We start from the raw sequence: 109,818 nt of genomic DNA, 5'->3' as shown, positions 1-109,818 counted from the left end.
CGCTTCGATAAACAGGTGGCTGAAAACAGAATTGGTCGTCACGCGGGGAGGGGTGGGGATGTCGGCTCGTCCGGCACACCGGGACATCCATCCGCGGGAAAAGATCAAGACGGACCCGGGAGAGCCTTTCTCAGAGGCTCTCCCTTTTTCTTTTCAAGCGGGTTTGCTGTCCTGCGGCGATCCTGAGCTTGCGCGGTACCGGCAAAGCCGACTATCTGGGGCATCGCTCGCCAGAGCCGCTGACAGGCCGTTATCCCCTTGGACACCTTGGATTCCCCCGCTCCCCCGCGCGAACCGATCCTGACCCTGCCGGGGGCGCTGACGGCCTATGTCGGGTTGCTTGCCGTGATCCACATTATCCGCATGTTGCTGCCGGTGGATCTGGAATACTGGACCATTGAGGTCTTCGGTTTCATTCCGAAGCGCTACGACCAGACGCTGCTGTCGATGCCTTTTCCCGGCGGCAATGGCGCCAAGGTATGGAGTTTCGTCACTTACTCCCTGTTGCACGCCAATCTCAGCCATATCGGCTTCAACGTGTTGTGGCTGCTGCCGTTCGGCAGCGCGCTGGCGCGGCGCTTCGGCGCGGTCCGCTTCTTCATCTTCATGGCGGTGACGGCTGTGGCTGGTGCCGCCGCGCATCTGGTTACCCATGAACACGCACTCGCACCGATGATCGGCGCCTCGGCTTCGGTCTCCGGCGCCATGGCCGCGGCCATCCGTTTTGCCTTCGTGCGCGGCAGCTTCCTGTCGTTCAACCGCGGCGATGCCGATGAAGCGGCACGTGTGCCGGCGCTTCCTTTGTTGCGTTCGTTGCGCGATCCGCGCGTGATCGGATTTCTGGCGGTCTGGTTCGGCGTCAATATCATCTTCGGTGTCGGCTCGATTGCGATCGGCGCGGAAGGGGCGAGCGTTGCGTGGCAGGCGCATATCGGCGGCTTCTTCGCCGGGCTGCTGCTGTTCTCGCTGTTCGATCCTATTCCGAGGTTGCAACGCACGGGTTCGCAAACATCGTCTCCGGACATCTCCGACCTGCATTAAGCGCGTACCGGCTTCTTGCGAGGCCGACGCATTTGATCCATCTTATGTATTCGACAGGTGACTCACGTTGGCAGGTTCGGCCCTTGAGGTCGATCCCGTTCCCGGCGCGAACGGTGTTTCAGTGCGATCACCACATCTGAACGACTGTTGAACTGCGCTGTTACACTGCATCTGTCTGACGACCCTAGAATGAAAGACCGCGCCCGACAAAGGGCATGGTCGACTTAGGAGGCGACAATGACGGTACGTGCAATTCTCGATTCCAAAGGCCACCAGATCATCAGCGTCTCGCCGAACGATAAGGTCTCGTCGGTAGTGCAGATGCTGTCACAGCGAAGAATAGGTGCCGTCCTGGTGATGAGCCATCACCACATCGATGGTATCCTGTCTGAGCGTGATATCGTGCGGGTGATCGGAGAGCGCGGCGCCTCGGCGCTGGATGAAGACGTGAGCGCCGTGATGACGCGCAAGGTCATTGGCTGCAAACCGGCTGATACGGTCGGTGCAATCATGGAAAAGATGACGACCGGAAAATTCAGGCATCTGCCCGTTATCGAGGACGAGAAGGTCGTTGGTCTGATCTCGATCGGTGACGTCGTCAAATTTCGCTTGCGCGAATTCGAACGCGAACAGGAAGCGCTGCGCGAATATATTGCGACGGCCTGAGCCCGCCGTACTCAGCTCTGCGAAGTGGTCGGCTTCTGCGCAACGACGGGCGCAGGCGAGTTTGCCACTTCAGGGGCGAGGATTTCGATCGCTTCTTGAATGGACTCGACAGCGCGTTCTGCGGCACGCGCGCCGAGCGTGATCATTTCTTCGGCGCGGTGGAAATCGAACCAGCCGATGCGGCCAACGCGGGGGGCGATCAGGAGATCCGGCGGATCGCCGGCAAGGCGCGCGCGGGTGATGCGATCCTGCATGATGTTGAAGGCATCGACCATTACGGTAGAGATGCCCGGTCGTCCGCCACCACCGAAGAATTCGCGTTTCATGGTGCGCTCGGCCGAGAAGAACTTGCTGAAACCGCGCTTGGGCTCTTCGACTTCGATGATGGGCTCGGCCATTTCAGGTCCCGTGCCATGGTCGAAAATCGTGGTCGAATGGCCAAACACGTCATTGCTGAGATTGGCTGCGATTACGATCTCAGCGCCCAGCGCGCGCGCCGCCGATACCGGCACCGGATTGACCAGCGCGCCGTCGACCAGCCAGCGATCGCCGACCAGAACCGGAGAGAAGATGCCCGGCAGCGCATAGGACGCGCGCATTGCATCGACCAGGCGACCATGAGTCAGCCAGATTTCATGGCCGGTGCGCACCTCGGTGGCGACGCTGGCGAATTTCAGCGGGAGATCTTCGATCAGCGTATGGCCCAGCGACGCTTCGAGCTGTGCGGCCAGCTTGTTGCCGCCGATCAGGCCTGAGCCGTTCAGGCGAATGTCGAGATAGCTGAGAATATTGCGGGGCTGCAGACTGCGCGCCCATTCCTCGAGCGTATCGAGGTGGCCGGCGGCGTAGGATCCGCCAACTACGGCACCGATCGAGGTGCCCACCACGACGTTCGGGACGATGCCATGGGCGAGCAAAGTGCGGAGGATCCCGATATGGGCGAAACCGCGCGCCGCACCCCCGCCCAGCGCCAGACCGATGATCGGACGTCGAACGCTTCCCAAACCAGGTTTGTCGCGACCGTTCGCGCCATTCTGGCCGCGCCCCATCAAAATCTCCAGCACACTAAGCTCCTCGACGCCGCCGATATTAAATGCAGCTGCGCCATCATTCCAGACGGTAGCTAATTCATGATTTATGTCGCGTTTGCGAAGTTTAGGCACCAAATGTGACTGCAGAGCGACCCGTTACCGCACGGTGCACCGGTTCCTGAGGGCCTCACGCGATTGTGGGTCTGTCGGCGGGACAGCCGCGTCAAGGCTTGAATTTGTCGCGTTTTGGGTGAAAAGCATGACCATGACTGCATGGGGCCATGATTTGCGAACATCCGGCCGGAGCGGACGGCTGGCTATGGTGCTGGCCCTCGCTCTGCTGCAGGCTGTTGCCTTGCCCCAAACCGCATCTGCGCAGTTCTTTTCGGACCGCCCGGCACCGGTTCCCCCGGGCTCGATCCCGGATGTCCCATCGGGTCCGGCCATCAGCCTCGCGCCGCCGTCCGGTCCTGCTTCCACCCCCCTGTTGCCGGCGCCGCTGACGCAGCCGCCGGTTGCCAATGTCGCCCCGCCTGTGCCGTCGCCGGTCCAGGCTGCTCCAACCGGGCCCGCACAGGGCGTGCTGGCGCTGACGGCGCGCTATGGCAAGGATATGCCGGTCATCAATAGCGGGCTTGTCTGGCGGGTCTATTCGGATCGGCCGGACGAGACCGGTGCCTTCAAGCTGATCCGCGAGGATCGCGGCGCGACGCCCAACATCGTGCTGCCGCCGGGCAGCTATGTGGTGCACGTGGCGCTGGGCCTCGTGAGCGCCGTTCGTCCGGTGACCATCAAGTCCGAGACCGATCGTGAAGCGTTTGTGCTGCCCGCCGGCGGATTGCGGATCGAGGGCCGCGTCGGCACCACGAAGATTCCGCAGAACCAGATCTCGTTCTCGATCTACAAGGGCAGCCAGTTCGAAGGCGGCGAGCGCACGCCGCTGCTGCCGAGCGTTCCTGCCGGTGATGTCGTGCTGCTGCAGGAAGGCACCTACTATATCATCTCGAATTACGGCGACGCCAATTCGGTGGTGCGCTCCGACATCCGCGTGCAGGCGAGCAAGCTCACCGACGTGACCATCACGCATCGTGCGGCAGTCATCACCATGAAGCTGGTGAGCGACAAGGGCGGCGAGGCCCTGGCCAACACCGCATGGTCGGTGATCACGCCGGCCGGCGACGTCATCAAGGAATCGATCGGCGCCTTCCCGCGCGTCACACTGGCGGAAGGCGAGTACCGCGCCATCGCCAAGAACGAAGGCAAGGTGTTCGAGCGCCCCTTCAACGTCGTGAACGGTGTCGACGGCGAGATCGAAGTCGTCGCGCGCTAACTGCTCGCAAGCTACTCAACAATCTTCCAGAACGAAGATCTCGTTGCAGACAACACGCTTCAAACGCGAATGAATTGTCATGCGCGTGTCATGGTCCTGAATCGCCAACTAACCATCGTGCCAGTTTGTCGCGTTATAACACGTCGTTGCCGTCCGCGGCCGCGGAACGTTTACATGACGTTAATCCCCATAGCCCGAATAGCACGTATCGCTACAAGTGTTCCGAAGGGGATGTCGTGATCGCGGCCAGACAGTTATCCGGAAGCCCGGACGTCAAGTTGTTCGACGACATTCCAGCCTTGCAACGCAAATGGCGGGCGGCCGTTCGTCCCGGCCAGATTCTGCCCGGCTATGAAGAAGTGATGCTCGGCAGTCTTGGGCGGATGGCCGATCACATCGTCCTGCTGAAAGTCGAAGGTGAGACGCTCGAAGTGTCACGCAGCGGCCGCTATGTGCAACAGTGGTTGGGTGACGATCGCTGGGGCATTCCGCTCGACGTGCTGGCACCTGATTGCGTGCGTGCGCTAACGGAAGCCGCAAACTGCGCGTTGCAGGCCAACAGGCCGCATCTGATGGTGGCGCATTGCGTGCGTGACGGTCTCGTCCACACCTATGACATTCTGGCGCTGCCGACAGCGTCACGCTGGGGTGGCCGGTTGGTCGGCGTCTATGTCAACGAGCAGGGCACCCGTTACAATCTGGTCGATGCGATCTTCTCGTCGACGGACGAAGGCATCGTGTCGCTTGCGGCAATCCGGGATTCTGCAAGCCAGGCTTTTGACTTCCAGATCGTGCATCATAATCAGGGCGCTTCGCGCCTGCTGAAAGTATCACCCGCCGACCTTCAGTGGCGCAAGCTGAGTGCAGGCGGCCACGCATTGTCGCTGCCGAGCGTGACGAAATGGCTGCTGTCCATGATCGCCAATGGCCAGAGCGGTCAGCTTGAAATCGACAGCGATGATCGCAACCTTCGGCTCAGCGCCACCGCTTTTGGCGACTTGGTGTCGCTGACTGTGTCTGACGTCACCGACATTAAGCGCCGCGAGGCCTCGTTCCGGCTGCTGTTCGACAGCAATCCGATGCCAATGTGGGTGTTCGATGCCGAGACGATGGATTTTCTCAGCGTCAATGACGCGGCTGTCGCGCATTACGGATACGATCGCGCCACTTTCCTGCGCATGCAACTCAAGGAAATCTGGCCGCGCGATGAATGGGAGCTCCACACGCGTGCGCTGATGCAGCTCGGAGATATCTATCAGTCGGATCGCAACTGGCGCCACCTGAAGGCCGACGGAAGCGAGATCGAGGTGCTGACCTATGGCCGCCGCGTGATGTTCGAAGGCCGCGACGGCTTTCTCGTGGCTGTTGTCGACATTACCGAGCGTCGCAAGGCCGAGGCGCGTGTGGCGCATATGGCGCATCACGATGCGCTGACGGATTTGCCGAATCGTGTTTTTTATCAGGAGCGTCTGGCCCAGGCGCTGGATCACGACAATCCGACCAAACATGTCGCGGTTCTCTGCATTGATCTCGATCTGTTCAAGAACGTGAATGACTCATTCGGTCATCCGATGGGCGATAGGCTGCTGAAGATGGTCGCCGCGCGAATGCGCGCCGAGGTCCGTGGCAACAATCTCGCAGCCCGGCTCGGCGGCGACGAATTTGCCGTGGTGCTGGCAGCCGATATCACGCCGAACGAAGCCAACGATTTTGCCGCGCGGCTGATCGAAATCATCAGCGCGCCCTATGACATGAACGGCGTCGAGGTCGTGATCGGCGCCAGCATTGGTATCGCCATGTCACCGGGTGATGGCGATACCAGCGAAGAGCTGATGCGCAATGCCGATATGGCACTGTATCGGGCCAAGTCCGAAGGCGGCGGCGTGCATCGCTTTTTCGAGCGCGAGATGGATCGTCAGGCACAGAAGCGCCGCGACATGGAGCTCGATTTGCGCAGCGCTTTCGCTGACGGTGAATTTGAATTGCACTACCAGCCGCTGGTCGATCTGGCCGCCGATCGCATCACCGGATTCGAGGCGCTGTTGCGCTGGAAACATCCCGACAAGGGCATGATCTCACCGGCGGATTTCATCCCGGTCGCCGAGGATATCGGCCTCATCGTCACGCTCGGCGAGTGGGTGCTGCGCAAGGCCTGCGCCGAAGCTGCCAAGTGGCCGGACGATATCAAGGTCGCGGTCAATCTCTCGCCGGTGCAGTTCCGCAGCCGCAACCTGGTGCAGGTCGTGGTCGCTGCGCTGGCCTATTCCGGCCTGTCGCCTCATCGCCTGGAGCTGGAAATCACCGAGTCGGTTTTTCTCGCGGAAACCGAGGCCAATCTCGCGATCCTGCATCAGTTGCGCGCGCTGGGCGTCCGCATCTCGATGGATGATTTCGGCACCGGCTATTCCAGCCTGAGCTATCTCCGGAGTTTTCCGTTCGACAAGATCAAGATCGATCGGTCATTCGTGAAGGATCTGATCGAGCGGCCGGATTGCGTTGCCATCGTGCGCGCGATCTCCGGGCTTGGTCGCAGCATGAACATCACCACGACGGCTGAGGGCGTCGAGACGATCGATCAGCTGGACTGGCTGCGCGCGGAAGGCTGCAACGAGGTGCAGGGTTTTCTGTTCAGCCCTGCCAAGCCGGCGTCGGAAATCGAGAACCTGCTGCGCCGGTTTGGCAGCCAGGCGTCCCAGGCCGCCTAGCTAAAGCCTAGAACCGCGTCACGACGTCCTTGAGTTCTGGCCGCGGCCGGTCCTCGATCACCTTGTCAGGCTTGCCGCCAATATGGATGAAGCCCGCCAGTTTTTCATTGGCGGCGAGGCCGAGACCTTCGAGCACGTCGCGGTCATAGGCCATCCAGCCGGTCAGCCAGTTGGCGCCATAACCCATGGCTGTAGCGGCCGACACAATATTCAAGCAGCTCGCACCTGCGGACAGTTCCTGCTCCCATGACGGAATCTTCGGATGCGGCTTGATGGTACTCACCACGCCGATCACCAGCGGTGCTTCCGTCAGTTTGTGTTTCTGCGCCTCGATATCTTCGACCGGTGCATCGGGATTCTTCCGTGCGAACACGGTGGCGATGACGTTGCCGGCGCGTTTGCGGGCGTCGCCCTCGAAAATGATGAAGCGCCACGGCGCCAGCTTGCCGTGGTCCGGCACCCGTGCCCCGATGGTCAGGATGGTTTCGAGTTCGGCGGATGAGGGGCCGGAGCCGGTCATTTCACGCGGCTTGACGGAGCGGCGGGTCTTCAGGAAGTCGATGATGTCGGACACGGGCAGTTCTCACAGATGAGGATGCGCAGAATTTGCAGGATTTGAATGACCGCTTACCATGCGAAAAGGCCCGCCACGAGGCGGGCCCTGCTCATTTAGACGGATTGTGATCGCGGGCATCCGCTCAACCGACCGTTTTGTGCTCCGGCATCTTGGAGGCACGGTCCAGCAGATCACGGCCCAGATCCTCCAGCACGGCCCGCGAGGCCAGATAGAGGCTATGGCCACGCTCAGTCTCGAATGCCAGCGCGACCACGTCCGGCCGGTTGGGATCGGCGATCACCTGATAGGATCGGAGCGGATAGGCCTCGATCTCGATCTCTTCATCGTCGCTCATCGGCTCAGCCCTCTGCCAGTGCGCGCTTCACGTCGGGCGGTGTCGCCTCGTCGACCAGTGCGGCAAGGGCTTCTTCGAGCGAACTCACCTTTTGGCCATCGCTGCCGAGACGGCGCACCGAGACCTGGCCGGTTTCGGCTTCCTTCTTGCCGACGACGAGCAGAGCAGGGATCTTGGCCAGCGAGTGTTCGCGGACCTTGTAGTTGATTTTTTCGTTGCGCAGATCGATCTCGACGCGGAGGCCGGCCTTGCGTGCGGCCGCGGCGACGACCTTGGCGTATTCATCGCCTTCCGAGGTGATCGTGGTGACCACCACCTGCACCGGCGACAGCCAGAGCGGGAAGTTGCCGGCGAAGTGCTCGATCAGGATACCGATGAAGCGCTCCATCGAACCGCAGATCGCGCGATGCACCATCACCGGCGCCTTCTTCGATCCGTCGGCGTCGATATAAAACGCACCGAAACGCTCCGGCAGGTTGAAGTCGACCTGCGTGGTGCCGCACTGCCAGTCGCGGCCGATCGCGTCGCGCAGCACATATTCGAACTTCGGTCCGTAGAATGCGCCCTCACCAGGCGATATCTCGGTCTTGATGCGACCGCCGGACTGGCTCTCGATCACCGACAGCACGGTGGCCATTACGCGCTCGGCGTGATCCCACATCTCGTCGGTGCCGACGCGCTTCTCCGGCCGCGTCGACAGCTTGACCACGATGTCGCCGAAGCCGAAGTCGGAATAGGTCGACAGGATCAGGTCGTTGATCTTGAGACATTCGTCGGCGAGTTGGGCCTCGGTGCAGAACACATGGGCGTCGTCCTGGGTAAAGCCGCGCACGCGCATCAAGCCGTGCATGGCGCCCGATGGCTCATAGCGATGCACCACGCCAAACTCGGCAAGGCGCAGCGGCAGGTCGCGATAGCTCTTGAGGCCATGCTTGAAGATCTGCACGTGGCCGGGGCAGTTCATCGGCTTGAGCGCAAACCAGCGCTTGTCCTCGGCTTCGTCGCCGGCCGACTGCGCCGCGAACATGTTCTCGCGGTACCATTCCCAGTGACCGGAGGTCTCCCACAGCACCTTGTCGAGGATCTGCGGCGCATTGACTTCGCTGTAGTCGCCATTGAGGCGACGCCGCATATAGGCGATCAGCGCCTGGAAGATGGTCCAGCCCTTTGGGTGCCAGAACACGACGCCCGGGCCTTCTTCCTGGAAATGGAAGAGGTCGAGTTCACGGCCCAGTTTGCGGTGGTCGCGCTTCTCGGCTTCCTCGATCTGTTTCAGATACGCGTCGAGGTCTTCCTGCTTGGCGAAGGCAGTGCCGTAGATGCGCGTCAGCATCGGATTGTTGCTGTCGCCACGCCAATAGGCGCCGGCCACCTTCATCAGTTTGAAGGCATTGCCGACCTTGCCGACCGACGTCATATGCGGGCCGCGGCAGAGGTCGAACCAGTCGCCCTGGTAGTAGATCTTGATCGGCTCGTTGCCGGGAATGGCGTCGACCAGCTCGACCTTGAAGGCTTCGCCCTTGTCGCGGAATACCTGCTTGGTCTTTTCGCGATCCCAGACGTCCTTGGTGAACGGTTTGTCGCGCGCGATGATCTCGCGCATTTTCTTCTCGATCGCGCCGAAGTCCTCGGGCGTGAATGGCTCGTTGCGGAAGAAGTCGTAATAGAAACCGTTCTCGATCACCGGACCGATGGTCACCTGGGTGCCCGGCCACAGCGTCTGCACGGCTTCGGCGAGCACGTGCGCCGCGTCATGCCGGATCAGCTCCAGCGCGCGGGGGTCGTCGCGGTTGATGAAATCGATCTTGGCGTCGTCGTCGATCGGATCGGAGAGATCCGAGACGGTACCGTCCAGCGCCATCGCGACGGTACGCTTGGCCAACGACGGCGAGATGCCCTTGGCAATCTCGAAACCGGTGGTGCCCTTCGCAAATTCGCGCTTGGCGCCATCAGGGAATGTAACGGTGATATTGTTGGTTTCGGCGGGGGTGAGGTTGGCGAGGCCGAACTTGAATCCCGAGCCTTCATTCTCTGTCATGTCTTCTCTCCTGTGGCTCACTCCTGCACACGGGCGCAGGTAAGCGGACGAGCGGTATAGCAGCCGATTCGGGCGTTGCAACACCAGTCTGGCTGACCTGATTTGCACGCTTGGCTTGCAGGTTTGACTTGCATGCAGTTGCATCCATAAGATGCGATATCTTGACAGTCTCCCGCCCCTACGCCCCCACCGCACTCATGATCGGCAATTTCGTCACCGGCATCGGCCTGCTGGGGCCGACGGCGATGCTGGGTGAATTGTCGGCCGGCCTCGGCGTCACCATCCGCGAGGCAGGACTGCTCATCACCTTCGGCGCAGTGATGCTGTGTATCTGCTCGCCGCTGATGTCGTGGCTGACCAGCCGGATCGAGCGACGGCACATGTTGATCGGCGTCATCGCGGTCGTGGCCGTGTGCAATCTCGCTTCGGCCCTTGCGCCCAACTATGCGGTGCTGCTCGCGATCCGCCTGGTGATGTGCATCGCTGCGGCACCGTATACTCCGCAGGCGGCAGGCGTGGTCGGCATGCTGGTGCCGCCGGAGAAGCGGGGTAGCAGCGTTGCTTATGTCTTTCTCGGCTGGACCCTCGCCGCTGCGGTCGGTCTGCCGCTGGTGACGTTCATCGCCAGCCGCTTCGGTTGGCGCGAGGTCTATGGCTGCGTCGGCGTAATGAGTTGCATCAGTTTCGTGTTGCTGGTGTGGTGGATTCCGCGCGGGCTGTTCGGTGCCACTGTCGATCTCAGCACATGGTCGGCGCTGGCGCGCAACCGGCTCGTGCTGTTGTTGCTGTCGATCACTATGCTGCAGATCGCCGGGCAGTTCTCGATCTTCACCTTCATGGCGCCGCTGCTCGAACGTCTCGCGGGCGCAGGGCACGATGCAGCGGCATCCGTCTTCGCGATCTACGGCGTCTGCGGTTTTCTCGGCATCATGACGGCGACGCGGATCGTCGATAGCTGGGGGCCGCTGAGAACCTCCATTCTATCAACATCGCTGGTGTTGGCCGGCATGACGGTCTGGACGCTCGGCGCAGGCCATCTGCCCGTGATGGCGCTCGGCGTCGCGATCTGGGGGCTCGGCTTCGGCGCCATCACGTCGATGCAGCAGGTCCGCTTGATCATGGCGGCACCGTCGGCCGGTGCGGCGTCGGTCTCGCTCAATACATCGATGCTCTATGTCGGCCAGGCGATTGGATCGGGCATCGGTGGCGCGCTGTTCGCCGGCGGATACTTCCACGCGTCGGGGTTTGTCGCCATGGGTTTCCTGACGACGGCACTGGTGGCCATCGCGTTCAGCCGTAAAATGTCGGGACGTGTCGCTTAGTCGCAGATGCGGGTCAGTTGCGCCTTGAACGGCACGCCGGGCAATTGCAGCGCACTGCCTTCGAAATCGAGCAGGTCGCCATTGACGCGACCGGTCAATGCCAGTGTGACACCTTCAAAGCCGAACACCGACTTGAAGCTTTGATCCGGGTTGTAGCGTTTCGATGACACCTTGACAGAGATGGTCTCGCCTCTGTTTTGATAGTTGCCCATGAAGGCGAAAGCGGAGTTGCCGCCGCGCAGCTTTCCGCCGATTGCATAGACAACGCCGGTCCCGGTGCCATGAATAGTATGAAAATGTACTTCGTATAGGCCGTCTTCCACCTGAGTGCCCCGGGCAATGATGTTAAGTGAAGATGAATTTGGCGAGATGAAGTGGCGGCACCCTATGGTATCAAATGTTATTCAACAATCCCACCAGTAGGCATTTTGTAAAAATAGCTTTGATAATTTGAGGTTCGGCGTGCCGCGACATATCCGCCAACTGTTCTCCGCATGCCTTGCTACATTAACAGTCAGTGTGCTGATGAGCGGCTGTGCATGGCTGCCGCCGCAAGCGTGTCTGCCGCCGTCGCGCGTCATGGTGTCTGCGGAGATGATCTTCGGCCGTAACATTGGCGATCGGCCTGGTATCAGCGAATCTGCATTTGCAAATTTCGTCGCAAGGGAAATCACGCCTCGCTTTCCCGATGGTCTCACCGTCATCGATGGAGACGGGCAGTGGCGCGACGGCGTGCGTAATGTTGATGTCCGCGAAAGGGCAAAGGTCGTTCTGATCACTTTCGCTGACGACGCTCAGAAACGTGCCGATCTCGTTGCCATCGCGGACAGCTATAAGCGGCAGTTCAGTCAGCAGTCGGTGCTCACGAAGGTCGGCAATGCCTGCGTAAGCTTCTAGTTCGCGCCGTCATTGACACCGCGCCAGCGCGCGTAGCGCCACGGTGTGTACCAACGGGCATCGGGTGACAGCTTGACCGGCACGTTATCGATACCCGAAGTGCCCCATGGCTGGCAGCGGAGCAGCCGGGCCAGTGTCATCCAGCCGCCGGCCCACAATCCATAGCGCTCGATCGCTTCGTCGCCATAGACCGAGCAGGTCGGGAGGTGACGGCAATTGTATCCGACCAGCGGCGACAGCGTGTGGCGGTATATCCAGATCATGCCGCGACCGGCATTGCGCGGCAGCCGTTGAATAGTACCGACGCAGTTCGGGCACATGGATGAATGTTTCATGGTCGGATTGCTATCAGATCAGCCGGGTTTTGCCCGGTTCCTTTGCGTGGAACCCATCTACTTATGCATTGGAGACACACCTGCCAATTTATTGCATGCAGTGCAGCAAAAGTAACTGGACGCTGCGGCGAAGCTCGTTAGGTTTTCACTTAACGCCCGTGTGACAGAATCATGAGCGTTGTTTGGGGCCGTTGCCATTGCTCATGAGAGTGCGGGGAAGGAACCGACTTGGGACGTATGAGGTCGCTTCGATCAGGTAGTTCGGCGCTGTTTCGCGCCGCGGCCTTTTGCATCGTTCTTCCCGGACTCGCGGCCGGCCTGCTGGCTTCGGTCGCGTCGTCTGCCCAAGCTGCAGCCGTTCTCGAAGAACGCAAACTCCCGATGCGCTTCACTTGGGTCGCCTGCGAGCCGAATTGCCGTGGCTGGATCGGCGCGGTGGGGATTGTCACCGGCGACACCGTCAGGGATTTCGACGAGTTTTCCAAAGGCCGCGATCTGACTGACGCGACAGTGGTGCTGGATTCCAGCGGCGGCTCGGTCAATGACGCCATCACCATGGGCCGGCGCTGGCGCAAGCTTGGTCTGCGCACCACAGTCGGTATCACGGTCGACCTGCAATCAACCTCGGGCGTCATGAAGCCGGCGGTCGTGCCGCAGGCCTATTGCGAATCCATGTGCGTGTTCCTGCTGCTGGCGGGCAAGACCCGCTATGTGGCCGAAGAATCCCTTGTGCGCGTCCATCAAATCTGGATGGGCGACCGCGCCGACGACCCGAAGGCTGCGAGCTATACGGCAAATGATCTGATGATCGTCGAGCGGGATATCGGCCGTCTCGCCCAATACACCTTCGACATGGGAGGCACGGGCGATCTCTTGTCATTGTCGCTCAGCGTGCCGCCGTGGGACGATCTGCATCGGCTTACGGAAGCCGAGTTGAAGCTGACCAATCTGGTCACCAGCCATAGTGTCGGTGATGTGTTGCCCGAGCCTCGCGAGCAGGAGGCGCCGGTTGCATCACTGGTGCCGAAGTCGGTACAGGATCGTTTCGTGAGCGGGCCGGAGAATGAAAACACCCCGGTCGCTTCGGCGCCGGTCGTGTCTTCGACGAAGTCGACCAAGACGGCCGAGGCCTCGGTGCCGACTGGCGGCGTCGCATCGGCACCGTCAGGGAAATAGCCGCGCTGGCGTTATGCCGGCGTCGGCTGACTGGCTCCGGTGTTTGACTTGGCTTCAATCTGCCCAATGGCGTCCACGACCGCATCGAATGTGAGAAGCGTCGAGGCGTGGCGCGCCTTGTAGTCGCGCACCGGTTCGAGCAGGGCGATATCTGCCCACTTTCCGTCCGATGGCGGTGCGCCGTTTTCCTTCAGCATCTTGCGCACGGTCTCGCGCAGCGCACGCAATTCTTCGGCAGTCGAGCCCACCACATGACGCGCCATGATCGACGACGAGGCTTGGCCAAGCGCGCAAGCCTTCACGTCATGGGCGAAGTCGGTGACCACATCGGCATCCATCATGAGATCGATCTTGACGGTCGATCCGCAGAGCTTGGAATGGGCGGTGGCTGACGCATCGGGGGCAGGGAGGCGGCCCAGCCGGGGAATGTTACCGGCGAGCTCGATGATGCGCTTGTTATAGATGTCGTTCAGCATCTGGTTCAGACCTTAACTGTGCCATCGGTCACCGGGATCACGTCCTTGGCGCGCGAGGAACTGGACTCTATATAGCGTCCATTCCATGAAATAAAAGATTAGCAGTTTCAATGGTCTGTGAGCAGTTATGTTTTTGGCGACGCACGGATTTTGCACGTCGCAGCCGTCTCCCTCATGTAGGGACACTCTAGCGACCGCCCAACATCTTCTGAAGGAAGGCACGTCGATCGGATTACATGCGATCCGTGACGGGAACAGATCCAAAGGCTCGATGCCTCCGATCAGCCGGCGCTCGTCCTTGGGACAGACAAAAAGAATCTCGGATCCCTCCGCGCCGCTTAATCGCTTCAGCGGCTGACGTCGCGCCGAGCCTGCGCGCGCTTGTTCGCCTGCGACACCCTCCCAATCCGTGAAGGAGGAATCTTGATATTCCGGCGCCGGCTCGGGATGGAGCGCATTCCTTCACCAGGGCGAAGATCATTCTGCGGTCGAGAGAATTGCTGTGCCCGTCGCAGGGCCAATGCGCGCCTGGCGGCCTCTCCGAGTTCCTTTTTCACTTCGAAGTTCTGCAGGCGCTTTAGCTCCTTGCTAACGCGTTTTATAGCAGCAACGAAGACTTGCTTGCGCTGAGTGGCATGCTCGGCTGTTCCCGAAAAGCTGCTGCCCCTCGGGTCGGCCTTTCCTCTTGCTTCGCGCTGTCGATGCCGCGCTAGAGTATGCTCCTTGCCATGAAAATCCCTTAGCCTCGAACGAAGGCTCTCTAGCTTGTCGCGCGTTAATTCGCCGATGGCGGGATGATGAGTAGCAAGAACGATTTCTTGCTCGTCGTGTTTCAGAATGCTGATTTCATACTTACAGGATGCCGCCATCGCCTATTCCTCCAACCAATGCCTGGGTTACGGATCGTTCGCGCTGTTTCTGGCACCTCCCTCCGAACCTGCGTCCTCCATAAGAGTCGCGCGGGGAGCTGTTTGACGCGATGCGCGCTGCCAAGATTGTTCCTCCGTGCCGTTCTGAAGTATCGGGTCATCACCCTAGGCTCACATGGGAACTGCCCGCATTGCCCTTGAATGGCGTGCTGGGAATAATAGGAAAAAGACCAACGATTTAAATGTGATGAGTGGGTAGCCTGATGGCTGGCAACAGTCGTAATGGTCCACTATATAGGGCGGAGCCCGGCGAACAGAGCGCCGGGCGTTCTCCAGATCGCCGGAATTTGAGAATTCAGTTCGGCGGCCTCGGTGTTATTGTCGCAAGACGATGTTTTATTGACGGACTCAGGCGTCCGGCGGCCTTGCCGCCCCGTCTGCCCGGTGACACTCCGGCCTCCCGTGGGGCCGGTCGAACGGAGTAAAGATGGACGCTGTGATCAAGCCGCTTCGCGGCAAATCCCCGGATGGCAAATCTTCTGAAGTCAGATCTGCCGAGAGCAAAGTGCAGGAATTCCGGCCGGCGGAGCTCGATCCCGCCGAATTTCTGGCTGCGGCGGTAAATCCCGACCAGCTACGGCCCTCGCGCGCCGAGGCAGAGCAGGCCGTGCAGACGTTGCTCGCCTATATCGGCGAGAATCCGCAGCGGGAAGGCCTCATGGACACCCCGCGACGCGTGGTCGAGGCCTATGACGAGCTGTTCCAGGGCTATCATCAGTGCCCGGCCGAGGTTCTGAATCGGACCTTCGGCGAGACCGCGGGCTATGACGATTTCGTGCTGATCCGCGACATGGCCTTCGTCTCCCATTGCGAGCATCACATGATGCCGTTCTACGGCAAGGCGCATATTGCCTATACACCGGTGGAGCGTGTCGTCGGTCTCTCCAAGCTGGCGCGTCTCGTGGATATCTTCGGCCATCGGCTGCAGACCCAGGAGCATCTGACCGCGCAGCTTGCTGCCGCGGTCGATGAAGTGCTGAAGCCGCGCGGTGTTGCGGTGATGGTCGAGGCCGAGCACACCTGCATGTCGGCCCGCGGTATCCGCAAGGAAGGCTCACGCACTTTCACCACGCGTTTCACCGGCAATTTCCGCGACAATCCTGCCGAGCAGGCGCGGTTCATGTCGATGATCCAGTCCATGTCGCGCTAAACCCACGTCGCGCTGATCGCGCGACGATCGTGATTTGCTGCTAGAGTATCGGGCGCATCAGGCGCCCGATTTTCGTTTGACGACCACAGCGAGAGATTTTCCCGTGTCCAATACATCGCACGCGCACAGCCATGATCTCGAAGAAGGCCTCGTGCTCACGCCGAAATTCGACGCTGCCGGTCTCGTTACCGTCGTGACGACCGACGTGGCGAATGGCGACGTGTTGATGGTGGCGCATATGAATGAAGAGGCGCTGCGCAACACTATCGAAACCGGCGATGCCTGGTATTACAGCCGTTCGCGCAAGGCGCTATGGCGCAAGGGCGAGAGCTCGGGCAAGACCCAGCGCGTGGTGGAGATGCGGATGGATTGCGACCAGGATGCGATTTGGATCAAGGTCGAGCAGATCGGCGGAGCCGCCTGCCACACCGGCCGTCGCTCATGTTTCTACCGCGCGATCACCAAGGGCGAGGGTGGGGCGGCGAACGTCTCGTTCATCGATGCGGACAAGGTGTTCGATCCGGCGTCGGTCTACGGAAGCTGAACTGGCTCTAATCTCAGGTCACGCCAGCCGGCTGGCGAAATCCTGCCGGGATTTGGCGGCGCTGATGCCGGTTGGATCGGCGATCATGTCCATGTAATCGACGGCGGCGGACCGAAGCTTGCCGTCCTTCATGGTCATGACGCCAGACAGGGTCTGGATGTTCATCGAACGGATATTGTAGTTCTTCCAGGCTTCCGCCTGTTTCGCTTCACTATTGGTCGATTTTTTCTGCTCGTTATAGAGATCGAGCGAAGCTTGCGCCGCCTTCAGGGCATTCAGGCCCGAGACTTCCTTCATCTCCTTGGCGAGCGCCGGATCGTCGCTGAACATCTTCTCTATCTTGGCCTTCCAGGGGCCTTCGGCAGTCACGTTGCCGAATTTGTCGACCTTCATATGCGTCGCATATTCCGGCGGGATGTTCATTTTCTCGAACGCTTTGGAGAGGCGGTCGGCCAGGGCGTCGGTCCGCTTCGTCAGCATTTCGTCGAATGTATCGGTGAGTCCCTCGGTCGCGGCCTGATCGGCCTTGGCCTTTTCGATAATCGCCTTGGCGCGGTCTGACAGCGATACGAAGGCGGCAGGGGCTGCCGGCGCAGATGCAGGCTTGTCGGATGAGACGGATGGCTTGGCGGGCGCAACGGCGGCGGGGGCCGCTTTGTCCCGCGGTTGGGTCGACGTCGAATTCGCGTTTGCGACCGCAACCATCGTGAGCTCCATTCCCGCTGCCGACGGAGCGAATCTCCGCCAGACACATACGGAAACACCCTCGCGTTAATGCTCTGTAAAATATGCAACCAAGGATGGAGGTGTTGGGCGCCAAAACCGCCTTAGCGTTTCGTTAACCATGAATGTCCCACTGTGTCCGCGGCTTCCGCGGCTGGCAGGGCACGATTCCCGGTAGTCATTTCGCGGCAGCGGGGCACCACACTATGGCGGTCGACGCGACCAACCTCGCATCAGCACTCTCGTCAACGCGCAGTCAGGTGACCGGCGCGATCAAGAATGCTGCCGGCACCACGGGCACGAGCTTCGAATATCTGCTCGCCACCGCCAAGATGGAATCCAATTTCAATCCCTCGGCCACGGCTTCCACATCCTCGGCCAAGGGCCTGTTCCAGTTCATCGAGCAGACCTGGCTCGGCACTGTGAAGGAAGCCGGCACGCAGCTCGGCTACGGCAAATATGCCGACGCCATCACCAAGTCGCCGTCGGGCAGTTATTCGGTGAGCGATCCCGCTGCGAAGGCCGAGATCCTGAAACTGCGTGACGATCCCGTCGCGAGTTCAGCGATGGCCGGCGTGCTGACGCAGTCCAACAGTTTCAAACTCACTGGCGAGATCGGTCGTCGCCCCAGCGATGCCGAACTCTATATGGCGCATTTCATGGGCGTCAGTGGTGCATCGAAGCTGATCAACAATGCGGCGAACAATCCGAGCGCATCGGGCGCTGCGCTGTTCCCGAATGCCGCCGCAGCGAACCGGCCAATCTTCTACGATCAGAGCGGCAGCGCGCGCAGCGTGTCTCAGGTCTATTCGGTGCTGTCGGCGCGCTATGACAGTGCTGCGAATTCCACGGCGACACGGACGGCGATGGCATCTACTGGTGTGGTGACGGCGCAGGCAGTCTCGCCACTGACGCCGTCCAGCAATGCGACGTTCCTGTCGCGCTTCCCGGATGTGAGCACGGCGCAGGTCGCAAGCTTTGCATCCGATCAGTCATCGACGGCCGCGCAGGAACAGCCGATTTTCCGGTCGCTGTTCCAGGGCGGTGATCGTGCGCAACCTGTGTCGCCGGCCGTGCAGGAATTGTGGGGCAACCGCACGTCACTGACGTCCACGTCGCTGCCGAAGGCACCTGAAGTCGGCGTGCCCAAGCCGCTCGATCTGTTCAGTGATCGCGCCGGGACTTTTAGTAGTTAGCTCCGTCCCCTCATGGTGAGGAGGCGCGCAGCGCCGTCTCGAACCATGAGCGGTTGGCAGGCATCGCCGCTAGCGGCCATCCTTCGAGACGCGCGCAAGGGCGCGCTCCTCAGGATGAGGCGGGGTGTGTGATATTCACCGGGAGCCACAGATTTCCCCGCGTGTCCGATCCCTTAATAAAACCTCAACAAACCCATAAGCTTATGGTGAACCGTTTGTTAAGTGGGATGGTTTATTTTCTCTGACAGTGGCATCGCGTTTCGGTGTTGATCTTGTTGCGTAGGCTGGCAGAACCATGATTGTTCGGCAGTTCATCAGTTGGGTACGGACCGCTCCAGCCAGCGAGCGGGCAGAGGCAACGCGCTCTTTGGCGCGGGCCTGGATTTTTTCTGACCTTTCAGACGACGACCGTGCCGCCGCCGAAGGCGCGCTGCTGATGCTGCTCGATGACGCATCGCCGCTGGTGCGCCAGGCCATGGCGCAGGTTTTTGCCCGCGCGCCGTCGGCGCCCCCGGCCATCGTGCAGGCGCTGTCGGTGGATCAGCCCTGTGTGTCGCTTCCAGTGCTCGAACATTCGCCGCTGCTGATCGATGCCGATCTGGTCGACATCGTCGCGACGGGGAACAGCGAACTGCAATGCGCGGTCGCGCGCCGCATCAATCTGCCGATTTCGATCTGCGCCGCCATTGCCGAAGTCGGCTCTGCCGCTGCGGCGCTCGAACTCATTGAAAATCCGTATGCCGAACTGGCGCAATTCTCCTGGGATCGTATCGTCGAGCGTCACGGTCATCTCGCCGCCATCCGCGAAGCGATGCTGGCCCTTGGCGACCTGCCGGCGACGACGCGTCTCGCGCTGGTGGCCAAGCTCTCCGAAACACTGACCCGCTTTGTCGTTGCGCGTAACTGGCTGTCGCCGGATCGTGCCGAGCGCATTGCCGACGAGGCGATGGCGCGCTCCACGGTCAATATTGCGTCGCGTTCGCGCGGCGACGAGATGCGCGATCTCGTCCATCACCTGCGCGAAGCCGGGCAACTGACCGTCGGCCTGATCCTCCGCGCCCTGCTGTCGGGCAATCTCGACCTGTTCGACCAGGCGCTGGTGGAGCTGTCCGGCCTGCCGCAGAGCCGCGTGGCCGCGCTGGTCTATGACGGCGTCGGTGCCGGGCTGAACGCATTGCTTGCCCGCGCAGGCCTGCCGGAGTCGACATTCCCTGCCTTCCGCGCCGCGCTGGCTGCGCGCAACGAAATCGGTTTCATCGGCTCTGTCGGCGGCGCGGTGCGGCTGCGCCGTCGCATGGTCGAGCGCGTGTTGACGGTGTGTGAGACCGATGAAGCCGCGTCCGAGCCGCTGTTGATCCTGCTGCGGCGCTTCGCAACGGAATCGGCCCGCGAGGAAGCGCGGGTGTTCTGCGATGAACTGGCCGAACAGGCGAATGCGCGCGACGAGTATCAGCTGATCGCGGCGTAGGCATCGAATATCTCAGTCGTCATGCCCGGCCTTGAGCCGGGCATCCATCGTTCGACACCAGCGCATTTCAATAGATGGATGGCCGGGTCAAGCCCGGCCATGACGTGGAGAGTGTACGAAATTGCGGAGCGACGCTATTCCTTCGGAACGATGCTCGGCGCCGAGATCATCTCGAGATGGTCCGGCCGATCCCGATTGACTAGCGTCAGATAGTCATCCGCAACAGCACGCAGGCGGGCGCTGAGTTCGTTGGCCACGCCCGCCTTCTCGATGGTGTTGTGCTCGCGCACGATGGCCTGGATCGCATCGATATGGTGCTGGATCAGATCCGGCGGCACCGCATCGAGATCGGGGGCGTGTTCGAGAATCCGGCACAGGCTTTCGGCGGCGACGCCAGCGGCAGGAAAGCCGAAGGTCGAGGCGTCGCCCTTGATGTCGTGAGCGGCGCGAAACAGCTCGCCGCGGGTGTGCGTATCGAAGCCCTTCTTCAGGATCGCGGCATATGCTGCGGCAAGGCGGTCGCATTCGCTGCGCATCCAGGTCTTGAACTCGCCGGAGAGATTGGCCAGAGCCTGTTCGGCGCGCGCCACGGGATCGTCGAGCTCGCGATCGATGACGCGGCGGATCGCGTGCTTCAGTGTGTTCGGCGGCGTGATGACCTGGTGATCGGCGAAAGCCTGCACCTTCGGCGGCGCCGGCGCTTTGTTCTTGGCCATGGTCGTTTCTCCGAACATTGCGCTAGCCAGTGACACGGGCTTTATCCAGCAGCGATGGCTGCTGCAGAACCTCGGCTTCGCCGCCGTTGCGGCGTTCCGGTCCGATATAGGCGACGGTGGTGTTGCGGCGGCGATCCGGCCCGAAATAATTCTTCGTCTTGATGAAGGGGCGGGGATGCGCGACCACGCTCATAATGCGCAGATAGAGGCCCTTGGCCGAGATCGGCTTGGCCAGAAATTCGGTGACGCCGGCATCGCGCGCCATGGTGATGCGGCGTTTCTCGGAATGGCCGGTCAGCATGATGATCGGCGCGTAGGGATTGCCCTTGGAATCCGGTTGCCGGATCATCTGCGCCAGTTCCAGCCCGTCGAAAATCGGCATCGCCCAGTCGGCGATCACGATGTCGGGGACGTAGTGGCTGTACATTTCCAGCGCGGTGGCGCCGTCCTCGGCTTCATAGACTTCGCGGGCGCCGAACGAATGCAGCAGCGTGCGCAGGATGCGCCGCATGTGCGGATTGTCGTCGCAGACCAGAAAACGCAGCTTGTTGAAGTCGATACGGAACATGATGCGGCTCGAACCGGGCTGGGACCGTTACCCGATGTTAACCATACCGCGGCGCGTCTTAACGAATGGTTGAGGCACTGCAGGAGCCCAGTCCGCTATGGGGACGTCCCAAGTCGACGCGATATTCCAAGAATCGCGTCCGCGGTCTCTGCGGGGCGGAGCATGGGATGCAAATGCGTGCCATTTAGCCTCGTAACTGGCCAGGCGCGTCGCTGAGCTTCTGCGGCTGCATGATCGTAAATTGTTGAAGTCTGGATGAAGCCGGCAGGCACATGATCCCAGCGCGGGAGTTCGATCGTGTCATCGAACCAATCGACGTGCATTTTGGGAAGTTCACTTTCGAATTGTGCGAAGGCTACGGGATCTCTGGCCAAGATATCAATGCCAACCAGAGATGCGCGACGGGCATCCCCAAAAAACCATTGTGACCAAATCGGAAGCGTCCCGTCGGCACCGGCGAGGCTTTTCACGTGGTCGTGCAAGGCGGGTCTGACGGGTGAGGCTGCGCCATGCGATGGGGGCACATCGCCATCGAAAATGATGACGCCACGCATGGGCAGCCTGGTCGCCAGATCGACAGCAAGATGACTTGCAGAACTATGTCCCACCACAATCAGTTGGTTGCTCGGCACGATATGATCGAGAAGACTTTGGGTCCATGCGCTCCATGCAGGTGGCGAGGCATGGTAAGCCAATATGTCCGGTACTTGGACATGGCATCCTGCCCCCCGCAGATGTTCGGCCGTCGACTCCCAACTTGATCCTCGGACCAAGGGGCCTGCCACAAGGACGAAATCGAACGGCATAAGTCCCTCGGCGGTATTAGTTGGATGAATTCTAGTATCCGAACTGTTCGCTCAGGATGCGTTCTTCCAGGCTGTGGCCGGGGTCGAACATCATGCGCATCGAGATCGACTTGTCGGAGATGATTTCGACCCGCCGGACGTCGCGGGCTTCCTCGTTGTCGGCGACGGCGGCCACCGGGCGTTTTTCGCCTTCCAGCACCTCGATCGCGACGATCGCCGTATTGGGAAGTAGTGCGCCGCGCCAGCGCCGTGGGCGGAACGCGCTGATCGGCGTCAGCGCCAGCAGCGCGGCATTGATCGGCAGGATCGGACCCTGCGCCGACAGGTTATAGGCGGTCGAGCCGGCCGGCGTCGCCACGAGGATGCCATCGGCGGCAAGTTCGGCCATCCGTTCGCGTTCATCGATGAGGATGCGCAGGCGCGCCAGTTGATGCGTCTGGCGAAACAGCGAGACCTCGTTGATGGCGTGATGGATGTGTACGCCGCCATGGACGTCCGTGGCGCGCATCAGCAGCGGGTTGATCAGTGTCTCGCGCGCCGCGGTGAGGCGCGCATGCAGATCAAGCGTCGAGAACTCGTTCATCAGGAAACCGACGGTGCCGCGATGCATGCCGTAGATCGGTTTGCCCGTGCGCATGAAGTCATGCAGCGTCTTCAGCATCAATCCGTCGCCACCCAGCGCGACGATGATATCGGCGGTTTCCGGATCGGCATTGCCATAGAGCTGCGTCAGCTGGTCGAGCGCTGCCTGCGCTTCACCGCTGGTACTGGCCACGAAGGCGATCCGGTCATAGCGCTTGGACGGGTTCATCAGGGGATCGCCGGCTCATGCTGCGTGGTTGCGCGGGGTCGTCTAGCCGACCTCGCTGGGGCTTGTCGAGCGAAAGGATAGCAGGTCTTTGAGACGGCCGGGCTGCAGGGAGCGCCGCATCGTTAACGGGGCGAGCGGCGCCCGGTTGCTCCATATTTGCGGGTCAGCTCCTCCGCGACCGCCTTTTCGGGCCTTAATTTGCTGCCGGCGAGCCAAACCTCGGTCACTTTCCCGGTCTTGCCACGGACCCTCCGGACTGCTTCCCCATAACTGGAATAACCCGCGGCCGCGGCGATCGTGCCCTTGTCCTTGCCGGTCACCTCGATCTCGGCGACGTCCGTGAAGGGATTGATCGCCTGAGGCGTGGCGACCAGCACCCGGTCTCCGATGGGCACCAGATCAAACGCGCTCCCTGAAGTCCACATGCGTCCCGTCCAGTCGCGGACGCGCTTCTGCGGCGCGCCGCGCTGGGCGAATGCGCGCAGGATATGCATGGCGCCATCAACCCAGATGGGCGCCCAGCCGTCGGTCGCATTGGTGAAAGCCGAGATCGTCAGCTCGCAGGCCGGGATCACGGCGGTGCGCGAGATATAGCCATGAAATCCGCCATTGTGGCCGAACCAGTCCCAGCCGGCGGTGGTGCCGTTCATGGTGCCGAGGCCGTAATAGCTCTCGATAGTTGCGTGCGGATTGCGCCAGTGCCGCCGCGTCATCTCACGCCGGCCCGCCGCAGACAGCACGCTGTGCTTTGCATTGGGTGCAAGCTGCGCGAAGAAGCGCGCGATGTCGGCTGCGGTGCTGACGAAGCCCGCAGCAGGCGTGATGGCGTGGCACGGCGTGTCGCCGGGAATGACCAGACGGCGGTCGAGCGGAAGCCGCGGCGTATGACCTTGTGCGAGGGGCGCGCCCTTTGTCAGCGGCATGTCGGGCTGGGTCTCGCGCAGGCCGACCTCATCAATGATCTCGCGCCTGATCCAGTCGCGATAGGGCTCGCCGGTGACAGCTTCGATGACGAGGCCGAGCAGGCCAAAGCCATGGTTGGAATATTTCAGCCGCGTGCCGGGCGCAATCGCGGGCGGTTGCTGCAGCTCGGACAATAGCTCCTTCTTGTCGAGATAGGGGCGGCTGTCGATGAACTGCCCGGCATCGACGCCGTCGCGCGTGAGGCCGGCGCTATGCGACAGTAATTGTCCGATAGTCGTTGCAGCGACCTGCGGATGCAGGCCTTTCACATGGTCGCCAACGGGATCGTCGAGGCGCAATTTGCGTTGCTCGCGGAGCTTCATCAGTCCGGCAGATGTGAAGCTTTTCGAATGCGAGGCGATCCGGAAGCGATGCCGCGGCGTTAGCTTCTCGCCGGTCGCGAGGTCGGCGTGACCGAAGGCATATTCAGCGACGATCTTGCCGCGATGCGCGATGGCGACGAGGCAGCCGGGTTGCTGCGTCGTTGCCATCTGGAATGAGAGCCAGTCGTGGATGTAGTCGAGCGCGGGCTTCAGCCAGGGATCCATCAGAGGTCTCAATGTGAGGAGAGCGTCGCAGCCGCGAATATGAGCTGATCTCTCAGCCATAACAAAGCCGGCACAATCCGAAGGATTGCACCGGCTGACTGATCCGCGAATGGGATCAGTAGGTGGGACCGGAGCCGGGCGCCTTTTCAAGCGCAGCAGCGAGCGATTTATATTCGGCGGAGTCCTTGCCGCTCAGCATCGCGATCTTGTTGAGATGATATTGCGCCTGATCGCGGTTGCCCTGTTCGACCTGCCACAAGCCGTAATACTGCCAGGTGCGGACATGGGCGGGGTCGGCCTTCAGCGCGCGCTCGTACCAGATCTGCGAGACCTTGTAGTCGCCGAGCTTGCGATAGGAGTAACCGATCAGGTTGGCGACATCGGCGCGGTCGTCCTGGCCGAGCGCCTTGAGCTGCGCGATGGCGGCCGTGTAGTCCTGCTTGTCATAGACCGTGGCATAGGCCGCGCGATAGTCGGCGAGGAACGCGGTATTCTCGCTGTTCGGATTCCTGGTCTCGGTTTTCTTCTTCTTGTCCTTGGTGCCCTTGGTGTCGGACGCCGGCGGTGCGGAAGGCGTATCGCCGCCTGCGGCATAGGCCGAGGTCATGAAGGGCGTGGCGGCAACGGCCACGGAAAACATTGCCAGCGTCGTCAGCCTGATCGCGAGGTGGGTCATGCAGCGCTCCTGTTTGCAACAGCAATAATCTGACACGGAAGTCTCAGGTTGTGAACACCGGGCGTGGGTGTTCATTCCCGCCTTTGCCGGCATGGGAGCAGACTTGTGGCAGCAGACTTGGGGCAGGACGCCTGACCCAGCCGATCATGACGAGGATGTCACCGAGATGAACGAAGCCTGTCCGGCTTCCTCAGAGTGGGTTCAGCGCAGCGTCGCTAGTCTGACTGCATTGATCGACAAGCCCGGCCAACCGACCGGTCAACTTCGTGATCGAGACCGACAGGAGACGACCATGTTGAAGAAAATTTCCACCGCGTTGATCGTAGTTTCCATGCTTGCCGCTCCCGCGATGGCTGCCGGTATCGCCAAGACCACGCCGGCGCCGATCACCAAGCCGGTGACGTCGGCCGATAACAAGGTGCAGGCCAAGCCCGGCGTGCTGAACGCAAATGCGAAAATGGTCCGCCATCATCACCGCCATGCCCGTCCTCATCATCGCTTCCACAAGAAGATGAGCGTTCACAAAGTTCACAAGCACACCGCCATCCAGACCACAGTCGTGCACAAGCGCGGCTGAGGGGGCTCCGCGGTCGCGGCCTCATATTGCCCAGCCGCGATCGCGGAGTTTCAACGGCCGGCCTGCTGTACCTATCCCCTGGGATGCATAACATCCCTGAGGTGCAGCAGGCCGGTTCGTTTGCGCGGGTCCGTCACCGAGATGCGAATTCCAATTCGGGAGCGAACCGTCTAGGAGAGGCATGACGGGGACACGCCTGCGTAATTGAGACGGCACGACGGATGAGACGGCATTTGGGGATATCTTTGAGACGGGCAGCAGTGGTGCTGTTGCCGCTGTGGCTTGCAGCATGCGGAGGAGGCGGCGCCGGTGGCATCAGCTTCACGGATGACCAGGGCGTTGCGGCCCAGCCATTTCCGACCAATTATCGCGTCGATCTGCTGGCGTTCTTCAAGACCTATCTAAACAATCCGGTCGGCGTTCGTGACGCGATGATGGCTGAGCCGGTGCAACGCACCGTTGGCGGTCGCCTGCGCTATGTCAGTTGCGTGCGCTATACGGCGAAGGATTTCGACGGCAAATACACCGCGCCGCAGGAGCGGGCGGTATCCTATGTCGACAAGCGCCTCGATCGCATTGTCGAGAATGTCACTGAGGCCTGTGCCGGCGCCACCTATGCGCCGTTCCCCGAAATGGAAAAGATGACGCGGTAGCGCGTTGTTGGCAGCTCTTTAAGATCTGCTGTCGGTGCTCGATGCGAGCACGCGCGATGCCGGCGTTGGCGCCCTCGACTGACCGCAACGTCGCCACGAGATTGCCACAGCCCGATGTGGGTATCTGGACACTGAAAAACGCGATCAAGTTCGCGTGAGCGCTGAACCAAAAGCCATTTCGCGTCGTCTGAAAATGAATAAATCCAAAAGTGTTGCTGCTTTGTCGCAGTCGGCAAACATCGATGTGGCAACGCCTGCCGTGAAGCAACCAAACTGCCGCCACGTTGTTTTTCGATGGTCATTACGCAACACAGGGGAACAACCATGAAGAAGCTTTTGCTCAGCGCGTCGGCCATCGTTGCCGTGGCCGCGATCTCATCTTCAGCCTTCGCTGCCGACCTTCCGGCGCGGACCTATACCAAGGCCCCGGCCTATACGGCGCCGGCTTTGGTCTACAATTGGACCGGTTTCTACATCGGCGGCCATCTCGGCGGCGCCTTCGGTGACGGCAACAGCCTCGTCGGCGATAGCGGCCGGTTCATGGGCGGTGTGCAGGGCGGCTTCGACTATCAGTTCGCCACCAACTGGGTGGTCGGTGTCGAAGCCCAGTACAGCTGGCTGGCGAGCAGCAATACCAGCCTCGTCTTCCCGAATGGCACGACCATCACGGGCGGCGGTAACGATCAGCTCGGCTCGGTCACCGGTCGTCTCGGTTACACCTGGGGTCCGGCACTGCTCTACGCCAAGGGCGGTTACGCCTGGAAGGATAACAACAACCTGACCATCGCCGCTGTCGCTCCCGCGGTTGCTGTGATCGATGGCAACAAGAAGGACGGCTACACGGTCGGTGGCGGTCTCGAATACATGTTCTCGCCGAACTGGTCGGGCAAGGTCGAATATCAGTACTACAACTTCGGCAACACCACGATCACCTCGACGGCCATTCCCGGCGGCTCGACCAGCTTCAACAACGACGAGCACACCATCAAGGCCGGCCTGAACTATCGCTTCGGCTGGGGCGGCCCGGTGGTTGCCAAGTACTGAGCAAGTACGAAGCCGCTTCAATCTTCGACGGAAAGGCCGGCATCACGCCGGCCTTTTTCTGTGTGGGGATTCGTCATTGTGCCGCTGCGCGTCGCTGATCATCGCTTTCAATGCGATCGTCATCCTCTCCACGTCATGGCCGGGCTTGACCCGGCCATCCACCTTGTCTTGTGCGACGGTGTGCGGGCCAAGCTGGATCCCCGGGTCAAGCCCGGGGATGACACCTGTGGTGCGGCGCCTTCATCGCGCCATCGTAGATTCAACTGTCAAACAGCCACTGCTCTGGACAACACGTGCTCTTCAGACATGCGTCATCGCCCCCATTGTTTGCGGCGCGGGGGCGCCGTCGTCCTTTGCATTCCCACCCTCTTGTGAGAGGGCGTGCGGAACGCCGGGTGCCCGTTGCACCCTTGGGCCTGATGCGATGCGGTCTTCCGCAATTGTGAGTGCATCAGGACTTTCGGAGGCGCCGAGCAAGTGCCCGACGTTCCGCCTGCGGTGTTTTTTCGGTTGCCTGCACATCTGCCATGGCGAACGGTCCCATCACCAAAATTAATGTCCCAGGGCGGAGGGACAGGGTAGCCGCAAAGCACTTGGCCGAACGCGTTTCGATTTGGTCGTCCGTCACACTGTCCAGGGGTCTTTCGATCCGAAGGCCGGCCGTCTCCTTGCCAGTGGCAGTGCTGGCGCAGATCCGTCCTGCCCGAAGACAGACGTCCCCCATGAACCGCGTGACGCCGCATCTCCGGCGTCCACCGCATCCCACCCCGCGAACGTGACGATCGCGATCGCCCCTCTCGATGGGGCAGGACGGAGGGGAATATAAACCTGATGGGGATGCTGTCAATGGGGATAGGAAAAAATGTTTAGGGGTTAAGGGCCCACCCCGCCTCCCACCGTCATTCCGGGGCGCGGGCGCACCTTCGCGCACGCGAACCCGGAATCCTGACCTGTTCAGCGCCAAACACAGCGGGATTCCGGGTTCGCGCTCTGCCGGCTTCGCCGGCGACGCGCGCCCCGGAATGACGAGCGCGGGGCAGTAGACAGTCGAGCTCTCCGCTGCCCCCGCACCAGGAATCGAAAGTAAACGAGTCCTGAATCCCGGGAAAAATAAGGTTCGAGACTCCCTTGCCAGAATCGCTTGATGGTTGTCGGGCGATGAGAATGATCGACAATATCCGCAGCGACGGGGTGCAGGTGGCACTGACGGTCGCCCTGATGGCCGCCTGTGCGGTCAATCTGCTGCTGCTTTACGCGTGGCTGTAAGCGCGTGCGCCGGTTTGGCGCGCGCGGGAGTAGCCCTTGCCGGACAACTCTGATATCTGACTGCGCGACGCGGGCAGGCGACTGATCCTGACGTCCTGTTTCGATCTCGGGTAATCAATTAACCCATTGATCTTGTTGCCGGTTTAGCTCAGCGGTAGAGCAGCGGTTTTGTAAACCGAAGGTCGGGAGTTCAATCCTCTCAACCGGCACCACCATTTCAATAACTTGTCAAAACGGTCTTTTCGCACCGGCTCGCCATCGGTGGGTTCAACCTATGAACGTTGTTCCAAGGTAGCCCGGACTTTTGCGATGACCTCCTGATAATCGGCCTCCCGCTTGTCCTGCATGTCCTGCTGCCGTGCCTTGAATGATGCCACGCGATTCCGGATGTCTTCCCGGAGATCAGTCAGCTTCATCGGCTGCGCAGGTTCCGGGACAATCTGCTTCGGATTTTCAGCAGCTTTCATCTCGGCGTCTACCGCAACGGTCAACTTCGCGGCCAGCTCGGGCTGGTTGCCCGAGACCTCTTTTACAAACGCCAATGTCTCCGCGATTAAACGATCGCGCTCTTCAACCCAACTCATGGCATCATCATTTAGATTGGGCGACGTTAGTGCAAGCACGTCAGCGGGTTAAGCCTAACGGGGCACAGTGCAGAATCTGGCTCCGTCGTCGTGTCAGCGCCCATGCGTCTCCAAGCGGCCTGCTGACGCCTTTGGGCGGCTGGCTGTGGGAGGTTCGCCGAAGGCGAACGGGCGTCAAATAAACAGACAGGCTGCGAACGAGGCCGTCAGGCCAAAGAGTAGGGCGCCCGCGCAGAGGGCGCGCTCCAAAACCTCGCGTGCGTGATGTCGCTCGAAGCACTGCCGGCTGAAATACTGGTGAGTGAAGTGGTCTTCCATCTCCGCCTCCCTGAATGGGGATAGAGAATCCTTCATGTGATTCGCCGTCAAGCGGCGTGTGTGCTAAACTGTTAAATAAGCCCCGCGGCGAGTTGAACCAATTTGCCGTTCGCGCGACCAAAGCGCGTCTCAATGAGTAAGGGGAATCGCATGACTTTTCGCGAATCCATCACCCGGCTTTTCGGCAGCACCTCAACGCCCGAATCTGAAGAGCGCGCCAGGCGACTGAACGCGTCCATGGATGAGTTCGTGCGGCTACTGCATACCAATGGCTACGACAGCAAAAGCCCCACCACCCCTAGAGAGGTGGCAGGACTTTCGGAACGTCCATCCTGCGCTCAGGACGCTCAGTCTTCCAACCAAGGATTGTGAGAGTCGTTCCTAGGTCACTGCCGGCGGTACCGCGATCGGCTTGCCCGTGTCCTCTTCGGTGCTGCACGGCTGAATAGTGTAGCCGTCCTCCAGCACCGTCTTGCCGTCCACAACATCAACGAGTCCGGCTTCGTCGGCATGTTGCCAGACGTCCTCCTCGGTCGGGAATTCTTGGCTGAGCTTCTGGTCGTCTTCGAATAGCGCGTAGGGCATGTGCCACCTCCGGCGCGGCAACGCGGCAGAGGTTGAGTAGTTCGATCGCAGTGGCCAATCTGCCCACCCGTCAACCGGCCTGTGGAACCTTAATCAGAAGCAGGGATACGCCCGGCCGTCCTGGCCGCGATAGGCCGCCGCCGATTGCTTGCAGCGGGCGGCGAGGGGACCGTCGTAATAGGCGAAGGTGCCCGGCTGCAGACCCGGACCGTAATTGTGCCCGAACTGGATCCGGTAGGGCTGGCCGGGGGCGGCAAAGACGAAGGTCTCGGCGCTGTGATGATGTTTCCAGTGTCGCGCGAAAGCAGGGGTCGCGACCAGCGTCGACAGGATGATGGCTGCACTGAGAAACTTCATCGGGGCTCTCCGGACATGACGACTGCAGATGTTTGCGACAACGACGGCTGAAGGGATCAGACCACGTTGCCAAGGCAACGCGCAAGATGTGTGCGGCGCGCGCTTGACGTCTTTCGACCGGGATCAGATCGCCGTGCGGGCGCGTTGCGTTAACGAATCCACGCTGCGATCCTGTGCATTTGAACTTCGCCTGATGCTTGCGCGTTAGGCTTACCGGCAGTTTAGACCGCGCCCTTAACCCATCCTGCCAGGCGTTCGAATATCGTACCGCCGAGATGCAGGACATGGCCATGCGAACCCTTTCAGCACTGCTTTTTGTGATTGCGACCACGCTTCCGGCTGCAGCCGCCGATGGTTTCAACATCGTCGTGCCCGGTCGTCCCGGCGTGCCGATCATCATCAACGGCGTCGATGCGTCCTATCGCGTGATCGAAGGCGATTGGGGCTTGCAGCGCGGCATTCATATTCAACCGACAGTCTATGGCGGCCGTTACGTCGATCCGGTGCCGAATGTCGGCCACTACTATCCGAGCCTCGGCCACAAGCCCGGCTACGGGCGCCTCGAGATCGAGCCGCCGGCCAATCGCAAATTGCCACAGCCGGCCGAGAGCTTCCACGAGCACTGGTCGGCGAAATCCGCGCCGATGGAGCGGCAAAATGAAGTGCCGTTCAATCCACCTGAGGTCATCGTCGCACCGCCGGAATTCCGACGCTGACCGACCAATCACCAACACCAAAAAAAGACACCCGACAGGAGAGAGTATTCATGCGTAACGCGATTTCAAAATGGGTTGCGGCATTTGCCGTTGTCACCGCCACTGCCGGCGCAGCGCCTGCAATGGCCTGCGGCGGTGGCCTGTTCACCTCAAACGGCTGCTCGCCTTGCGGTCAGGCCTATGTCAGCCCCTGCGGCTATGGCGCCGGTTATGAGCGGCTGCCCGATCCGACCCCGGTGGCGCGTCAGTATTATTACGCTAATCAGGGCCCGACCTTCAGCGGCCCGGGCATGTTCGCGCCGGTTCCGACCTATCAGGAAACCGCGATCGGCTGGCGCGGCTATGGCCCGGGTTACGGTCAAGGTTACGGTTACGGCTATCGTCGCGGCTATTACGGCGGCCCCTATGCCAATCCGGTGAACTACTCCTATGGTCCGGCCTATCGCGCGCCGGCGATCTACAGCTATCCGTCGCGCAGCCAGTATCGTGCGCGCCCGAGCTATCGCTACGGCTACAGCATGCAGCCGCGCACGCGTTACGGCACTACGCAGCGCAGCTACGCGTCGCGCACCGGTTATCATCAGGCGCATCGCTATGGCGCGCCGAAGGTGATGTATGCGCCGCGCGCCGCAGGACCGCAGCGTGGTTATCACCAGTCGCAGCAGCATCGCCGCGCGTACTGATCTGATCGAACGACGAACGCCCGCTCGCAGCAATGCGGGCGGGCGTTTTCGTTTTGGATAGAGGGATTCTTGTTTTGACGCGTTTTCTTGACGCGAACCGGGACCCACTTCGCTCGAAAACGCTCTAGCCCATGAGTCCGAGCTTGCTGGCGCCGACATAGAGCGCAAGCACGGCGGCGTTCGACACATTGAGGCTCTTGATCTCGCCGGGCATGTCGAGCCGCGCGACGACGCTGCAGGTTTCCCGCGTCAGCCGCCGCAATCCGCTGCCTTCGGCGCCAAGCACCAGCGCCAGCGGTTGCTGCAGCGGGATCGCGCTGATGTTTTCGCTGCCCTCGCTGTCGAGACCGACGGTCATGAAACCGAGATCGTTCAATTCGTTCAGCGCCCGCGCCAGATTCGGCACCGTGATCATCGGCACCAGTTCCAGTGCGCCCGAGGCGGATTTCGCGAGAACGCCGGTGGCCTCCGGGCTGTGCCGGGCCGTGGTGATGATCGCCTTGACTGCAAAGGCCGCGGCCGAGCGCAGGATGGCGCCGACATTATGCGGATCGGTGATCTGGTCGAGCACCAGCACGATGCCGTCCTGGGACAGGCTGTCCAGATCCGGCGATTCCAGCGGTTCGACCTCGGCCAAGAGGCCCTGATGCACGGCATCGGGCCCCAACCGGCGGTCGATCTCGTCCGGACGGACCAGGACCGGTGCCACGCGGGTGTCGATCTTCTCCTCGGCGAGGCGCCGGGCGGCGTTCTCGGTCAGAATCAGCTTGCGAATGATCCGCTGCGGATTGGCCAGCGCCATGGTGACGGTATGCCAGCCATAGAGAATGGCCGGGCCATCGCCGCCGGATTCCCGGCCCCGTCGGGGCGGCCGCCGGCCCTGATCGCGCGGTTTGTCCCGGTTTTGACCGCTTTGGCCATCGCGGCCTCTGTCGGGTCCACGCTGGAATCGCTGTTTTCGTTCTCGATCGCTCATGGCTGGCTTGTCTCACGCATGCCGAATAATGGCAATTTGGGGCCCCCGGAAAGAGGTCGGGAAGGGGGGATATTCCTGCCAGGGTCGGTTGACTTTGCCCCATGGCTTCCGTCATAAACGCGCCAACCGGGAGCCCGTTTACGGGCGCGCGTTTTAACGTCATCCATGGCCGTCCAGCCACTTATTCGGTGGGACTGCCGTGTTGGGCCAAGGTCTTGTTGGCTTGGGTCCGATGGCGTCAGGCGGGGGAGTGTCCCGAGTGGCAAAGGGAGCTGACTGTAAATCAGCCGTCTTATGACTTCGAAGGTTCGAGTCCTTCTTCCCCCACCATTTATTTCAATAACTTAGCTGGATAGTGCTTCCCAGCTTTCCAGTTCGAAGCAATTTGGGAAGCGTATGGGAAGCGTTGCTTGTCAGGCGGCGTAGCGCAACGCTGCGCGAGCGTGCAGCCAATTATCAATTTCGGCCTCGATCCAACCAATTCGATTATCCCCTATCGCGACTCGGATCGGAAATTTGCCGCGTGCCTCCAAATTATAGAGGTGACGATATGTGTACGTTATGCCGCGTGCGCGCAGGTCGCCGTAAGCCAGGAGCTTGATTGGCCGTCGGTTATCGTTCGCTGGGGTTGGCAGTTTCAATTTTAGGTTCCCTTTCATGTATGGTGCGCATTCGAGCTGTGGGTGTTTGTCGTGTCACCCCTCGGCGCCATCGGGTGGATTAGTCTGGAGGGGACGTGGCGGGGAAGTTGACGCACAAGGCATGCTTTGAATTTTTCGGGACCGTACCGAAGAATCCAAGGTGGAGTTGGTCTGGCCGCAGCCCTGACGGGAAGGTCGTTTCGGTGACTTTCTGGCAAGATCAATTCGAAGATCGCGGTCGAGTTTACCGGAGCAAGTTACGTCCGGGCGAAAAGGCGATGCCAAAAGCCGGTAGGACTGAACTGCTGGAAAACCTCAAATGGTCGCATGAAAATTGCGGCGGTGTTTTGCACATCATCATCGCTATTCCCAAAGACCCGAAGGCCGAACCGCGCTCAATTCTAGAATGCTTTCCTCAAAAAATATTGCGAATGAAGCTGACCCACTTTGACGAAGGCACCGGGCAATACGTCGCCGAACGGATCGAACCAGCAGTCTAAATAATTTCTGCAAGCCAATCGGTGAAGCGCTTAGATGTTAGACAGTTTAACGAGGTACTTCGTTGCGATCTCTGCACTGACCGTGGGATTGTCGTCAGCCGTCGCTATGATCATGCTGTCGGCGTACCTATCGATTTTCGATTGGACTTTGATCTGGATAATTGAATATAGCGACTTGGCGAAGTTGGCACTCGTCGGCACAGCGTTGGCATCCGGCATTTACATAACAGCTTTCCAGTATATTCAGTCCATTTACGATGCCTATACGGATAAAACGAAATTTCGATATTTCATCTTCGGGTTTATGATTCTCATTTGGGGCTTAACAACTGGCCGCGAGCTTTATCTCGACTACGCATCTAACGGCCCGCTCTATTCTTATCACCTTGCAAAGACCCTATCTTGGGGCTTGTTTCTATTCATTGCATTTGTCGGCCCTTCGCATCTTGCAGACTGGACGCAGCGTAAGTGGAGCGTTATCGGGAGCGATATCTCGATGCTTACTGTATTTCTCGGTTTAACCGCCGCAACGTTTGCGTTCTATACGCGGGATGTGAGCGAGAACTCGCATGAGATAAAAACTAAGTCCGCGACTTTCGATAGAACCAAAATCATAATGATGCTGTCTCACCATGTGGTTTTCATGGTGGAAAAAAGAGTTGTTGTAATCCCCGCATCAGACGTTGTTAAAATTGAAACAGTGGCTGTACGTTAAAGGCTGCGCCATGCCTTCACGCCATTCATACGCTTCGTTGCCTCCATAGCGCTCGCAAAGCTCGCGTAATCTTTCGGCCCGTATCGCTTGCCATCGCTACTAAAAGTAGTTCAATTTTAAATTTAGTAGCGCGCGCTGGCACATCCTCACTTCAGCAGTTGGATATTTTCACGCGTAGTCCATTCAACCGTTGTTCAATGGCAAAAAAATATTCTTCGCCCGTATGAACGCCTCAAATGGGAGGTGATCATGAATTTAAAACGTGTTGCGAAGTATCGGCTGACGGGGCTGGACGCGAATGAAGCGAACGCTGCTGCGGTGATGTCAGTGGCAAAGCCATTCTTCATGGAGATGTTGAAGCAAGGGAAATTCGTCTTGGCGCTTGATCCACTGCTATCTGACGACGCCTTCGGAATCGAAACCGTTACAGATGGACAGTACTTCGGCTTGCAGATCTTTGATGGCACCGTTGGTTTTGTAACGCGAGCCGAAGATGGGCAAATTCATATCATTTGTCAGATAACGGATGCGCGCTTTTTGACTCGCGAAATTTTGGCTGCTTTCGTTCAACAAGTGATGCGGCTGCATTGAGTAGCCAGTGACCACATAAACGTAGATCATTGGGAATGCACCGCTCGTTCAATACGCCGGCACCCGATGCGTTCGGCAATCGTATGGTCCGTCGTTGCCGCTACCCTTGATGCGTGCGTTGTAGAACTGCCCCATAGACGGCGCGGCCATCAGTGCGTCGAAGATCGGATACGGCATCTCGCAATAGTGATAATACGTGCCGCGAAGGTTGATGACCATATAAGCCTTCGGCTTGTCGTAACAGACACGCTGGATGAAGCTGCTACGCGGCGTGTCGCGACAGTCGAAGGCTTTAAGATCGACCGGCCCGCGATACTTCACGTCAACCGTTTCGGACCGGACTTCGGCGGCGAAGAGTAACACCAGCAGCGCGGTCGCGCTGCGGATCATGAAACGTCCAATGGGTGACAGACTCTGCACGGCTGGATACCGCTCATGTGTTTCGATGCTAAAATCGCTTCGTTTTGAGAGAACGGTCCGTGCCATTTGCCATTCTCTCCGCTGTCAACGCTTTGCGTACCACGGCCATCATTGCAGAAGGAACAATGCGAGAGGTGAATCGCGCCGCGCTTTCTGTGCCAATTCTCGTAGACCCAATAGTCGCTCATCGTCGATCCTTCGCTAATTTAGTATGGCAGAGCCATCAAGGGCGCGGGTGTCCGACCGTGGTATGATCCGTTAGCGGCGGCTAAGTTCTTGGTTTGATGATGGGGGTTCTACACCTCACATGCCGCTCATGATGCACTCGTTCATTATTCGAAAATCGAACAGCGGCGGATTTCGGTCGTCTATCAAAAAGTCGAAAGCAGGAAAACGAACCTCGTTCTTGAAATCGCGAGCCTTCATTTCACATCGTGTCATCTTACTCTCACCAACCGTTTCGATGTAGTCCGTGAGCTTGTACCATTTCACAGCCTCTTGATTTCGCTCTTCGGCACATTTCGCAATGGCCTGTCCGGCCCTGCTGATATCGCGTTCACCCGTGAAACGGTCAGCACAGACGCCGATGCTTGCGAGCTTATTATACATCATCATACGCATTGCTGACATAGCAGCGCGTTCATTGGTCGGCGTGACGATGACCTTTCCCGCGCGAACACGTTTTTCTTTCTCAGCGTTCGCATTCGCGACAAGTCGATTGAACTCGATGCGCCCATCTGCTTCTAAGGATTTATAAAAGCCGACCGCGTCGGGGCCAGCCTGTGCTTTCGCCGGAGAAAGCGATGCAGGGATCAAAATCACTGCGGCAATTAATGCTCGCCAAGCTTGATCGATCATTTGTCGCCTCTCACCATTTTTGCATATGAAGCGCGATATAGATCGAGCCGGATTGTCCATTCGGCTATTATCTGGCCGCCACTTTATCCTCGCGCCTTTTTCGGATCAAACGCCGGCCATCCCTTAAGCTCTTTCATCGGCGGCAAGTCCTTCGGTCGCTCAGGATGGACAAACTCTTCACCGCACAACCAGCGGCCTTCGAACCTATCCCAAAACTGAATGGCGTGAAGCTGCAATGCGAACTGATACACACGCCATAGGCCACCGTGCTCAATGCGTTCGCCCGTCGCGTCCAGGGGAATGCCGTTGAGGGCGCACAACGCGTTAATTTCGTCCCATCGTTCGCGCAGATAAATGTCTGCGATGGCCACGTGATACGGGCGATCCGGCTTCCATCTGGGATGGCCGCGCCCGCGCGGGCGAAAGCCTTGCCGCTGCATCAAGAGATCGGGCAAGCGAGCGATGGCTGTTGCAATGCGGCGCGCCTCGTCGCTGCTTAGATGGTCGCGACCGAATGACCACTGTTGCAGGTCGTCCCGACAGTAGATCGTCGCCAGCAAGAAGCCGTTGGCGTCCCGGACGCAGAAGCGTTCGTCGCCGTCCCGCTCGATCCGCCAAGGTGGGGGAAAACGTCTTTTCGGGTCTGGTCTGTCGCTTGACGGCATGAGAACAAAATGAGAACATTCTGGCTGACCGGTCAAGCCGAAGAATGGGAATTCCGCCATGTCCACAGCGCCACAAATCAAAGTCGATGCCTATGACGCCGCTTGTTCGTCGATCATCGCCCAGTGCGGCGGGGACGCGCGCGGCGCGGTTAAAGCGCTGCTATGTGCCAATGAACTGCTGGAAGCCGATTTAGAGAAAGCGCTGCGCGCAGCGTCGGCAGGGTATCGGCGGCAGGGGGCGGTGAAGCCCAACGTCGAGAATAACGGCGGCGTTGGAAAACAGCCGCATGTGGCGTTTCGAGAACTGCCTAGCGTCCTTACGTAATCGCTCAATGGCGTGCCCAGTCATCGGCATGACGCCGGAACGGTTGCAGATGGTCGATACGAGAACGAAAGCACAGCGAAGTCGGATTATGAAAAGCGTTGCCACGCGCAACACTGGACCGGAACTGCAAGTTCGGAAACTTCTCCACAAGCTTGGCTATCGATTTCGGCTTCACCGCAAGAACTTGCCTGGAAAGCCTGATATTGTCTTTGCAAGTCGGAAAAAGGTTATATTCGTTCATGGCTGCTTTTGGCACGGCCACGGTTGCAGCAAAGGTCGGCCCCCGAAGTCGCGAGCCGAATACTGGCTTCCGAAGATTTCAACGAATCAGGCTAGAGATATCAGAACAACTGCTTTGTTGACCGAAGCAGGATGGGACGTTTTGACCGTTTGGCAATGCGATCTAAAAGGCATGGAAGCGCTTGGGCTGGCCTTACAGGCTTTTCTAGGACCACCGGGACAGTTGAGGGCGTAAATGGCTAGGCCAATCGGGATTGATCTCTTTGCTGGCGCGGGGGGAATGAGTCTGGGTTTCGAACAGGCGGGCTTCGACGTGCGTGCCGCCGTGGAGATCGATCCCATTCATTGTTCCGTTCACAAATTCAACTTTCCCGATTGTGCGGTGTTGCCCCGGTCCGTCCAAGAGGTGACAGGGGCGGATATTCGTCGTGCTGCCGGGATCGGTGACGCACCCGTCGATGTGGTTTTCGGCGGTCCACCTTGCCAAGGTTTCTCGCTAATCGGCCATAGGTCGTTTGATGATCCACGCAACCAACTCGTTCTCGACTTCGTGCGTATTGTTTCCGAATTGGATGCGAGAGCTTTCGTTTTCGAGAACGTCAAAGGTCTTACGGTTGGAAAGCAGCGCACGTTTCTAAACGAAATCATCAGCGCGTTTCAGGATGCGGGCTATGATGTTCGGACAGAATGGCAGGTTTTGAACGCCGCGCACTACGGGGTGCCGCAGTATCGCGAGCGGTTGATTTTACTTGGCGCGAAGCGCGGAACAAAGGTACCCAATTATCCCAAGAAAATGACGTTTGCGGCCGACGAGACGCCTGAACTGGGGCTGCGCATTGGACCGAGCTGCAAGGACGCGCTTGGCGACTTACCGAATGCCGACCAGTTCGCGGTGTTAGAGGACGGGGACGCAGTCAAGGCGAAGTACGGCAAGGCCAGCCTTTATGCTTCCGAAATGCGCTGCCAATCGAATGACGCATGGCATTACGGATTTATGCGTGCCTGGGAGCCTAGCTTGATGACATCGAGCGCTCGCACAGGCCATAGCGAAATTTCGCAGTCGCGTTTTTCAGCCACGCCTCCCGGGTCCGTTGAACCGATCAGCCGCTTTTTTAAACTCAGTCCAAAAGGACTATCCAACACGTTGCGTGCGGGGACCGATGGCGCAAGAGGCGCTTTCACCAGCCCGAGACCTATCCATTACGCGCACCCTCGTTGCATCACAGTGCGCGAAATGGCTCGGTTACACGGGTTCCCGGACTGGTTCCGCCTTCATGCCACAAAGTGGCACGGCGCCCGCCAAATCGGAAACGCTGTTCCTCCGCCGTTAGCGCGCGCCGTTGCAAGCGAAGTGTTGAAGGCTCTCGGCATTCGGCCGCGCCGTTCTAACAGGGTTGTTGAGTTAGGTGATCCATCGCTGCTTGGAATGGTGATGAGCGAGGCAGCCGAATATTTCTCGGTCAGCAAACCGAATACGAAGCGAGACCGAAAGAGCGGCGCTAAAAAGCGTACGCAGTTCGAAACAGAGGTCGCTCGATTGGCCGCGTTGGAGGCCGTCGGTGGCTGATCCTGTTCTTGGCAACGAAACCAACCGGTACAAGCAACTAATCGAGAAGATCTTTTTTGACGGGTACAAGAAGGGCGCTAAGAGTATCGAATGGGAGAGAAAAGACCTTGAGACGGCCGCAAAGCAACTCAAGATAATTCTTCCTTTAAATCTGGGCGATGTCATCTACGCTTTGCGATATCGCAACCCGATGCCGGATAGCGTCGTTTCAACGGCTTCGAAGGGGATGGAATGGATCATTGAGGGCAACGGTCGCGCGAAATACCGCTTTGCTCTCGTTAAGTTAAACAGAATACTACCCAATGCGGCATTGGCAACGATAGGAGTGCCAGACGCCACGCCTGAAATAATTCGGGCTTACAAAGTTGATGACGAACAAGCATTGCTGGCTGTGGTGCGTTACAATCGGTTGATCGACACGTTTCTCGGCCTGACGACTTTTAGCCTTCAAAACCACTTACGCACCACGGTGCCCGGGATCGGCCAAATCGAGATCGACGAGTTGTACGTCGGCATCGACCGGCATGGCTGTCATTACGTGATACCTGTCCAAGCAAAGGGCGGTAAAGATCAGATATCCGTAGTTCAGGCGAAGCAAGATATCACTTGGGCGGAAAAGAAGTTTCCAGGAATGCGATGCCGAGCCATTTCTGCGCAGTTTATGGCAGACGACAGAATTGCGATGTTCGAATTGACAATCCAAGACGACCTTGTGGTCGTTGTTGATGAGAAGCATTACAAATTACTGCCCGCCAACGAGTTAGATAGCAAAGCCATCATTAGCTATCGATAGATAGACGAGTGAGTAGTCTCAACCGCTCTGTCGTACGCGTCGCTCGACCGAGTCGTGCCACACCGACAATTCCTAGCTTTGGATCAGCTCGTTAGTCGTTCGGCTTGAAATACAAGTTGATTGGTGTGTGCCTCACGTGAAACGGCAATCCAGTGCGCTCATGAGCATGAACGGAGTTACGGATTAAGGGACTCTTGTTGCAAGCTGTGACTGCCACGTCCGGGCGCTTAGCGACCAGATACTCCTCCCATTTATTCATCACACCGAGCAGGTCTTGACCGAAGAAGTAAATGATCATGCCGCCATGGTCTTGACCGGGCAAACCAGTCGAATACCGCGTGTCGAGTTGTTGGAAGCCTTTAAGCAGCCAATCGTAGCCGCTGTGAACCTTCGCTTCTCCAAGCCAAAGGAAGTTGTCCTTGCTTTCAATCACAATGTCGCAATGTCCGCCGTACTGAGTGTCATGACTTGCATCAAACCCCATGGCTTTGAGGTCGGTGACAATGTCGATTGTCAGGGCGTCTTCGCCGCGTTCTTGGCGGTGCTGCCTCGTCTTCGTGTGTTCTTGCACGACCCAATCGATTGCATCATTAACGCAAGCCAACCGTTCGGCATGCGTTGCGGAGAAAATCAGGTCAAACTTGATCCGGTCCGGCGTCGAGTGGCCGAACATGGCTTTCAGCGTGGCCATTGAATATTGCTGGTCGCTCATTGCGCAGCCGCGTCGAACTTGGCCGACGGAACGAAGAAGGGAAAAATCTTCGTTTCAAAATCTTCGACGGGGTAGCCTGTTTCTGGATGTATAAGTTGCCCGCCCGCACGGGCCGCAGACAGGTCAGACAACGGTATTTCGTGTTCGGTACTATCTTCGTCAACGAGCATTGCATGTGCATCGAGTGCTGCGACGGATGAACTTGATAGTATAGTAATCGCCAACAAAAGGTCGGCGTCTACCACTTCTTTCGAGGTCGCCGCCTGCAACGACGCGAAGGTCAACATTTCCAATTGGGCGCGCGGAACACTTTCCATGTAATTAAGAATAGCGTCGCAGAGGGACACGATGGGTTCATTACCCCATCGATTATGCACCTCCCGGCGTATTTGCTCTGCACTCATTATCAAAACGTATCACGTTCAGAGATAGTGTTCCATGCGGCTTTTAACGAAATCGAAGTCGTCATACCCCATGCAGTTTCTAACAACGGCGTCGATCATAGTCGGCTGGACACTGGCCGAGACCATTGCGCTGCTGTTCAAGCTGAGTTCAGGAGTAGAAAACCGCTTGGCACTGATCGGTCGCTTCCAAACGACGCTAAGTCGGTAAGGTTCTATTGGTGTGCCGAGCGCTGCCTTCCCGCCCTTATGGTAAGTCTCGTCGCGAAGACACAATGCCTTGCGCCGCATCTTCTCATGCTTGATTGAAGCAGTCGTGGTGCCGAACGCCAATTCAACGATACTTCCCTCCTTGGGCGCGCGATAAATTTTGTTGATCAAAGGAAATAGGTTGATAGGAGTGCCAAGAAAACCGCTGCCAACAATCTCGTGGAATTTCGCCTGTAAGATTGTCTGCGCGGCCCCGCCCGTGTCGCGCTGCATATCCTTCGGATAGTCCACGCGCACATCAACGTACTTGCCGTGTGACGGAACCCAAATGATGTCCATTGCTTGGTAACGTATCTGCCGCACCCCATAAATCTCTTCGTACTGGTCCACCAACGTTTCTGGCAGGTCGGCGTCGTCGAGCGGTTCGCGCTTGACGATTACGCGCGCAGACGCAAATACCAACCCTGTCCCGGACTCTGTCTTCTCAATCGCCACCAGGGTTGGATCGTTCGACGCTGACGCGAGTTCGTCTTCGCTCAGGTAAGCGGGGTATGAGTCCTTGAACTGGCCGTCGGGAATTGTGGCCACTTCCAACGCCTGCGCAATCGCAGGGTTGCTCCCTGCGTCGATCTCGTAAAAGCGTACTAGTTTCTCACCACAAAGATAATGTTCGACAAGCGCCGCAGCGGCGGCATCTATTTTCCCGGAGAAGTCTACAGACTGGTCGCTTAGCCCAGCCACCGTCTTTTCCCAGCCGTGACCGCGAGGAAGATCTTCAACGTTCAGAATCCGCGAGCCGACTGGCCAAGGCATTCGGGCGCTCATACTTCGCGCGATGTCCGCCATATCCATTGGTAATCCCCTTCGAACGGCCACGGTTTTCCGTGTTTGATGCGCTTGGCGCAACGTAAAAGCGAGGCGATCAGGAGGCCGTCAACAGAATAAGGGGAGTTTCGTCCGGCGGAATGCGCCAGCTAGGCAAATGCTTCGAACGGATTGGCTTTCGGCGCCTCCGGCACCTTGATCTTCGACCGTTCAGTCGGCCCGAACCCAAGCCGCGTCAGCGTCGTGATCAGCAGCGAGCGTGCAGGGTTGTCAATCGTGCCGGCGCGTTGCTTTGCCATGAGGCAAGCCGCGACTTCAACCATGAGTGCATCGGCACTCGTTAGCCAATGACCTTCGATTGCCATTTCCGCGAACACGGCAGCCTCGGCAGGGGCCAAGTGCTTGGGCGGCGCCCCTATGGGGCCGTTAGGCGTCGGCTCGCCAGCGCGGTCCTTTGCGCGTTCTGGGTGGGTCTTGAAAGAGCCGCGCAGTTGAAGCACGGCGGTAGGTGTTCTCGGTCGGCTCATGCCGTTCGGAATCTCCATTTCGGATTCGTGTGATTCTTGCCTTCGGCCGGCTCATGCCCCTCATCCGGGAAGATTGAGACACCCCCCGGCCAGTGCCATTACATCCGTGACGCTGGCCGGGACGCAGCCGTTAGCTGGTTGTCATTCTGAGCTTCTTAACGGCATTGGCCTGAACGACGCCACCGCCGACGCGGCGGCTGGCATGCATACGGGTCACCGAATTTGTTGCCAGCAGGTATGGATTAACGAGGACCGACAGGTCGGTGCGATCTACGATGCGATATGCTGTCGCGATGTCTCCGAAGAGAACGGGGAATGTCCCGGACGCTACGTCGTCCATATCCACGGCTTCCGCCACAGGTCGGCCCAAAATAGTCTCAGGCTGCCCCGCTTGATAGGCCGGTTGCCACAGATACTGGCCCGTTGTGTCTTTCAACTTGCGAATGGCCGCCAGCGTAGAGCCGTTGAGTACGAACGTCCCGCGATTGCGGTAGAACGCCGGCAACGAGTAAACCAAGCCGATAAGCGCATCGGCAGACAGATTAGTCGCGTGGCCGTTGGCGATGTAGCTAACGCTGGCGTCGGACATGATACCGGCGGGCTGGCTCACGCCATCGCCTTTAACAAATGCCAAGCCCTCCTTCTGGCCAAAGTCTTCCGCCAGTGCCAGACGAACTTCCGCATCTACGTCCACGACCGCGTCGGCCAATAGCTGATTGCTTACGTCAACATATGTCGTCAGTTCTCGGGCCACGATCTCCACCTGGCCGAATGACGGGCCGCTTTCTTCCTGAGCCTCGATTTCACCTTTCCACTTTGCGTTTGTAATGCCGGTACGCTTCTGCAATGTCACGGACCCGTGCGAGGTCTGCTTGACTGTCGCGAGCGCGCGGATCGGAGAGAACAGCGTCAGATCGCGGATGAATTCAGTACGGAATTCATTGGGAGCAAGATAGCCACCCTGCGGCGCCACGCCTGCTCGGAGCATTTTTGCTTCGTCCGCGCCAACGCCGTTGTCTCCGCGACGCAGATAACTGTTGAAGGACTTTGCTTCGGTCGGCGCTTCATTGTCGTTTGCCGCGACCGGATAAAAGTTGTCATTCGCGGCGGCGGGGCGACGAGCTTTCGCTTCGAGCTTGTCAAGTCGTGTTGTCAACGTGTCGAACGCGGAAGTGGTCGTCTTGGTCAGAGTATCAAGTGCGTCGTTAACGTCGAAGTCAGTGGCTTCGTGTGCCATGGGCATTAAGTGCAATTCCTTAGATTGAATTCTCGATCTCTCGCGATGCCGCGATGATCTGGTGAAATAGAACGTTGGCGGCGATGGCCGCATTAGCGCGACGGATATGGTCTGCATCCGTGGCACGGCTTTTGACTGAGATAATCTTCGCGTTGATGTTGGCTGGCATAGCGACAGCGCTGACCTCTGAAAGCTTGATAGCTTCTAAGCGGCGACCGCGCTTGCCCATTGGCGAGAACCGGGTCGCGCTGTACCCAATTGACATCGAAAGAGCGTCAACCTTCATCAAGGCGTAGGCGTCATCGCCGAGCGATGAACCGATGGCTAGAACTCCATCTATGCGAAGTCCTTTGTCGTCTTCGAAGAGGCTGGTAATCTTGCCGATTGGAGCGGACGTGTCGTGATGCCATAGCAACGCGGGCATAGTTCCTGCCGCGCGGTGTTCGGCAATCGAAGCGGAGAATGCACCAGACGCGATCACATCCCCATAAGAATCCGGGGTGTCGTCGAACGTACTGGCGTAAGCGCTGAACTGTCCGGCACCGGCCGACTTGACCGCGAGCGGGAGATACAATCGCTTGTCAGACAACGGCGGCGCTCAACGACAGATAGGCAACGATTTCGAACAGCGTCGAGCCTGCCATGATTGAGTATCGGTGCGAGCCGCTGTTCTCCCAACCGTCGCGGTAATACAACGTTTCAAAATCGCCTTCGTGGCATTTCGTGTGAATGCGAACAGCCGGGACGTTTGTGAATACTTCAATCCGCGACCAATAGGCATATAGCGAAAGTGGCCTGCGCTCTTTGCGGAGGAATACTTCAACCATCGCATCGACAAGCTCGCCAACCGTGTTCTCGCCATCGCCGGGAAGTTGGTAGTAATGCCGAGCCACGGAAGTTGCGGTCTTCGGCGTCGCTTCTGCCATTACTGCGAGAAGCAGGTAAGTTAGTGGATGATCAGGTTCATCCCATGCGCCGGAGGCAATCAGCGCGTTCGCGATGCCTTCGACCTTTTCTAGGGGCGTTCCAGTGTAGAGGGCCAACGCTCGTGTAATAGCTGACACCATTAAGTGCAGACTCCTTGGTTGCGGTGAAGGGGCAACATGCCCCCTCACTATCAATCCTCGGCGCGCGGTTTGGTGTGCAAGCCGAGTGAGGAGACGCGATTGTGTCTCCTCACTCTCAATCCGTGGGGACGTTTTTGGCGTGCAAGCCGCTCTAGGCAACTAGCCGCACGCCGCGTTTGGGCGATACCGGAAGGCCGCTATTGCTCACGTATTCCCGGTAATTCGCTGCGGTGTGCTTTGCCTCGATTGCGGCATGTGCGGCTTCCAATGCCTCCCACACCAATACGGAACCTTCGCCCGGACGCTTGTAACCTTTCTTCGCGGCAATCTCCGCGAATGTTAGGTTGTGGCAACAAGCGTCAACCAGCGGCCCCCAAAGCGGACCAACTGCCGCAAGAATGTCGCGCAGATCGTTCTGCGCATCGATCTTCCGTTGCGGAAACAGGTCGTCGTGTATCGCGTTAAAGGGGGTGTCCACGGGTGGCTTTTTTACCCTGCGGGCAAAACCGTCGTGCCTGATCGCACCTTCCTCGCCATCCTTTGCGGACGGTCGGGGTTTGCCTCGCTTCGATAGGCGGCCATCGTAGGCTCTCCTTTTCCGGTCCAGCGTTCGGCCGTGTTCATAGAGGACTTCGCCGGATGCACTGCGCTGCACGCCGAAGTCAGGTGTGGACATCTTACCGGGGCGGTGGATGGCGTCCGCAAGCGGGTCGGCAAACGTCGCATCATACACGTCGCGGACGAAATGGGCGGTCCCCAGCAATTCCGGGGCATTAGCTTTGCCCGAGCGTTTGATGGCCTCTTCAAGCGGCCATGACTCCGTGTTCTTGAAACCGACCGAGTTATCATTGGCGGGGACAGGTAGCGTAGCTGGCACTGCGCAGAGTTCGTTTAGCTGTGTCATGTCAAATGCCCTCTTTGCCGACGCTAACCTTGTCGCGTCCTGTTGCTTGCGGGTGTCGTCATCGACGTTGCGAACCAAAGGGTTGGGCAAATCCGATGTCGTCGTGGATGGGATTTCTTCGAAGACATGGGCAAGCGGGTTAATGTCGGTTTCGCGTTCCGTTGCCGCATCGTCCACGGTCCGACCGTACCGCTTTTTCAGAGCGGCTTTGCCTCTGATGCGGTGGCTGTGATCGCCTTCGTGCAAGTCCACGGAGGCATTGTCGCTGTCGAGCTGATCGTCGTCGTCAAAATCCATGAGTCATCCTTCGGCGCGAATGGCGTTCGCGCACGTTATGAAGAAAAGGCCACGCAATCATGACGTGGCCGAACATGCCGCGCGTTTCTGCGGCGGGAGATTTAGAGTTGCGCAAGGGAAGATCGAATTCGGTGTGGTAGTATCAGCCGTAACGTCCACCGCCTCGATGTCAGAACGTTACGGGTCACTGGCATGCGTCTACCCTTAACGGGCAACGCTCGCAACTTCGCTACAGTTAAAAGTACTATCTGAAATCGCGTTTTGCTTCAACTCTGTCAGGCCAATTCTTGATTGGTTGGTCTCGATGGTTCTTACTATCAAAGGCTGCTGTGACCGGCCGATCCGCGAAAGTCTGTTCAATACTATCTGCGTGCGTGGGTGGGTGGTGTCCCCTAAGGGGGACACCACCCGTAACGCACGCATGCGCGTCAGTGCGTCACTTTGCGTCAGTATCTTCCGACACTGGCGCCGCAACCTCTAGATATGGCTTTTCGTGCCGCGTCTTGTCTTGGCGTTGCACAATCTTGAAATGACCTTCCGCAATGAGACGCTGAATGGTGGCATCCAACCGGCGTTTCGCTGCGTTGTCACGGAGTTCGATGCCCATTACAGCGGCGAATACATGTCCCGCCCAATCAGCGGCAAGCCAATGTGCCTTGAACTGGCCGGCGGAAATGCGTCGCTTGATCTCGGCAAGCTGTTCGGCCGGCACGTCTGTGGCTGCCTCGGATGGCCATCGCCATGGCGTGGCGACGCCAACGCTATCTCCCGGCGTGTAGAAGTTGCCGCCGTTGCCTAGATCGACCGAGACAAGCCGTCGCCAATCGGAATGGCCAGTACGACGTGCGAGATTGGATTTGCCGCTATTCACACGGAAGTAGTCAAAGCGGTCGTTCGCATCAATTCCCGCTTTTTCCGCTTCTTGCGCCGTCATGCCGTTTATTGTGTGGACGCTGCGCGCCTTGTCCTTGAGAGCGCCCGCACCGCGACCGGATTCGGCGGTTACTTCGGCCCTGCCATCCCCGGCGCTCTTGTTGATGTGATGGACCAGTTCAACAGCGGCGTTGGTGGCATTCGCGACACGAACCCACTGTTCGGCGACTTGCTGGATTTGGGAATTGGCGTTTTCCTCAACCGAATGGGTCGATACAAAAGGATCGACGATTAGAACGTCGATCTCCTTGTCGATGATTTCGTTGATGATCGCCGATACGACAGGTTCTACAATCGTCGTGCCCTTGCCGTCGTTCTTGACCACACAGAACGATTGTTCACGGCCGCTATCGACGAAAAGGTTATCGCCAAGCTCTTCGGCAGTAACGCCGAAATGCTTCATGGCCGCGACCAGCTTTCGTTGCGTCTCGTCCAGGGGGTCTTCCAGATTCACAATCCAACATTTTAAGGGCCGTTCAACCGCATGGCCGAGCAACGGCTTGCCCGTCGCCATGGCCAATGCGTCGCTGATCTTCGCGGTGGATTTGCCGCTACCGCCAGCGCCGAAGGTGGCTGATAGATATTTTCGGTACAGGTGGCCACCATAGAGGCATTCCCGCTTTGGGATGGCCTTGGGGTCCACATAGACAAACGGCGTAGCCTTGATGGTCGGGTTCTTGCTGGCGCCCTTGGCCTGATAGCGGCGCGTTAGGTTGTCCCGTCCGATATCAGTGGCACGACCGGCTGAAAAGGACAGGTGAATATCACGCCAATGATCTTCACCGATGTCGCGAATTCGCAGGTGGAATTCCTGCGACCTCTTGGTCCGTTCGTAATCTGCAACGTTGTTGCCGACCAACGTTCCCAATTCAAATGCCACCATGTGGGCATCCGCTAGGCTATCGGTGTGCGCCCATCCGGCGAAAACGTGCCTAAGGGCGGCTTCGCGCATTTCGGTTTTTGATCGATTATCGTTGTGGTGGGCTTGGTCTTCGGGCTTTTTCTTGGCGTTTATCAAGCTGCCACCTCAACCCGAAGCAGTCCGGCAATGGTCGCGACAAGGCCGGCAACGGTGGTCGTGTTCGGCTGGAATCCAACGAGGCGGCTGGCGTCGTTGACTGCCACGGCCCATTTTTCACTAGCCCAAGAGTAATGCTCTTTGAGCCGGCACCATTCCGCATCGGAAAGGTCCATGACGGCTGTGGCGAGGCCGTCCAGAGCTTCGGCCGCTCGAACGTTGCGCGGGTCGCCGGGATATTTGGCGGCGATGGACCGGCGCCAAGATGCCGTCCGGCGCAGGTGCGCGGACAGAGATTTCGTGCAGTCAGTTTTTTGATTCATTTGCTTTTATGTTGGGAAAGTCGGCTGCCGGCCGATACGGGTGGAGCGGCAATGGCGGCTCCTACTATCCATTCGCGAGGGATGGCTTGGCATGCATGCCGGGCTAGCCCTTGGACCCAATCGCACGCTTGGATTGCGTGCGGTCCGTTCCGATATCTTTGGAAAGTCAAACAGGAGCGTGCAATGCCGGTCCAGCAGACGACGGTTACAACATCCGAAATTCTGGAAGCGATGCAGCAGGGCGCGCGCCTGCAATACGAACAAATGGACCGGATTCTATTGGTCATGCCGGATCGACAGAAGTGCCCGGTTCCGTACGCGCAGTTTGCCGCGCTAGAAGAAGCCCGTAAGATCAAGGCGCGACATATGGGCCAAGGCGAATGGGTCGTCGTCTGAATGGATAGCCGCCGTGCCCAACAGCCGGCGGCGTTTCATTAGCGGCGAGGGGCGATCACGCGGCCTGTCCGACGATTGCCATGACGTGAGCTTCCCAGCGAGTCAACGCGTCGAGCTTCTGCTTAAGATAGTTCGCGTTGTTATAGACGCGATCCATGTCTTTTTTTGAATGATTGAGAATCGACTCAGACACCTCACCAATTACGTCGAGGTCTTCGCTCAAGGCGGTTTTCCCCGTGCGCCGCAAATCGTGCAGAACCCAATGCTCGTTAAGTTTAGCTATAGCGTCGATTTTCTCTTTCATATGGCTGTAGTTTGCAAAACCCGTGTCCCATCGACCGAAAACCATTGTTCGATTTGTAACGTCAATCGACGACAACAGCGCGAACGCCAGCGGTCCCAAGGGGATTATGTGCTTGCCGCCTTTCTTGTTCTTGACCCGCTGTCGCTTGAATTCCAGACGGCGTTCTTCAAAGTTTACTTCGTCAACTCTCAACGAGCCGATTTGATCTTCACGTTGGAGCGTCAAAACCATGAGTTGAAAGACGTTTCGTTCGTCCGTAGGCAGTGCTTCAACTGCGTTCCACACCTTCTGTAGCTCGGCGGGAGATAGCGCACGGTCTCGTTGAGTTTCTGTGTTTTTGTTCGTTTTCTCGACGGGGTTGTATTCGCAGACGCCCTCACCGATAGCCCAGTTGAAGAATTTTGACAGGACAGCGCGGGAGCGGTTCATGGTCGTTTTGCCGATTAAATTGATCGCGGCAAGCTCGGTGGCAACGTCGGCGCGGGTGATGGTTTTGATTGGCTTGGCGTGTAAATTCTTGAAATGCACTTTCATGGCGCGAACGTTGTCGCTGTAATATTTGGTGGCCCATTCCGCTTTAAAATTTTCGAGAAAACGGTCCACATATCGGCCGAATGTGTCCGAGACCTGCGCAGCCTTTTCGGACCGCGAGGCAGCTGGGTCGATCTTAGCGGCGACTTGGTCAAACACCTTTTTGGCGTGAATTTTCGCATCGGCTAAGCTGACCTTCGCGACATTTCCCAAGGTCGTCCGGCCGGATTTGGAGCCTACGCGGTACTGGGCGATGTAGTATTTGTTCCCGCTTTCCCGAACCCTCAAGCCGAAACCCGGCATGGCATCGTCAAATTCGATATGGTCGGCTTTACCGGCGGGGGCATTGAAAGCCTTGACGTTCGCTTCCGTAAATTTCATGGGCTGCCTCATATGGAATTGGGAAGCACATGGGAAGCGCTGCGAAGGCGTTTCACTTCATTCCCGTTCCTAATAATCAGCCATCAAATGCTAATCAACGCCATAAATCAACAAAAATGCTTCCCATTTCATACCAGTTCATATGGGTCAGCTGACTGTAAATCAGCCGTCTTATGACTTCGAAGGTTCGAGTCCTTCTTCCCCCACCATTTTCACATCGTTGACGAATTGGCCCTGCGGGGCGGCGGCTTGTCAGCAATCCTGTAAGCAATTCCATTTTCGGTGTTGTTCGCTTGAAGCAGCGCATATTTGCCTGGTTCCGAACGCGCCTGCCTAATTCGATTTGGGGTCCGACGGTGGCTTCCGCAGGCTGGCGGTCTCGGGATCGAAGCCAATAGCGTAGACGTCCAAGACGCCAGCTTCACGCAGCTTCCGTAGCTCGCTCGCCGTCTGATCGAGGGTCTGTACGGTTCCGTAGCAGACCTTCTCCGGCTGCCCGTGAGGGGTCCCGTAGATACTGTAGGCCACGACTGAAGCACACCCCGTGATTGCTGCGAAAGGTTTGCAAACGCTACCGCAGTCATTGGCTTGTTGTCTATAAAAATAGACAACTTGTTGGCGGGCGGCTGCATCAACACGTGTGGCCGAAGACTTGCGCAGATGGGTCATGACCGTGGTGGTGCTAAGCTCGCTCACGCATGCACGCTTCTCATTGGTTCGTCTGACAGCCACGAACACACCGCGGCTGGAACTGCTCCGGCTATCGCAACGGACACATCGAAATGTGGTTGGCCCATGTAGCGTGCGACAAGCTCGGCCAGGATAGCCGCTACCGGCATCGTCGCGATGAGCCGCACGTAAAGCGGCTGGCCGGAAAGCGCCCAGTCCACTCCTGCCGTCAACCAAGCAGGAATGACGGCGAGCACATACGCAATTCCCACCAGCCACGCCAGGAACCCGATGTCGGGAAAACCATCGCGCGACAACCGGCTGCGATGTAGACGAACAGCACGAGTGGCGGAAACAGCGTCGTGAAAACGAGCAGTCGCTTCATAAAATCATCTCCAAGATCCGTTGGTCAGATTTGGCGGCGATTTCGTTCAACTTTCCAAGTCGCATGAACTCAGCGTTGCACGGCCGTGCGACCGGTGGCGTGCACCCTTCGCCGAGCCCCGCCATCCTCATCATTCGGGAGCGCGGGAGCCTGGCCCTTGATGTTGCTTTGATCGATGAAGCTTCAGATCCGCTTGCCGCGTCCTCCGAAGAACTGAGCGCTATGCCCCGTGCTGAGCCGGGCAAGATCGAAAATGCCGTTTCGAAAATTGGGTGCGAAACACCAGTGTGGCGATCTCTGCCGCTCCCAGAGCGATAGTCATTCTGCATCGTGCTTCCGGATCTGATGGAATTATGTTTCCTGTTTTTCACCGTCCGTAGAACTTCCTCCTTAAATCATGCGTCAACTGGACCGCCTCTGAAACTGCCGGTAGTAATCCAGTGTCATCACCTCAAAATCACGTTCGGATCATTCGATGTTTGCGCTCCCGGTTATCGCGGGTTTTGCGATTGGCGCCGTTTTCGGCGTGGTCGGTCTGCTGAGCGGGTTCTGCCTCATGAGCAGCCTGCGCGACTGGTGGGCGCATGACGACGGACGCAAGATCCGCAGCTACGCGCTGGCGGTTGCCGTGGCGGTTGTCGGCACACAATTCATTGCCGGCGCTGGGATCGTCGAGATCGCCAAGTCGCTCTATTTGCAGCCGTCATTCTCGGCGCCGTTGATCTTCGTCGGCGGGCTGTTGTTCGGCCTGGGCATGGTGCTGTCGAATGGCTGTGCATCGCGTGCACTGGTGTTGCTCGGCAAGGGGAATCTACGATCGCTGGTCGTGATCGCGATCATTGGCGTCACGGCGCAGATGACCTTGAAGGGCCTGCTCGCGCCGACGCGTCTGTCGATCCTGCAATGGACGCAGACGACGCCCGGGGTGAATTCTCTTCCGTCGCTGTTCGGTACGCTCGGTCTGCCTGACGCAACGGCGCGCGTGGCAGCAACACTGATCGTCGGCGGTGCGCTGTTGGTCTTCGCACTGTCGCATCGCGCGTTCCGCCGTTCGCCGGGGCAGCTCGTGGCGGGGTTGGTGATGGGCCTGCTGGTGGTCGCCGGCTGGCTGACAACCGGTTGGCTTGGTGCCGACGAGTTCGATCCGATCCCGGTGGCGTCGCTGACATTCGTGTCGCCGGCTGCCGATACGCTGCAATTCATCATGCTGTCGACGGGCATGACGCTGAATTTCGGAATTGCGCTGGTGGCGGGGGTGTTCATCGGCAGCCTGCTGACCGCCCTGCTGACCGGACGCTTTGAGCTTGAGGGCTATACGTCGGCACGCCATACCGGACGTTCGATGGCAGGTGCCGCGCTGATGGGGATCGGTGGTGCGATGGCCTATGGCTGCTCGATCGGGCAGGGGTTGACGGGTGTGTCAACGCTCGCATTGCCATCCTTCGTTGCGGCTGCGGGTATCTTTGCGGGCGCTGCAGTTGCGATCCGCGGCCTGGCACTGCGTCCTGTGTTTGCGACGCAATAAATCCTCTCTAGTCCGCTTCGTTAGTTTGATTGCGCCGGCGCAGGGCGATTGCTAATCAAGCCCCTGATCGTCAGAGGTTTTGTGCGCAATGAAAAAGCGAGGACTGTTTTTCTTTTTGTCGGTCCTTGCGCTGATGTCATTTGCAACGGGCCCGCTCGCTGCGCAGACGCGGCCCGTGAAGCAGGACGCCGCGCCGGACAAGCCGTTCGCCGAGCATTTTATCGCCTTGCAGCTGTCCGATTCTGATCCGAAGAAAGAACGCCTCGTTCTCAGCGTCGCCAGCAATCTCCTGAAAGCCTATGGGCCGGACAAGGTGGCGGTCGAGGTGGTCACTTTCGGTCCCGGTATCGATCTGATGCGCGACACCAACGAATACCGCGCGCTGGTCGATAGTCTGGTGACCCAGGGCGTGCGCTTCAGCGTCTGCGGCAACACGCTGGACACGATCGAACGCGACACCGGCAAGCGCCCGGCGATCAATCCGCATGCGGTGGAAGTGCAGGTCGGCGTCGGCCATTTGCTGGATTTGACAGAGCGCGGTTTCACGATCGTGCGTCCCTGAAATTATACGTCCCTGAAAAGGAATTTCGAGATGCGATCATTGTTGAGATCGATTGCCGGAGCCGTCCTGTTGTCGCTGATCGCGTTGTCCGCTTACGCAGCAGGCGCGAAGGAGCATCGCGTCGCCATTCAGGTCAATCAGAACGATCCGGCGCTGATGAATCTGGCCTTGAACAACGCGACAAACGTCATGGAATTCTACAAGGCGAAGGGCGAGGACGTTCAGATCGAGATCGTCACTTATGGGCCAGGTCTGCACATGCTGCGCGACGACACGTCGCCGGTGAAGGACCGCATCAAGCAGATCGTCGATGCCAGCTTTCCGTCCAGCGTCAAATTCATCGCCTGCGGAAATACCAAAGAGGGCATGGAGAAGCGCGAGGGCAAGGCTATCAGTGTCGTATCCGAGGCGACGGTGGTGCCATCGGGCGCGGTTCGGCTGATTGAGTTGCAGGAAGCCGGCTGGAGCTACCTCAAGCCTTGAAGATTCGCTTTTTTTGACGCGTTTTCTTGACGCGAACCGGTCTCCACTTCGCTCGAAAACGCTATGACTACTTGGACGGTGGCGCTTTCCGCGCCAGCAGCATCCAGTTGCGCTGAATGAGGTCGCGTGGCGAGCCATCGACCAGGATCGCAATGCCGATGCGTGCGCCAAGTATCATGCCGCCGACGGCAATCGGCCAGGACAGCGCCAGCATCGATCCCGCGGTGATGCCCTGACCGATGGTGCAGCCGCCCGCCAGAATGCCGCCGACACCCATCAGGCACGCGCCGATAAGATGACGGCGCATTTCGTGATCGTCGTCGAAGGCTTCCCATCGGAGTTCAGCCGCGAACCACGCTGCAGCCAATGCACCGGCAATGACGCCGAACACGCTGCCGACGCCGAAATCGGCGAAGTTCGCGACATTCAGGACCCCGGCATACAGTGCTTTTCCGATGGTCGACACGAATGTCAGGCTTTGCGGGCGCGGCGGACCCGCGAATTCATCGGTTAGCCCGACCGTGACGAGCCAGCCGGCAATCGTGAGCAATCCGAGTGCGACACCGGCAGTGAGCAGACGCGGCGCGCGGCGCAGGCGTTTGTCGCTGAGTGCCAGCCAACAGAGGCCACTGCCGACAATGATGGCGAGCGGCACGCGCAGATCGCGGCCGGTCGCTTGCGTCAGCAGCGATGCAAAGTCGGAGCGTATACCGTCCGGCATGCGGATCGCTAGCTGCTCAAGCACGCCAATGCGAAGATCGGCGAACAGTCCGCGCAAGGTCGCGTAGGCTGTTGCACCCAGCACGAGGATCACGATCAGGCTCCTGAGATCGCCGGTGCCGAGCCGCACCAGCGAGCCGAAGCCGCACGTGCCGACCATCGCCATGCCGGTGCCGAACATGATGCTGCCGATGACGATCGCAATGAGGGGCAATGCGGTGGGAACGTAAGTGGCGTGTTCCGGTGCAAGAAAGCCGGACAGGATCAGCGCCTGGGTGCCGAGCACGGCGATACCCAGCGCCAGCCCAAAGATCTTCAGGCGGCGATTGTCACCGCCCATCAACGCATCTTCGATGGCGCCAAATGTGCAAAGGCGCGCGCGTCGTACGGCAAATCCCGCGATGGCGCCGATGGCAAAGCCAGCCAGCGCCGATAACCAGGCAGACATGTTCTGCATGGGTTTCCTCCCGATGTGAGGCGCGCTGGCCTTACGGGCCGCGCGCCTCCGCCTGCCAGATCGGCGGCGTTATTTTTTCTTGGTCGGCGCCGGCGTGGCGCAGAAGATATCGTAGATGACCGAGATGACGCTTCGCACGTCGTCATTGGCCAGGCTGTAATAGATCGTCTTGCCGTCGCGGCGGGTCTCGACCATGCCGTCGTAGCGCAGACGCGCGAGTTGCTGGGACACGGCTGACTGCCGCAGCGACAGGATGTTTTCCAGTTCGGACACCGACCGTTCCCGCTCCGCCAGCAGACACAACAGCAGCAGGCGGTTTTCGTGCGAGATCGCTTTGAGGAAATTGCTGGCCTTGCGGGCCTTGCGCATCAACTGATCGAGTTCGGGCGAATATTCCGCACCGTCGCGCAATTCGTCTTCGAGTTCGGATGGGATGATAGAAGCCATGGCAGCGTGCGTGTCCCGCGAATGTTTGAAGAGGATCAGGAACGATTGGCGTTGGGCTGTGAGTTGGTCAGTCTGGCAGCATACTTCCCGAGCAGGCTCCAGAAAGATTCGTCGTTCATGTAGCCGGTGATGCGACCGACCTCGCGGCCGTTGTCGACGATCAGAAAGGTCGGCGTGAAACGCACCGGCGACGCCAGTACGATGCCGGGCGATTTGTCGCGATCCATATCGATGCGGCGCAGCGGAAGAAGCTTGGCTTCGTCGGTCTTGTCATAGACCGGCGCGATCTCGCGATTCCAGCGCGCGCACCAGACGCAGCCATCGCGCTCGAACATCAGGAGTTCGGACGCATCAGCGATGCGCGGCGACAGCGCCGCAGTCATCACCAACAAAGTCGCGATCAACGAGGTTTTCAGAGGCAATTTCCACGTCATGTGTTACACATACACGAATTCGAATATTTATGCCAGAACCGGATCCGCCGTGGTGTCCTCAATCTCGTTCCTTGGTGCGCTGGGCGCAGGGCTGTTGTCGTTCCTGTCGCCATGCGTTCTGCCGCTGGTCCCGCCCTATCTCTGCTTTCTGGCAGGCGTCAGCCTGGACGAACTCGACGATCGCGGTGGTCAGGCCGGCTGGCGCCCGAACGGACGCGTGGTCGCATTGTCCTTCGCGTTCGTGCTGGGTTTCGCCACGGTCTTTGTTGCGCTGGGGGCGTCGGCATCGCTCATCGGCAAGGCGATCACGGCGCATTTCGAGACACTGGGCATCATCGCCGGAGTGTTGATCGTCATTCTCGGACTTCACTTTCTCGGCGTCTTCCGGATCGGGCTGTTGTTTCGCGAAGCGCGCTTTCAAGCGGTGCGCAGACCGGCGGGCTTTCTTGGCGCCTATCTGGTCGGCCTCGCATTCGCCTTCGGCTGGACGCCATGCGTCGGGCCGGTGCTGGCGGCTATTCTGATGGTCGCAGGTGCCGAAGGCGCGCCGGCGCAGGGTGCACTTCTGCTCGCGGCCTATGCGATGGGGATCGGCATTCCCTTCATGCTGGCTTCGCTGTTTTCGGGGCCTTTCATGCGGCTGATGGCGCGGCTGCGTCAGCATATGCTGGCTATCGAGAAGGTGATCGGTGCCGGCCTTGTCCTGACAGGCGTTCTGTTTTTGACTGGTGCCATGCCGCGGATTTCAGGTTGGATGCTGGAGACCTTTCCGGCCTTCGGCACGATCGGATGATGTGTGGCTCGGGAGGATCGAATGTCTGAGGTAACTGGCGTGATCACCAGACGGCATGCGCTCGCGGCCATCGGTTTCGGCGTGGTCGGGTTACGCGCTGCACCGGCGTCGGCAAAGGCGACGCTCGGTGATGACGGGCTCTATCAGATGGACTGGTATCTTGAGAGCTTTCTCGATCTCTCCGAAGATCTGGCGGGCGCGATCGCCAAGGGCAAGCGCTTCGCCATCATGTGGGGGCTCAAGGGCTGTCCGGCCTGCAAGCGCATGCATGAGAGCTACATGACCGATCCGAAGATCGAGACCTATATCCGCGACAATTTCGAGATCCTGCATCTCAATCATATCGGCGCGCGGGAGGTGACCGATTTTGATGGTCGCAAGCGCGGCGAGAAGGCCTTTGGCGAAGCCTATGGCATTCGCTTCACGCCGACGATCCAGTTCTTTCCGGAGACCGTGGCGGGACTGGCATCGAAAAGCGGGCAGGCGCGGGAAGTCGCGCGCATGCCTGGACTTTTGGAACCGACAGAATTTCTGGCGATGTTCCGCTATGTGCGCCAGAAGGGTTACGAGACGGCGCCATTTCCGGAATGGCTGAAGAAGCAGGCGTAGTCGCGCGGGCGAACTAGAAATCAAGCTTGTCCTGGATCGCGGCAATGCCTGCCTTCGCGCAGGCCTCGTCCGCATCGCCACCGGGGGCGCCCGAGACGCCGATGGCGCCCAGCATCGCGCCGCCGCCTTCGATCATCATGCCGCCACCGATGATCACGACACCAGGCAGGTTGCGCAGTCCGGCCTGCATCATGCCGGGCTGGCTGATCGCATTGAGTTCGGTGGTGCTGTTACGGAAACTCGCTGATGTCCATGCCTTGCCGGTCGCGGTCGGCGGCGTGTGCGGCCCGGCAAAGCGGTCGCGCAACAGGACTTGCGGCGTGCCAAAGCGATCAACCACGGCAACGGCGACCTGATAGCCGCGCTTCTGGCACTCCTTTAGCGCCGCACGCGCGGCGTCGAGCGCCAGTTCAAGTCCGAGGGTCTTGTAACTGACGACGGCTTCTTCCGCCTTTACTGCAGATGACGCGAGCATCGACAGGACAATGGCAATCCATGCGTTTCGCATCGTCATGTCGATCCCCTCTCAGCTTCGGTTACTTGTTGACCGGCGATTCCGGATCGAACAGGAAAGCCACAATATCCCTGATCTGCTGTTCGCTTAGCACCTTGTTGACGCCGAAGCGCGGCATGTTGGAGCAGGCGAACATGGCTTGCGAGTCGTAGACCTTGGTGAAGGCGTTCTTGATTTCCTGCGGATCGTATTTGCGGTCCTTGCCGTAATTGGTCAGGCTCGGGCCGAGCGTGCCGTAGCTGACTTCCTTCTGTTCCATCTGGTGACAGGCGTAGCAGTTGCCGCCGGCAACGGTGTCAGGCGGATCCGAGAACTGGCCGCCGCGGCCGTTATTGGCGATCTTCGCGCCTTCCTTCCAGTTGCCAAGGAATTTGCCGTCGGCGGGATAGACCACCCGCGCCATTTCGCGCGCGGTGATCTTCTCGGCCTCGGCGCTGGGCACCTCGTTGTGATAGGCATTGCAAGTCTTCAGCGTTTCGTCCGGCTCGATGCGCGCCTGCCACTCCGGCGGCGCCTTGCCGAAGGTGGATTTCATATAGGCATCGACGAGCGCTGGATCCGGCGCCTTGGCGGCGGTCTGCGCGTATGTGGTCGTGGTGAGCGAGCCTGCTGCGAGAACGAGCGCGGCGAGTGTCAAAACGCGTTTCATCCCGGGCTCCTTATCGCTTGATCGACGGAACGTTGAGTTCGCCGGCCGCCGCTTGTTTTTGCAGGAAAGAGGTGAGGGCGGTCAGTACGTCCGAGCCGTATTCCGGCACGGGCCAGCGCTGCTGGCGGAAGCAATCCCACAGGCGGTGCTGCATGGTGCGCAACGCGCCCTGCGAGACGCGGTAGGTCGGCCAGCCGCCCATGGTTTCCTGCGCCGGCTTGCCGGGCTTGGAGAAGTTCGGCAGTCCCTGCAGCCGGATGCGCTTGCCGTCGTCGGCATGGCAGGTGGCGCAGGAGAAATCGTTGACGCCGCCGCGGCGATAGAAGAGGGCTTCACCGACCGCCACCATCTCCTGCTCCTTGGGATGGCTCAGCGGAATGTCGATCTTCATGCCGTTCGATTTGTTGGCGATGTAAGCGACGAGGTCTTCCATGTCCGACGCACGGCCCGGGCCTGAAAAGCGCCGCGCGACGACATCCTTGGTGTCGAGACCCTGAATGTTCTGCATGCACCACAGCAGGCGCTGTTCGAGGTCCATGACCTTGTCGGCATCTGCGAAGTAGCGCGGCAATTGCGCGAAGGCGCCTTCGAGCTTGCCGGCGCCGAGACCGAGATTGCAGGTTTCCAGCGAGACGTTCTTGGTGCCGCGGGCTTCGCCCCACAGCGCTTCGCCGCGGTCGACGGCGAGATAGCCGGGATTGGACATCGGGTCCGAGATCATCTCGCGATAACGTTCGATCTCTTTCTCGCTGGCGTCTTGCGCATGACTGCCGAAGCTCCCCGCGCAGAGTACCAGAATGGCCGCTGCCGCTGACCGAATGACGGTCTTCCTCATCTGTCCCCTCCCACATCGCCGTCTGTGCGGCACTTGTGCATTTCAGATCTTTACATTCAAGAAAAAGAATATAATGATATGTCCCAGATAAGATAGATCAGACTTGGAATCGTCAAGCGATACTATTGTAAAGGGATTGCTCAAATCCCGCAGGAGGAAGCACTCATGATTTTGAAGTCGGTCGAGAAGACCCGTCGCGAAACGCTGGCCATGGCCGCGATCGCTGGTCTCGCAGCAATCCTTGCTCCCAGACTATCGCTGGCCGATGAGCAGGCCGTCGCCGCCGAAATCAAGAAGCTGTACGGCGACAAGAAATTCGAAAGCGGCAAGATCAAGCTCGACGTGCCCGAGATCGCCGAAAACGGCCTCGTGGTCCCGGTCAATGTCGATATTGAAAGCCCGATGACCGATGCCGACTACGTCAAGTCGGTGCATGTGTTTGCCGAAGGCAATCCGTTGCCGGCCGTCGTCAGCTACCGTTTCACGCCGGCTTGCGGCAAGGCCTCGGCCTCGACGCGCATGCGTCTTGCGGAAACCCAGAACATCGTCTGCATCGCCGAAATGTCCAACGGCAAGCTGCACATGGCCAAGGCCAATGTGAAGGTCACGATTGGCGGCTGCGGCGGCTAGTCGCGCACCTTCGTTCACAGAACAGATTTATCAGGCGAGGACTTTCCCATGGCAACCAAACCAACCCCGCGCGTTCGCGTTCCGACCCAGGCCAAGCCGGGCGAACTGATCGAGATCAAGACGCTGATCTCTCACGAAATGGAATCCGGCCAGCGCAAGGATGCGGCCGGCAAGGTCGTGCCGCGCAAGATCATCAACAAGTTCACCGCAGCCTTCAACGGCAAGACGGTGTTCGAGGCCGACTGGAATCCCGCCATCTCGGCCAATCCCTATCAGTCGTTTTTCTATAAGGCTGCCGAGTCCGGCGAGTTCACCTTCACCTGGAAGGATGACGACGGCTCCGACTATGTCGCGACCAACAAGCTGACCGTGGCCTGACGGATTGCAGACTTTGTATTGCAGATCCTGAATTGAAGATTCTGGATCTGACGTTCTTCTGAACATTCACCCTTCCATAGCGGAAGGGATCATAGGTGGATCATGATATCGAGGCGGGATTTCCTGCAAGCGACGGCGGCTGCGTCTGCGCTGACGATCGGAAGCGGCCTTGGTCCGCTCGGTCGGGCTGCGGCACAGCAGCGCCTGACACAGGCCGATATTCTGCGGTTCGATCCGCTGGGCACGGTGACGATCCTCTATGTTGCCGATACACACGCGCAGCTGATGCCGCTGCACTTCCGCGAGCCGTCGGTGAATCTCGGCGTCGGCGAAGTGAAAGGCATGCCGCCACATCTCACGGATGCCGAGTTTCGCAACTACTTCAAGATTGCAGCCGGTTCCGCCGATGCCTTCGCGCTGACCGCCGATGACTTCGTTGCGCTTGCGAAGAACTATGGCCGCATGGGCGGCATGGACCGTATCGCGACATTGATCGGCGCCGTGCGCGCCGAGCGCGGCGACGACAAGGTGCTGCTGCTGGATGGTGGCGATAGCTGGCAGGGCAGCTGGACGTCACTGCAGACCAAGGCGCAGGACATGGTCGATGTGATGTCGGCGCTGAAGCTCGACGCCATGGTCGGGCACTGGGAATTCACCTATGGCGCCGAGCGCGTCAAGCAGATCGCCGATAGCGCGCCTTTCGCTTTCCTCGCGCAGAACATTCGCGACAACGAATGGCAGGAGCCGGTGTTCGAGGCGCGCAAGATGTTCGAGCGCGGCGGCGCCACCATTGCCGTGATCGGTCAGGCATTGCCGCGCACGGCCGTCGCCAATCCGCGCTGGATGTTTCCGAACTGGGAATTCGGCATTCGCGAAGAGGACATCCAGAAGCAGGTGGATGAAGCCCGCGCTGCCGGTGCGTCCATTGTGGTGCTGCTGTCGCATAACGGCTTCGATGTCGACCGCAAGCTGGCCGGCCGCGTGAAGGGGCTCGATGTCATCCTGACGGCGCACACCCATGACGCGATGCCAGGCCTGATCAAGGTCGGCAATACGGTGCTCGTCGCCACCGGCTCGCACGGCAAGTTCGTGTCGCGTCTCGATATCGAGGTGAAGGACAAGAAAGTTGCGGATATCCGCTTCAAGCTGATGCCGGTCTTCTCCGATGCCATCAAACCCGATCCGGCAATGACCGCGCTGGTGGAAAAGGTGAGGGCACCTTTCGCGGGGGATCTGGCGCGCGAGATCGGCAAGACGGATTCGCTGCTGTATCGCCGCGGCAATTTCAACGGCACTTTCGACGATCTGATCTGCAACGCGATGATGTCCGAGCGCGATGCGGAGATCGTGCTGTCGCCCGGCTTCCGCTGGGGCGGCACGCTGATCCCCGGTGATGCGATCACCTGGGAGCAGATCACCAACGCCACCGCGATCACCTATCCGAACTGTTATCGCAACCAGATGACCGGCACGCAGATCAAGGAAGTGCTGGAGGACGTTGCCGACAATATCTTCCACCCCGATCCTTATTTCCAGGGCGGTGGCGACATGGTGCGCATGGGCGGCATGGGCTACACGATCGATATTTCCAAACCGATGGGTTCGCGCATTTCCGGGATGACTCATCTGAAGTCCGGCAAGCCGATCGAAGCCAGCAAGACCTACACGGTCTCGGGCTGGGCCAGCATCAATGAGAACACCCAGGGGCCGCCGATCTGGGACGTGGTCGCGGCGCATGTCGCGAAGGTGTCGACCGTGAAGATCGAACCCAACACCGCCGTCAAGGTGACCGGTTCCTGATCGCAGGCCCCTGCATTGCAGAGATACGAAAGCTGGTCGCATGACTGATCGAACCTCAACCGGAACGCTCAATCGCCGTCGCTTTCTCGGCGCAGCGGGTCTGGCCGGTGCAGCACTTTCGGCGATTCCGGCGCTCGCAGGTGAGACGGCAAAATCCGAAGCACTCATTACGGATGTGCAGGACTGGCAGCGCTATCTCGGCGATGGCGTCGATAAACATCCTTACGGCGTGCCCTCGAAGTTCGAGAAGAACGTGATCCGGCGCGATGTTCCGTGGCTCACCGCGTCGGCGGAGTCCTCGGTCAATTTCACGCCACTGCACGACCTCGACGGCATCATCACGCCGTCCGGCCTGTGCTTCGAGCGGCATCACGGCGGTGTGGCCGAGATCAATCCGGCGGATCACCGGCTGATGATCAACGGGCTGGTCGACAAGCCGCTGGTGTTCACCATGGACGACATCAAGCGGATGCCGCGCGTTAACAAGGTGTACTTCCTCGAATGCGCGGCCAATTCCGGCATGGAATGGCGCGGCAGTCAGCTCAATGGCTGTCAGTTCACGCACGGCATGATCCACAACGTGATGTATACCGGCGTGCCGCTGAAAGTGTTGCTGGATGAGGCCGGGCTGAAGCCGAATGCCAAGTGGCTGATGCTGGAGGGTGCAGACTCTGCCGGCATGAACCGCTCGCTGCCGATCGAGAAGGCGCTGAACGATGTCATGATCGCTTTCGCGATGAACGGCGAGGCGCTACGTCCCGAGCAGGGCTATCCGCTACGCGCCGTCATTCCCGGCTGGGAAGGCAATCTGTGGGTCAAGTGGTTGCGCCGCATCGAGGCTGGCGATCAGCCGTGGCAGACCCGCGAGGAGACGTCGAAATATACGGATCTGCTGGCCGATGGAAATTCCCGCAAGCATACATTCGTGATGGATGCGAAATCGGTGGTGACCAATCCGTCGCCGCAGGCGCCATTGAAGCACAAGGGCCGCAATGTGCTGAGCGGGCTCGCGTGGTCCGGGCGCGGCACCGTGAAGCGCGTTGATGTTTCGATGGATGGCGGCCGCAACTGGCAGACTGCGCGCATCGACGGCCCGGTCTTCGACAAATCCGTCGTGCGCTTCTACGTGGATTTCGACTGGACCGGACAGGAGCTGATGATCCAGTCCCGCGCCATCGACTCCACCGGCTATGTGCAGCCGTCGAAGGACGATCTGCGCAAGGTGCGCGGCGTCAATTCGATCTACCATAATAACGGCATTCAGACCTGGCTGGTGCGTTCGGGCGGGGAGACTGAAAATGTCGAAATCGGCTAATGCCCTGACACTAATGCTGGCGGCATGTCTGCTCGGCGGCACGAGTGCGCCAAGCGCTGCCCAGCAGATGGCGGGCCGCGACGCTACCAAGCCCGCCGCGAAGCTCGGGCTGGGGCGGGCGGCCACGGCTGAAGAAATCGCCGCGTGGGACACCGACGTGCGGCCGGACGGGCGCGGTCTTCCGGTGGGCAAGGGCACCGTGAAGCAGGGCGACGATTTGTTTCAGGAAAAGTGCGCGTCCTGTCACGGCGAATTCGGACAGGGCGTCGGTCGATGGCCGGTGCTTGCCGGCGGCGCCGGGACGTTGAAGGCGGACCGGCCGGACAAGACTGTCGGCTCGTTCTGGCCCGATCTGTCCACCGTGTTCGACTACATCAAGCGCGCGATGCCCTATGGTAATGCGCAGTCGCTGACCAATGACGAGGTCTATGCGCTGACGGCTTACATCCTCAGCATGAACGATATCGTCAAGGACGAGACATTCGAACTCAACGAGAAGAATTTTACGTCGATCAAGATGCCGAATGCAGCGGCGTTCTTTGAGGACGATCGTGAGACCTCAGAGAAGCAGTTCTGGAACAAGAACCCGTGCATGAAGGATTGCCGGCCAGCGCCGAAGGTCACCGGGCGGGCCATGGCCATCGACGTCACGCCTGACGGCAAGTCCGGCCCTAAGGTCGAATAGTGCGACGGCATTCTTGACTTGCCGCCCTCGCAGACACGCCACGACAATCACCACAATCGAGGTTTGATCAGGATGACGTTTCGCTTTTCGCTGCTCGCTCTGTCGCTCGCACTGATGACAACCGATGCCATGGCGCAGGATGTTGCAGCCGGGGAGAAGTCCTTCAACAAGTGCCGCGCCTGCCATCAGGTCGGTGAGACCGCGAAGAACACCGTGGGGCCGATCCTGAACGGTCTGTTCGGGCGCAAGTCCGGCACCGTAGCGGGCTACAATTACTCCGACGCCAACAAGAATTCCGGCCTGACCTGGGATGATCAGGTGTTCACCGACTATATCAAGGACCCGAAGGGCAAGATCCCCGGCACCAAGATGAGCTTTGCCGGCATCAAGAACGAGCAGGAGATCAAGGATCTCGCCGCGTTCCTGAAGCAGTTCGCGGGGGACGGCAAGAAGGGCAGCTAAAGCGCTGTCACTTCTTAAGCGGCCCTGATGCTCGCCAGGAAGCGGTCGACTTCGTTGCGCAGCACTTCTGATTGCGACGCGAGTTTTGTCGCCGAGCCCAGCACCTCCTGCGCCGCAGAGCCGGTCGTGGAAATGCCCGACGTCACGCTGGAGATGTTGCGAGACACGTCGTCGGTACGCGCCGCTGCTTGATTGACATTGCGGGCAATCTCCTGGGTTGCAGCACCCTGTTCTTCAATAGCTGCGGCAATAGCCGACGAGATCTTGTCCACCTCGTCGATGGTGGCGCAGACCGCCTGGATCTCCTCCACCGCGGCGTTGGTCTCGCCCTGGATTGACGCGATCTGGGCGCGGATTTCCTCGGTGGCCTTGGCGGTCTGGGTCGCCAGCGATTTGACTTCACCCGCCACGACCGCAAATCCCTTGCCAGCCTCGCCGGCGCGCGCCGACTCGATGGTGGCATTCAGCGCCAGAAGATTGGTCTGGCTGGCGATGTGATTGATCAAGGCGACGACCTCGCCGATCTTCTGGGCCGCAGCGGCCAGACTCTGCATGCGCGCATTGGAGCGCCGTCCGCTGTCGGCGGCCTTTCCGACCGCAGCGGAAGATTGCGCCAGTTGCCGGTTGATCTCGCCGATCGAGGACGACAGCTCTTCCGACGCTGCAGCGACGGTCTGCACATTGTCGGTCGCCGACAATGACGCATCGGAAACTTCGTTGGACTGGATCCGGCACTGTTCGACCACTGACGACATCGACTGCGCCGTGTTCTGCATGTCTGCCGCAGCCGATGAGACGTGGTCAACGACCTTGCGGACATTGCCCTCGAAGCTGTCGGCGAGCGAGGCGAAGATCGCACGTTTTTCCTGTTCGGCGCGTGCAGCACTCGCATCCTGGTCAGCCTGAAAGTGGCTGACCCGGATTGCGTTTTGCTTGAAGACCTCGACCGCCTGCGCCATCTGGCCAACTTCGTCCTTGCCGCGATGTTGCGGCAGGGCGACCGACAGATTTCCTTCGGCGAGTTCGCGCATCGCCTGCGTGATGGCAAGAATTGGTCGCGAAATGCCGCGGGCAATCAGAAGGCCCCCGGCGGCAGCTAGCACCAGACAGATCGCTGCGATACTGGCGGCCAGCAGACGCGCGTGCGCGATGGACGCCGCATATTCGCTGTTGTCCATGACGATCTCGACGGCGCCGATGGATTGACCGGAGAAGTCCTTGATTGGTCCCAGCAGGGCGACCACGGGTGTCGTCTTCATCTCGCCCTGCCGGACGATGAAACTGCCGTTCGTAGCGTTGCGATAGGCGTCGGCATCGAAGAAACTCGTGCTGCCCAGCGTACCGCCGAAGGTTTTGAAGCCGTCATTCCCTGCGAGATAGAACGCGACGTCGACGCTGCGCGCGCGCTTGAACTCGTCGAAGAAGCCCTGTCCGAACGTCAACCCGAACTCGACAGTGCCGAGATGTTTGCCTTTCTGTGCAACCGGCACGACGCCGCGAATGCCGAGGCCGGCGACGCCGCCTTCCAGGCCGACAACGGGTTTCATTGTCGAATTGGCCACGACCACGGTCTTGCGGAAGCCGGTCAGATCATCGCCGAACTTGGCAGGCTGATGCACCCGGAACTGGGATAATCCCGATGGCGTATGGAACTGAAATTGGTCGACGCCGTAGTCCGACTTGAGCTGGGCGAAGCCCGGTCCGAACAACTGCAACAGCGCGTCGCGATCGTTACGTGCGACCGCGTCCTGCACCGCCGGAATGGTTGCTACCACGGCGCTCATGGCCGCCGCCCGGCGGGATTCCTGCATCAATCGCGACTGTAGGGCATCGTAGTTGCTTTGCAGTTCACTGCGATCGGCCCGATCGACGATGCCACCGATGATCCACATGGCCCCGAAAAGCACGGCGAGGGCGGTTGCTGCCGCAGACACTGCAAGTGCTGCTGTAATGCGGGCCTTCAGGCTCAGATTTGCAAGCATGTCTTGTTCCGTCTGGCGGCGTCGCGCCGAACTACTCAACTTCTGACGAGTCTTTGGTCAACTGTAGATTGAATAGGTTAAAATACAGTCGAGCTGTCAGATGCTTGCAGATTCGTCGCGGCGACCCGCGCAAAGGGGCCGCTTACGGCGATGGCAACGGCGTTCCACCCTCGCGCAGTCAGACGACGAGCGTGATCGAAAGGCCAAGCAGCTATAATTTGTACGGTGCCGCTCAGTGCCGCGGTATGCTGGATGATGAATAGAATGCAGGCCACTGGAGGAGGCGCGCTGCCACGTTAGTTTACATCCGCCGCCGCTCTCTTAGTACTGCTGTTGGCACAACTCTTGCTCGCCGCAATAAAGAGATAGGGCAGTAGCGGGAGTGAATCTTGAAAAACGTGTTGACCCAAAGAGCGAGAAATTGGTGTGTGAACATCTGGCGCGAAATCAGGGATTCCTTGAAACACGCGCCAATGCACTAGAGCCTTTTCGGTTCTGATCGAAGCAGAACCGAGTTCGCTCGAAAACGCTCTAGCCGGATGCCGACCGGGCATCGCATGTCATCCGGACCGATTTTCTCGGCCGGTTTCCTTCAATTGATCGGCTTGCATATTTTTTACCGGGCGACGAACGGCGCCGCTTCCGGGCTTTTCACCTACGGCAAGAGCAACCTCTGAACCATACTGAAATCCGTCGAACCGCATAGGTTCTTTTGATTTCTGCAATGAGGCAGGTCTCTCTAAGGTTCAATTTGCGGATGCGCTGCGCCGATGCGTAGGTGCAAGCGCCCTGTTGGCGAAGGGTTGAGCATCTGGGATCACCCGACGTCGCTCGTTCGTTGGTATTTTCTCCCGGTTCGGTCTTGCCTCTCAAGAATACCCGATTGCCCTCCAGACACATGAAAGCGCGGCCATGAGTTCTCCCACCGTCTATTTCCTCAATGGTCCCAATGCCAATCTTTATGGGCTGGACAAAAGCGGCACCTATGGCCGCGAAAGTTTCGTCTCGATCAAGAAGCGTTGCGAAGACCATGCAGTTTCGCTCGGCTTGACGGTCGACTTCCGCCAATCCAACCACGAAGGCGTTCTGGTTGACTGGATTCAGGAGGCGAGGGAGAGGGCCGAGGGGATCGTCATCAATGCCGCCGGTCTCACTTACTCGTCGGTACCCATTCTCGATGCATTGCTCGCTTTCGACGGTCCGATCATCGAGGCGCATATGAGCAATATCTGGAAGCGAGAGCCGTTTCGCCATCACTCCTATGTGTCGCGTGCGGCGACCGGCGTGATCGCAGGGCTCGGCGCGCTGGGCTATGAACTGGCATTGACGGCGGTATCGCGCCTGATCGCCGAAAAGGCCGCGTAATGACATCGGAGGTGATGGCATTCTACAGCGTCCTCGATGACTTCAAAACATGGCGTGCGGCGCTGGCCGCGGAGGGGATTGATCTGCGTCAGGCTGACGATATCACTGACCCCGCCAGCGTGCGGCAGGCACTTGTCTGGAAGCCGCCGCATGGCTTCTTTGCGCGCTTTCCCAATCTCGGGCTCGTCGTCAATCTGGGCGCCGGTGTCGACGCGTTGGTCGGGCGTGACGACCTGCCGGAGGTTCCGATCACGCGCCTGTCCGATCCGAAGATGGCGCGGATGATGGCTGGCTATGTGTTGTTCGCAGTGATGCGTCATGCGCGCGACATTCCGGCCTTCGAGCGCGCTCAGCGCGAGCGCCGCTGGCACTATATTCATCCGCGCGATCCCGAGACCATCACGGTCGGCATTCTCGGCCTTGGCGAACTCGGACTGACCGCGGCGCTCGAATGCGCCCGGCAAGGCTATCGCGTGCGTGGCTGGTCCAACACGCTGAAATCGGTGGAGGGCATCGAGACATCGGCTGGTCTGACCGCTTTGCCGGATATCTTGGGCGATAGCGACATTCTCGTCTGCATGCTGCCGCAGACGCCACAGACCCGCGGGCTGCTGAATGCCGAGCGCCTGGCACAGATGAAGCGTGGCGCGGTCTTCATCAATGTCTCGCGCGGTAGCATCGTCGATGAGCCGGCGCTGATCGAGGCGCTGCGTTCGGGCCATATCGCAGAAGCGACGCTGGATGTGTTTGCCTCCGAGCCACTGTCGCCCGAAAGTCCGCTCTGGGCGATGGACAATGTTCTGATCACGCCGCATCTCGCATCGGTGGCGCTGCCGGGTTCCGCGGCACAGCAGATCGGCGAGAATGTACGCCGGCTGCGGTCCGGGCAGGAGCTGCTAAGCCGCGTCGATCCGCGCCGGGGCTATTGAGCCCGGCGCGAATTGGCCGCCAACGGCAAAGGCGTCGCGCGCGTAGTCGGCGAATGTCTGCACCGCTGGTCGCAGCGCGTGGCGTTTCAGACGCAGCGCCATCACATGCGTGGCCGGCAGTTTTTCGGTGATGGGCACCACGGCGACTCGGCTGCCGTCATAGCCGATGGTGGTGCGCGGCACGGCATTGTGGATCGAATATCCTTGGCCATTGCCGATCAGTCCGCGGATCAGCTCGAATGATCGGGTCCGGAAGGAAATGCGCGGCTCGATACCGGATGCCGTGAACAGGCTGGCGAAGTAGTCGCGCGAATGCGGCAGGTCCAGCAGGATGAACGGCTCGTCGCGCATTTCGGTCAGGCTGATCGACGACCGGTTTGCCAGAGGGTGATCCGCCGACAGCACGATATAGGGCGGTAGCTCGCAGAATTTCTCACCGACGATCTCGTCAGGAACAGCGAAGGAGTAGGACAGCGCGAGTTCGGTCCGTCCGGAGACCAGCCCGTCGATGATCTCCTGCTGGTCGCCTTCCTCAAGTTTTACCGAGATGCCCGGTTGCCGTTCGCGAAAGCCGGACAGCAGCCCTGGCATGAAGCGTGTGGCGAGGGTCGAAAAGCTGCCGACCACGATCTCGCCGTGCAGCGTGCTGCCAAGCGATTGGGCGCTCTGGGCAAAATCGCGCGCATGCGCGAGCAGCAGCCGCGCGTCGTTTACCAGCCGCTGGCCCGCGGGGGAGAGGGTCACGCCCTTGGCGAGATGGCGAATGAAGATCTGGACGCCGAGTTCGGCCTCCAGCTGGCTGAGTGCGGCCGAAATCGAGGGCTGCGACACGTTCAGGCGCTTGGCGGCTTCTGTCACGCTGCCCGCATCGGCCGTCTCAACCACATAACGCAGGGCCCGGAGCGAGAACCTCATCGTGTTTTCCTATGCATCTCCAAACATAAAAATATTTTCCTTATGATAGGCTCTTCGGCACCCTGTCGTCCAGTCGAACAGGAGCCGATCAATGATCCGCACGGGTGAAGAATACAAACAGGGCATTCGCGATGGCCGCGAGGTCTGGATCGATGGCGAGCGGGTCAAGGACGTGACCACGCACCCGGCGCTGAAGCCGATCATCGACGTCAAGGCCCGCATGTATGACATGGCGCGTGAAGAGCGTTACGCCGCCGACCTCACTTACGTTGAAGACAACGAGACACATTCGGTCTTCTACAAGCCGCCGACGGAGCAGAAGGACTGGCACGACAAGATCAAGGCCGTCGATCACGTCATGAAGGATATCGGCGGCGTGGTCACCCGCGTCGGCGATGAGACCATCGGCGAAATGTGGTCGCTGACCGACGGCCGCGACGTGCTGGCCGAGATCGATCCGCGCTTCGCCGCCAATATCGATCGTCACATCCGTGCTGTAATCGAGAAGGACATCTTCCATGTCTCGGCCAACACCGATCCGAAGGGCGACCGTTCGCTGCCGCCGCAGCAGCAGGATCCAGACCTGATGGTTCACGTCACCCGTGAAACCGATGCCGGCATCATCATTCGCGGCGCGAAGTATGAGACCGCGGCGGCTTATGCCGATCAGGCCTATCTGAAGCCGACCGTCGGCGCCTGGGCCAATGAGAAGCTGTCCGACTATGCGGTGGGCTGCATCGTCAAGATGGGTGCGCCGGGCGTAAAACATATCTGCCGCGGCGGCTTCGCCAATCGCAGCAGCGCTAATGCCAAGGACTATCCGCTTGCAAATCGCTTCGATGAGGTCGAGGCGCTGGTGGTGTTCGACGACGTGCTGATCCCGTGGGAAGACGTGTTCTTCTACCGCCATACCCGCGCTGCGCAGTTCGTGCGTTCGACGCTGCATCGCTACTCGGCATTCCCCTACGTGCTGCGTCTCCTTTACACCGCCGACATGATGATCGGCGCGGCGATGTGGAACGCCAAGCAGACCGGTCTCGACAAGCTGCAGTCGGTGCGCGAGAAGCTCGCCGATCTGGTCTGCTATCGCGAAGGCATCAACGCGCATCTCACCGCCTCCATCGCCATGGCGGAGAAGAGCCCGGGCGGCCTTCTGATGCCGCAGCAGTCGATGCTCTATGCCGGTCGCGTCTTCGCCTGTTCGCAGCTCCCGGCGATGATGCACATCGCCCGCGAATTGTGCGGCGGCCAGATCTGTATTACCCCGAATGCCGATGCGTTCGAGGCCGAGGGATCAGGCAAGTGGCTCAACAAGTTCTATTCCCTGAATGACCAGTGGCAGGCCGACGATCGCCGCAAGCTGCTCGCCTTTGCGCGCGATCTCTTGAACTCCGACTATGCCGGTCATCGCCTGACCTTCGTGCAATTCGCACAGGCGCCGCACTTCAATCATCTGGCGGCGGTCTATAACAGCTTCGACTTTGCCGGGCCGCTGGATTTCGTGAAGAAGTCGGCCGGGCTGTCCGACCGTATCGACGGGGTGAAATCATGAGCGCTGCGGCGCATCCGCTGGTCGAGGTCGATATCTTCCGCGATGCCATGCGGATGACGGCCTCGGGCGTGGCAGTGGTGACAACGGATGGCGAGGCGGGCCGCGCGGGCGTTACGGTGTCGTCACTGTGCTCACTGTCGATGGAGCCGCCATCGGTGGTGTTCAGCGTTCACCGCGACAATCGCCATCTCGAAAAGCTGCTGGCCAATGGCGTGTTCGTCGCCAACATTCTGTCTGATACGCAGGAGCGTGTTGCCAACAGCTTCGCCGGGTTGATCCCTGAACTGCGCGACAACCGTTTTCTTGCCGGTGACTGGTCGGAACTGCTCACCGGCGCGCCTGCGCTCGATGGAGCACTCTGCAATTTCGATTGCCGTGTCGCCAGCGTGTTCGATTTCGGCTCGCATCGCATCGTCGCGGGCGAGGTGCTGAACGTTCGCAACCAAGCTGCGCTGCCCCTGATCTTTTCCGATCGCACATTCCGTCGTCTCGCCGCCTGAGGATCTGCTCCATGACCACCCATCAGCGTTTTCGCAAGTTCAACACCAAGGAAGCCTATCCCGAGCAGTCGCTCGACAACGATGTCTGCATGGTCGTTCGCGCCAACAACACCGTTTATGTGCGCGGCCAGACGGCCATGGATCTCGATGGCAAGATCGTCGGTATCGGCGATGCCACTGCGCAGACCGAGAATGCCATGACATGCGCCAAGGTGCTGCTTGAAGAGGCAGGCTCCAAGCTCGAGGACGTGGTGAAGATCGTCATCTACATCACCGATCGCGCCTATCGCGAGCCGGTCTATCGCGTCGTCGGCAAATGGCTGAAGGGCGTCTATCCGGTTTCGACGGGGATTATCGTTCAGGGCCTCGCCAAGCCTGAATACCTGATGGAAATCGACATCATCGCGGAAATTCCGGCGTAACGACGCGTTTTTCGCCGGCACTACAGAGATCAATCGGACGTTTGCGGCTTCATCTTTCGCATGATCGATGAGCGTGGTTGCGCGCGCCCGTGTGGCGGAAATTCTTGAGGTTTATCAATCATCTGGCACGATGCTTGCTTTTCTTTCTGGGTCATAATCCTTGTGAGGTTTCGAGATGAAGCGCGCCTTGAAGTTTACTGCATTGATGTTGCTGTCGACGCTCGCGATTGGCGGGCAGGCATCCGCCCAGGAGAAGCTGGTGGTCAGCACCTGGGGTGGAAGTTTTCGCGATCTGATCGATGAAGCGATCGCCAAGAAATTCACCGCCGACACCGGCGTGAAGGTCGAATACATCACCGGCGGCACGATCGACCGTCTCAATCAGGCCAAGCTCGCTGCTGCCAAGCCCGAGAGCGATGTTACCTTCACGACGGCCCATGTCGGCTGGCTCTATGCCAACGACAATCTGTTCGAGAAGCTCGACATGGCGAAGATCCCGAACGCCAGCCATCTGGTCGAGCAGGCCAAGATCAGCCCGTATCACATCGGCTCCTGGGCCTATGTCTACACGATCGGCTATCTGCCCGATCAGTTGCCGAAGGGCGTGAGCTTCGAAAGCTGGGAAGGCCTATGGAATCCCGCGCTCAAGGGCATGATCTCGTCGCCCGATTTCGATCCGAGCCATGTGATGGTCGTTGCGGCCAAGCTCTCTGGCGGCGACGCATCGAATTGGGAAGTCGGCGAAGCCAAGATGAAAGCGCTGAAGCCGAACTACAAGGCGTTCTACACCAATGATGCCAACAGCCAGCAGCTGTTTGCGACTGGTGAGACGCCGGTGCAGGTCGTGCTGTCGATGAACGCGTATTACATGCAGGCCCAGGGCGTGCCGATCAAACTGGCGATTCCGAAGGAAGGCGCCGTGCTCGGCGTCGATACGATGGGCATCACCAAGGGCTCAACCAAGGCGGAGCTGGCCTACAAGTTCATCAACACCGCGCTCGATCCGGACGTGCAGGCGAAGATCGCCGAACTGAAGAAGGGCAGCCCGGTGGTGGACAACGCCAAGGTCAAGCCTGAGATCGCAGCACTGCCGGGCGTGTTCACGACCGCGGATCAGTGGGCGAAGCAGACGCTGGTGATCGACGCCAAGCTGCGTGCCGAGAAGACCGGTACCTGGCGCAAGTGGTTCACCGAAAACATCATGGCTCCATAAACGAGTCCCGGTCGCGATCCGGTTGATACCGCCGGGTCGCGATCCATGACGTCACGTTCGCCCACTTCGAGTTTGTCCATGAACACACGTCCATTTCTCGGATGGTTTGTCTCGCCGGCCGGCCTCGTCGCTGTGGGCTTGATCGCGGCGATGCTGGCTGTGTTTCAGTACAGCGTGCGGGCCTATATTCCCGGAACGCTCGAAGTCGGTGGCTTCACCTGGGCCAATTTCGAAGCCATGCTGCGGCCGCTTTACGCCCTGGCATTCTGGAACACGGTGCTGATCTGTTTTGAAACGGCGGTGTTCACGCTGCTGCTTGCCTATCCGCTGGCCTATGCGTTGACCCGTACCAACAGCTCCGCGCTGCGCTCCTTTATCCTGATCGTGTCAGTCACGCCGCTGTTTCTCGGCGAGGTGGTGCGGACCTATTCCTGGATGATCGTGCTCGGCAATAACGGCTTCCTGAACACGCTGCTGCTCAAGCTCGGCCTGGTGGATCGCCCGTTGCGCATGATGTTTACCTCGGGCGGTGTGATTGCGGCGCTGGTGCATGTGACCATGCCGATCATGGTCATCATGCTGGCTGCGGCGCTGTCGCATATCGATCGCAATTACGAGAAAGCGGCCGAAAGTCTTGGCGCGGGTCCGATCCGCATCTTCATGACCATCACGCTGCCGCTGTCGATGCCCGGCATCGTTGCCGGCTTCTCGACCGCCTTCGCCTGGACCTTCAGCGCGTTTGCAACGCCGCAACTGATCGGCGGTGGCCGTGTCGCCACCGTGTCGACGCTGATCTATCAGCTCGGCTTCTCGTCGTTCAATTTCCCCTTCGCCGCCAGTCTCTCCATCATTGGCCTCGCATTGTCGCTGGCCGTGATCGCGCTGCTGAAGAAAGCCGCGAGTCCGCTCGAACGTATGGCGGGCACGACATGAAACGCTCACCTGCAACCCTTGCGCTGCGCTGGTCGGGCTGCGTCCTCGTCGCCGTCATTCTCCTCTTCGTGCTGCTGCCTGGCGTCGTGGTGGCAATTTCGGCCTTCAACGATCGCGCGATCCTGCAATTTCCGCCGCAGTCCTGGTCGCTGCGCTGGTTCTATCGTGCGTTTTCCTATGCCGATTTCGCGAAGGGGTTCTGGAATGGCCTGACGGTGACGGTCTGGGCATCCAGCATCGCGGTGGTCGTGGGATCGGCCTTTGCCTTTGCCATTCATCGGTACAAATTCGCACTCAGGGATTTTCTCGAAGGCATTCTGCTGTCGCCGCTGATCATCCCGCATTACACCGTCGGTCTTGGCATTCTCATCCTTGCCTCGCAGACGGGGATCGGCCGCGGTTTTCCGCTCGTGATCTTCGCCCATGTGGTGATGGTGCTGCCCTTCGTGATGCGCAGCACTTACATCTCACTGGAAAATCTCGACACGCGCCTGGAGCTGGCGGCCTCCAGCCTCGGCGCCACGCCGCTGCGGATCCTGTTCACGGTGACGATCCCCCTGTTGATTCCGGGCTTGCTCAGCGGCTGGCTGTTCGCGGCGATCCTGTCCTTCAACGAATTCACGGCGACTTTGTTCGTCAGCAGCCAGGCCACGCAGACGCTACCGGTCGCCATGTATAACTACGTCCGCGAATTCGCGGACCCCACGCTGGCCGCGCTGTCGGTCATCTACATCGTCGTGACCGCAACCTTGCTCACGATCGCCAATTCCTTCCTGGGCCTCGGGAAAATCCTGAATGTTGATGCGCACTGATCCAATGACGGCACACACGCCAGCCGCGGCGAGCGACAAGATCCGTCCGGCGGTGCAGCTCGACGCCGTCACCAAGCGCTTCGGCGATTCCATGGCGCTGCATGAGGCCTGGCTGAAGATCCGGCCGAGCGAGTTCATGACCTTGCTGGGCCCATCCGGCTGCGGAAAGACGACGCTGCTCAATTTGGTTGCCGGCTTCCTCGAAGCCGATAATGGCGAGATCTTCATCGACGGCGATCTGGTCACCGAAACGCCCGCGCATATGCGCGAGATCGGCATCGTGTTCCAGAACTACGCGCTGTTCCCGCATATGAGCGTCGCCAAGAACGTGGCTTACGGATTGAAGACCCGTGGCGTCGAAAAGAAGGAGATCGCGCGCCGCGTCGACGAGGCGCTGGCGCTGGTCAAGCTGTCAGGCTTTGCCGACCGCAAGCCCAAACAGCTGTCAGGCGGTCAGCAGCAGCGCGTCGCGCTTGCGCGGGCCCTGGTGATCAAGCCGAAGGTGCTGTTGCTCGACGAGCCGTTCTCGGCGCTCGACAAGAATCTGCGCGGCTCGATGCAGGTCGAGCTCAAGCAGATCCAGCGCGAGCTCGGCGTCACCACGATCTTCGTGACGCATGATCAGGGTGAGGCGCTGTCGATGTCGGATCGTATCGCGGTGATGTCGGCCGGGCGCATCCGCCAGATCGCGGCACCCGACGATATCTATCGCCGTCCGGCCGATCGCTTCGTCGCGTCCTTTGTCGGTGATGCCAATATCCTCAACGGGCGCCTTGTCGAGAAGCGCGGCGATGTCGCGGTCGTTTCGGTCGGCGACATCAGCGCCGACGTTCCTGCGGCGCCGATTGCCGCGCTTTCGATCGGCGATGCCGTGGATGTCTTCGTGCGGCCGGAGCATCTCGCCGTCACGTCGCGCGGCGCTTCGGGATCGCTGCCCGGCACCGTGACGACGCAGGTGTTTCAAGGCGGTCATGTCGATCTCTATATCGACGCGCCCGGCAGTGCGGGCGAGCGCATCCTGCTGCGTTCGCCGGGCATTGCGGCGCTGTCGTCCTGTCCGGTCGGAGCCGAGATCGGATTGACCATCGGCTCCGACGATATCGTGGCGTTTCCGCCGGGTGAGGCGGCGTGAGGCGGTCGCGTCTAGAACGACGGCGCAGCGCCCGGATTCATCGCGCGCGCGACATAGTCCTTCTGCTGCGGCCGGTAGCGCTCCCACAGCGCGCGGAGTTCACCGATCGGAGCGTCGTGCCAGTCGACACGCAGGTCGACCACCGGCCAGTCAAACATGTGGGCGACATGCAGGCCCGCCGCATGTTCGTCGTCGGTCTCGCCGCCGGCATCGAGGCCGGCTTCCAGCGCCGACAGCAATCGCTCCGCCAGCGGCTGTCCGGCCGTAGCTTCGAACTTTGCGATCATCACGCTCGGGACTTTTTCATCGACCAGCAGATTGCCCATCGCGAGACAACCATTGCCCTGCGCAATGCCAACGATCGGCAGCGCCTGCGCGCCGGAATGCCACGCCACCTGGCCGTAGCGATCGATCACACCGACCTGCCGCCATGCGGGCTGCGGCGTGCCGAGCGTGAGATTGTTGAGGACGGCACCCGCGCCGAGGCCCTGACGCAGCAGTGCAAGGCCGGTCGGGCCGAGCGACGGATCAGTGACATTCTGCGACACCACGAGGCCGAGCGGTCCCACCCAGGCGCAGCGCGCCGGCACGGCAATGCTCGACGACGTAATGGCAATGCCGAACGCGCCGGTCTCCGGACAGCGTGCCGAGATGGAATAGGTCATCGTGATGCTCCTGCAATCGTAAAAGTATTGGTAGTATAGATGATCGAGAAAATAGCTCAAATACTTTGCGAGCTAATCAGTATCGAAAGTATAAGTGCGAATTCGAATCTCGATATCATCGCGTATATCGAGCGGATACTTGCGTCGTCGGGCGTGTCTTCGCGCCGCGTGCCGTCGCCTGCTGGCTGCAAGGCGTCGTTGCTCGCGACTATCGGTCCCGTGGATCGTCCCGGTGTGGTCCTGTCGGCGCATACGGATGTGGTGCCGGTGGAGGGGCAGGCCTGGACCGTGCCGCCATTCGCCGGCGTGATCCGCGATGAGCGCGTCTATGGTCGCGGCGCGACCGACATGAAGGGCTTTCTCGCCGTCGTTCTCGCAAGCGTGCCGCGGTTGAAGGACGCGGCAACTGCCGCGCCCGTGCATCTTGCGTTTTCCTATGACGAGGAAGTCGGATGCCGCGGTGCCCCCGATCTCGTGCGTGCGCTGATGCAGTCCGTCGTGCCACCGGCGCTCGCCATCGTGGGTGAGCCAACCACGATGCGCGTCGTGCGCGCGCACAAGGGCAAGGTCGCGCGTCGCCTGACAGTAACAGGCCGTACCGGTCATTCGGCGATGCCGCATCGTGCGGCCAATGCGGTCGATGCGGGCGTTGCGATCGCGCATACGCTGCGTGCCTTCGCTGATGAGGAAGTCGCGCGCGGCGGCGATGCGGCGTTCGATCCGCCATACACGACCATTCACGTTGGCTCGCTGCATGGCGGCAGCATGGTCAATCTGGTGCCGGAACGGGCCGCGCTGGAATACGAGATCCGCACGATGCCCGGCCGTGACGCGGGCGAAATTCTCGCGCGGATCGATGAGGTGGTTGCACGCGAGCGCGATCGGCTCCGCGCCAATGCGCCGGAAGCTGACATCGTCTCCGAGGAACTGTCGGCCTATCCCGGGCTCGATACTGCCGCCGACGCAGCTGTGACGCGTCTGGTCGCAAGAATGGCAGGCGATACGCAACCCGCAACTACAGTCGCCTTCGGCACTGAGGCCGGCCTCTACGCAGAGGCGGGGATCCCGACGCTGGTCTGCGGACCCGGCGACATGGCGCGCGGGCACAAAGCCGACGAGTGGATCGGCTTCGACGAACTCGCAGCCGCAAACGTGATGATGGACAGGCTGGCGGATTTGCTGCGTCGGCCGAGTGAAGAGTGGATACGCGTATCATGAAGAACGAAGTGTCGACGATGATGTCGACCATGCAGGCGATCATCGCGACGCAAGCAGGCGGTCCTGACGTTCTGACCCAAGTCGAACGACCAGTGCCGGTGCCCGGTCCTGGCGAAGTGTTGATCGAGGTCGCAGCAGCCGGCGTCAATCGCCCTGATCTGATGCAGCGGAGCGGTGCCGTGCCGCTGCCGCCGGGTGTCACTGACGTGCTCGGGCTCGAAGTCGCCGGCTGCGTGGTCGGTGGAGATGCGGCCTTACAGGGGCAAACGGTGATGGCCCTGGTGAAGGGCGGGGGGTATGCGCGCTATTGCATCGCCAAGGCGTCGCATTGTCTTGCGGTGCCCGAGGGGCTGACGATGGAGCAGGCGGCGGCATTGCCCGAAGCGCTGTTCACCGTCTGGCACAATCTGTTCGAGCGCGGCCGGTTGTCGAAGGGCGAGACCGTGCTGGTGCATGGCGGTGCCAGTGGTATCGGCACGATTGCCATCCGCATGGCCATCGCCCGCGGCGCGACGCCAATCGTCACGGTCGGCAGCTATGCCAAGAAGAAGGCGGTGGAAGCGCTCGGCGCCATCGCCATCAACTATCGTACCGACGACTTCGTTGTCGCAGCGCGCGACGCCACAAGCGGGCGCGGCGTCGATGTGGTGCTCGACATCGTCGGCGGTTCCTATGTGGCGCGCAATCTCGATGCGCTGGCGCCGGGCGGGCGCCATGTCAGCCTGTCCTTCATGGAAGGCGGCGTGGTGCCGATCGATCTCGGACTGGTGATGCGGAAGGGATTGTATCTGACGTCGTCGACGCTGCGGCCGAAGTCCGATGAGGAGAAGACCGCAATCGCTGCCGCGCTCCGTGCCAAGGTGCTGCCGCTGGTGGCATCCGGCGAGGTGAGGCCGCTGATCTGGCGCCAGTTGCCTCTCGGAGATGCAGCGCGAGCTCACCGCATTCTGGAAGCCAATGAAAATATCGGCAAGGTCCTGCTGCTGCCGGCTGGCGCCGCCGCATGAGCAGCGATGTCGAGCGCAAAAGCCGCATATCGATACAGGAGCAGTCCCATGGCGACGACTAACCCCTCTCTCAAGCTGACTCATGAAGGCGCGCTCAAAGCTTTGGCGGGTGCCGTTGCCAAGGCGGACGAGCTCGGTGTCGCGCAGAACATCACGATCGTCGACGACGGCGGCAATCTGCTGGCTTTCGTCCGCATGGACGGCGCCAAGATGCTGTCGCGGGAAACATCGATGTCCAAGGCCATTACGGCCGCATCGCATCGGCAGCCGACCTCGCGGCTCAATCCCGCCGACGAGATCAAGCTGGCCATCGCAGGCGGCGGCCGCCTGACCAATCTCGAAGGCGGATTGCCGATCGTGATTGCTGGCCAATGTGTCGGGGCGGTCGGCGTCGGGTCGGGCACTGGCGCGCAGGATGTCGAAGTCGCGCGTGCCGCGCTGGCCGCCATCGACGCGGAGGATCAGAAGCCATGAGCGACAGCATCGAACTGTTCTACGCGCCGACATCGCCCTATGTGCGCAAGGTGATGGCCTGTGCGATCGAGCTCGGGATCGCCGATCGTATCGTGAAGCTGCCCAGCGCCGCGCATCCGCTCAAGCGCGACGCGCGGATCGCAAGTTTCAACCCGCTCGCCAAGGTGCCGGCGGCGAAGCTGGCGGATGGTACGCTGCTGTTCGACAGCCGGGTGATTTGCGAATATCTCGACGACTTCGGACGCGGTTCGCTGTTTCCGCGCGGGCCTGAGCGCTGGAAGGTGCTCACCGAGCAAGCGCTCGGTGATGGCTTGCTCGATGCGGCGCTGCTCACGCGCTATGAGAATACGTGCCGTAGCGACGAGATCAGATCGGCGGAGTGGATCGATGGTCAGATGACCAAGATCGCTGCGGCCCTAGACCAGATGGAAAACGACGTCGCAGTGTTTGGCACCCGCATCAGCATCGGCAGCCTCACCATCGCCTGCGCGCTCGGCTATCTGGATTTTCGTTTTGCATCATTCGACTGGCGCAGCTCGCGGCCGGCGCTGACCGACTGGTTCGCAACCGTGTCGGAGCGGGCGTCGCTGCGAGATACGTTTCCGGCCGAGGGATAATTCTGTCGTCAGCTTTCTGCTTCGACCCAGTTCAGTGTCATCCGCATCGCATGGCTGTGCCGCGCGTCGATCAGCCACTGTTCTTCGCGATAGCAGATCGAGCGCAGCAGGCTCTCGATGGCGAAGGAGGCGAAGAACCGCGGCGTGATTTGCTCGACCTCAATGGGGCCGAGCGGAAAAGCGACGATCGACGCCGCCTTGAGGTGGCTGTCGTTGGGACGTGGTTCTGAGGCGCGCAGCAGATTGAGCGTCTCTATGGCAATGGTTTTCTGACCGGGCATCGGGGCATTCTGCCGAAAAACCTTACGCTGCCATCCAGTGCTTAATTTTTCGTGGAACCGGGCGTCGCGCGGCTCAGGCGGCCAGATGAAAATCAGAAATCTGCACGCGATTTCGGCCCGCCGCCTTGGCTTGGTAGAGCGCCGCATCGGCCCGGCTAAGCAATGCCTGCAGCGTTTCAGGCTCGGCTGACCGGATCGCGATTCCCACGCTGACCGTGGCGTGGATAACACCGGCGGAAGTCGGGAACGTCTTTGTCTCCAGCGTTGATCGGATGCGCTCGGCGACAGCGGCCGCTGCTTTTGGGCTCGACGCGGATAGGACAATGCAGAATTCCTCGCCGCCCAGACGCGCGGCAACATCTTCGGCGCGAATGTTCGAGAAGATGACTTCGGCAAAGGCCCGCAGCACGCGGTCGCCGGCGGCGTGGCCGAACTGATCGTTGATCGTTTTGAAGTGATCGAGATCCATCACCAGAATTGCAGTGTTGGATGCTGTCTCCGTTACCTTTTCGCCAAACAGCGCGCGCCGATTGAGCAGGCCGGTCAAAGGATCGGTCATGGCATCGGATTTATGCCGGTTCGACGTCCGGATCTGGTTGATTGTCAGTGACAGTGCACCGATCCCGGTCAGACCGACGATCACCATCAGTGAATTGAACTGTTCTGCCCAATTCATCGGTCGATCGGTCAGCACGAATTGCCCGGTACGCAAGAGTTCGGCACCGCAAGCCACGAACGATGCGGCCGTGACGAGATAAAGCAACGCATTTGCGACCATCAGCAGCGGTGCTTCGGCGCGCGCGTGCCAATATTGCGCAGCCGAGAGCGCAACGAGAAGGCCCGTGCCAAAATTCGCGGCCATCGTGCCGGTGCCGGTGTAACCAAGCGCAAAGCCGATGATCATCGGAACGAGCCCTGCAGTGGTGACGAGGGCGGCGCGGATCCAATGGGCCTGGTTCGAGCAGAATTGCGTGGTGCCCGCATAGATCACCCCGAAGCCGACAAGCAGCAATATGAATGCAGCGAGCTGTAGCCTCGAATCATATTGTTCGAAGCCTGCATAGATGATGACGGCAACGACCGTGGTCGCGAGACCGATCGACCAAGTCAGCAGATAGGTCTCGGATCGCGCGACGAGCCAGGTGGCGAGCAATGTGAGCGCGAGCGCCGCGCTCGAGAGTCCGATCGCTGCGAAGATGGAGGACTGATCTAGCAACATGATGTCCGAACGCGGTGTAATTTATTTGATGCGCAATAAGCAGCACCCACTTACCACCGATCGCGGTCGGGGCCACCCATTTTGTATGGTGAGCAAAGCGTTACCAGGCCTGTGGACGGGATGTCCGGAGATCGTCGTAAGGCCGGTTTTTGCGACGATTTGTGCCGGAACGAGACGCAGCCGTCGGCGTTTCTTGCAGGGTGTCACAGAGGGTTGAACATGAAAAAGATTCTGGCGACGGCGGCAGCTGCACTGATGATCGCGAGTTTCACGGCGACGGCGGCGTCTGCGAAGAAAGTCCATCGTGGCTACAAGGCGCACCACGGATATTACGGGGCCTATGGCCAGATGCGAGGTCCCGCGATCTTTCGTGGCAATGCGGCGATGAGCGGCAATCACGGCAATTCTGCCTATGGCAGCAACTCGCTCGGCCATATCAAGGGCGGCAATATCGGGGGCGGCAAGTAGCGCGGCATTACATTGGGGAAGGCGAGATCGATCGTTTCAATGCGACCGATCTGGTTAACGTCTTTCTGATGGGTTGGTGGTAATTGGCTATACCGCAACTTACAGTTCAGGTTTGTCATGCTCCCGGATGGTCGTTATTCGGCGTGGTTTCGTATTCCCGAGAAGGAAGGCATGGGGATTATCACGCTCGCTGATGGTCGATTGTCGGGCGGCGATACGGTGATCGCCTATAGCGGTTCCTATATCCAGAACGGCGATGCTTTCACGGCGACGATTGCGACCCGCCGGCATGCGGACGGCCAGCCAACGATCTTCGGCATCGACGAGGTCGAGATTGATCTGGTCGGGACATCCAAGACCACGACGGCGTCCTGCAGAGGTGTCGTCAAGCAACGCCCCGGCGTGCCGTTTGAGGTCGTGCTGGTGCGCATGGAAGGCTAGGCCTCCGGTCTATTCGCGCAACTCGTATTGATGCCGCAACAGCTGAACCATGTCCTGGACCCGCTGGCGCCAGGCACGCGCGTCAGACACCGCGCCGGCGGCCGGCGTGATGCGCAACATGGCGTTCCACGGGCGCGTGCCATAGACGACCACCTCGAAGCCGGCTGTCGGGCAGCCATCGATACCCCTTAGCGCGCGCAGGATCACATCCGCGATTTCCGAGCGGCCAAGCGTGCGGGTGCTCTCGACCGCAAGTTGCGGCTCCAGCGATGCCGCTGGATTCTCCTCTGCGACGACCGGATCGAAACCGTCTCTGGTGTCCGCGTCTGGCTCAGGCCTGATCGGTTCGGGATCGCCTGGCCTCCTCATGAGTCGTTCGACCAGACCGAGCAGGCCTCGATCGCGTTCGGGCGTCTCTTTCACATCAACGGTCCAATATCAGCGGCGACAGGTGATTTCACATCCTCCGCGGGGTGTTGTCGATGGGCTTCGCGGTCATTGCGGTGCACAAATGCGCTGCGGGTTGGCTTTGTCGCAAAAGTTTCATCCGCGGCCTATAGTGGGGCGTCACGCATTCCCCTCAGACTTCTATGCGCCGGCCTTAAAGCCTGCGTCAGGATGGAGACGATCGCCGTGAAACCGTTCCGCTTGGTATTTGCTCTGTCCGCGCTGGCGCTCGCCGCCCTATCGCAGCCCGCTCGTGCTGCGGATGTCATCTGCTACAACTGTCCGCCGGAATGGGCCGACTGGGCGTCGATGATCAAGGCGGTGAAGACCGACCTCAGCATCGAGATGCCGCATGACAACAAGAATTCCGGCCAGGCGCTGGCTCAGATCCTCGCCGAGAAGGCCAATCCGGTCGGCGACATCGGCTATTTTGGCGTCACTTTCGGCATGAAGGCCAAGGCGCAGGATGCACTCGAACCCTACAAGCCCGCTGGCTGGGATCAGGTCGATGCCGGCCTGAAGGACTCCGAAGGCTACTGGACCACGATCCATTCCGGTACGCTCGGCTTCTTCGTCAACAAGGATGCCCTCGCTGGCAAGCCGGTGCCGAAGTGCTGGAAGGATCTCGCCAAGCCCGACTACAAGGGCATGGTCGGCTATCTCGACCCGACGTCGGCCGCCGTCGGCTATGTCGGTGCTGTTGCGGTCAATCTCGCGCTCGGCGGCACCGAGCAGAATTTCGATCCAGCCATCGCCTTCTTCAAGGAGCTGAAGAAGAACGACGCGATCGTGCCGAAGCAGACGTCCTATGCCCGCGTCGTCTCCGGCGAGATGCCGATCCTGTTGGATTATGATTTCAATGCCTATCGCGCCAAGTATTCCGAGAAGGGCAGTTTCGAATTCGTCATTCCCTGCGAAGGTTCGGTCGTGTTTCCCTATGTGGTCGGTCTCGTGAAGAACGCGCCGCACAAGGACAAGGCCAAGAAGGTCATGGACTATCTCCTGTCCGACAAGGGCCAGGCGATCTGGACCAACGCCTACCTCCGCCCGGCCCGCAAGATCGAGCTGCCGGAAGCCGTGAAGGCCAAGTTCCTGCCGGACTCGGAATATGCCCGCGCCAAGAGCGTGGACTGGGGCAAGATGGAGCTGGCGCAGAAAGGCTTCAGCGACCGCTATCTCGCCGAAGTCCGTTGATGCACTATGGTGCCCCGGCGGGGGCAGGGGCACCATAGTTTCATGTCGCATCGTAATTTCATCTGGATCTGCCTGTTGCCGCTCGTGGTGGTGACAGCAGCCTTCTTCCTCTTGCCGATGGCGCAATTGCTCGCCGTGGGTGCCGGTGGATCGCGCGGCGTGTCCGCCTATCTCGCGATCATCACCGAGCCGCGCTATCGCGCCACGCTGATCAATACGGTCGTACTCGCTGCGGCGACGACCGTCGCCACGCTGGTGATTGCCACCATCGCCGGCCTGTTCCTGCAGCGTCACCGCTTCCCCGGCCGCGCTGTGCTGATCGCGATGCTGACATTTCCACTGGCATTTCCCGGCGTCGTGGTCGGCTTTCTGATCATTCTCCTTGCAGGACGTCAGGGCCTGATCGGCGCCATCACCGCCGCGGTGACGGGTGAGAAAGTCGTGTTCGCTTATTCGATCTTCGGTCTGTTTCTCGGCTATCTCTATTTCTCGATTCCGCGCGTGATCCTCACGGTGATGGCCGCGGTGCAAAAGCTCGATATCGGGCTGGAGGAGGCGGCGCGTTCGCTCGGTGCGAGCCCGTGGGCGGTCCAGCGCGACGTGGTACTGCCGGCGCTCGGGCCGGCTTTCGTAGCCTCGGGCGCAATCGCCTTCGCGACGGCGATGGGTGCGTTCGGCACGGCCTTCACGCTTGCGACCAACATCGATGTGCTACCGATGCTAATCTATACCGAGTTCACATTGGCGGCGAATTTCGCGATCTCGGCGGCGCTGTCGATCGGACTCGGCGTGATCGCCTGGGCAATCCTCGCGCTGGCCCGCTCAATGAGCGGCGGCGCTGTCGCGGCAGCGGGGTAAGCCGATGCGCGATCGCCTCATCTTCGCTGGCCAGCTCGGATTTACACTGCTCGTTGCGGCGTTTCTCGTCGTGCCCGTTGTGTTGTCGATTTCCGCCGGCGTCACCGTCAATTACTTTCGCGGCATCCAGTCGGGCGTCACGCTGCAATGGGTGGTGCAGGTCTGGAACCTCTATGCCGGTGAAATCGGGCTGTCGTTCCTGATCGCCTTCGCGACCCTGGCGGTGACGCTGGTTGTCGGCGTGCCCGCGGCTTATGGACTACACGTGAAGGGCGGGAGGTTGTCGCGCGTGATCGAGGAGATCATCACGCTGCCGCTGGCGATTCCCGGCCTGGCTATCGCGCTGGCGCTGCTACTGACCTATGGCGGTTTCGGTGGCTTCCGGCAGTCGTGGCTGTTCATCCTCACAGGCCATGTGGTCTTCACCATGCCCTTCATGGTGCGCTCGGTGATGGCGGTGTTCGCTTCGGTGGACATCAAGACGCTGGACGAGGGGGCTGCCTCGCTCGGTGCGTCGCCAAGGGCGCGGTTTTGCAATGTCATCGTTCCGAACGCCATGCCCGGCATTCTCGCCGGATCGCTGATGGTGGTGACGCTGTCGCTCGGCGAATTCAACCTGACCTGGATGCTGCACACGCCGCTCACCAAGACGCTGCCGGTCGGTCTCGCCGACAGCTACGCGTCGATGCGGCTCGAAGTGGCATCGGCCTACACACTGATTTTTTTCATCATGATTGTGCCTCTTCTGGTGGCGATGCAGATGTTTGCCGAGAAGGGCGAAAAGAAATGAGCGGGATTGCGGGCCACGGTGCGGCCGTTCATATCGAGAATTGCGGCAAGACCTTTCCGGATGGCACGCAGGCGCTGGCGCCGGCCTCGCTGGATATCGTGTCAGGCGAGACGCTGGTTCTGCTCGGCCCCTCCGGCTGCGGCAAGACCACCATGCTGCGGATTATCGCCGGTCTGGAGACGCCCGATGCGGGCGGCCGCGTGCTGTTCGACAAGACCGACATGACCGCGGTGCCGATCGAGCAGCGCCATGTCGGCATGGTGTTCCAGTCCTACGCGCTGTTTCCCAACATGACCGTGGCCGAGAACATCGCCTACGGGCTGAAGATCCGCGGTGTCGACAAGGCCGCGCGCGCGGCGCGTGTCGCCGAGATGGTGGCGCTCACCAATATCGGCGGGCTGGAAAACCGCCGGATCGATCAATTATCTGGCGGCCAGCGTCAGCGCGTTGCGCTGGCGCGCGCGGTGGCCGTGCGTCCACGCGTGCTGCTGCTGGATGAGCCGTTGACGGCGCTCGATGCGTCGCTGCGCGACCGGCTGCGCAGTGAACTCAACAACCTGCTGCGCTCGCTCGGGATCACCGCGATCTATGTGACTCACGATCAGGCCGAAGCGATGGAACTCGGCGACCGTATCGTTGTCATGCGCAAGGGCGCCGTCGCGCAGATCGGTACGCCGCGGGAGATCTACTTTGCTCCCCAGAACCGTTTCGTCGCCGAATTCGTCGGTGCGGCCAATATCGTCGAGGGGCCGGTGGCGAGCGGTCGGCTGACGCTGCCCGGTGGCTGGCTGGCGCTCGACGATGCCGCCGACAACGCTGCGGCAGTGGCGATGATCCGGCCGGAGACCATCGGAATTGTCGCCGAGGCGGACGCTTTCCTGCGCGGCATGGTCGAAAGCGTCGCCTTTATCGGCGATCGCCAGCGTCTCGTGGTGACGGGTGCGGCGAACAAGCCGTTGACGGTGGACGCGCCGAACACCATCAATGTGCGTGCAGGGGAGCGCGTCGGCCTGTCGGTCACGCCTCAAGCGGTTCGCGTGTTGCCGAAAGAAGACTGATGTCGAAGCCCAAGCCTACTATCATCGCGCAGATCTCCGATCTGCATATCAAGGCGCCGGGCGAGCTGGCCTATGGCAAGGTCGACACGGCCAAGGCGCTGGAGCGCTGTGTGGCCGAGCTGAACGCACTCGATCCGCGGCCCGATCTCGTCGTCATCTCCGGCGATCTCGTGGATACGCCGACGCCCGGCGAATACGAGCATCTGTGGCGACTGCTGGCGCCGCTCAAGATCCCGTTCATCGGCGTGCCCGGCAATCACGACGCCCGCGACATGATGCGCGCGGCATTCCCTGATTGGGCTTATGCGAAGTCGTCGGGCCCGCTCGATCAGGCGCGGACGGTTGGCCCGCTCGATATCATCCTGCTGGACTCGCATGTTCCGGGAAAGCCGCACGGCACGCTGGAAGCGGCAACGCTGGAGTGGCTGGATGCCACGCTGGCATCGTCGCGTGAGCGGCCGGCATTGTTATTCCTGCATCATCCGCCGTTCCGCACCGGCATCACGCACATGGACGTGCAGGACCTGTTCAACGCGGATGACCTCGCAACCATCGTCCGCAAGCATCCGCGTGTGCGGATCGTCGCTGCCGGCCACGTGCATCGTGCGACGCTGACGACATTCGCCGGGACGGTTGCGACCATTTGCCCGGCGCCGAACCATGCGGTCGATCTCGACATCGCCGAATTGCGTCCGCCGTCCTTCCGTGTCGAGCCGCCGGCTTTCCACCTGCATGTCTGGTTTCCGGATGGCGAGGAGGGCGGCCATCTGGTCACGCATCAGGTGCCGATCGGCGACTTCGACGGCCCGCATCCGTTCTTCGGCGCTGACGGGAAGTTGCTCTGAGCTAGACCAGCGCGTTCGCCGCGATCAGGCTGCGATAGAACTCCGAGCTGAGCTTCGGCGTTCGTTTCTGCGTTTCGAAATCGACGTGATACAGCCCGAAGCGCTTTTCATAACCATCCGACCATTCGAAGTTATCCATCAGGCTCCAGTGGAAGTACCCTTTTATGGGGATGCCTTCCGACGTCGCGCGCTGCAGATGCGTGAGATAGTTCCGGAGATACATGACGCGGTCGAGGTCGTGGATCTTGCCGTCGCCGGCCGGCCGGTCGGCGGCCGATGTGCCGTTCTCGCTGATATAGATCTGCTTGACGTTCCAAACCTTGGCAACATTGCGGGGCGCCCAATACAGCGCTTCCGGTCCGATCCGCAGCCAGTCTGAATCCATGCGCGGGAACGAGATCGGGAACGGCACGAGTGCAAAGCCGTTTTGATCCCCACTCGCTACCACATAATATTGCGGCATGTAGACGTTGAGACCGACGAAATCGACGGGGGAAGAAATGATCTTCAGTTCTTCGGCGGTGAAGCTCGGCGCATTCTTGCCGGCATACGCGAGAAACGCATCGGTATATCTGCCTTCGAGAATGACGGTCATGTAGCCGCCATTCATCTCGCGCGTTGCGACTTCGGCTGCGCGGATATTGGCAGGCGTCTCAATGGCCGGGACGCAGGATGCGACATTCTCGGCAACGCCGACCTTGGTGTCGGCGCGTCCATTAGCGCGGATCGCCTGCACAGCCATGCCGTGGCCCAGTGCGACGTGATGGCGAACCTGGTTGAGCTGCGGCTGTGGCAGCTTCAGGCCGGGCGCGAGCTCGACCGGGCCGTGGCCATAGCCGAAATCCACGAAGGTCCCGCATTCATTGATGGTGAAGATGTTTTTGACGCGGTCGGTAATACTTTGCGCCACATGGGCGGCATAATCACCAAACGCCTTCGACGTATCTGATGACGCCCAGCCGCCGACGCGATCCTGCAGCGCCTGCGGCAGATCCCAGTGATACAGCGTGGCGAATGGCTCGATCCCGTTGGCGAGCAACTCGTCGATGAGACGATTGTAGAAATCCAGCCCCTGCGGATTGGGCGTGCCCACGCCGGTCGGAAACACGCGCGACCATGAGATGGAGAAGCGATAGGCCTTCGCGCCCAACGCCTTCATCAGCTGGATGTCTTCCTTGTAGCGATGGAAATGATCCACCGCGTGGTCGCCGTTGCCGCCGCCACGGATCTTGTTCGGCGTGTGCGAATAGCTATCCCAGATTGAGGGGCCGCGGCCTTCGGCCGAGACGGCGCCCTCGATCTGATAGGCCGACGTTGCGGTGCCCCAGACGAAATCCGCCGGAAAACGCCGGTCGTTGGCAAGCGCCGCCGGTGTGGCCGAGACTGTTTGAGCCTCAGCCTGCGCAGTCGGGACGGCGAGGCCGGCGGCGAGCGCGCCGGCCGCCCCAGTGAAATCGCGGCGCGTGAAACGATGGGACACCAGATCTCCTGCTAGTCCGGGACGCGACGGTCAGTCGTCATGCGGCTCATGATAGTTCTCTGCGCCACCTTTCCAATAGCCTGACGCCTTGACCCATGCCTTGGGATGCTGACGCTCGTCGACCAGAATCCTGCGGAGGCGCTTGGCGACGTCGGACTCCCCGGCGATGAAGGCATAGCCGTCTCCAACGGGAAGTTTGAGGTTGCGCAAAGCATCCTCCATCAGAGTGGTCGATCCGGCACTGTGCTGGCCACGATGCAACCAGTTGATGGTGACGGAGGCCTTCGCTGCGAAGGTCTGCTCCTCGGCAGCATCGGCGACTTCTGCGATCACGATGGCCCGTGTGGCAGGACGCAGTTCTTCAAGTCGGCGGCCGATGGCGGGCAGGGCAGTTTCGTCGCCGATCAGCAGGTACCAGTCGAAGTCGTCCGGCACCACGAACGAGCCGCGCGGGCCGCCGATACCGACTTTATCGCGTGGCTTCGCTTGGGTGGCCCAGGTCGTGGCTGGCCCCGCATCATGAATGGCGAAATCGATGTCGAGCTCTTGCGCGGCTTCGTCATAGCGCCGCGGCGTGTAGTCCCGCGCGATTGGCCGCGCGCTCTCATCGACCAGCACGCGGCCTTCGCTGAAGGCGGGCATCAGGGGCTCGGCTTCTCCGGGGCGCGGGAAGAACACCTTGACGTGGTTGTCATAGGACGCGCTGACGAAGCCATCAAGGTCGTCGCCCGTGAGGGTGATGCGCTTCATATGCGGCGTCACCGACGTCACGCGCTTGACGGTGAGCAGACGGCGCTTCAGCTCGTGACGAACGCGCGTGATGCGATGAAGGTCGTTGGAAATGGTGTCTGAAGATGTGTCGGTCATATGGATTCCCGGAGAATCCAGATCGGCCTGTTTGACACGATGTCGCGCAGGTCGAGCCTGGATCAGGTTCGATCGGCGCGTTGGTTCACGTTAACGCTTACGTGCGGCCTCGCCGAGACAGCAATCACGGCAGAGGTAGCGAAACGTCCTTTTACGTGCAAGCCCGGGATTGTCGCACGTGCTGCACGATGGCGTGAGGCCGGAAGCCTTCTAAACTGGCTGACGTCACCGCATGGACATTGCGGCCTTTCCGGGGGAGAACCGTTTCCGGATATGGCGGCGTGGCCCCGAAATCATTGGACGAGATAGACCTGATGAGCACTGAAGCAAAGTCTGCCACGCGCGTGGCCATTGTTGGCCTTGGCCCGATCGGCCGCAAGGTGGCGGAAGCCCTGGACCGCGGCATCGACGGTCTGGTTCTGGCGGCGATCGCCGTGCAGAATCCGGAGAAGCATCAGGCGTTCCTGTCCGGTCTCGGCAAGGCGCCGCCGGTGCTGCCCATCGCAGGCCTCGTGGATGTCGCCGATATCGTGATCGAATGTGCGCCGGCCAAGCTGCTGCCCGAGATCGTCAAGCCGTTCGTCAGCAAAGGCAAGACCGCGATTGTGCTGAGCGCTGGAGCGCTGTTGTTCAATGAGGATCTCGTCGCGCTGGCCAAGCAGAACGGCGGTCAGATCGTGGTGCCGACCGGGGCGCTGATCGGCCTCGACGCGGTGACGGCTGCAGCCGAGGGCAAGATCAACTCGGTCCGCATGGTGACGCGCAAGCCGGTGAAGGGTCTCGCCGGCGCGCCCTATATCGTCGAGAACAAGATCGACATCGAGAGCATCACTGAACCCCTGAAGATTTTCGAGGGCACGGCGCGCGAGGCGGCCAAGGGCTTTCCCGCCAATCTCAACGTTGCCGTCGCGCTGTCGCTCGCAGGCGCGGGGCCTGATGCCACGGCGCTGGAAATCTGGGCCGATCCGGCGCTGACCCGCAACGTCCACCGCGTCGAGGTGGATTCGGATTCCGCACGGTTCTCGATGCAGATCGAAAACATCCCGTCGGAGAACCCGAAGACCGGCCGCATCACCGCGCTGTCGGTGATCGCCTATCTGCGCAAGCAGCGCGCGGCGCTGCGCGTCGGAACGTAAGGCCTATTTGCTGCTTTCGGCTTGATGCGCAGGGGCTATCTGCTGCGCAGTCTCGATTCCCTGGGTCCGGGCGATCCTGGCGAGTTCGCAGCCTTCGCAGTAGCGGCGATCCTTATAGTCGATCCAGTTGTGCGCGAACACGCGCTCGTTCGGGATATCGTAGCGGGCCTGCAACACGCGGACCAGCACGCGCCAGGCTGCGATCTGCGCGTCAGTCGGTGGCTTGCGGACATTGGGGTAGTTGCCGACGAACTCGACCCCGATCGATGAGTCATTGTCGATCTGCTGATAGGTCCCGCTGTTGTCGATATACTTGTTGTCGTTGCGGTTGCCGCGGTTGAGATGGTTCGGCACCGCCCATTCGGGCGTCGACCAGTAAACCGTGCCGTCGGTCTCGATCCAGATGGCAACGCCGCGACGATCGGGTTTCTGCATCTGCGCGACAGCGTTACGCCAGGCGGAGCCGACCGCGCCTTCCGACTGATGCACGACGATGTTGCGCCATTCACGGGCGTGGCGGAGATCGGTCCATGGCCTTAGCCAGACCATGTTGAGGCCGGGAATGTCGGGGGTGCCGCGGGAGCGGGCGGCGATCTCGAAGTTTGACAGCGTCTGGGCGGTCGCCGGTGTGGCGATCGCGCACAAAGCCAGCAATACCCCGACGATCCGATCTCTCATGTCCCTCGTTTCCGAGGCGTCTCATAACGCCTCCGGAAAGCGTAACCGAGCCGCGCTGGGAGTCAAATCCGCGGCTCGGTATGATCGTCGCGCTAGGGCAGCCTGCGCGCGTAGGTTGCGCTCAGTTGAAGTATTCGGGCAGGGTGAAGCCGGCGTAGAACTTGTCGTTGCGGATGGCGGTCTTGAACGTGTCCGATTGATAGGCCGCAACGATGTCCTTCGCCCATGGCGCCTCGGCATTGCCCCGGCGGACAGCCACGACATTGGTGTAGGGCTTGGTCATTTTTTCCAGCGCGAAGGCCTCGGTCAGCTTCAGCCCGCTATAGATCGCGAAATTGCCCTGCACGGCGGCGAAGTCGGCATCGCCAAGGGCGCGCGGCGCCTGCGCATTCTCCAGCGGCACGATCTTGATACCCTTCGGATTTTTGATCACGTCGAGCTCGGTGACATCGACGGGGTTGTTGTCCTTGATCTCGATCCAGCCGAGGTCGCGCAGGATCCACAGCGCGCGCTGCAGGTTCACGGGATCATTGGGCACCACCACGGTGGCGCCGGCCTTCACGGCATCGGATGTCTTGTGCTTGGTCGAATAGAGACCCATCGGCGGCGTCGGCACCGTGATGATGCCAGTCAGATCGGTCTTCTGGCGCTGGTTATAGCTGTCGAGGAACACCGTGTGCTGCATCACATTGGCGTCGATATCGTTCTTGAACACGGCGGTGTTGGCTTCCAGGCCCGTCGAGAACTCATAATATTTGACGGTGTAGCCCTTCTTTTTCAGCTCGGGCTCGACGCCCTTCTTGAAGCCGTCGATATAGGGGCCGGGCACGAAACCGACCTTCAGTTCAGGCTTGGTGGCGGACTGCGCATTGGCATGCTCGCCAAAGGAGACGAGTGCGAGCATCGCGGCGGCGATGACGGAGAGGGCGGTCTTCATTGTCGTTGTCTTTCAGGGAATGTCAGAATGGGATTACTTCGGCGCCCAGATCTTCACGTCGCTGGCGTCGACCTTCACGGGGATCAGTTTTTCGTTGAAGAAGGCGTCGGCGATGATCTGCTGCTCGGACAGGCCGGCCTTGGTGACGGCGCCGACCTTGTAGGAGCGGTGGCTGTTGGCTTCCTCGACAGTGGCGACGTTGATGCCCCACAGGCTTGAGAGGAGCTTGGCGGCTTCCTTCGGCTCGGCCTTCGCCCATTTGCCGGTCTCGTCCAGCTTCTTGAAGATCACGTTCAGCACGTCACCGCGCTTGTCGGCATAGGCGGCCGACGACAGGTAGTAGCGCTTGTAGCTGGCAAGCCCGTTGCTGCCATCGGCAAGCACGCGCGCATTGGACTGACGCTGCGCGCTGGTGAGGAACGGATCCCACGCCACCCAGGCATCGACATTGCCGCCGACAAAGGCGATGCGACCATCGGCCGGTGGCAGATAGGCAGGCTGGATGTCCTTGAAGGTGAGGCCGGCCTTGCTCAGCGCAGCGAGCAGCAGGAAGTGGCTGCCGGCGCCTTTGGTGACCGCGACCTTCTTGCCCTTGAGATCGGCGACCGTCTTGAGCGGCGACTCCGCCGGCACCACAATCGCCTGCGCGGCAGGCGAGGCGGCTTCCTCGGCGATGTAAGCGAGCTTGGCGCCGGCCGCCTGCGCGAACAGCGGCACGGTGTCAGCGACGTCGGCGCCGAAATCGACATTGTTGGTGTTGATGGCTTCGAGCAGCGGCAGGCCGCTGGTGAATTCATGCCAGCTGATCTTCACGCCGAGCGGCGCGAGCGCCTTCTCCAATTCGCCATTGGTTTTCAGCACGGCGATCAGCGTCGACGACTTCTGATAGCCGATGCGCACCGTGTCCGGTGTCTGCGCGCAGGCGAAGGAGACCGACAGCATGGAGGCCACGGCGGCCAGTTGCAGCGCCCGGGTACGCCGGAACACGAAGCGTTCGATAAAGTGGGCGATGTGAATCGGAAGCATGTTGGCACTGCTTTGCTGATGATGTTTCGTGAGCAGCAAAGGTGCGAGAGCGGCGCGTTTCCGTCAATGAAATGGCCAACTGTAGTTCCGGGCGCGGCGATGCAGGCATGCTGCACAGGCCTTGTTGCGCAGCGGAAACGTTCTCCGCATGCCTTCCGGGTGGCGCCGGAAGAGCAGGTTATTTCCTTGCGGCGGAGATGAAGCTGCTCCCGGAGCTGACCTTCGGATTGCAAAACTTGCAGACTGCCCGCGACCTTTGAAAGCACAATCTTCGCAATCGCGCGTAGCGTTTGACCATCGCGCCCTTGCATCCCCCGGGCGCAAATGGAGCAACAGCGCATGTCCTATTCCCGACGATCTGTGGTCGCAGGTCTCTCCGCAGCACTGTTGCTGTCAGCCGGGCTCATCGCATCGCCAGCAACGGCGCAGGAGCTGAAGGAAATCCGCATCGGCTTTCAGAAAGCCGGCATCTTCCCGGCGGTGAAGCAGCGCGCGACGCTGGAGAAGGTGTTCAAGGAAAAGGGCATCAGCGTGCGCTGGGTCGAGTTCCAGTTCGGGCCGCCGATCCTCGAAGCGATCAACACCGGCAATGTCGACTTCGGCTATGCCGGCGACGCGCCGCCGATCTTCGCGCAGGCTGCGCGTGCCAATCTCGTCTATATCGCCGCCATCCCGTCGCGCGGCTACAATCAGGGCATCGTCGTTCCCGAGAATTCGCCGATCAAGACGCTCGCCGATCTCAAAGGCAAGAAGGTCGGCTTCGGCAAGGGATCGAGCGCACATAACACCATCATCGCCGCGCTGGAGAAGGCCGGATTGACCTATGCGGATATCACGCCGGTCTATCTCGGCCCCGCCGACGCGGTGGCAGCATTCGCCGGTGGTAATATCGACGCGTGGTCGATCTGGGATCCGTATCTGGCGCTCGCCGAGGGCAAGCAGGCGCGGGTGATTGCCTTCTCCAAGGACGTGCAGGATTCCATTTCGTTCTTCCTCGCCAATAAGGATTTCACCACCAGGCATCCGGACATCGTCGCGCTGTTCAACAAGACCTTTGCCGATGAAGGGAAATGGGCCGAGGCCAATCGGCCGGAGGTCGCAACGAAGCTTCAGGAGGCGACCGGTGTCGACAAGGCTGCCACCACGCGCGCCGTCGAACGGTCGAACTACACGGTGGTGCCGATCAACGACCGGATCATTGCCACCCAGCAGGAAACGGCGGATCGCTTCCACAAGCTCGGCCTGATCCCCAAGGCGATCAATGTGAAGGACATCGTCTGGACCTGGACCCCGGGCTCGTAAGCTCCCAAAAACTCGCCGGGAGACGATTAGCGCTGTCACCAGCCGTCTCCCGGCACTCTTTTACTCCCGCAGGCCATTGAAACCGCTGGATTTTCCTCATTTGTGCAGTGCGGTTGAAATAATGCCCGAAATCAGTAGGTTGCCGCCACGGCGCCCGCGACACGCAGGCCGGCCCCGTGCTTCACAACTGCGCAGAAACGTCATTCAATGAACGCTCCCCTGTCCAAGCCGACCGGAGCGCCCGTGCCAGTTCTCGATCCGCAAGATCCTGGCCAACAAGGGCGTGCCATCATCTCCTTCGATGGCGTCAGCAAGATCTTCCCGTCGCGGAAGGATTCCGCCGAAGTGAAGGCGGTCGACAATATCGACCTCGTGGTGCCCGAAGGCGCCATTGTCGGCGTGATCGGCAAGAGCGGCGCCGGCAAGTCGACGCTGATCCGCCTGATCAACGGGCTCGAGCAGCCGACCCATGGCAAGGTCACCGTCGACGGTCTCGACATCGGATCGCTGGATGAGAAGGCGCTGCGTCAGGCGCGCCGCTCCATCGGCATGATCTTCCAGCATTTCAACCTGCTGTCGTCACGCACCGCCTTCGACAACATCGCGCTGCCGCTGGAGATCGCCGGCACGCCGCGGAAAGCGATCCCGGGAATCGTCGAGCCGCTGCTCGACATGGTCGGCCTTGCCGACAAGCGCGACCGTTATCCCGCCGAACTCTCCGGCGGACAGAAGCAGCGCGTCGGCATCGCTCGTGCGCTGGCCACCAAACCGAAAGTGCTGCTGTCGGACGAGGCGACCTCGGCGCTCGATCCGGAGACCACGGCGCAGATCATCGCGCTGCTCAAGCAGATCAATGCCGATCTCAATCTCACCATCCTCTTCATCACCCATGAAATGTCCGTGGTGAAGAAGCTCGCCCAGCGCGTCGCTGTGATGGAAGGCGGGCAGATCATCGAGCAGGGCACCACCTACGAGATCTTCTCGAAGCCGACCCACGCCACGACCAAGCGCTTCGTCGGCGAAGTCACCGGCGGCAATGTGCCGGAATGGCTGCAGGCCAAGCTGCTTGCGGACTATGCGCCCGGCCGTCAGGCGGTGATCCGCATCGCTTTCACCGGCGCCGATGCGGACGAGCCGGTGCTGTCCAGGCTGACGCGCACCTACAATGTCGATTTCAACATCATGCATGGCCAGATCGAATATGTTGCCGATCATCCGTTCGGTACGCTGATCGCCTCCGTCGCGGCCGAGCCGGAATTGCAGGCGAAGCTGATCGCCGATCTCACCGCGACCCGCAACACCGTGGAGCATCTCGGCTATGTCGCCTGAACTGATCAACATGATCCTGTGGTCGACGCTGGACACGCTCACCATGGTGGCGCTGGCCGGCATTTTCGGCACGCTGGCCGGTCTGCCGCTCGGCATCTTCCTGGCGACCAGCCGCGCCGGTGAACTGTTCCCGGCGCCGAACGTCAATCGGCTGCTTGGCCTCGTCGTCAATGCCACGCGCTCGACGCCGTTCATCATTCTCGTCGTCGCCATCGTGCCGCTGACGCGCCTGATCGCCGGCACCTCGATCGGCACCAGCGCTGCCGTGGTGCCGCTGACCATCGCCGCGACGCCGTTCATCGCCAGGGTCATCGAAGGCGCGATCCGCGAAGTCGATCAGGGCCTCGTCGAAGCCGCGCGTGCCTTTGGCGCGAGCCCGCTGCAGATCGTCTGGAAGGTCTTGTTACCCGAAGCGATGCCGGCGGTAACGCTGGCGCTCACGCTCGCGACCGTCAGCCTGATCGGCTATTCGGCCATGGTCGGCGCGGTCGGCGGCGGCGGGCTCGGCGATCTCGGCATTCGCTATGGCTATCAGCGCTTCATGCCGGAAGTCATGGCGACCGTCGTCGCCGTGCTGATCTGTCTCGTGCAGGGCGTGCAGAGCCTTGGCGACTTCATCTCGCGCCGCCTCGACAAGCGCACGCGACATTCCTGAAACGGTCGCTCGCGTCAGCGGGCCCGCTCACACTCGTTTACTTACAATGGAAAACACAATGTCTCTTCGTCGTTACTTTCTCTCCATCCTCGCTTTCGCCGCGCTCACCGGCGCCGCTTCTGCCGAGACCATCAAGGTCGGCGTGACACCGGGTCCGCACGCGCAGGTGCTGGAAGCTGCCAAGGCCGTCGCCGCCAAGAAGGGCCTCGACATCCAGATCGTCGAATTCTCCGATTACGTGGTGCCGAATGCGGCGCTGGAAGCCGGTGACCTGCAGGCCAATTCGTTCCAGCATCAGCCCTATCTCGACAACCAGGTGGCCGATCGCAAATACAAGATCGTCGCTGTCGGCAACACCATCAACTTCCCGATGGGCATCTATTCGAAGAAGGTGAAGACCTGGGACGAGGTCAAGAGCGGCGCCACGCTGGCGATCCCCAACGATCCGACCAATGGCGGCCGCGTGCTGATCCTGCTGCGCGACAAGGGCATCATCAAGTTGAAGGATGGCGTCGGCTTCAAGCCGACCTTGCTCGACATCACCGACAATCCGAAGAAGCTGAAGATCACCGAAGTCGACGCCGCGCAGCTGCCGCGCACGCTGCCTGACGTCGATGTCGCCGGCATCAACACCAATTACGCCACGCAGGCCGGTCTCGATCCGGTGAAGGACGCGATCCTGCGCGAGGACCCGAAGGGTCCTTACGCCAACATCATCGCCGTGCGTGCCGTGGACAAGGACAAGCCCTGGGTGAAGACGCTGGTGGAAAGCTATCAGTCGCCGGAAGTGAAGGCGTTCATCGACGAGAAGTTCAAGGGCTCGGTGCTCGCTACCTGGTAAAGGCAGCGAGCGCTTCGCCGAGCAGGCGAGGCGTTCTTTCTTTTCCCTCCCCTAGCGTGGCGCAGCCACGCGACGCGGGGAGGGTGGATCGATGCGAGCGTTCAGCGAGCATCGAGACGGGTGGGGTGTTTCCACAAGCGATGTACCGTGTGGCACCCCCACCCCGGCCTATCGGCCGACCCTCCCCGCCTAGCGAAGCTTCGCTTCGCGCGGGGGGAGGGATATTTCTGGCGCCGTCGCGCCATCGCATCTCCAAAATTTCAAAGAGCCATGCGCTCGCATTCTCGCGGCGCCAATGGCGTCCGAGTTTTGCGCATTCCTTCCCACCCTCAATCGAGAGGGCGTGCGGAACGCCGGGTGCCCGTTGCACCCTTGGGCCTGATGCGATGCGGTCTTCCGCAATCTATAGAGTGCATCAGGACTTTCGGACGCGCTGGGCGAAGTGCCCGGCGTTCCGCCTGCGGTGTTTTTTCGGTTGCCTGCACATCTGCCTTGGCGAACGGCCCCATCACCAAAATTAGTGTCCCAGGGCGGAGGGACAGGGTAGCCTCAAGCACTTAAGCCGGACGCGTTTCGATTTGGTCGTCCGTCACACTGTCCAGGGTTCTTTCCATCTCAAGGTCGGCCGTGTCCTTGCCAGTGGCAGTGCTGGCGCAGATCCGTCCTGCCCGAAGACAGACGTCACCCATGAACCGCGTAACGCCGCATCTCCGGCGTCCACCGCATCCGGCCCCGCGAACGTGACGATCGCGCTCGCCCCTCTCATCGGGGCCGGACGATGGGGAATATAAACCTTATAGGGATTCTGTCAACGAGAGATAGGAGAAAATATTCTTGCCCGCCCCACACTCGTCATTCCGGGGCGCGGGTGCGCCTTCGCGCACGCGAACCCGGAATCTCAGCATGGGAATCTCTAGTCAGCGCAAAACACTACGAGATTCCGGGTTCGCGCTCTGCCGGCTTCGCCGGCGACGCGCCCTCAGGCAAACCAATTGGTTTGCCTGAGAATGACGAGCAGAGGTGGCCCGGCATCCCCGGCCGCAAATCGCATGTCCACACGCCATCCCCTTGAAATCCAATCGCAATCCGCCGGTCGCAGCGGGCAGGGGATGCGACCTCACATGAGGTTGAGACCCGCCGCGCAACGTGTTACCTGACGCGGCACGCGGGTATAGCTCAATGGTAGAGCAGCAGCCTTCCAAGCTGAATACGAGGGTTCGATTCCCTCTACCCGCTCCAATATTTTCAATGGCTTAGCGCGTCAGGAACTTTCCATTCCGACAAGCTCAACGAATTCATTCCGACAAACGTTCACTTTTTGGCCGCCTGCTTGCGCCGTTTAATGCGCTTGATCTGAGCTTGCTGCTTGCCTTCGTCGTCGTGCAGGTACTTCGCCATCGCCGCCACCGAGGACCACTGACCCTTGTCCATCAATTGCAATGTGGTCAGTCCCGAGGATTTCGATTCGGTGGCCCCGCCGTGCCGATCGATGTGAAGGTTAGCTCAGGTCGCAAGCCCGCAGCGATGATGATCTTTTTCGAGATGCGCTCCACTTGCGTCAGCATCTCGCCCTTGCCGCTCCACGGCAGGCTGCTGCCGTCCCGCCGCAGCATCAGGCCGCCTTTTGGTCGCAGTGCCTTCATGGCATCCAGCTCTGCCATCAGCAGGGGATAGAGCGGTTTGCCCTTCTTATCGAACAACGGTTCCCATGAGCCGGTGCTAGTCTTGTAGTTGATGACGTAGACGTGGTTCGGGTGGCTGTCCGGGCGATAGTGCTCGGCCATAAACCGGATGAAAATATGCGCCTTGCGCTGGAGCCATTCCCAGCCGATCAGAACGCGGGTTTCCAGCGACGCGAATTCCATTTCGAATGCCTTGGCGCGGAACGCCATCAGCTCATCGAAGTTCGCGTGCGGGGGTCTCGCGCGATGTCGATCGCAGGCCCATCTTTTCGAATGAGTTTTGCGGCGGAAACATGTGAGGATGCGCCCGTGAGATTGTGTTCCACGCACCGCGCGCGGTTTTCATGGCGTGGTTTACGGTAGTGCGGCGTTCGATTTTTTCGCCATCGACATTTTTGTAGAGCAGCTTCTCAAACAGATCATCGGCAAAGGCTGTATCGATGCTCGACACCCGCCGCGTGCCAAGCCGCCTGCCGTCCCGCAATAGATATTCGCAGATCATCTTGATGCCGGTTTCATGGACGCGGCATTGTCCTGGGCTCAACGGCTGCAAACGCTTCGCAGTTTTCTGTTTCCACGTCCGGCGGTACTCGTGAAACATCCAGTCCAGCGTTCCGATCACCACGCCGAAGCCGACCGGATTTGCATCTTCGCCGCCGCTCAGCCAGCTATCGAACGCGGGTAGTAATATTTTTTCGGCGCGTTGCACCGCCAAGTCGCAATCGGTACCCAGCGGTTCATTTTTGACCGGGCAACCTCTCTTGCGTGCCCACGTCGGCGCGTCAAAAAAATATCCGAGCCCACCCTCTTGAGGCGTTTGCGCCTTGTGTAGCGCGGCAAGGGCAGGGCAGATCGGCCAGTTTTCCAGAAGGAGGCTGAATAAGCAAGCGACAGGCCGCGAAAGCCCTGCGCGAATTGATTCAATCATCGGGTTCAATGCGGCTCAATCGAAGGCGAAGAAAACTTGGACCATGATGAGGCAGTTGAAAGAATCGAAGGATTGAGACGACGCTAGTATCGTCGAAGTAGAGGATAGCGATCATTTTTGTTGACCGATTCACCTCGTATCAGTGAGCACTGCGATCATATCGATTGAGCCGACACACCAAGTTGCAGAGGCCTTCCCGTGCAGAAGAATCCGTAACCGAGCGGGCGTTCGTTTGTCAGAAGCGCATTGGATAGCCCACGCTCGCTGAAGCTAGCTTACTCGCCATAAAATCCTGCGTTACTTCTTAAAGTCTTCATGGCAGGCTATGACTCTTGAGAGGGGGCTTCGTTTCACAATACCAGTGTGCCTAGCCTTGTTTTGAGTTTTTCTGGGATGGAGCAGAACTTGTGATGGCGCGAGGCGTTTCTCAGATCAATCCCCGATTGTCGATACTACGCAGTCATCCATTTTTCATTGATCTCGACGCCAAGGCATTAGATCAACTATGCCAGTATGCGAGCTTCCGAAAGTTCAAACGCGGGGCGACCGTCTTTGTGAGAGGAGATCCCGGCAATAGTCTCTTCGTCGTGGTGAGCGGCGCCGTCAAGATGAGCGTCGCCTCATCTGAGGGACGCAGCGCCATCCTCAATCTTGTGACGAAAGGTGAGGTATTCGGGGAGATCGCGTTGCTCGACGGGCTTGCGCGAACGGCCGATGCGATTGCTCACACCAATTGCGAGCTTATCGTGATCGACCGGCGAGATTTCTTTCCATTTATCGAATCCCAACCGATGCTGGCCATGAAGTTCATTCACTTGCTTTGCGCCCGTCTGCGCTGGACGAGTGAACAGGTCGAGCATGTCATTCTGCAGGACCTGCCTGCGCGGCTAGCGAACCTGCTGATCGGTTTGGCCTCGAAGCACGAGCCTTCCGACGTCGGCCGTCCTTTTATCGTCACTCAACAAGAGATCGGCGAGATGGTCGGAGTGACTAGAGAAAGCATCAACAAGCAACTTCGTGCCTGGTCCTTGAAAGGGTGGATCCGCCTTGAGCCCGGCAGCATCGCCATCCTCAAGCCGAAGGCGCTAGCGGCTGTTGCCGAAGCCGAGCCTGCAACCCTTGATGCGTCGGGGCGGCCGCTCAAGGTGTGATGTGGTTCACATGACTTCGTTGGTGTTTGGCCCATTAGTGGCCGGGTATCAGGAGGTATTCGGCATGGCATCCGTCGACGAATTGGAGCAAACCTATCGCCGCATTTACCGGCGCCTCACACTCGGGGTGTTTATCCTCTATGGCGTCGTTGTAGTGTTGGCTGTCACGGTGCTGCTCGGCAACCCGATAAAGAGCTTCTAGACGCCAGATCGGTGGGAGCCCCCATCCCGAATGGGCGGCTCGTCTGCGTGTGGCGACAGTGAGCTCGCTAACGCGAAGGGTTGGTTCCCCTTAAAGGTGAAAGGTGAGGGGCGTCCGCTATGGGCTCGATAGATCCGAGAAATCGTATGGGATGACGTTCACGCAGCGGACGGGCTGATTCAGCACGTGCTCGGCGGCCAGGGCAAAATCATCCGTGTGAACCGCTTCGATCTCCGCTGCGCAGGCTTCATTGGAGACAAAGACGTAGAGGACGTCCTCATCCATTCCTCCGACTTTCATACCCAGGCACAAGCGGTCGTAAACACGCGGCCCCAGCAGACTGTTGAGCATGGCTTCGATGGCAAGTTGTTGTGTTGTCGTTGGTCGCATTTGGCCTCCATAAGGCTACTATGCGAATGAATGGACGGCTGTCTGTGATCTAGTTCACTGACGCGGGGAAATGCGGCAGCTAACGTGTCGGCCATGATGGCGCTGGCCAGCGGCTGGTTATTGCGGCTTGCAAGTATGATAACAATCCTAGTTTTGGCGAGCTATCTTCGATGGAATATAGATAGTTCTACAACTACAAACGCTCTTGTTCTATTGCTGAGCACTCCAACCCAAGCCGAATAGGCGCACCGATGCATGGGATTCGCGAGACCAAGGATCTGGTGCTGCCGGCAGACGGCCAGGATCAACATTCATTGAAACTATTCCGGGATCAGGTGGTCGGCGACGATACGCCGGATCAGTCGGCAACCGGCATATCCGGCTCGAAGCTGGCTGATCCCAATGGACTCGATCCAGGTGGCGCCAGCGCTGTGGATCGCTTCGGACGACGCCTGCGTATGTGGGGCGAGCTCGTCAAATATCGGCTGTCCTGCCACGTGCTCTCCCATCTTCGGTTGTTCAAGGCGGTCTTCGCGGTGCTGCGCGTCGTGCGGCCCATCACGATCGTCGGCAACGTCCTTGTGGCGACAAAAGCCAGCGATGTACGCGAGGTGCTCGAACGCTTCGACGACTTTGAACTGGGCGACACCATCGAGCCCGGAATGCCCTGGGGACCGTTTCTGATGACGGTCGATGGGCGAGAGCAGCATGCCCGCGAGAGGGAAATGCTGCAGAGCGTGGTCGAGAAGACTGATGCCCGGCTCATCCGGACGATCGCTTCCGAGAATTGCCAGTCCTGCATCGAGGCATTGAAGGACTCGGGCCAGATCGACGTTGTCGCCGATCTGGCGGAGCCGGTGATGGTTGCCGTCCTGGCCGAATACTTTGGCGTCCCTCCACTGAATGGAGACCGGCAGCGAATGGCAGGCGTCATGCGGAATCTGGCCGGCATCATTATGGTCAACCCGCCAGTTGGTTCGCTTCCGTGGAGCCGGTCTCGCGCCGATATCGCAGATCTGACCTGTCAACTGACGCAGCAGCTTGGATCCGGCGGCCCCACTACTGCCGCTGCATCGCACCCATCCATTCCAGCTCACAGCCTGCTGGCACGGTTGCAGCGCCGCCATGGTCAGCCGGGCAACCCGCCCTGGTTTGATGAGGAATGGATTCGCTGCTATCTGACCGGGCTGGTTGCGACGGGCGGAGCCACCATTATCCGCGGTGTCACCCATGCCGTGGATCAGTTGCTGGAGCAGGCCGGGGCGCTGCCGCATGCCCAGGAGCTGTCCGCCGCACTCGAGCGTGCGATCCACCACGATCAGACATCGATCACTGCTGATGCGCCGAATGGCCAGCTCGCAGCGGCGCGGGAGGCGTTACGTGGCTGCATCTATGAAGCCATGCGGTTTCGTCCGATGCTGCCTTTGCTGGTGCGAACATGCCCGCGTGATACGATCATCGCCAACGGCACCCCGCGGGCCCGGCGGGTGCCTGCCGGGACGCTTGTCTTGGCACCGCCGCTGGCGGCCATGTTCGATTCCGAATCATTTCCAGACCCGCTCACATTTCGCGATCGTCCCATCGAGAGTTACTTTCATTTCGGTTTCGGGCCGCGCCACTGTTTCGGCAAATACATTGCTGACGTGGTCATGCTGGAGATAGTGCGCGCGCTGATGCGCCTGCCGGGTCTGGCGCGCGCGCCCGGACAGGGCGGTCAGGTCGGCTACGACGGGCCAGCACCTTGCTCGCTGCGCGTGACGTTCAATGCGAATGGATCGGAGCCCGTCCATTGAATCCGAATTTCACAACGATCATCACACCGATCGAACCGTCCAAAGTTGAATGGTGCAGGGGCTATCTTCGCGACAATGCCGACCCGCAGTTTGGCGGTGAGGCAGCGTTTCTTGAGTGCCGCCCATTGTTTCCATTCGACAAGATTGCAGGTCTGCATTTTTGTAGTTTTGTCATCCTGGACGCTGCCGACGGGGGCGGGCCTTGTCTCGTATTCGAGGCAACGTTCGATGGCCCGAGAGCGGGTTTTCTGGATGAGCTGTTAAAGTATGCACCAATTGGTTTCGACGAGGTCTACCGCCGGTGTGTCGGCTATCCCTTGTCAGGAACAACGACCCCAAATCTGGTCCGGGAGTATTGGGAGCGCTATGATGTCGGTGCGAATACGTTCTTTAGTGGCAGTCCCGGCCGCACGGTGGTGCAGGTCAAAGGCGAGAACAGCGTTCGGAAGGGAATCGTGTCGTTTCTTTCGGCGCGATTTCTCGTTGATGCGATCTTGCCCGGTCGCCCGGCGGGGTTGCTCGATCTCGTGACACGAGAGTGCATTCGCGGCAGTGCCGACAATCGCTGGGCAGAGCAGCCGGCGCAATTGCCATGGCAGATGACGCTTCGAACCCAGATCGCCGTTGCGGCTGGTATCGTCGTTGCACTGCTGGCATGCGCTCTGGGCGCACTCGTGTGCTGGGCTTTGGGCTATCGACCATCAGCGCTCTACGCGGTGTTGCCGCTATGGCTTGAGACGGTCGGTCACGCAACGCAGCATCTCGATACAAAGGTATCGGCATTGCCGTGGGTCTCACAGCTCACCGAAGTCATACAGCCGGCAACGCTGACCGGCTTGATGCTATTGAGCGTGATGTGGCTGGTGGTCCGGGCGGCAGAACTTCTTCTCCGAAGTGCGAGCAAAAATACCCGCGACCAGCATCTGTTCTGGCGCTTTCCGCTGCAATTGGCGGTCGTTACACGATACGCGCTGCTCGGTGTGCTCATCGGTGTTGTCACGCTCGCGGTCATCTCCGGCGTTGACAGATCACCGACATGGGCCGGGATATTGGTGGATGGTCCGAGTGGGATCCTGATGTCGCTGGGTGCGGTGCTGGTGGTCATGTTCCAGCTTGTCTGTATTGGGGGGCTGTTGCTCGTCGGCCGGTATTGCACGACATCGCTGCAGTTGATGGTCGAGCTTCAGCCTCTCAGCAAGACGCGCGAGAATCTGCGGCGTATGGCATTGGATGTCATCCAGTTCGCCATGTTCCTTCTGGTCTCGGTCGGCGTCCTGCTCGTTGCAGCGCTGCTGCCGGAAACGGTCATCAGCAACGTGGCTGGAATGGCCAGATCGCTCACTTACGGCTGGCTTCTGATGGTTCTGTTGGGATGGAGCGGCGTGATGGCCGGCTATCTCGTCGGACTGCTGGCTCTGTGCGTGGTTGGGGCACTCGAGTATCGCGACAGGACGACGTTTGAACATCCCGCAGGTCTTTTGATCCGGGCTCGCGACAACGCGCGCAAATATGCGCGCGAGGAAGCCGGAATTAACCGGTACCAGAATCATCTGGCCAGCATCACCTGTGTAAAGCCGGGTGTCCTTCGATACTGGATCCTTCGACTGGTCCTGTTCGCCGTCAATGTTCTCGCGAAATTCTGGTTCAACAAGGGTGAGCTTGGCGGCATCCCAACCATCCTCTCGGCGCGCTGGGTGCTGATCGATGGTGGCCGGCGTCTGCTATTTCTCGACAATTTCGGCGGTGCCTGGGAGAGCTACCTCAACGAGTTCATCGATCTGGCCGCCGTGAAGGGGCTGAATGCGATCTGGACCAATACGTTCGTGAACGCGGCAGGGAAACGCTACGGTTTTCCGCCCACGCGTTTTCTGTTCTGGCAAGGCGCGCAGGATTCGAGGCCGTTCAAGGCCTATGTGCGGCAGAGCCAAGTGGAAACCATCGTCTGGTACGGCGCCTATCCTATGCTCGGTGTTGTCGGCATCAATGCGAACACCGATACCAGACAAGATCTGTTCGCTCCGTTGAGTTCGCCGGCTATCGATCGATTCCTCCAACGTCTTTGAAAAACCATGAACACGGAAAAAATCGAATGGCATGATGTGCAGGGGCTGCTGTTAAGCGGCTATCCGCAATTGCCGTACTCCGCCTATGTGGCCTGGCACTTTCTTCCAGGCCAGCGGGATGCTGCCAAGCGCTGGCTGCGCGATCTGGCCGAGCGATTGATGCGCGCGGACAGGATTGAGGGGGAAGATGACGGCGCGACGGATCTGCAGTTACCGCCGACGAACATCCGGGCACTTAAGGCCATGCGTGTTGGCGATCGGACGGCGATCAATCTGGCCATCACTGCCAGCGGCCTCCAGGAGCTAGATCTCGACGAGCATCAGCTGTCGGACTTCTCCGTGGAATTTCTCGAAGGCATGGCGCCGAAGCCGACGTCTGGCAGACGGATGCCCCGACGCTCCGGCCTTCTCGGCGACGCGGGAGAAAGCTCACCGTGCCGATGGGAGTGGGGTGGATGGGGCCCGTCCGCCGAGGTGCACGGCATGCTGTTGCTTTATGCATCCGAAGAACATGTGTTGCAGGCCCTAGTCCAGGCGGAGCAGCGCGCGATGAACGGCGTTGCTGACGTTGTTGTGACTGGTGACCAAGGCAACGGCCGGCCCGTCATCGTCCATGGCCGCCTCTATGACGATGCCAAGGAGCATTTCGGCTTCGTCGACGGCATCTCGCAGCCGATCATCGAGGGGTCGCCCCTGGCTATCCGAAGCGAGGAAAACGCCAAGAACGAGAAAAAAGCCAAGTCTTGTCACACCCCCGCGGACAGTGGCGAAAGAGACAGGGTCCTGAGCGCAAAAGACCGCCGCATCTCCCTGGTCAAGCCAGGCGAATTTGTGCTCGGCTATCGCAATGAACGTCGGGAGCGCATCAGCAGCCAATCCGTGAAGCCCGGCTCCAATCTGCGCGGTCTGCTGCGTAACGGAACCTACCTGGTGTTCCGGCAACTGGAGCAGGACGTGGACGCCTTCGAGAAATTTGTTGCCAGCATCGCTACCCGAATGCATGGCAAAGCCGATGTCGAGGCGACAGAGGAGGTTGCGGCACGGCTGATCGGTCGGTACCGCAACGGTGCGCCGCTGGTGCGTGCCGGCGCCGATTCACCGTCGGCACCCGAACGCAATGATTTTCTTTACGCCTACGAAGACGAGTCAGGGATGGCCTGTCCGATTGGCGCGCATATTCGCCGTGCCAATCCGCGCGATGCCATTGGCTCCGACCCGGATGTCGCACTGAAGCTGTCCAAGATGCATCGCATTATCAGGCGCGGCCGACCGTATGGAGCCAGGCGCGGCGAGCAGGACGAGACAACCGGCAAGGGTTCTCGGCGCGGGACGGCGTTCATCGCGTTGAACGCCGATATCGCTGGCCAGTTCGAGATGATCCAGCATTCGTGGCTGAACAATCCTCAGTTCGGGGGACTGCCCGTCGGGACCGATCCGATTAGCCATGTTGCCCATGACGGAGATGAACTCGTCATTCAGCAGAGACCGTTCAATCTCCATATCGAAAAACCTCGCCCCTTTGTCGCGGTGCGCGGTGGGGCGTACTTTTTCCTGCCGGGTATCAATGCTATCCGCACCCTGGCCGATTGAGCTCGCAGCCAGGGTCTGATTCAGGCAACCAAGGTGGCAAGCGCATCGTTGCAGAGCGTCGTGTAAGGCTGCATGGAGCACTGTTCGGCGAGACCGAGCGCTTCGCGATAGTATCGTTCTGCGGTGGTCGTGTTGCTCGTATCGAGAATATGGGCAATGTCGCCCAGAAGCTTCTTGGCGTAGACTTGCTGCGGCAATTCTCCGCGCTCTTCCGCCAGTGCTAGCGCTCTTTCAGCTACGGCTTTGGCTTCCTTGCTGCGGCCGGCGGCAAGGAAAGCACGACCTTGAGCGATGAACAGAAAGCGCCAGCCGAATGCGTGTTCAGCGAGCGGAATATCCAGCTTTTCAGGCACTGCGAGGATGTTGAGCGCAGATTCGACATCGCCCAATGCGAGATAGGCTTCGCCCATCCGGGACGCGAAGACCGGGTACATCTGTTTCATCTCAAGATCGAGGCATGTCTGCCAGCTCTCATTCAGCAGCGCGAGCGCTTCGACAGGGCGCCCTTGCGCGATCCGGAGCCGACCAAAAACATGATTAATGTTGGCGCGTGAATACGAGTGGTTCGCCGCCACCGCCAACAGCCTTGCCTCTTTTGCAAGAGCCTCTGCGCGAGAGAAGTCACCGAGATCGATCAGTGAATCGGCCATGAAAGTCCGAAGCATCACGCTGGGAAGCGCGGCCCATCCAGCGCGCCTCTCGTCGATCTCTGGCGTTTCGATCGCGAGACATTTTTCGTGATACGCAAGCGATTGCGTGAAGTCGCCGGTTTCATGGTGAATGATGCCCACATTGTGGAGAGCGGCAAAGGTTAGGACGGGTTGGCCGATCTTCTCTGCGATCGACTGTGCCGTTTGGGCAGCGGTCATGGCTTCGACGTGATAGCCAAGTCTCCAGAGTGCGACTGTCAACTGACAATTCACCGCCGCAATCCGCCATGGTTCCCGGGATTCTTCGGCCAGCCGGCGCGCCTCACGCAAGACGTCGGCAATACGTTGATGCATGCCGATTGGTTCGAGCGCCGTAATCACCGTCAGATGCAGATCTATTTCAGAGATGGTTTTCTTCGATGACGGCGGCCAATGCGCCAGCGTTTGGCGACCACGCTCGTAAATGGCGATCGCATCCTGATTGGCGCCACGCTTGATTGCTCGACGGCAGCTCCGTAACTGATACGGAACTGCCTTTTGCCATAGCTCAGCGAGAAACGCATGGTCGGCAAGTCGGTCGATATGTTCGTCGAGACGGTCGGCGAATCGAAGCTCGATAATTTCGATCGCCTTGGCGTGGAGATAGCGACGGACGCTGAGTAGCATCATGCCGTAGGCCACTTCTCTCGTGAGCTCATGTTTGAACGAATATTCGACGGTGCCGGAGGCAGTGGCCTTTCTGAGAAAATCCCCCGACTCCAGCGCCAGAAGACGAGGAGCCAGTTCGTCGGGATCAGTTCCGACCATGCCGGACAGCAGGATCAATGAGATGTCTTTGCCGATCACGGCGGACATTTGCAAAAGCGATTTCGTCGCTTGATCGAGTAGGTCGATACGCGATGCCAGAACGGAATGAATGGTCTCGGGGATTTTGATATTAGACGATCCATCGCTGACTTTGTAGCGGCCCGGATCGCCGACTAGCACCTTCGTATCTTTGAGTGCCTGGGTCAGTTCCTCCACGAAGAGTGGATTGCCTTGCGCTTTCGCGAGGACACGTCGTCTGATGTAGCCCAGACTTCCGTCATCGCCCAACAGCGATACAAGCAGTTGATCACCGTCCGGTTCGCTGAGCGGCGCGATGTCCAGGCGTTCAACCGCTCGGCCGGACCAGATGCGTTCCGGGCGTTGCGTGACGACCACGAGGACCCGGGCGTTATCGAGCATCCCCATGATGCTGTTCAGAATGAGCTGGGTTTCGGC

124 protein-coding genes and 3 tRNA genes (1 of these 127 running past the window's edge) are annotated in these 109,818 nt (G+C 60.1%); 69 read left to right on the top strand and 58 right to left on the bottom strand.

What is annotated here, in order from left to right; genetic code table 11:
• Positions 1–267: 267 nt before the first annotated feature.
• The gene (locus tag AB7828_RS10350; RefSeq protein WP_231080204.1) at positions 268–1,041 is read left to right on the top strand and encodes a rhomboid family intramembrane serine protease; all 774 of its coding nucleotides are present in this window, start codon (positions 268–270) and stop codon (positions 1,039–1,041) included.
• Between the two features lie 237 nt (positions 1,042–1,278).
• Positions 1,279–1,707 carry a CBS domain-containing protein gene (locus AB7828_RS10345; protein WP_093762031.1) on the top strand — a complete coding sequence of 143 codons (429 nt, stop codon included), beginning with the start codon at positions 1,279–1,281 and terminating at the stop codon, positions 1,705–1,707.
• Between the two features lie 11 nt (positions 1,708–1,718).
• Here AB7828_RS10345 and AB7828_RS10340 read toward each other — a convergent pair whose 3' ends face one another.
• Positions 1,719–2,771, bottom strand: a complete 1,053-nt coding sequence (locus AB7828_RS10340; RefSeq protein WP_170849844.1) for a patatin-like phospholipase family protein — start codon at positions 2,769–2,771, stop codon at positions 1,719–1,721.
• A gap of 226 nt (positions 2,772–2,997) precedes the next feature.
• Here AB7828_RS10340 and AB7828_RS10335 point away from each other — a divergent pair, with 226 nt between their 5' ends.
• Together AB7828_RS10335 and AB7828_RS10330 are read left to right on the top strand one after the other, a co-directional pair.
• The gene (locus AB7828_RS10335) at positions 2,998–4,068 is read left to right on the top strand and encodes a hypothetical protein (protein ID WP_441230089.1); all 1,071 of its coding nucleotides are present in this window, start codon (positions 2,998–3,000) and stop codon (positions 4,066–4,068) included.
• Between the two features lie 236 nt (positions 4,069–4,304).
• Positions 4,305–6,773, top strand: a complete 2,469-nt coding sequence (locus AB7828_RS10330) for a putative bifunctional diguanylate cyclase/phosphodiesterase (protein WP_441230088.1) — start codon at positions 4,305–4,307, stop codon at positions 6,771–6,773.
• A gap of 7 nt (positions 6,774–6,780) precedes the next feature.
• Here AB7828_RS10330 and AB7828_RS10325 read toward each other — a convergent pair whose 3' ends face one another.
• From AB7828_RS10325 to thrS, 3 genes are all read right to left on the bottom strand, one after another.
• Complete coding sequence (locus AB7828_RS10325) at positions 6,781–7,347, bottom strand: nitroreductase family protein (protein ID WP_441230087.1); 567 nt, start codon at positions 7,345–7,347, stop codon at positions 6,781–6,783.
• A 124-nt stretch (positions 7,348–7,471) separates the two neighbouring features.
• A complete protein-coding gene (locus tag AB7828_RS10320) occupies positions 7,472–7,684 on the bottom strand; it encodes a hypothetical protein (protein WP_439058962.1) in 213 nt (70 codons plus the stop codon).
• 4 nt (positions 7,685–7,688) lie between these two features.
• The gene (gene thrS, locus AB7828_RS10315) at positions 7,689–9,722 is read right to left on the bottom strand and encodes a threonine--tRNA ligase (RefSeq protein WP_439077634.1); all 2,034 of its coding nucleotides are present in this window, start codon (positions 9,720–9,722) and stop codon (positions 7,689–7,691) included.
• A 197-nt stretch (positions 9,723–9,919) separates the two neighbouring features.
• Between thrS and AB7828_RS10310 the strand changes: the two genes are divergently transcribed.
• Positions 9,920–11,044 (top strand): MFS transporter, encoded by a 1,125-nt coding sequence (locus tag AB7828_RS10310; RefSeq protein WP_439079956.1) that lies wholly within the window; start codon positions 9,920–9,922, stop codon positions 11,042–11,044.
• Here AB7828_RS10310 and AB7828_RS10305 read toward each other — a convergent pair.
• Positions 11,041–11,367 (bottom strand): GrlR family regulatory protein, encoded by a 327-nt coding sequence (locus tag AB7828_RS10305; protein ID WP_093762042.1) that lies wholly within the window; start codon positions 11,365–11,367, stop codon positions 11,041–11,043. The genes AB7828_RS10310 and AB7828_RS10305 overlap by 4 nt on opposite strands.
• Before the next feature lie 139 nt (positions 11,368–11,506).
• Here AB7828_RS10305 and AB7828_RS10300 point away from each other — a divergent pair, with 139 nt between their 5' ends.
• The gene (locus AB7828_RS10300) at positions 11,507–11,941 is read left to right on the top strand and encodes a DUF3574 domain-containing protein (RefSeq protein ID WP_439077633.1); all 435 of its coding nucleotides are present in this window, start codon (positions 11,507–11,509) and stop codon (positions 11,939–11,941) included.
• Here the strand turns inward: AB7828_RS10300 and yidD are convergent.
• On the bottom strand, positions 11,938–12,276 hold the full coding sequence (yidD, locus tag AB7828_RS10295) for a membrane protein insertion efficiency factor YidD (protein ID WP_093762046.1): 339 nt from the start codon (positions 12,274–12,276) through the stop codon (positions 11,938–11,940). The two genes, AB7828_RS10300 and yidD, sit on opposite strands and share 4 nt — an antisense overlap.
• 237 nt (positions 12,277–12,513) lie before the next feature.
• Between yidD and AB7828_RS10290 the strand changes: the two genes are divergently transcribed.
• Positions 12,514–13,452: a hypothetical protein gene (locus AB7828_RS10290; RefSeq protein ID WP_441232219.1), complete on the top strand. Its 939-nt coding sequence runs from the start codon at positions 12,514–12,516 to the stop codon at positions 13,450–13,452.
• An 11-nt stretch (positions 13,453–13,463) separates the two neighbouring features.
• Here the strand turns inward: AB7828_RS10290 and AB7828_RS10285 are convergent, their stop codons facing one another.
• A complete protein-coding gene (locus tag AB7828_RS10285; RefSeq protein ID WP_120286909.1) occupies positions 13,464–13,928 on the bottom strand; it encodes an iron-sulfur cluster assembly scaffold protein in 465 nt (154 codons plus the stop codon).
• 347 nt (positions 13,929–14,275) lie between these two features.
• Positions 14,276–14,797: a hypothetical protein gene (locus tag AB7828_RS10280; RefSeq protein ID WP_441230086.1), complete on the bottom strand. Its 522-nt coding sequence runs from the start codon at positions 14,795–14,797 to the stop codon at positions 14,276–14,278.
• Positions 14,798–15,284: 487 nt separating this feature from the next.
• Here AB7828_RS10280 and folE point away from each other — a divergent pair, with 487 nt between their 5' ends.
• Both folE and hisI read left to right on the top strand, forming a co-directional pair.
• Positions 15,285–16,007, top strand: coding sequence for a GTP cyclohydrolase I FolE (gene folE, locus AB7828_RS10275; RefSeq protein WP_089264896.1), 723 nt, complete (start codon positions 15,285–15,287; stop codon positions 16,005–16,007).
• 103 nt (positions 16,008–16,110) lie between these two features.
• Complete coding sequence (hisI, locus tag AB7828_RS10270) at positions 16,111–16,551, top strand: phosphoribosyl-AMP cyclohydrolase (RefSeq protein WP_441230085.1); 441 nt, start codon at positions 16,111–16,113, stop codon at positions 16,549–16,551.
• Positions 16,552–16,569: 18 nt separating this feature from the next.
• On the opposite strand, the gene AB7828_RS10265 is transcribed toward hisI, so the two are convergent.
• Complete coding sequence (locus tag AB7828_RS10265) at positions 16,570–17,256, bottom strand: hypothetical protein (protein WP_441230084.1); 687 nt, start codon at positions 17,254–17,256, stop codon at positions 16,570–16,572.
• 224 nt (positions 17,257–17,480) lie between these two features.
• Between AB7828_RS10265 and AB7828_RS10260 the strand changes: the two genes are divergently transcribed.
• Both AB7828_RS10260 and AB7828_RS10255 read left to right on the top strand, forming a co-directional pair.
• On the top strand, positions 17,481–18,470 hold the full coding sequence (locus AB7828_RS10260; protein WP_441232218.1) for a transglycosylase SLT domain-containing protein: 990 nt from the start codon (positions 17,481–17,483) through the stop codon (positions 18,468–18,470).
• A 295-nt stretch (positions 18,471–18,765) separates the two neighbouring features.
• Positions 18,766–19,938 (top strand): DUF2336 domain-containing protein, encoded by a 1,173-nt coding sequence (locus AB7828_RS10255; protein ID WP_093762054.1) that lies wholly within the window; start codon positions 18,766–18,768, stop codon positions 19,936–19,938.
• 134 nt (positions 19,939–20,072) lie between these two features.
• Here the strand turns inward: AB7828_RS10255 and AB7828_RS10250 are convergent, their stop codons facing one another.
• From AB7828_RS10250 to AB7828_RS10225, 6 genes are all read right to left on the bottom strand, one after another.
• The gene (locus AB7828_RS10250; protein WP_441230083.1) at positions 20,073–20,654 is read right to left on the bottom strand and encodes an Hpt domain-containing protein; all 582 of its coding nucleotides are present in this window, start codon (positions 20,652–20,654) and stop codon (positions 20,073–20,075) included.
• Between the two features lie 22 nt (positions 20,655–20,676).
• A complete protein-coding gene (locus tag AB7828_RS10245) occupies positions 20,677–21,222 on the bottom strand; it encodes a response regulator (protein ID WP_068731951.1) in 546 nt (181 codons plus the stop codon).
• A 95-nt stretch (positions 21,223–21,317) separates the two neighbouring features.
• Positions 21,318–22,028: an alpha/beta hydrolase gene (locus AB7828_RS10240; protein WP_441230082.1), complete on the bottom strand. Its 711-nt coding sequence runs from the start codon at positions 22,026–22,028 to the stop codon at positions 21,318–21,320.
• 31 nt (positions 22,029–22,059) lie between these two features.
• Positions 22,060–22,839, bottom strand: coding sequence for an NAD kinase (locus AB7828_RS10235; protein ID WP_093762060.1), 780 nt, complete (start codon positions 22,837–22,839; stop codon positions 22,060–22,062).
• Positions 22,840–22,961: 122 nt separating this feature from the next.
• Positions 22,962–24,350 (bottom strand): serine hydrolase domain-containing protein, encoded by a 1,389-nt coding sequence (locus AB7828_RS10230; RefSeq protein WP_441230081.1) that lies wholly within the window; start codon positions 24,348–24,350, stop codon positions 22,962–22,964.
• A 115-nt stretch (positions 24,351–24,465) separates the two neighbouring features.
• Positions 24,466–25,026: a tetratricopeptide repeat protein gene (locus tag AB7828_RS10225; protein WP_441230080.1), complete on the bottom strand. Its 561-nt coding sequence runs from the start codon at positions 25,024–25,026 to the stop codon at positions 24,466–24,468.
• A gap of 292 nt (positions 25,027–25,318) precedes the next feature.
• Here AB7828_RS10225 and AB7828_RS10220 point away from each other — a divergent pair, with 292 nt between their 5' ends.
• The 4 genes from AB7828_RS10220 to AB7828_RS10205 all read left to right on the top strand — a co-directional run bounded on the left by AB7828_RS10220 (position 25,319) and on the right by AB7828_RS10205 (position 28,778).
• A complete protein-coding gene (locus AB7828_RS10220; protein WP_089264888.1) occupies positions 25,319–25,603 on the top strand; it encodes a His-rich protein BRANT in 285 nt (94 codons plus the stop codon).
• A gap of 221 nt (positions 25,604–25,824) precedes the next feature.
• Positions 25,825–26,256 (top strand): hypothetical protein, encoded by a 432-nt coding sequence (locus AB7828_RS10215; protein ID WP_441230079.1) that lies wholly within the window; start codon positions 25,825–25,827, stop codon positions 26,254–26,256.
• A 324-nt stretch (positions 26,257–26,580) separates the two neighbouring features.
• Positions 26,581–27,300 carry an outer membrane protein gene (locus AB7828_RS10210; protein WP_089264886.1) on the top strand — a complete coding sequence of 240 codons (720 nt, stop codon included), beginning with the start codon at positions 26,581–26,583 and terminating at the stop codon, positions 27,298–27,300.
• Positions 27,301–28,703: 1,403 nt separating this feature from the next.
• Positions 28,704–28,778: transfer RNA gene (locus AB7828_RS10205), tRNA-Thr, on the top strand.
• 60 nt (positions 28,779–28,838) lie between these two features.
• Here the strand turns inward: AB7828_RS10205 and AB7828_RS10200 are convergent.
• Positions 28,839–29,150 (bottom strand): hypothetical protein, encoded by a 312-nt coding sequence (locus AB7828_RS10200; RefSeq protein ID WP_439058943.1) that lies wholly within the window; start codon positions 29,148–29,150, stop codon positions 28,839–28,841.
• A 468-nt stretch (positions 29,151–29,618) separates the two neighbouring features.
• On the opposite strand from AB7828_RS10200, the gene AB7828_RS10195 reads away from it, so the two are divergent.
• Entirely contained in the window at positions 29,619–29,840 is a 222-nt protein-coding gene (locus AB7828_RS10195; protein WP_147421754.1) for a hypothetical protein, read from the top strand.
• A gap of 9 nt (positions 29,841–29,849) precedes the next feature.
• On the opposite strand, the gene AB7828_RS10190 is transcribed toward AB7828_RS10195, so the two are convergent.
• Together AB7828_RS10190 and AB7828_RS10185 are read right to left on the bottom strand one after the other, a co-directional pair.
• Positions 29,850–30,053, bottom strand: coding sequence for a hypothetical protein (locus AB7828_RS10190; protein ID WP_089264883.1), 204 nt, complete (start codon positions 30,051–30,053; stop codon positions 29,850–29,852).
• A 93-nt stretch (positions 30,054–30,146) separates the two neighbouring features.
• Positions 30,147–30,410: a hypothetical protein gene (locus AB7828_RS10185; protein ID WP_093762074.1), complete on the bottom strand. Its 264-nt coding sequence runs from the start codon at positions 30,408–30,410 to the stop codon at positions 30,147–30,149.
• A 290-nt stretch (positions 30,411–30,700) separates the two neighbouring features.
• Here AB7828_RS10185 and AB7828_RS10180 point away from each other — a divergent pair, with 290 nt between their 5' ends.
• Together AB7828_RS10180 and AB7828_RS10175 are read left to right on the top strand one after the other, a co-directional pair.
• Entirely contained in the window at positions 30,701–31,126 is a 426-nt protein-coding gene (locus AB7828_RS10180; protein ID WP_441230078.1) for a hypothetical protein, read from the top strand.
• A 50-nt stretch (positions 31,127–31,176) separates the two neighbouring features.
• Positions 31,177–31,809: a hypothetical protein gene (locus tag AB7828_RS10175; RefSeq protein ID WP_441230077.1), complete on the top strand. Its 633-nt coding sequence runs from the start codon at positions 31,177–31,179 to the stop codon at positions 31,807–31,809.
• Positions 31,810–31,933: 124 nt separating this feature from the next.
• Here the strand turns inward: AB7828_RS10175 and rlmB are convergent, their stop codons facing one another.
• Complete coding sequence (gene rlmB, locus AB7828_RS10170) at positions 31,934–32,785, bottom strand: 23S rRNA (guanosine(2251)-2'-O)-methyltransferase RlmB (RefSeq protein ID WP_441230076.1); 852 nt, start codon at positions 32,783–32,785, stop codon at positions 31,934–31,936.
• Positions 32,786–33,029: 244 nt separating this feature from the next.
• Here rlmB and AB7828_RS10165 point away from each other — a divergent pair.
• A tRNA-Tyr gene (locus AB7828_RS10165) sits at positions 33,030–33,115 on the top strand.
• An 83-nt stretch (positions 33,116–33,198) separates the two neighbouring features.
• Here the strand turns inward: AB7828_RS10165 and AB7828_RS10160 are convergent.
• Complete coding sequence (locus AB7828_RS10160; RefSeq protein ID WP_441230075.1) at positions 33,199–33,444, bottom strand: helix-turn-helix transcriptional regulator; 246 nt, start codon at positions 33,442–33,444, stop codon at positions 33,199–33,201.
• 77 nt (positions 33,445–33,521) lie between these two features.
• Between AB7828_RS10160 and AB7828_RS10155 the strand changes: the two genes are divergently transcribed.
• The 3 genes from AB7828_RS10155 (at position 33,522) to AB7828_RS10145 (ending at position 35,232) form a co-directional block, all read left to right on the top strand.
• Complete coding sequence (locus AB7828_RS10155; protein WP_441230074.1) at positions 33,522–33,926, top strand: hypothetical protein; 405 nt, start codon at positions 33,522–33,524, stop codon at positions 33,924–33,926.
• Positions 33,927–33,960: 34 nt separating this feature from the next.
• Positions 33,961–34,641: a hypothetical protein gene (locus tag AB7828_RS10150; RefSeq protein WP_441230073.1), complete on the top strand. Its 681-nt coding sequence runs from the start codon at positions 33,961–33,963 to the stop codon at positions 34,639–34,641.
• A gap of 249 nt (positions 34,642–34,890) precedes the next feature.
• Entirely contained in the window at positions 34,891–35,232 is a 342-nt protein-coding gene (locus AB7828_RS10145) for a hypothetical protein (RefSeq protein ID WP_441230072.1), read from the top strand.
• A 48-nt stretch (positions 35,233–35,280) separates the two neighbouring features.
• On the opposite strand, the gene AB7828_RS10140 is transcribed toward AB7828_RS10145, so the two are convergent.
• The 3 genes from AB7828_RS10140 to AB7828_RS10130 all read right to left on the bottom strand — a co-directional run bounded on the left by AB7828_RS10140 (position 35,281) and on the right by AB7828_RS10130 (position 37,235).
• Positions 35,281–35,718 (bottom strand): KTSC domain-containing protein, encoded by a 438-nt coding sequence (locus tag AB7828_RS10140; protein ID WP_441230071.1) that lies wholly within the window; start codon positions 35,716–35,718, stop codon positions 35,281–35,283.
• 237 nt (positions 35,719–35,955) lie between these two features.
• Positions 35,956–36,510: a hypothetical protein gene (locus tag AB7828_RS10135; RefSeq protein ID WP_441230070.1), complete on the bottom strand. Its 555-nt coding sequence runs from the start codon at positions 36,508–36,510 to the stop codon at positions 35,956–35,958.
• 83 nt (positions 36,511–36,593) lie between these two features.
• Positions 36,594–37,235 carry a hypothetical protein gene (locus AB7828_RS10130; RefSeq protein WP_441230069.1) on the bottom strand — a complete coding sequence of 214 codons (642 nt, stop codon included), beginning with the start codon at positions 37,233–37,235 and terminating at the stop codon, positions 36,594–36,596.
• Here AB7828_RS10130 and AB7828_RS10125 point away from each other — a divergent pair.
• Genes AB7828_RS10125 through AB7828_RS10110 form a run of 4 tightly spaced genes read left to right on the top strand, consistent with a single transcriptional unit; the run spans position 37,234 to position 40,100 of the window.
• Positions 37,234–37,500: a hypothetical protein gene (locus AB7828_RS10125; RefSeq protein ID WP_441230068.1), complete on the top strand. Its 267-nt coding sequence runs from the start codon at positions 37,234–37,236 to the stop codon at positions 37,498–37,500. The two genes, AB7828_RS10130 and AB7828_RS10125, sit on opposite strands and share 2 nt — an antisense overlap.
• Positions 37,463–37,975 carry a very short patch repair endonuclease gene (locus AB7828_RS10120; protein WP_441230067.1) on the top strand — a complete coding sequence of 171 codons (513 nt, stop codon included), beginning with the start codon at positions 37,463–37,465 and terminating at the stop codon, positions 37,973–37,975. Before AB7828_RS10125 ends, AB7828_RS10120 begins: the two co-directional genes overlap by 38 nt.
• Positions 37,976–39,307 carry a DNA cytosine methyltransferase gene (locus AB7828_RS10115; RefSeq protein ID WP_441230066.1) on the top strand — a complete coding sequence of 444 codons (1,332 nt, stop codon included), beginning with the start codon at positions 37,976–37,978 and terminating at the stop codon, positions 39,305–39,307.
• Entirely contained in the window at positions 39,300–40,100 is an 801-nt protein-coding gene (locus AB7828_RS10110) for an endonuclease (protein WP_441230065.1), read from the top strand. The genes AB7828_RS10115 and AB7828_RS10110 overlap by 8 nt, the downstream gene beginning before the upstream one ends.
• Before the next feature lie 91 nt (positions 40,101–40,191).
• On the opposite strand, the gene AB7828_RS10105 is transcribed toward AB7828_RS10110, so the two are convergent.
• From AB7828_RS10105 to AB7828_RS10060, 10 genes are all read right to left on the bottom strand, one after another.
• On the bottom strand, positions 40,192–40,791 hold the full coding sequence (locus AB7828_RS10105; RefSeq protein WP_441230064.1) for a hypothetical protein: 600 nt from the start codon (positions 40,789–40,791) through the stop codon (positions 40,192–40,194).
• Positions 40,792–40,808: 17 nt separating this feature from the next.
• Positions 40,809–41,216, bottom strand: coding sequence for a hypothetical protein (locus AB7828_RS10100; RefSeq protein ID WP_441230063.1), 408 nt, complete (start codon positions 41,214–41,216; stop codon positions 40,809–40,811).
• Between the two features lie 18 nt (positions 41,217–41,234).
• Positions 41,235–42,275, bottom strand: coding sequence for a hypothetical protein (locus tag AB7828_RS10095; RefSeq protein ID WP_441230062.1), 1,041 nt, complete (start codon positions 42,273–42,275; stop codon positions 41,235–41,237).
• Between the two features lie 122 nt (positions 42,276–42,397).
• Positions 42,398–42,793 (bottom strand): hypothetical protein, encoded by a 396-nt coding sequence (locus AB7828_RS10090; protein ID WP_441230061.1) that lies wholly within the window; start codon positions 42,791–42,793, stop codon positions 42,398–42,400.
• A 112-nt stretch (positions 42,794–42,905) separates the two neighbouring features.
• The gene (locus tag AB7828_RS10085; protein ID WP_441230060.1) at positions 42,906–44,018 is read right to left on the bottom strand and encodes a phage major capsid protein; all 1,113 of its coding nucleotides are present in this window, start codon (positions 44,016–44,018) and stop codon (positions 42,906–42,908) included.
• A gap of 13 nt (positions 44,019–44,031) precedes the next feature.
• Positions 44,032–44,601 carry an HK97 family phage prohead protease gene (locus AB7828_RS10080; protein WP_441230059.1) on the bottom strand — a complete coding sequence of 190 codons (570 nt, stop codon included), beginning with the start codon at positions 44,599–44,601 and terminating at the stop codon, positions 44,032–44,034.
• Positions 44,594–45,079: a hypothetical protein gene (locus AB7828_RS10075; protein WP_441230058.1), complete on the bottom strand. Its 486-nt coding sequence runs from the start codon at positions 45,077–45,079 to the stop codon at positions 44,594–44,596. Before AB7828_RS10075 ends, AB7828_RS10080 begins: the two co-directional genes overlap by 8 nt.
• Before the next feature lie 151 nt (positions 45,080–45,230).
• A complete protein-coding gene (locus AB7828_RS10070) occupies positions 45,231–46,280 on the bottom strand; it encodes a hypothetical protein (protein ID WP_441230057.1) in 1,050 nt (349 codons plus the stop codon).
• Between the two features lie 436 nt (positions 46,281–46,716).
• Positions 46,717–48,231 (bottom strand): AAA family ATPase, encoded by a 1,515-nt coding sequence (locus AB7828_RS10065; RefSeq protein ID WP_441230056.1) that lies wholly within the window; start codon positions 48,229–48,231, stop codon positions 46,717–46,719.
• The gene (locus AB7828_RS10060) at positions 48,228–48,554 is read right to left on the bottom strand and encodes a hypothetical protein (protein ID WP_441230055.1); all 327 of its coding nucleotides are present in this window, start codon (positions 48,552–48,554) and stop codon (positions 48,228–48,230) included. The genes AB7828_RS10065 and AB7828_RS10060 overlap by 4 nt, the downstream gene beginning before the upstream one ends.
• 183 nt (positions 48,555–48,737) lie before the next feature.
• Between AB7828_RS10060 and AB7828_RS10055 the strand changes: the two genes are divergently transcribed.
• On the top strand, positions 48,738–48,950 hold the full coding sequence (locus tag AB7828_RS10055) for a hypothetical protein (protein ID WP_441230054.1): 213 nt from the start codon (positions 48,738–48,740) through the stop codon (positions 48,948–48,950).
• Between the two features lie 55 nt (positions 48,951–49,005).
• Here the strand turns inward: AB7828_RS10055 and AB7828_RS10050 are convergent, their stop codons facing one another.
• The 3 genes from AB7828_RS10050 to AB7828_RS10040 form a co-directional block, all read right to left on the bottom strand.
• Positions 49,006–50,166: a tyrosine-type recombinase/integrase gene (locus AB7828_RS10050; protein ID WP_441230053.1), complete on the bottom strand. Its 1,161-nt coding sequence runs from the start codon at positions 50,164–50,166 to the stop codon at positions 49,006–49,008.
• Between the two features lie 333 nt (positions 50,167–50,499).
• Positions 50,500–50,694, bottom strand: a complete 195-nt coding sequence (locus AB7828_RS10045; protein ID WP_089264806.1) for a hypothetical protein — start codon at positions 50,692–50,694, stop codon at positions 50,500–50,502.
• Positions 50,695–51,064: 370 nt separating this feature from the next.
• Positions 51,065–51,220 (bottom strand): hypothetical protein, encoded by a 156-nt coding sequence (locus AB7828_RS10040; protein WP_441230052.1) that lies wholly within the window; start codon positions 51,218–51,220, stop codon positions 51,065–51,067.
• A 475-nt stretch (positions 51,221–51,695) separates the two neighbouring features.
• On the opposite strand from AB7828_RS10040, the gene AB7828_RS10035 reads away from it, so the two are divergent.
• The 3 genes from AB7828_RS10035 (at position 51,696) to AB7828_RS10025 (ending at position 53,790) form a co-directional block, all read left to right on the top strand.
• A complete protein-coding gene (locus tag AB7828_RS10035) occupies positions 51,696–52,745 on the top strand; it encodes a YeeE/YedE family protein (protein WP_441230051.1) in 1,050 nt (349 codons plus the stop codon).
• Between the two features lie 133 nt (positions 52,746–52,878).
• Positions 52,879–53,307 carry a DsrE family protein gene (locus AB7828_RS10030; RefSeq protein WP_441230050.1) on the top strand — a complete coding sequence of 143 codons (429 nt, stop codon included), beginning with the start codon at positions 52,879–52,881 and terminating at the stop codon, positions 53,305–53,307.
• Positions 53,308–53,337: 30 nt separating this feature from the next.
• Complete coding sequence (locus tag AB7828_RS10025) at positions 53,338–53,790, top strand: DsrE family protein (protein ID WP_184518027.1); 453 nt, start codon at positions 53,338–53,340, stop codon at positions 53,788–53,790.
• Positions 53,791–53,857: 67 nt separating this feature from the next.
• On the opposite strand, the gene AB7828_RS10020 is transcribed toward AB7828_RS10025, so the two are convergent.
• From AB7828_RS10020 to AB7828_RS10010, 3 genes are all read right to left on the bottom strand, one after another.
• Positions 53,858–54,967: a YeeE/YedE family protein gene (locus tag AB7828_RS10020; protein WP_441230049.1), complete on the bottom strand. Its 1,110-nt coding sequence runs from the start codon at positions 54,965–54,967 to the stop codon at positions 53,858–53,860.
• A 69-nt stretch (positions 54,968–55,036) separates the two neighbouring features.
• Entirely contained in the window at positions 55,037–55,414 is a 378-nt protein-coding gene (locus tag AB7828_RS10015; RefSeq protein ID WP_068731992.1) for an ArsR/SmtB family transcription factor, read from the bottom strand.
• Positions 55,415–55,449: 35 nt separating this feature from the next.
• Positions 55,450–55,848: a thioredoxin fold domain-containing protein gene (locus tag AB7828_RS10010; protein ID WP_441230048.1), complete on the bottom strand. Its 399-nt coding sequence runs from the start codon at positions 55,846–55,848 to the stop codon at positions 55,450–55,452.
• Positions 55,849–55,897: 49 nt separating this feature from the next.
• Between AB7828_RS10010 and AB7828_RS10005 the strand changes: the two genes are divergently transcribed.
• Both AB7828_RS10005 and AB7828_RS10000 read left to right on the top strand, forming a co-directional pair.
• The gene (locus tag AB7828_RS10005; RefSeq protein WP_441230047.1) at positions 55,898–56,641 is read left to right on the top strand and encodes a cytochrome c biogenesis CcdA family protein; all 744 of its coding nucleotides are present in this window, start codon (positions 55,898–55,900) and stop codon (positions 56,639–56,641) included.
• Between the two features lie 21 nt (positions 56,642–56,662).
• Positions 56,663–57,250: a SoxW family protein gene (locus AB7828_RS10000; protein WP_441230046.1), complete on the top strand. Its 588-nt coding sequence runs from the start codon at positions 56,663–56,665 to the stop codon at positions 57,248–57,250.
• Positions 57,251–57,263: 13 nt separating this feature from the next.
• On the opposite strand, the gene AB7828_RS09995 is transcribed toward AB7828_RS10000, so the two are convergent.
• From AB7828_RS09995 to soxA, 3 genes are read right to left on the bottom strand one after another with little or no spacing between them, the layout of a single operon-like run.
• A complete protein-coding gene (locus AB7828_RS09995; protein ID WP_441230045.1) occupies positions 57,264–57,764 on the bottom strand; it encodes a GlcG/HbpS family heme-binding protein in 501 nt (166 codons plus the stop codon).
• Between the two features lie 22 nt (positions 57,765–57,786).
• Positions 57,787–58,413: a sulfur oxidation c-type cytochrome SoxX gene (gene soxX / locus AB7828_RS09990; protein WP_441230044.1), complete on the bottom strand. Its 627-nt coding sequence runs from the start codon at positions 58,411–58,413 to the stop codon at positions 57,787–57,789.
• Positions 58,414–58,423: 10 nt separating this feature from the next.
• Entirely contained in the window at positions 58,424–59,248 is an 825-nt protein-coding gene (soxA, locus tag AB7828_RS09985; RefSeq protein ID WP_441230043.1) for a sulfur oxidation c-type cytochrome SoxA, read from the bottom strand.
• Positions 59,249–59,413: 165 nt separating this feature from the next.
• Between soxA and soxY the strand changes: the two genes are divergently transcribed.
• The 6 genes from soxY to AB7828_RS09955 all read left to right on the top strand — a co-directional run bounded on the left by soxY (position 59,414) and on the right by AB7828_RS09955 (position 64,518).
• Positions 59,414–59,878 carry a thiosulfate oxidation carrier protein SoxY gene (soxY, locus tag AB7828_RS09980; protein ID WP_068732003.1) on the top strand — a complete coding sequence of 155 codons (465 nt, stop codon included), beginning with the start codon at positions 59,414–59,416 and terminating at the stop codon, positions 59,876–59,878.
• A gap of 48 nt (positions 59,879–59,926) precedes the next feature.
• The gene (gene soxZ / locus AB7828_RS09975) at positions 59,927–60,256 is read left to right on the top strand and encodes a thiosulfate oxidation carrier complex protein SoxZ (RefSeq protein ID WP_089264796.1); all 330 of its coding nucleotides are present in this window, start codon (positions 59,927–59,929) and stop codon (positions 60,254–60,256) included.
• 102 nt (positions 60,257–60,358) lie between these two features.
• On the top strand, positions 60,359–62,056 hold the full coding sequence (soxB, locus tag AB7828_RS09970; protein WP_441230042.1) for a thiosulfohydrolase SoxB: 1,698 nt from the start codon (positions 60,359–60,361) through the stop codon (positions 62,054–62,056).
• Between the two features lie 40 nt (positions 62,057–62,096).
• A complete protein-coding gene (soxC, locus tag AB7828_RS09965) occupies positions 62,097–63,371 on the top strand; it encodes a sulfite dehydrogenase (protein WP_441230041.1) in 1,275 nt (424 codons plus the stop codon).
• A complete protein-coding gene (locus AB7828_RS09960) occupies positions 63,355–64,056 on the top strand; it encodes a c-type cytochrome (RefSeq protein WP_320444726.1) in 702 nt (233 codons plus the stop codon). The genes soxC and AB7828_RS09960 overlap by 17 nt, the downstream gene beginning before the upstream one ends.
• A gap of 72 nt (positions 64,057–64,128) precedes the next feature.
• Positions 64,129–64,518 (top strand): c-type cytochrome, encoded by a 390-nt coding sequence (locus tag AB7828_RS09955; protein ID WP_320444725.1) that lies wholly within the window; start codon positions 64,129–64,131, stop codon positions 64,516–64,518.
• A gap of 14 nt (positions 64,519–64,532) precedes the next feature.
• Here AB7828_RS09955 and AB7828_RS09950 read toward each other — a convergent pair whose 3' ends face one another.
• Entirely contained in the window at positions 64,533–66,500 is a 1,968-nt protein-coding gene (locus AB7828_RS09950; protein ID WP_439064257.1) for a cache domain-containing protein, read from the bottom strand.
• A gap of 912 nt (positions 66,501–67,412) precedes the next feature.
• Between AB7828_RS09950 and AB7828_RS09945 the strand changes: the two genes are divergently transcribed.
• Both AB7828_RS09945 and AB7828_RS09940 read left to right on the top strand, forming a co-directional pair.
• The gene (locus AB7828_RS09945) at positions 67,413–67,865 is read left to right on the top strand and encodes a type II 3-dehydroquinate dehydratase (protein WP_441230040.1); all 453 of its coding nucleotides are present in this window, start codon (positions 67,413–67,415) and stop codon (positions 67,863–67,865) included.
• Positions 67,865–68,794 (top strand): 2-hydroxyacid dehydrogenase, encoded by a 930-nt coding sequence (locus AB7828_RS09940; protein WP_441230039.1) that lies wholly within the window; start codon positions 67,865–67,867, stop codon positions 68,792–68,794. The genes AB7828_RS09945 and AB7828_RS09940 overlap by 1 nt, the downstream gene beginning before the upstream one ends.
• Here AB7828_RS09940 and AB7828_RS09935 read toward each other — a convergent pair.
• Positions 68,762–69,709 (bottom strand): LysR family transcriptional regulator, encoded by a 948-nt coding sequence (locus tag AB7828_RS09935; protein ID WP_068732018.1) that lies wholly within the window; start codon positions 69,707–69,709, stop codon positions 68,762–68,764. The genes AB7828_RS09940 and AB7828_RS09935 overlap by 33 nt on opposite strands.
• A 91-nt stretch (positions 69,710–69,800) precedes the next feature.
• On the opposite strand from AB7828_RS09935, the gene AB7828_RS09930 reads away from it, so the two are divergent.
• From AB7828_RS09930 to AB7828_RS09900, 7 genes are all read left to right on the top strand, one after another.
• Positions 69,801–71,261 (top strand): 4-hydroxyphenylacetate 3-hydroxylase family protein, encoded by a 1,461-nt coding sequence (locus AB7828_RS09930; protein WP_441230038.1) that lies wholly within the window; start codon positions 69,801–69,803, stop codon positions 71,259–71,261.
• Positions 71,258–71,761 (top strand): flavin reductase family protein, encoded by a 504-nt coding sequence (locus AB7828_RS09925; RefSeq protein WP_093762112.1) that lies wholly within the window; start codon positions 71,258–71,260, stop codon positions 71,759–71,761. The genes AB7828_RS09930 and AB7828_RS09925 overlap by 4 nt, the downstream gene beginning before the upstream one ends.
• Positions 71,762–71,772: 11 nt before the next feature.
• Positions 71,773–72,183 carry a RidA family protein gene (locus tag AB7828_RS09920; RefSeq protein WP_439092458.1) on the top strand — a complete coding sequence of 137 codons (411 nt, stop codon included), beginning with the start codon at positions 71,773–71,775 and terminating at the stop codon, positions 72,181–72,183.
• Positions 72,184–72,358: 175 nt separating this feature from the next.
• Complete coding sequence (locus AB7828_RS09915) at positions 72,359–73,396, top strand: ABC transporter substrate-binding protein (protein WP_081421823.1); 1,038 nt, start codon at positions 72,359–72,361, stop codon at positions 73,394–73,396.
• A gap of 78 nt (positions 73,397–73,474) precedes the next feature.
• Positions 73,475–74,329, top strand: a complete 855-nt coding sequence (locus AB7828_RS09910) for an ABC transporter permease (RefSeq protein ID WP_093762116.1) — start codon at positions 73,475–73,477, stop codon at positions 74,327–74,329.
• Positions 74,326–75,141 (top strand): ABC transporter permease, encoded by an 816-nt coding sequence (locus AB7828_RS09905; protein ID WP_441230037.1) that lies wholly within the window; start codon positions 74,326–74,328, stop codon positions 75,139–75,141. The genes AB7828_RS09910 and AB7828_RS09905 overlap by 4 nt, the downstream gene beginning before the upstream one ends.
• Positions 75,125–76,273, top strand: a complete 1,149-nt coding sequence (locus tag AB7828_RS09900; protein WP_439064250.1) for an ABC transporter ATP-binding protein — start codon at positions 75,125–75,127, stop codon at positions 76,271–76,273. The genes AB7828_RS09905 and AB7828_RS09900 overlap by 17 nt, the downstream gene beginning before the upstream one ends.
• An 11-nt stretch (positions 76,274–76,284) precedes the next feature.
• Here the strand turns inward: AB7828_RS09900 and AB7828_RS09895 are convergent, their stop codons facing one another.
• A complete protein-coding gene (locus AB7828_RS09895) occupies positions 76,285–76,938 on the bottom strand; it encodes a DUF1028 domain-containing protein (RefSeq protein ID WP_439077597.1) in 654 nt (217 codons plus the stop codon).
• Positions 76,939–76,977: 39 nt separating this feature from the next.
• On the opposite strand from AB7828_RS09895, the gene argE reads away from it, so the two are divergent.
• From argE to AB7828_RS09875, 4 genes are read left to right on the top strand one after another with little or no spacing between them, the layout of a single operon-like run.
• The gene (argE, locus tag AB7828_RS09890; RefSeq protein WP_441230036.1) at positions 76,978–78,156 is read left to right on the top strand and encodes an acetylornithine deacetylase; all 1,179 of its coding nucleotides are present in this window, start codon (positions 76,978–76,980) and stop codon (positions 78,154–78,156) included.
• Entirely contained in the window at positions 78,153–79,163 is a 1,011-nt protein-coding gene (locus AB7828_RS09885) for an NAD(P)H-quinone oxidoreductase (protein ID WP_441230035.1), read from the top strand. The genes argE and AB7828_RS09885 overlap by 4 nt, the downstream gene beginning before the upstream one ends.
• A gap of 48 nt (positions 79,164–79,211) precedes the next feature.
• Entirely contained in the window at positions 79,212–79,637 is a 426-nt protein-coding gene (locus AB7828_RS09880; RefSeq protein WP_441230034.1) for a GlcG/HbpS family heme-binding protein, read from the top strand.
• Positions 79,634–80,254, top strand: coding sequence for a glutathione S-transferase family protein (locus AB7828_RS09875; RefSeq protein ID WP_441230033.1), 621 nt, complete (start codon positions 79,634–79,636; stop codon positions 80,252–80,254). The genes AB7828_RS09880 and AB7828_RS09875 overlap by 4 nt, the downstream gene beginning before the upstream one ends.
• Positions 80,255–80,262: 8 nt before the next feature.
• Here the strand turns inward: AB7828_RS09875 and AB7828_RS09870 are convergent, their stop codons facing one another.
• Positions 80,263–80,535 carry a hypothetical protein gene (locus AB7828_RS09870; protein WP_093762124.1) on the bottom strand — a complete coding sequence of 91 codons (273 nt, stop codon included), beginning with the start codon at positions 80,533–80,535 and terminating at the stop codon, positions 80,263–80,265.
• A 73-nt stretch (positions 80,536–80,608) separates the two neighbouring features.
• Complete coding sequence (locus AB7828_RS09865) at positions 80,609–81,754, bottom strand: GGDEF domain-containing protein (protein WP_184517961.1); 1,146 nt, start codon at positions 81,752–81,754, stop codon at positions 80,609–80,611.
• 219 nt (positions 81,755–81,973) lie between these two features.
• Between AB7828_RS09865 and AB7828_RS09860 the strand changes: the two genes are divergently transcribed.
• Both AB7828_RS09860 and AB7828_RS09855 read left to right on the top strand, forming a co-directional pair.
• Complete coding sequence (locus tag AB7828_RS09860) at positions 81,974–82,222, top strand: hypothetical protein (protein WP_089264761.1); 249 nt, start codon at positions 81,974–81,976, stop codon at positions 82,220–82,222.
• 171 nt (positions 82,223–82,393) lie between these two features.
• Positions 82,394–82,663, top strand: coding sequence for a hypothetical protein (locus AB7828_RS09855; RefSeq protein WP_231080251.1), 270 nt, complete (start codon positions 82,394–82,396; stop codon positions 82,661–82,663).
• A 9-nt stretch (positions 82,664–82,672) separates the two neighbouring features.
• Here AB7828_RS09855 and AB7828_RS09850 read toward each other — a convergent pair whose 3' ends face one another.
• Positions 82,673–83,086, bottom strand: a complete 414-nt coding sequence (locus AB7828_RS09850) for a hypothetical protein (protein ID WP_175368014.1) — start codon at positions 83,084–83,086, stop codon at positions 82,673–82,675.
• A gap of 210 nt (positions 83,087–83,296) precedes the next feature.
• Here AB7828_RS09850 and AB7828_RS09845 point away from each other — a divergent pair, with 210 nt between their 5' ends.
• From AB7828_RS09845 to AB7828_RS09825, 5 genes are read left to right on the top strand one after another with little or no spacing between them, the layout of a single operon-like run.
• Positions 83,297–84,304: an extracellular solute-binding protein gene (locus tag AB7828_RS09845; protein WP_175368015.1), complete on the top strand. Its 1,008-nt coding sequence runs from the start codon at positions 83,297–83,299 to the stop codon at positions 84,302–84,304.
• A 42-nt stretch (positions 84,305–84,346) separates the two neighbouring features.
• The gene (locus AB7828_RS09840; RefSeq protein WP_089264758.1) at positions 84,347–85,162 is read left to right on the top strand and encodes an ABC transporter permease; all 816 of its coding nucleotides are present in this window, start codon (positions 84,347–84,349) and stop codon (positions 85,160–85,162) included.
• 4 nt (positions 85,163–85,166) lie between these two features.
• Positions 85,167–85,952 carry an ABC transporter permease gene (locus AB7828_RS09835; protein WP_441230032.1) on the top strand — a complete coding sequence of 262 codons (786 nt, stop codon included), beginning with the start codon at positions 85,167–85,169 and terminating at the stop codon, positions 85,950–85,952.
• Positions 85,949–87,010, top strand: a complete 1,062-nt coding sequence (locus AB7828_RS09830; RefSeq protein WP_441230031.1) for an ABC transporter ATP-binding protein — start codon at positions 85,949–85,951, stop codon at positions 87,008–87,010. The genes AB7828_RS09835 and AB7828_RS09830 overlap by 4 nt, the downstream gene beginning before the upstream one ends.
• Positions 87,010–87,855, top strand: a complete 846-nt coding sequence (locus AB7828_RS09825) for a phosphodiesterase (protein WP_441230030.1) — start codon at positions 87,010–87,012, stop codon at positions 87,853–87,855. The genes AB7828_RS09830 and AB7828_RS09825 overlap by 1 nt, the downstream gene beginning before the upstream one ends.
• 1 nt (position 87,856) lies before the next feature.
• Here AB7828_RS09825 and AB7828_RS09820 read toward each other — a convergent pair whose 3' ends face one another.
• Positions 87,857–89,335 (bottom strand): GH1 family beta-glucosidase, encoded by a 1,479-nt coding sequence (locus AB7828_RS09820; protein ID WP_441230029.1) that lies wholly within the window; start codon positions 89,333–89,335, stop codon positions 87,857–87,859.
• A 30-nt stretch (positions 89,336–89,365) separates the two neighbouring features.
• Complete coding sequence (locus AB7828_RS09815; protein WP_441230028.1) at positions 89,366–90,202, bottom strand: siderophore-interacting protein; 837 nt, start codon at positions 90,200–90,202, stop codon at positions 89,366–89,368.
• Between the two features lie 314 nt (positions 90,203–90,516).
• Between AB7828_RS09815 and AB7828_RS09810 the strand changes: the two genes are divergently transcribed.
• On the top strand, positions 90,517–91,338 hold the full coding sequence (locus AB7828_RS09810) for an aspartate dehydrogenase (RefSeq protein ID WP_441230027.1): 822 nt from the start codon (positions 90,517–90,519) through the stop codon (positions 91,336–91,338).
• A gap of 3 nt (positions 91,339–91,341) precedes the next feature.
• Here AB7828_RS09810 and AB7828_RS09805 read toward each other — a convergent pair whose 3' ends face one another.
• From AB7828_RS09805 to AB7828_RS09795, 3 genes are all read right to left on the bottom strand, one after another.
• Positions 91,342–92,016 (bottom strand): peptidoglycan recognition protein family protein, encoded by a 675-nt coding sequence (locus tag AB7828_RS09805; protein ID WP_093762138.1) that lies wholly within the window; start codon positions 92,014–92,016, stop codon positions 91,342–91,344.
• Positions 92,017–92,137: 121 nt separating this feature from the next.
• Positions 92,138–92,953, bottom strand: coding sequence for a MetQ/NlpA family ABC transporter substrate-binding protein (locus AB7828_RS09800; protein WP_320444700.1), 816 nt, complete (start codon positions 92,951–92,953; stop codon positions 92,138–92,140).
• A 33-nt stretch (positions 92,954–92,986) separates the two neighbouring features.
• Positions 92,987–93,895, bottom strand: coding sequence for an aliphatic sulfonate ABC transporter substrate-binding protein (locus tag AB7828_RS09795; protein WP_441232217.1), 909 nt, complete (start codon positions 93,893–93,895; stop codon positions 92,987–92,989).
• A 423-nt stretch (positions 93,896–94,318) separates the two neighbouring features.
• Here AB7828_RS09795 and AB7828_RS09790 point away from each other — a divergent pair, with 423 nt between their 5' ends.
• From AB7828_RS09790 to AB7828_RS09770, 5 genes are all read left to right on the top strand, one after another.
• A complete protein-coding gene (locus AB7828_RS09790) occupies positions 94,319–95,281 on the top strand; it encodes an aliphatic sulfonate ABC transporter substrate-binding protein (protein ID WP_441230026.1) in 963 nt (320 codons plus the stop codon).
• Positions 95,282–95,488: 207 nt separating this feature from the next.
• Positions 95,489–96,610: a methionine ABC transporter ATP-binding protein gene (locus AB7828_RS09785; RefSeq protein WP_441230025.1), complete on the top strand. Its 1,122-nt coding sequence runs from the start codon at positions 95,489–95,491 to the stop codon at positions 96,608–96,610.
• A complete protein-coding gene (locus tag AB7828_RS09780) occupies positions 96,600–97,265 on the top strand; it encodes a methionine ABC transporter permease (RefSeq protein ID WP_068732062.1) in 666 nt (221 codons plus the stop codon). Before AB7828_RS09785 ends, AB7828_RS09780 begins: the two co-directional genes overlap by 11 nt.
• 46 nt (positions 97,266–97,311) lie before the next feature.
• Positions 97,312–98,106: a MetQ/NlpA family ABC transporter substrate-binding protein gene (locus tag AB7828_RS09775; RefSeq protein ID WP_414716875.1), complete on the top strand. Its 795-nt coding sequence runs from the start codon at positions 97,312–97,314 to the stop codon at positions 98,104–98,106.
• A gap of 1,165 nt (positions 98,107–99,271) precedes the next feature.
• A tRNA-Gly gene (locus AB7828_RS09770) sits at positions 99,272–99,345 on the top strand.
• 72 nt (positions 99,346–99,417) lie between these two features.
• On the opposite strand, the gene AB7828_RS09765 is transcribed toward AB7828_RS09770, so the two are convergent.
• Genes AB7828_RS09765 through AB7828_RS09755 form a run of 3 tightly spaced genes read right to left on the bottom strand, consistent with a single transcriptional unit; the run spans position 99,418 to position 100,725 of the window.
• Entirely contained in the window at positions 99,418–99,546 is a 129-nt protein-coding gene (locus tag AB7828_RS09765) for a hypothetical protein (protein ID WP_441230024.1), read from the bottom strand.
• A 5-nt stretch (positions 99,547–99,551) separates the two neighbouring features.
• A complete protein-coding gene (locus tag AB7828_RS09760) occupies positions 99,552–99,998 on the bottom strand; it encodes a hypothetical protein (RefSeq protein ID WP_441230023.1) in 447 nt (148 codons plus the stop codon).
• Positions 99,999–100,002: 4 nt separating this feature from the next.
• Complete coding sequence (locus AB7828_RS09755) at positions 100,003–100,725, bottom strand: hypothetical protein (RefSeq protein WP_441230022.1); 723 nt, start codon at positions 100,723–100,725, stop codon at positions 100,003–100,005.
• 401 nt (positions 100,726–101,126) lie between these two features.
• Between AB7828_RS09755 and AB7828_RS09750 the strand changes: the two genes are divergently transcribed.
• Both AB7828_RS09750 and AB7828_RS09745 read left to right on the top strand, forming a co-directional pair.
• Positions 101,127–101,867 carry a Crp/Fnr family transcriptional regulator gene (locus AB7828_RS09750; RefSeq protein WP_439057451.1) on the top strand — a complete coding sequence of 247 codons (741 nt, stop codon included), beginning with the start codon at positions 101,127–101,129 and terminating at the stop codon, positions 101,865–101,867.
• Between the two features lie 64 nt (positions 101,868–101,931).
• Positions 101,932–102,069, top strand: a complete 138-nt coding sequence (locus AB7828_RS09745) for a hypothetical protein (RefSeq protein ID WP_176454725.1) — start codon at positions 101,932–101,934, stop codon at positions 102,067–102,069.
• Positions 102,070–102,186: 117 nt separating this feature from the next.
• On the opposite strand, the gene AB7828_RS09740 is transcribed toward AB7828_RS09745, so the two are convergent.
• On the bottom strand, positions 102,187–102,459 hold the full coding sequence (locus AB7828_RS09740) for a hypothetical protein (RefSeq protein WP_147421613.1): 273 nt from the start codon (positions 102,457–102,459) through the stop codon (positions 102,187–102,189).
• Between the two features lie 335 nt (positions 102,460–102,794).
• On the opposite strand from AB7828_RS09740, the gene AB7828_RS09735 reads away from it, so the two are divergent.
• The 3 genes from AB7828_RS09735 to AB7828_RS09725 are packed head-to-tail and all read left to right on the top strand — an operon-like array spanning position 102,795 to position 107,905.
• Positions 102,795–104,252 carry a cytochrome P450 gene (locus AB7828_RS09735; protein WP_441230021.1) on the top strand — a complete coding sequence of 486 codons (1,458 nt, stop codon included), beginning with the start codon at positions 102,795–102,797 and terminating at the stop codon, positions 104,250–104,252.
• Positions 104,249–106,315, top strand: coding sequence for a hypothetical protein (locus tag AB7828_RS09730; RefSeq protein WP_441230020.1), 2,067 nt, complete (start codon positions 104,249–104,251; stop codon positions 106,313–106,315). The genes AB7828_RS09735 and AB7828_RS09730 overlap by 4 nt, the downstream gene beginning before the upstream one ends.
• Before the next feature lie 6 nt (positions 106,316–106,321).
• Positions 106,322–107,905, top strand: coding sequence for a Dyp-type peroxidase (locus AB7828_RS09725; protein WP_441230019.1), 1,584 nt, complete (start codon positions 106,322–106,324; stop codon positions 107,903–107,905).
• 20 nt (positions 107,906–107,925) lie between these two features.
• On the opposite strand, the gene AB7828_RS09720 is transcribed toward AB7828_RS09725, so the two are convergent.
• Positions 107,926–109,818, bottom strand: partial view of an ATP-binding protein gene (locus tag AB7828_RS09720; RefSeq protein ID WP_441230018.1) — the 3' portion only. 1,302 nt of this gene lie beyond the right edge of the window; the window shows 1,893 of its 3,195 coding nt (coding positions 1,303–3,195); the start codon falls outside the window, past its right edge; it ends in the stop codon at positions 107,926–107,928.

This window comes from Tardiphaga sp. 215_C5_N2_1, from assembly GCF_052076055.1.
GTDB lineage: Bacteria > Pseudomonadota > Alphaproteobacteria > Rhizobiales > Xanthobacteraceae > Tardiphaga > Tardiphaga robiniae.
The sequence above is the reverse complement of the archived record's forward strand: the minus strand, read 5'-3'. Positions and strand labels throughout refer to the sequence as shown.

Coding starts and splice junctions, on each gene's coding strand:
- AB7828_RS09745 (WP_176454725.1), top strand. CDS start 101,932: ATGGCATCCGTCGACGAATTGGAGCAAACCTATCGCCGCATTTACCGG.
- AB7828_RS10190 (WP_089264883.1), bottom strand. CDS start 30,053: ATGCCCTACGCGCTATTCGAAGACGACCAGAAGCTCAGCCAAGAATTC.
- AB7828_RS09835 (WP_441230032.1), top strand. CDS start 85,167: ATGCGCGATCGCCTCATCTTCGCTGGCCAGCTCGGATTTACACTGCTC.
- AB7828_RS10125 (WP_441230068.1), top strand. CDS start 37,234: ATGTCCACAGCGCCACAAATCAAAGTCGATGCCTATGACGCCGCTTGT.
- AB7828_RS10150 (WP_441230073.1), top strand. CDS start 33,961: ATGTTAGACAGTTTAACGAGGTACTTCGTTGCGATCTCTGCACTGACC.
- AB7828_RS10130 (WP_441230069.1), bottom strand. CDS start 37,235: ATGGCGGAATTCCCATTCTTCGGCTTGACCGGTCAGCCAGAATGTTCT.
- AB7828_RS10180 (WP_441230078.1), top strand. CDS start 30,701: ATGCGAACCCTTTCAGCACTGCTTTTTGTGATTGCGACCACGCTTCCG.
- yidD (WP_093762046.1), bottom strand. CDS start 12,276: ATGAAACATTCATCCATGTGCCCGAACTGCGTCGGTACTATTCAACGG.
- AB7828_RS10245 (WP_068731951.1), bottom strand. CDS start 21,222: ATGTTCCGTATCGACTTCAACAAGCTGCGTTTTCTGGTCTGCGACGAC.
- AB7828_RS09830 (WP_441230031.1), top strand. CDS start 85,949: ATGAGCGGGATTGCGGGCCACGGTGCGGCCGTTCATATCGAGAATTGC.
- AB7828_RS10320 (WP_439058962.1), bottom strand. CDS start 7,684: ATGAGCGACGATGAAGAGATCGAGATCGAGGCCTATCCGCTCCGATCC.
- AB7828_RS10290 (WP_441232219.1), top strand. CDS start 12,514: ATGAGGTCGCTTCGATCAGGTAGTTCGGCGCTGTTTCGCGCCGCGGCC.
- AB7828_RS10145 (WP_441230072.1), top strand. CDS start 34,891: ATGAATTTAAAACGTGTTGCGAAGTATCGGCTGACGGGGCTGGACGCG.
- AB7828_RS09825 (WP_441230030.1), top strand. CDS start 87,010: ATGTCGAAGCCCAAGCCTACTATCATCGCGCAGATCTCCGATCTGCAT.
- AB7828_RS10070 (WP_441230057.1), bottom strand. CDS start 46,280: ATGGATTTTGACGACGACGATCAGCTCGACAGCGACAATGCCTCCGTG.
- AB7828_RS10040 (WP_441230052.1), bottom strand. CDS start 51,220: ATGAAGCGACTGCTCGTTTTCACGACGCTGTTTCCGCCACTCGTGCTG.
- AB7828_RS09960 (WP_320444726.1), top strand. CDS start 63,355: ATGTCGAAATCGGCTAATGCCCTGACACTAATGCTGGCGGCATGTCTG.
- AB7828_RS10200 (WP_439058943.1), bottom strand. CDS start 29,150: ATGAGTTGGGTTGAAGAGCGCGATCGTTTAATCGCGGAGACATTGGCG.
- AB7828_RS10105 (WP_441230064.1), bottom strand. CDS start 40,791: ATGGCCACGCTGAAAGCCATGTTCGGCCACTCGACGCCGGACCGGATC.
- soxC (WP_441230041.1), top strand. CDS start 62,097: ATGACTGATCGAACCTCAACCGGAACGCTCAATCGCCGTCGCTTTCTC.
- AB7828_RS10095 (WP_441230062.1), bottom strand. CDS start 42,275: ATGGATATGGCGGACATCGCGCGAAGTATGAGCGCCCGAATGCCTTGG.
- AB7828_RS10345 (WP_093762031.1), top strand. CDS start 1,279: ATGACGGTACGTGCAATTCTCGATTCCAAAGGCCACCAGATCATCAGC.
- AB7828_RS10185 (WP_093762074.1), bottom strand. CDS start 30,410: ATGAAGTTTCTCAGTGCAGCCATCATCCTGTCGACGCTGGTCGCGACC.
- AB7828_RS10140 (WP_441230071.1), bottom strand. CDS start 35,718: ATGGCACGGACCGTTCTCTCAAAACGAAGCGATTTTAGCATCGAAACA.
- AB7828_RS09805 (WP_093762138.1), bottom strand. CDS start 92,016: ATGAGAGATCGGATCGTCGGGGTATTGCTGGCTTTGTGCGCGATCGCC.
- AB7828_RS09870 (WP_093762124.1), bottom strand. CDS start 80,535: ATGCCCGGTCAGAAAACCATTGCCATAGAGACGCTCAATCTGCTGCGC.
- soxZ (WP_089264796.1), top strand. CDS start 59,927: ATGGCAACCAAACCAACCCCGCGCGTTCGCGTTCCGACCCAGGCCAAG.
- AB7828_RS10240 (WP_441230082.1), bottom strand. CDS start 22,028: ATGCCGTTCGATTTCGTCCTTGTGGCAGGCCCCTTGGTCCGAGGATCA.
- AB7828_RS10010 (WP_441230048.1), bottom strand. CDS start 55,848: ATGACGTGGAAATTGCCTCTGAAAACCTCGTTGATCGCGACTTTGTTG.
- AB7828_RS09725 (WP_441230019.1), top strand. CDS start 106,322: ATGAACACGGAAAAAATCGAATGGCATGATGTGCAGGGGCTGCTGTTA.
- AB7828_RS09945 (WP_441230040.1), top strand. CDS start 67,413: ATGAGTTCTCCCACCGTCTATTTCCTCAATGGTCCCAATGCCAATCTT.
- AB7828_RS09840 (WP_089264758.1), top strand. CDS start 84,347: ATGTCGCATCGTAATTTCATCTGGATCTGCCTGTTGCCGCTCGTGGTG.
- AB7828_RS09915 (WP_081421823.1), top strand. CDS start 72,359: ATGAAGCGCGCCTTGAAGTTTACTGCATTGATGTTGCTGTCGACGCTC.
- AB7828_RS10090 (WP_441230061.1), bottom strand. CDS start 42,793: ATGGAGATTCCGAACGGCATGAGCCGACCGAGAACACCTACCGCCGTG.
- AB7828_RS10310 (WP_439079956.1), top strand. CDS start 9,920: ATGATCGGCAATTTCGTCACCGGCATCGGCCTGCTGGGGCCGACGGCG.
- argE (WP_441230036.1), top strand. CDS start 76,978: ATGATCGAGAAAATAGCTCAAATACTTTGCGAGCTAATCAGTATCGAA.
- soxB (WP_441230042.1), top strand. CDS start 60,359: ATGATATCGAGGCGGGATTTCCTGCAAGCGACGGCGGCTGCGTCTGCG.
- AB7828_RS10220 (WP_089264888.1), top strand. CDS start 25,319: ATGTTGAAGAAAATTTCCACCGCGTTGATCGTAGTTTCCATGCTTGCC.
- AB7828_RS10100 (WP_441230063.1), bottom strand. CDS start 41,216: ATGAGTGCAGAGCAAATACGCCGGGAGGTGCATAATCGATGGGGTAAT.
- AB7828_RS10285 (WP_120286909.1), bottom strand. CDS start 13,928: ATGCTGAACGACATCTATAACAAGCGCATCATCGAGCTCGCCGGTAAC.
- AB7828_RS10025 (WP_184518027.1), top strand. CDS start 53,338: ATGCGATCATTGTTGAGATCGATTGCCGGAGCCGTCCTGTTGTCGCTG.
- AB7828_RS09995 (WP_441230045.1), bottom strand. CDS start 57,764: ATGACGATGCGAAACGCATGGATTGCCATTGTCCTGTCGATGCTCGCG.
- AB7828_RS10175 (WP_441230077.1), top strand. CDS start 31,177: ATGCGTAACGCGATTTCAAAATGGGTTGCGGCATTTGCCGTTGTCACC.
- AB7828_RS10000 (WP_441230046.1), top strand. CDS start 56,663: ATGTCTGAGGTAACTGGCGTGATCACCAGACGGCATGCGCTCGCGGCC.
- AB7828_RS09885 (WP_441230035.1), top strand. CDS start 78,153: ATGAAGAACGAAGTGTCGACGATGATGTCGACCATGCAGGCGATCATC.
- AB7828_RS09955 (WP_320444725.1), top strand. CDS start 64,129: ATGACGTTTCGCTTTTCGCTGCTCGCTCTGTCGCTCGCACTGATGACA.
- AB7828_RS09865 (WP_184517961.1), bottom strand. CDS start 81,754: ATGTTGCTAGATCAGTCCTCCATCTTCGCAGCGATCGGACTCTCGAGC.
- AB7828_RS10280 (WP_441230086.1), bottom strand. CDS start 14,797: ATGGCGGCATCCTGTAAGTATGAAATCAGCATTCTGAAACACGACGAG.
- thrS (WP_439077634.1), bottom strand. CDS start 9,722: ATGACAGAGAATGAAGGCTCGGGATTCAAGTTCGGCCTCGCCAACCTC.
- AB7828_RS10160 (WP_441230075.1), bottom strand. CDS start 33,444: ATGAAAGGGAACCTAAAATTGAAACTGCCAACCCCAGCGAACGATAAC.
- soxX (WP_441230044.1), bottom strand. CDS start 58,413: ATGAAACGCGTTTTGACACTCGCCGCGCTCGTTCTCGCAGCAGGCTCG.
- AB7828_RS09935 (WP_068732018.1), bottom strand. CDS start 69,709: ATGAGGTTCTCGCTCCGGGCCCTGCGTTATGTGGTTGAGACGGCCGAT.
- AB7828_RS10085 (WP_441230060.1), bottom strand. CDS start 44,018: ATGCCCATGGCACACGAAGCCACTGACTTCGACGTTAACGACGCACTT.
- AB7828_RS09875 (WP_441230033.1), top strand. CDS start 79,634: ATGAGCGACAGCATCGAACTGTTCTACGCGCCGACATCGCCCTATGTG.
- AB7828_RS10335 (WP_441230089.1), top strand. CDS start 2,998: ATGACCATGACTGCATGGGGCCATGATTTGCGAACATCCGGCCGGAGC.
- AB7828_RS09750 (WP_439057451.1), top strand. CDS start 101,127: ATGGCGCGAGGCGTTTCTCAGATCAATCCCCGATTGTCGATACTACGC.
- AB7828_RS09815 (WP_441230028.1), bottom strand. CDS start 90,202: ATGACCGACACATCTTCAGACACCATTTCCAACGACCTTCATCGCATC.
- AB7828_RS10195 (WP_147421754.1), top strand. CDS start 29,619: ATGACTTTTCGCGAATCCATCACCCGGCTTTTCGGCAGCACCTCAACG.
- AB7828_RS10055 (WP_441230054.1), top strand. CDS start 48,738: ATGCCGGTCCAGCAGACGACGGTTACAACATCCGAAATTCTGGAAGCG.
- AB7828_RS10225 (WP_441230080.1), bottom strand. CDS start 25,026: ATGACCCACCTCGCGATCAGGCTGACGACGCTGGCAATGTTTTCCGTG.
- AB7828_RS10075 (WP_441230058.1), bottom strand. CDS start 45,079: ATGGTGTCAGCTATTACACGAGCGTTGGCCCTCTACACTGGAACGCCC.
- AB7828_RS10115 (WP_441230066.1), top strand. CDS start 37,976: ATGGCTAGGCCAATCGGGATTGATCTCTTTGCTGGCGCGGGGGGAATG.
- AB7828_RS10135 (WP_441230070.1), bottom strand. CDS start 36,510: ATGATCGATCAAGCTTGGCGAGCATTAATTGCCGCAGTGATTTTGATC.
- AB7828_RS09785 (WP_441230025.1), top strand. CDS start 95,489: ATGAACGCTCCCCTGTCCAAGCCGACCGGAGCGCCCGTGCCAGTTCTC.
- AB7828_RS09880 (WP_441230034.1), top strand. CDS start 79,212: ATGGCGACGACTAACCCCTCTCTCAAGCTGACTCATGAAGGCGCGCTC.
- rlmB (WP_441230076.1), bottom strand. CDS start 32,785: ATGAGCGATCGAGAACGAAAACAGCGATTCCAGCGTGGACCCGACAGA.
- AB7828_RS10250 (WP_441230083.1), bottom strand. CDS start 20,654: ATGGCCAAGAACAAAGCGCCGGCGCCGCCGAAGGTGCAGGCTTTCGCC.
- AB7828_RS10060 (WP_441230055.1), bottom strand. CDS start 48,554: ATGAATCAAAAAACTGACTGCACGAAATCTCTGTCCGCGCACCTGCGC.
- AB7828_RS10230 (WP_441230081.1), bottom strand. CDS start 24,350: ATGGATCCCTGGCTGAAGCCCGCGCTCGACTACATCCACGACTGGCTC.
- AB7828_RS10015 (WP_068731992.1), bottom strand. CDS start 55,414: ATGGCTTCTATCATCCCATCCGAACTCGAAGACGAATTGCGCGACGGT.
- AB7828_RS10265 (WP_441230084.1), bottom strand. CDS start 17,256: ATGGTTGCGGTCGCAAACGCGAATTCGACGTCGACCCAACCGCGGGAC.
- AB7828_RS10210 (WP_089264886.1), top strand. CDS start 26,581: ATGAAGAAGCTTTTGCTCAGCGCGTCGGCCATCGTTGCCGTGGCCGCG.
- AB7828_RS09925 (WP_093762112.1), top strand. CDS start 71,258: ATGAGCGCTGCGGCGCATCCGCTGGTCGAGGTCGATATCTTCCGCGAT.
- AB7828_RS09810 (WP_441230027.1), top strand. CDS start 90,517: ATGAGCACTGAAGCAAAGTCTGCCACGCGCGTGGCCATTGTTGGCCTT.
- AB7828_RS10260 (WP_441232218.1), top strand. CDS start 17,481: ATGGCGGTCGACGCGACCAACCTCGCATCAGCACTCTCGTCAACGCGC.
- AB7828_RS09740 (WP_147421613.1), bottom strand. CDS start 102,459: ATGCGACCAACGACAACACAACAACTTGCCATCGAAGCCATGCTCAAC.
- soxA (WP_441230043.1), bottom strand. CDS start 59,248: ATGAGGAAGACCGTCATTCGGTCAGCGGCAGCGGCCATTCTGGTACTC.
- AB7828_RS09950 (WP_439064257.1), bottom strand. CDS start 66,500: ATGCTTGCAAATCTGAGCCTGAAGGCCCGCATTACAGCAGCACTTGCA.
- AB7828_RS09900 (WP_439064250.1), top strand. CDS start 75,125: ATGTTGATGCGCACTGATCCAATGACGGCACACACGCCAGCCGCGGCG.
- AB7828_RS10035 (WP_441230051.1), top strand. CDS start 51,696: ATGTTTGCGCTCCCGGTTATCGCGGGTTTTGCGATTGGCGCCGTTTTC.
- AB7828_RS09930 (WP_441230038.1), top strand. CDS start 69,801: ATGATCCGCACGGGTGAAGAATACAAACAGGGCATTCGCGATGGCCGC.
- folE (WP_089264896.1), top strand. CDS start 15,285: ATGGACGCTGTGATCAAGCCGCTTCGCGGCAAATCCCCGGATGGCAAA.
- AB7828_RS10020 (WP_441230049.1), bottom strand. CDS start 54,967: ATGCAGAACATGTCTGCCTGGTTATCGGCGCTGGCTGGCTTTGCCATC.
- AB7828_RS10215 (WP_441230079.1), top strand. CDS start 25,825: ATGAGACGGCATTTGGGGATATCTTTGAGACGGGCAGCAGTGGTGCTG.
- AB7828_RS09905 (WP_441230037.1), top strand. CDS start 74,326: ATGAAACGCTCACCTGCAACCCTTGCGCTGCGCTGGTCGGGCTGCGTC.
- AB7828_RS09855 (WP_231080251.1), top strand. CDS start 82,394: ATGGGGATTATCACGCTCGCTGATGGTCGATTGTCGGGCGGCGATACG.
- AB7828_RS09795 (WP_441232217.1), bottom strand. CDS start 93,895: ATGCTGTCGGTCTCCTTCGCCTGCGCGCAGACACCGGACACGGTGCGC.
- AB7828_RS09895 (WP_439077597.1), bottom strand. CDS start 76,938: ATGACCTATTCCATCTCGGCACGCTGTCCGGAGACCGGCGCGTTCGGC.
- AB7828_RS09760 (WP_441230023.1), bottom strand. CDS start 99,998: ATGGCGTTCCGCGCCAAGGCATTCGAAATGGAATTCGCGTCGCTGGAA.
- AB7828_RS10120 (WP_441230067.1), top strand. CDS start 37,463: ATGTGGCGTTTCGAGAACTGCCTAGCGTCCTTACGTAATCGCTCAATG.
- AB7828_RS09920 (WP_439092458.1), top strand. CDS start 71,773: ATGACCACCCATCAGCGTTTTCGCAAGTTCAACACCAAGGAAGCCTAT.
- AB7828_RS09940 (WP_441230039.1), top strand. CDS start 67,865: ATGACATCGGAGGTGATGGCATTCTACAGCGTCCTCGATGACTTCAAA.
- AB7828_RS10255 (WP_093762054.1), top strand. CDS start 18,766: ATGATTGTTCGGCAGTTCATCAGTTGGGTACGGACCGCTCCAGCCAGC.
- AB7828_RS10235 (WP_093762060.1), bottom strand. CDS start 22,839: ATGAACCCGTCCAAGCGCTATGACCGGATCGCCTTCGTGGCCAGTACC.
- AB7828_RS09775 (WP_414716875.1), top strand. CDS start 97,312: ATGGAAAACACAATGTCTCTTCGTCGTTACTTTCTCTCCATCCTCGCT.
- AB7828_RS09780 (WP_068732062.1), top strand. CDS start 96,600: ATGTCGCCTGAACTGATCAACATGATCCTGTGGTCGACGCTGGACACG.
- soxY (WP_068732003.1), top strand. CDS start 59,414: ATGATTTTGAAGTCGGTCGAGAAGACCCGTCGCGAAACGCTGGCCATG.
- AB7828_RS10050 (WP_441230053.1), bottom strand. CDS start 50,166: ATGAAATTTACGGAAGCGAACGTCAAGGCTTTCAATGCCCCCGCCGGT.
- AB7828_RS10030 (WP_441230050.1), top strand. CDS start 52,879: ATGTCATTTGCAACGGGCCCGCTCGCTGCGCAGACGCGGCCCGTGAAG.
- AB7828_RS09910 (WP_093762116.1), top strand. CDS start 73,475: ATGAACACACGTCCATTTCTCGGATGGTTTGTCTCGCCGGCCGGCCTC.
- AB7828_RS09860 (WP_089264761.1), top strand. CDS start 81,974: ATGAAAAAGATTCTGGCGACGGCGGCAGCTGCACTGATGATCGCGAGT.
- AB7828_RS09790 (WP_441230026.1), top strand. CDS start 94,319: ATGTCCTATTCCCGACGATCTGTGGTCGCAGGTCTCTCCGCAGCACTG.
- AB7828_RS09800 (WP_320444700.1), bottom strand. CDS start 92,953: ATGAAGACCGCCCTCTCCGTCATCGCCGCCGCGATGCTCGCACTCGTC.